Raw genomic sequence first — 111428 nt, 5'->3', positions numbered from 1 at the left:
CGGGTCATTGCCGAAGTGACGAAGTGGCAAGGGCACCCGCCTGAACGGCTACAGCAGATGAAGGACGGCCTAGCCCGCTTGAAGTCGGAGGGCGCCGCCATCATCGACTAACATGATCGAAGAACGACGGCTTCCGCCCTGCGACGCATGAGGCCTGTTTCCCTTTCCACGAGGTCGAGCCGTTCTGGTATCACGGCGCGAACCGTGATCAGCTAGTCGGCAGGTGTCGACCCCATCTCGGTCATTGGTATCGGCGATCCTCGCTTCCGAAACCGGATCCAGCTGAGGGTCATCGTCAGCGGTTATTTCTGCTGTGAGGGACAAGTCAGTTATCGCCGGTTTGGGACTTTTTCGGCACCTTCTTACGTTATTTGCGCGTCAGTCCGTTGCAGCCATCGCCAGCCGGGTTGAACCTGCGCGGGACTTTCGCTTTTATGTCGCCATGGTTCGACCCTTGCTGAGTTCCGCATTCCGTCAGATATGGGTGCGGATCGCCGCTACGATCGGCGTCATCGCCGCCATTGCGGCGACATGGTGGATGAAGGTTGAGGAAGCGCGCGTTCCGGATGCGCCGCCGCGTATCGCTTTCGATCAACCCGTGAAGGTGGGACGCGGGGTGTTCACGCCGCGAAGGCTCACCGTCGAAAACACGGCGCCTTCGCCGGCGGCCGGCGCCAAGGGCAGCCGGAAACTCGTTCTCGCGGGCCGGCTGGAGAACGTGACCGGCGAGAGCCAGGTTGCGGTATTCGGTTTCCCTGAACTGCTGCCTGTGCTTTCCTCGGGCGGCAGGAAATTTCCCGCCCCACAGGTCATTCTCGACCGCGACAAGGAACCTCTGAGGCAGCTCCATCCCCGCGTAGCCGAGGATGTGTCGATCGTCTGGGACCTGCCCGAGAACTGGCGCGCGCAGGAGGTGGCGATCGAATTTTCCGCAGAGCAGTTCAAGCTAAAGGACAATCTCTATGCCAAGGCAAGCTGGCTCATGCCCTACCCGACGGGCGTGCTGACCGCACGGCCGGAGGGCGGCGCATGAAGCATCTCGCCAATCTGGTGGCCGCACTTCTCGGAGCCGGGTTCCTCGGGGCGATGATGAACACGCTGCCGGACTACAACAGCAGCTTCCAGCCCTTTGGCGTCCATGCCGACGAGAACGGCGTCGGGCAGGGACGGCTGTTCAAGGCGAAGCTGGTCGGGCTTCGGTCTGCCGGCGCGATTTCCTATGCGGCCTTTGGCACTGACGTGGTGCGCGACACATCCGCAACGTTCCTTGTCGCCGAGCTTTCCATAGGCGCTCACAAGGAATCGCGACAGATCGAGGCGATCTGGCTCGGCGCGACGGGGCGCCAGTACAGCCAGACGATTCGTATCGAAAACGTGCCGCACACCCTGCTTTCCGCCTGGTTCCAGCCCGGGCTGGAAGACACGGCGCTTGCAGTGTTCGAGTTGCCCGACGACGAGATCGCCGGCGGGACGCTAGCGCTGCTGGCGCGCGGCGATCCGATTCTGGACAGCGCCGTGCACTTTGCCGCGCCGCCAACCCTGCCGGAAAAGCAGGACCTGCTGAGGCTCGAACCATGAGGCATGTCCTCTGGCTCGGAATCGCGCTTGCCCTGTTCGCAGTCACGCTGGTCGTGACGGGCTGGTCCGATTTCAGGGACTTCGCCCACCAGAGGGAATGGAACGTGGTGCGGGCCGATGCTGCTGAAGGCGAACTGGAAGGCCTTCGTGTCAGGGTCACGGAAGCACAGGCCGTGGTCATCGAGAGCAGGCCGGAGCGCGGCCTGCTCTTCGTGCGCCTGGATCTTGAGGCATCGTCCGAGACCGCGTCGGCATGGGTCGATTGCCGCGCCAGCATCCGCGGCGAGAATGGCGAGATCTGGTTGCCGCTATACGATATGGCGGTGAGCGGGGTCGTGCAGCTTCTTGCATCAGACAACAAGGACAACCGCCCCTGCAACCTCTCGGGCCTTGTCGAATCCGGGCGCACGACGGTGGACCAGCTTTACCGCCTTCCAAGGGCTGCCCTCGACCGGGTAACCCTGCACATCTCGGGCCCCGGCACGCGCCCGTCAGCGCTTGCTTTCGAGATCAGTCCGAACGTGCGCACCATCAAGCCCGAGCAATAAAGCGTCTTTGCCCTGTCCGCCTTGCGACGCCGGCGCGACGTTCGCGCGAGCCTGGGCGCGCCCGGCAAGTTCCAGCCCGGCGGCGAGGATGCAGAACTGCACGACGACGATGACGACACCATCTTGCGGCTGCCCCGGCATGCCGAACAGCATGTTCAGCGGCTTCTGGGCGAGCCGCCAGACCAGCGGATCCTGCGGGCCAATGAGATGCGCGGCGCCATTCCATGCCCACCGTCCCAGCCAATCGGCCAGTCGCCACAGCACGATGACGGAAACGGTGAGCGCGACGCCGGCCGACGCGGCCAGCATCACGCCGTTGACGACCGCGTGCCATCGCCTGACGACGCCGCCCCAAAAGTAGTCGATGAAATCGGTAAGCGGCTTCGGCAGGCTGGTCCAGCGATTCAACACGCGGTCTGTGACGCGCCTTGTCGCGCTCGTCATCATGTTCAGGTCGTGGCCGTAGATGATGGCGCCGAGATTGAACCAGATCAGCGGCAGGGCCGAGTACCAGAACAAAGAAGTCAACCATTGCGAAAGCTCGAACTCGGCGGGCCAGTCCACCGGGCGCGCGGCCGGGCTCGTTACCTCGGCCCTGGCCGCCGATATCAACGACCGCAACAGCTCCTGCGGCGAAGGAAATTGCGCGAGCCACCCCGCCAAGTCGGCCTGCCATTTCGAGATCAGATAGAGGCCGAGCATCGCCCATGTCGCCTCGCAGGCGACGACAAGCAGGGACCAGAGACCGCTGCCGGTCTTCTTGTGCAGTTCCTTGGCGGTTCGGCGAAGCGCCCATATGACCAGAACCGCCACCGCAATCCACAAGGAACCCTCCACCTCCAGCGCAGTCGGCCCGAAATTGTCCGGCTTCTGGAAATCGATCCGGCTCATCTGGGTGTCGAGGAACAGCTTGGAATAGTCGCGCAGGGTGTTCGACAGAAAGCCCCATCCCGCATAATAGCCGTAGAACGGAATGAGGACGGCCAACAGGGCGCCGGCGAAGACGCTACCGTCGCGGACCTCCGATGCCTTCGCTTCCGGTGTTTCCGGCGAGGGCGGGTCCTTGCGTCTTCGTAGCAGCGGCAGCCCGTCACGCAGCACGATGAACATTGCGGCGAAGACGACGAGCTGGAGCAGAATGATCGGCGCAAGCGCGATCAGCCCCGCGAACCGGCTGAGGAGCCCGATCTCGACCGCGCCGCGCAGCAAGAGGATGTTGAGCAGATAGCCGCCCATCCAGATGGCGCCGAGGGGCGCCCCGAACCGCAGGAGAAGCTTTGTGCTCAGTTGGATATGGGTGCCGATGATATGCAGGGTCATGGTACGCCGTTACTGTTTACAACCAACGCGCTTTCACGACTTTCATAAAATGAACTGCAAAAAAAAGGCCCACAAATGCGAGCGCAGCCAGAACGACAATATGCATAACGGCGTGCGCCACGAATGTGGCGCCGTCTACCTCATAGCGAAGCCAGCGGCGATACCCGTATGACCCACCGTATACCGTACCGTCCATTATCAACAGTATTACATTGTAGGTCGCCCATGAAAAGAACCCTGCCCCGCTTGCAATCATTCCGATCTGCTTGATCCTCTTGATGAGGATCGCCCTGGCTTTTCTGCGAGCTTTTTTCATATGCGCGAAGCCTTCATTCGCCCCGTGCGCCTACGGTTATCGGAAACTCGCGGGCAGCTCGACTTCGGGAAAGCGCATCGAGCCAGCCTCACATTCATGCCATTTGTGGAAGGCATTGGCCTCATCCTGCTTACCGCGGCACATGCCGCGTTCGTTGAGGGCCATTCCATAGATCGCCATGGATTGGCACGCGACCGCCACCTCGACGTCTCGATGAGGATTGCGCACGCATAGGTCTGCAGCCTTGTCGTAGAGGGCGATCAATTGCTCATTCGTTTCCCGCGCATGGGGAAAATGCCCCGTCTGCGCCGAAGTGGGCTGACTGAAAGCAGCGATCGCCAGAATTGTCGCGCTGCGCCATCCATCGACGATCCAACCTGCTAGATATGAGCAAGCAGCGCGCCCTGCTTCATTGTATTGTTTCATGCAGGCTCTCCTTTATAATTTCGTCGAGCGATGTACGGAGACCTTATTGATGAAAGCGTCGATGGCAGCTTTCTGGCTCTCCCATTCGCTGGACGGACAGGCAGCGACGATCAACAGTTCCACGGCCTCCACCCATTGGGTCGCAATCCGGTTGCGATACTCAGCGCCGTCGTTCCCACGATAGCGAACCTCCTCCGACATGAAGCTTACCGGATTTCCGATGTTGGCTCGCAGCACGAGGTCGGGAGCTTTGGTCCTCATCACATCGCCGACCTGCGCGCTCAAGCGTTTCACATAGGCTTCGATCGTATCGGCCGTTGTGCGGCCCGCCGCCTTTGCCGCATCCGCACCGAGATTTTGTACGAAGGTAATCTGGCAGCCGCCCTGCGCCTGTCGAAACCGATACATGCCGTTCTGCCCGACAATGTCCGGTCGCCAGTCATCGACGTTGAGCGGCATCTCAAAGGCTGCCGTAGATCCTGGAGTCTGGGCGGAGGCCGGAAGGCCGCAAAGGAGGCCGCCGACAAGAAAAACGGCTGCAACAATTGGTCTCATGGGATTTCCTCCATAGGAGTGACGAAAGCGGTGACAAGGAAACGCGGCTATGTGCCGGGCGGGTAGCCTGCAGACGGCCTCTTCACAGCCCCTTTATCCATGCGTTTGGCAACGACTGCGATGTCGAAATGCAGGACGTCCTCCCGGACACCGAACTTTTCGTACAAGGCGATGGCCGGGACGTCGGCAAGATTCGCCTGGACATAGACCACCCAGCCGCCCCAACTCGGCGGCAAGCTCCTTGCCGAGCAGGATCGTTCAGCCACTCCTCCGAATTGTTCCTGGACGATCCGGCCGACATCCACTCGCGCAATTCGCGCGGCCAAAGTAAGATTCCAGCTTGTGGTCCGTGTTTCATCCTGACTTCCTCAAGACCGAGACATGACGGATCAATCTGTTGTAAGAAGCACGATACAAAAGAATGAATTGGGGTTCAATACTTAATGGCCTACCGCCGCACACCCAAGATGCAAGGCCGGATCGACGCCGCGCGCGAGCAGATCGTGACGGCGGCGCATCGCCTCGTGGCGGAATCCGGCTATGGGAGGACGAGTATTCCCGACATTGCCAAGGAGGCCGGCGTTTCGACAGGCAGCGTCTACGTTCACTTTCCGTCGAAGACGGCTCTATTTTCGGAAGTGTACCAGCGCGCTTCCCGACATGAGATCGAAGCCTTTCGCGAGGTTGCCGAAGCGAAGGGCGCAGCACCTGAACGCTTGGCTCGAATGGTCGGAAGCTTTGCCCGGCGGGCGCTAGCCGGCCGCAAGCTGGCGTGGGCCCTGCTTGTCGAATCCGTCAATCAGGACATCGACACGGAAAGGCTGAAATTCCGTGAGCCATACCGGGCAATCATCGAAAACGTGATCAACGAGGGTATCGAAGCAGGTGAGTTCGTTCGCCAGGACGCCGGGATCACCTCGATGTGCATCGTCGGAGCTATCGTGGAAACCTTGGTCGGGCCTCTGAGCAAGGCGTTGCAAGCCGGCGAGGAGAAGCGCCTGGTCGATAATCTCATGCAGACTTGCCTCAGATCCGCAGGTCCTATCGACCTGAATGTCCCACAACTTGTGTCAGCCGTCCATGACCGACTCTAGTGGACCTGAGATCCCCGATTTTGGATCGCCGGCTGGGGGAACTTTCTACTCGATGAGGTGCACGCAGACGGAGCTGAAAAGGACGAAGGCGACCACGCGCCGTATTGTGAAGGGATGGTGGAGATGCACCATAAAGATCGTGTCGAGTTCTCGGATTTACACGGTGGACGACGCGCACGCGGTGGTGGGCCGGGAAACGTGTGAAGCTACCGATCTCGATGGCACGATTAGATTTGCTCGATTTCTGCACGATCAGTCACAGTGTGTTGCCGGGCTGAAAGTCGACCACCGATAGCCAGAACACCAGGCTTTATTCCGGCAGACGCGCGGCCGAGGCCGCCGAGCTGCGCTTGTCAACCAGTCAGGCCTACGATCTGCTCGTACGCTGCCCCTTGATCTGACCGATATCACGGCAACTCCGGCTAGATGGAAAGAAAAGAAGCGCCAGCCAGTAGCTACAGCAGAGAGATATCCGCCAGATTTCCGTCGTACACCTCGGTGGTTTGCTCGTCGGCGAGAAACCCCACGGTCATTATCCGGGTCTCCGTGGCCCAATAACTTTTCGAGCGGTCGAGTTGGGAGATTGCGTCGTCATTCTCCCAGCAAGTGATCACGCTATGCTCCGTCGCATTACCGCCCATCAAGATGCCCGTGCCGATACTCGGATCGAACAGGCTGCCGCCGCGCCAGCCGAGCCGCTGCAAGCCCAACCACATCGTCTGGACGATGAACCTCAGCGTGAAATGCGCATACTGTGTGCGGCGCCCGTGAGGTGTAGACACGTCGCACTTCGACCAACTCACGCGACCGGATATTGGCAGGCAATCAAGGAAAACCAACCCGATCAGCAGGTGCAGAAAGTAGCTCAATTCCCGCTAAAATCTGTTCAAGGGTTGGGGAGAAGTTCAGCTCAGCAAACGAACAATTCCTGCGAAATCGTGGTGATCGGCTCATAACCGGTCTCGGTCACCACGATCGTGTCTTCAATCATCATGCCACCCCAGCCGAGCTCATAGAAGGGGGTTTCGACGCAGAGACACATGTCTGCCTGCAATGAGGTCTCCACGCCGGCAGCAATGATCGGCATTTCATAGCCGCCAATTCCCAATCCATGTCCACAATGGTGTCGGCGATAATCGGGAATGCCATGCCTGCGCACGGTTTCGATGGTTTCCCGGAACAGGCTGTCGGCGGAAACACCCGCCCGGACCAGTTCAAGCTCCCGATGCAGCCCCTGCACGATGGCGTCGTGACGCTTGGCGATCAGGGCATCCGGCTCACCAATAACAAATGTTCGCGCCATATCGGAGCAGAAGCCGTCTACAACGCATCCGGCATCGATGCGCAACAACTCGCCCCGACCGATTTCTCTCCCCGTTGGATAGGCATCAGCCAAAGCCGTACGCGGCCCGGAAGTCACGCTGACAAAATAAGGTCGCGCGCCACCTGCTACCATTTCGGAGGTCATAACCGCGGCAATCTCCGCCTCGGTCATGCCAGGCCGCAGCGTGGTTCGTACCGTTTCGAGGCCCAGTTCGACCAGCTTCGTGGCATGGTGGATGCGCTCCAGCTCACCCGGCAGTTTAATGCAACGTGCTTCAGCGAGAGCTGTGAAAACCGACACCGGCTGGATCGGCTGCAGCCGCTCCAGCAGTGGTGCTGCCATGGGATCGTTCATTGATACCAGATCCAGGCCAATGGTGTCGCCGGGATGAGAAACAGCATCGACGGCGGCAATGAGAGCGGCATCGAAATCTGGATAGGTCGGGCACCCGACATCCAGATCAAGCTGATCGGAAGCCGATTCGAAATAGAACGTCCCGTAACGGAAGAGCGCATCTGCACCACCGACCCATTCGAGAGCCGGCCCGGCATCGGCGGCACCCGTGACCAGCACCAACTTCGATGCAGTTGCCACGACAGCCGAGCGGTAACCGGGCACAATATCCTGCGCCATGCTGAAATAGCCTGTCAGATAGCCCCGGTTGGCGGGCTGGAACGCCACCACCACGTCGGCCCCTACTGCTGTCCGGCTGAAAAAGCGTGTCCGGCGTTCGGCGGCCAGAGCAAGCCCATCCTGTCTGAAATTCATCTGGTCCCCTTTTGCCGGAAAGCCGGGGCAAGACATGCCTGCGCCAATATTGTAATCACAATTCTGCACGCTTATACAGGATTTTTGGTCGTCGCAAATAGCGGGGAGGACATGGCGACAGACAAGGACAAGACTGCTTCATTCGATCTGGTGCTCGAAGGCAATGGGCCACGACACCAGCAGATCGAGCGCGCCATCCGTGCGAAGATTCAGAGCGGCGCCTGGCCACCGGGTTATCACATTCCTCCGGAAGAAGAGCTGGCGCGCCATCTGGGCGTTTCGCGCAATCCGCTGAACAAAGTTCTCCGCAATCTTGCTGACGCCAAGCTTATCACCCGACGCCCCCGTCTCGGCACTTTTGTCAGTGAACGCACCGACAATCATGCTGTCATCGGCGTTATCGACATTCAGAACGAAATCGAGAAAAGCGGACGCCGATACAGTTTCGACGTACTGGAGCGGCGAGTCATCACTGCTCGTGAGTTCGAGATATGGACCGATGTCGATGGCGACGAGAAGCTGCTTCGGCTTTCCTTGCTGCACAAAGCCAATGACGTCGGTGAAGTTTTCGAGGAGCGGCTTATTCGCCTCTCCGTCGTTCCCGAAGCAGAGGCAGAATCCTTCCAGTCCGTTTTGCCCAATCAGTGGCTGCTGGCACGTCTGCCCTGCACCAAGCTGATCAATACGGTTAAGGCCACCCTGCCCGGCCGCAGGATCGCCAATGCTCTTGGTCTCGCGCAAGGGGAGCCTCTTCTTGTCTCCGAGCGCCGTAGTTGGGCCGACGACGATGTCGTAACCTGGGTCAGGCTATCCTTTCCCGGATATCGCAACGAGTTTGTCGGTGAGTTCAATCCGTTGCTGCCCGCTTCGGGCATTACCTGACGTCAGACCGGCACGGCGAACCCTATCAGGGCATCTCCCGGTGCGCTCAATACCGGGAAGCGTCGGTAGATGACGATGCCATCGGCGTTAAGGCGCAGTTCGGCAGGACTGGTCAGCGGCGAACTGATCTGATGCATGTAGCCGGCAACATCCCCCGCCCGCACGAGCTGCCCGACTTCGATCAGCGGCTCGAACAGGCCGTCCGCCAGAGCGTAGATCGACGTCTCCGGTGGAAGCATGCGCAATTCCCGCCTACTTTCAGGCTCAGGCGCTGCCAGCTCGGGGGCGACGCCCAGATGCCGCAATACACGCCTCACACCCGCCTCGCCGATGGCAGCACCGCGTTGCGACAAACCCGTTCCGCCTCCCAGTTCTGTGGTGAGCGCGGCAAGGCCATGCGCGGCCGCCGAGGCATAAAGTGTCGTGTCTCCACCTCCCCCGCGTCCATCGGTCAGTACCGTATTGGGCGCTGCGAAATGCTCAAGCAGGGTCTCTATGCGTTCCGCCTGTTCCCGATTGCGGCCACGATGGGCAAAGGCAACCGGCAGATAGTCCAGTGAACTGCCGCCTGAATGAAGATCGATCACATAATCGGCCAGCGGAAACAGGGTCTTCACAACGAAATGCGCGATTTGTTCCGTGACCGTGCCACGCGGGTTGCCCGGAAAGACGCGATTGAGATTGCCGCCGTCGAGCGGCGAGTTGCGCCGCCCCGCGACGACTGCGGGCTGGTTGAGCGCAGGCAGCATGATGACCCGTCCGCGCAGCCTTGTTCCAGCCAGCTCCCGCGCAAGCCGCCGCAGCACGATCTGCCCCTCATATTCGTCGCCATGGGTACCGGCGGTAAGCAGGACCGTTGGACCCTCGCCGCCGTTGAAGCACAGCATCGGAACGGGAACCCAGCCATAGGCCGAGCTATCCGTGGAATTGGGCACCCGGGCAAAATCGGACTGGATGCCGCGTTTGTCGAAATCGATTGTGGTCCACACTTGTCCCGTCATTTTTCTCTCCTGCCGGGCGATGGTGTTCCGGCGGTTTCGGTGCTGAAATACGAACTTGATGGTATGGCCAGCGCCAGCGATGCTGCGCCGATACAAATGACCGAGGCGGCCAGCAATATCGGCGTGGCTCCGAAATGGACCGAAAGTGGACCGATCGCTGAAAGCCCGACAGGGGCGAGGCCATAGGAGACGATGAAGTCCAGCGACGATACCCGCGCCAGCTTGTCAGGCGATACTTCCTGCTGGATGGCGGTGAACCATATGACGTTGAACAATTCCAGACCCCAGCCGGCAATGAAGTAGGCAATCAATGGAATCCAGAAATGCTCCGGGACCAGCAGGCTGAGCGGAACGAAGCCGTAAATGCAAAGCCCTCCAATCGCCCATCGCCCCCGGTAGTCTGGTTGCCACCGGGCAACTGTGAGGGCGCCCGCCATCGCCCCGCATAGCAGCGCCATAGTACATCCGGTCAGCAGAACGGGCCCGTCATATACCTGATTGCTGAGCACGGGCAGGAGAACGGAGGTCACCGAATAGCCAGCCCCTATAACGAGAGCCAGCGCTCCGAGCCCGGCAACGAACCAGGAGTGCCGCAGGGCCTCCCTGAAGCCTTCTGCAAGGTCATCCGCGATGCGATTGAGCAGAGTGCGTCGCGCGTCGCCGGGGCTTCTGTCCGTGTGCGGCGTTTGCGGCCATGGTGGCAACATAGCGCTTAGAAGCCAAAGAAGCGCAATTGCGACAAACGCAACATTGAGGCCCGCAGTCGCGGCAAGAAGCGTTGCGGCAGCCGGCCCTGTAAGATTCGTCGCCCGCACGGCAAGGCTCAGCGCTGCATTCGCGCTCTGCAGGTTTTTGGGGGCCACGAGCATCGGGACGATCGCCTGATAGGCTGGACGGCAGGCACCCTGTCCCGCGCCGGAAAGAAACATTCCAAGAGCAAATACCATCTGAGCGCAGACATCGTTTGCACCCAGATAATGCATCATCAGAACCGTGCCGCCGGCAGCGATCAGGCCTGATGCAAACAATATGCGGCGACTGCCGAGACGGTCCGCCAGAATGCCGCCGATCGGAACGGCGATCAGGAAACCAACTGTTCGGATAGCCAGCGATGATCCAAGGACTACGGAAGAAAGGACCCCATTCGACACTGCAAATCCCATGAGGAAAGGCAGCGCCCATGTTGCCATCCCTGATGACGCACTCCCCGTCCAAAGCCGTACAAATTTTCCGTCAGGCAGGGTGAAACCTGAGTTTCGCATAGCAAACCATACCGATGAGAAGGAACGGGAGTTCTATGTCTTCAGGCCTGCGATCCTGTCGAGTATACGCACCCAGCTCCGCGCGCCTTTGTGAAAGCGCTCCACGTCATAGTGCTCATCGGGTCCGTGAATGGCATCGTCGGACAGGATGAAGCCGATGATGATGCACTCGACCGAAAGCACGTCGCTGAACATTTCAGCCAGCGGCACCGATCCACCGCTTCCCTTGTGAACCGTCGGCGTCTGCCATTCGGCCTCGAGACCATCTGAAACAGCTTGCAGGAAGGGGTTCTCCGGCCTTGTTACCAGAGCCCGGCTGCCATTGGCGCCTTCGAATTCCACCCGGCAACCGTCCGGCACCTGTCGGCGCACGAAGGTTCGAAATTTTTCCCGGACAGTTTCGGGGTCCTGACCGTTCACAAGCCTGAACGACAACCGCGCCGTGGCCGATCCGGGCAGAACCGAGCGCTCGCCGGGCCCCTGATTGCCAGCGGTAATGCCATTCATGTCGACCGTGGGCCGCCCCCAAATGGCTTCGAGCGGCGAATAGCCCGCCTCGATGGATCCTCCGCGCAGATCTGTGCTTTCAAGCATATGCGCCCCTTCGCACAGGGACTGCCACTGGCACCGCAGGGTCTCGGGAATATCCGGCACGCCGTCGTAGAAGCCGTCAATGGCGACCTTTCCGGTCGCATCGTGCAGGCTTGAAAGGATATTGCTCAGGATACGGATCGGATTTGCTGCCACCGCGCCAAAAAAGCCGGAATGGAGATCGGGATTGGGTCCAAAGATCGTAACCTTCTCATGAACCAGTCCCTTGAGCTGGGTGGTGAGGGCTGCCTGCGTTGGCGACCACATATCGGAATCGCAGATGAAGGCGACATCGCATTGCAGCTCATCCCGGTGGTCGCGGATGAAGGCGGGTAAGCTGGCCGAGCCAGCCTCTTCCTCGCCTTCCAGCAGGATGGTAATTTTGCCGGGAAATGCGCCGCGCGTTTCCTTCCAGGCTCTCAGCGCCTCAATGAAAGTCCACAGCTGGCTTTTGCTGTCCGAGGAACCACGGGCATAGAAGCGGCGCAGTCCGTCTTCCATGATCAGCGAAGGTTCGAAGGGCGGATGGGTCCAGTCCTCCAGATTACCCACCGGCTGCACATCATAGTGTCCGTAGAACAGCAGGCCCGGCCCCTCCTCGTGCATGTCCGGCCGCGAATGGGCGAGCACGACCGGCAGCCCGGCGGTGGGCACGATGCGGGCATCAAAGCCAAGGCCCGACAACTCGCCCTGGAGCCAGCCGGCCGCAGCCGCCACGGAACCCGCGTAAGCAGGATCGCCCGATATCGAGGGGATGGCCAGCAGCGCCAGAAGTTTACGGATCGCCGTGTCCAGATTGGCATCGACATTGGCCAGAACGCCCTCGATCGCTGTCATGCTCGTTTCTCCGCCGATACGCTCAGAATTCGAAACCGAATTCGGTTTTGAGATAGGCTCGCAGCGAAGCGATATCGGGCGCTATCGCATGTGCCTGCGCGGGCTTCGTCGGCTCCTTCAGACCGGTGGAACATCCCATGAGCACGATGGGGCCGTCATTTTCAAAGCGCTCAACCATGTTAAGTGCCGCCAGAGCTGCGCTCGATGAAATCTCCTGCCAGAGTCCTTGCTGTGCCATCGCCCTGTGGGCCGCCCGCGCCGCCTCGTCGGTAACGACCATGGCGATGCCCCGACTTTCCCGGATGGCCACGACCGAGCGATAGCCGTTGACCGTGGTTGCCGTCCCTGACTGCACGGTCGGCCCGGCCGCTACCGTGACGGCCGCACGTCCGGCCTTCAGTGCATGATAAAGCGGGCCGCGTGCTGCAGGCTCCACCGACACCAGTTGCGGGATCCGGTTTATATGCCCTAGCCGCTGGACCTCCGTGAAACCCTTGTAGATGCCGTAGAGCATTTCGCCATATCCGGTCGGCACCACAACGGCGGCCGGGATTTCACCATCAAGTTCGGCCAGAATTTCGTAGGCGATCGTCTTGTAGCCCTCCGGTCCCCAGGGATGGCCGGTATGTGTTTTTGTCAGATTGCTGACCGGATAGAAGCCGGGCAGCTCCTGCAACTGGCGCATGGCGGGCCAGCGGTCGTCGGCGCTCAGGTAGATCGGATAGGCGCCATAACCGAGGATCATGTCGCGAAACGCTTCACTGACTTCAGGCATGGTCAGGACGATACAGCTGAGGCCGGCACGACTGGCCATGGCGGCGGCCGACACGCCGTGATTGCCGGATGAGGCAACGATAATGGTTTGTGCATTCTCATAGAGCGCAGCACTGACCGTGAAGGTATTGAGCCGATCCTTATGGCTCCAGGTTGGATTGCGGCTTTCGTCCTTGACCAGAACGCGGCGGGCGGCATGCGCCGGCGCCAGTGCGGAGACATCTACCAGCGGCGTATTGCCCACCGGCATATTCACCTTCGGATGGCGCGGCGGCAGCAACTCTTCCCAGTTCGACCAGTTGCTCCCGCGCCGGAATGTCGCCTGCCGAACCGCCGCATAGTCATAGTCGACTTCGAGCGGATACTGAATGTCGGGCGTCGCGCTCTGGATGCAGCCATGCAGTTGGGCCGGCAGCAGCGGATATTCAAAAACCTCCGGCCCTAGCGACCTCTGCGTCTTTGCCAGTGATGCTGTATTGCCGAAAATATGTGTCATCGATGCTTACCACTATGTTTTGAACAGGCGCAGCTATCCGTCAGGCGCCGCAAGGCGGCTCCTGGTCGGCGGCTAAGTCAGTCTTGCTGGGCTAGTTGAGAATCTGCTCGAGAAATTGCTGTGTTCGGAGATGCCGGGGCGCGGAGAAAAAGTCGGACGGCGGTGCTTCTTCTACAATTCTGCCCCGATCCATGAACACCATGCGGTCGGCAATGCGCCGCGCGAAGCCCATTTCGTGCGTGACGCAGACAATGGTCATGCCGTCCTGCGCAAGGTCTGCCATGGTATCGAGAACTTCCTTGACCATTTCAGGGTCGAGAGAGGAGGTGGGCTCGTCAAACAGCATGATGCGCGGCTTGACGCAGAGCGAACGCGCAATGGCAACGCGCTGCTGCTGCCCGCCCGACAGCTGTCTTGGATATTTGTCGGCCTGCTCCGGAATGCGCACCTTTTCGAGATAATGCAGCGCCATCCGCTCAGCCTCGCGCTCCGATACCTTGTGCACCCAGCGCGGCGCCAGTGTGCAGTTCTCCAGAACAGTCAGATGCGGGAAGAGGTTGAATTGCTGAAACACCATTCCGACGTTTCGCCGGACTGAATTCAGTATGCGTGCCTTGGATGTGAGGTCGATGCCATTGACGACAACCCTCCCCTCATTGAAGGGTTCCAGGCCGTTGATGCAACGAATCATCGTCGATTTGCCCGAGCCGGAGGGACCGCAAACCACGATTCGCTCTCCCTCCCGCACGGTCAGGTCGATGCCATCGAGCACCCGGAACGTACCAAACCACTTGCTCATGGAATAAATGGTGATGGCCGCGTGATCGGCATGCTCGATCATGTCCGGACCTCCCTGTTTCTGGTGAATGTCTGAAGAGACCACCACCGGCGCGACCGGGGCTGCTCCGGAGCGGACAGGCCGATCAGCGAAAACAGTTTCGCAAGGACGGTCCGGCAGAGGATGGCAAGGCAGATATATATGGTTCCGGCGATGAGCAGGGGCTCGTAGACATCCAGCGTACGGGCACGGATTTCGTTGGCATAGCCCATGATGTCCATCACGGTGACCGTGAAGGCCAGAGCGGTGGACTTGCACAGCATGATGACTTCGGTCGTGTAGGCCGGAAAGCCGTTGCGCATCATCGCCGGGAAAATGGCGACCCGAAAGGTCTGGAACCTGCTCAAACCCAGCGAGCGCGCAGCCTCAACCTGCTCTTTGGGTGTCTGGTAGTAGGCGCCGCGCATGATTTCGGAGGTGAAGGCAACTTCTACCAGCACCAGACACATTACCGAGCACCAGAACGGGCTCGAAAACGCACTCCAGAGAAAGGTTTCGCGCACCACTGGCAAAAGGGGAAAACCGTAGTAGACGACATAGAGTATCAGCAGAAGCGGCACGCCGCGTATGGCAAACATTGCCATCCATACGCTGCGGGATACCGGGCCCCTGAAGACGATCTGGAAGGAGGCGACGGTAGCGGCCAAAACAAACCCGATCATCAGAGAGATGATGAAAAGGGTCAGCGTCGTGCCAAGACCTTGCAGGATCTCGTGGGCATAGGCGATCAGCTTTTCCATCAGATGCCTCCTGCCGTGGTCTGCGAGCGGCGCTCAAGGTGTTTGAACACGCGCGCCGAGACGGCGGCAAACACGATGAAGATGATGATGGCGATGCCGTAGAAGACGAAGGGCGCCCCGGTGGAGCGGGCGCCAATTGAAGCAACCCGCACGATGTCGGAAATGCCGATAATGCTCAGCAGCGCAGTCTCCTTCATCGAGATGAGCCAAAGCGCACCGAGATGTGGGATGATCTTGCTATAAACCTGCGGCAGGATGACCAGAACCAGTGAGTGCAGCCTGGTCAACCCCAGCGCTTGCCCTGCCTCGTGCTGACCAGCTGGAATGTCCGCCCATCCCGCTCTGAACAGTTCGGTGGCATAGGCGCCCAGCACGATGGAGGTGGACATAATGGCCGGTACGAGCGGGCTCAGGCGAACATTGGCCCCTCCCGAAAACGCCGAGAGTGCAGCCTGAAAAACGCCGTCCAATGTATAGAAGATCAGCAGCAACAACAGAATGTCGGGAAGGCTGCGGAACACATAGGTGTAACTGTTTACAATGGCACGGCTGCCCGGAATGGGGGCACGTGAGAACAGCGTGAGCCCGATGCCAATCAGCATGCTGAAAAAGAAACTGGATACCGCCGCAAGGATGCTGATGCCAAACGCATTGGCAAACTGCCATCCCCATCCCGCAGCCAAATAGCCGAGCATCGGAAACCGCCTTGATCTGATTTTTTACTGAGGCTTTTACTGGGTCGCCGCCGCAGAAACGATCTGCTTGTCGGCTGTGCTATTCGTAGACGGGGATGCCCCATTTGTCGGCCAGTTCACGCCAGCTCCCGTCCTTTTTCATCTGGGCCAACGCCGCGTTGAACCGATCGCGCAGGTCGGCGTCCTCTTGCCGGAAAGCCATGCCGATGCCCTCGGAAACCGCATGCGGCTCGCCAACCTTCACCAGTGCAGCAGACTCGCCACCCTCGCCGGTAAAAGGCTCGACGTCGCCAAAGGCCACATCAATGCGACCGATCCTGAGATCGGCGATCAGTGCATCCATGGAGGGATACATCTGGATAGCCGCTTTCGGGAAATGGGTTTCAATATAGGCGGCGTTTGTCGTCCCCTGCTGGACGCCAACCACCTTTCCGGCCAGAGCATCGGGCGTCACGTCGACTTCCTTGCCTTTGACCGTGCCGAAGAAGGAATAGGTCCGTGCGTAGGGCTCGCTGAACAGCACACTCTTCTTGCGCTCGGCGGTAATCCCCATCCCGCCGATGATGACGTCGAACTTCCTGGCCTGAAGCGCCGGTATGATGCCGCTCCACTCGTTGGTGATCCAGCTGCAATTGGCTTCGATGATGGCGCAGATCGCGTCGCCGATATCGATATCGAAGCCTTCGAGAGACCCATCCGCCTTGGTCATGTTGTAAGGGGGGAACCCACCTTCATTGGCAAGCACAAGATCGCGCGCCGACGCCCCCGACGCGAAAGGAATCGCGATGGCTATGGCAGCCGTACAAAGGGCCGCAAAGCGGTTCATTTTCATAGGTGTAACCTCCCACTTCATTTGTAATTACAAATCCAAATTATAGCGCTGTGCATGTTTGTCAAGGCGCTTCGAAAATAAGTTGGTGAAGCTTGGTGCAGCCAGCTATGTTTACCTTTTCGAGGAAATGGCATCCGGGTTTTTGTTGCAAACGTTCCGGAAACTCCCCGCATGCCGCGGTGGCGGTGGCTCGAAAGCTCGCAGTCGTTCTGCACGCGACGTGGCGTAGCAAGACGCCGTTCCAGGCCTGGCCTGCGGAAATGGCATAAGGAGATAAATCTGGAGAGTGGTTTGAACAAGGTTTAAGGGTTCCGCCCTCGCGGGCGGGAAGAGGCGTCCTCGTCGGGACGCAGGCAGGGTCATCCCGGGTTGGGTCTTGCCGCTGGTATGTGCTGGACCGCGCGTTCGACATGGTGAACCCCGCTTCGAGACGCATGGTGCGGCGGTCGCAAGGGCCGGCTTTCTCTCGCACAACCACTCCAAGGGTCGTACGCATGTTGCTCGCACGTTGACTGGCCAAGGAATTCCGAATTGCCAAGTCCATACCGAATGAGGCTTTAGGCCGTTCCTCGCTCCTGCCAGCCAGGTTGTCCACCTATTGACGGGGGCAGTCTCAAGCTCCGCGGCAAGCATCGACGATCTCCGCGTCAGTCAGCATGTCAAGCCGTAAAAGAGTGAGAGGCCTCCGCCCCATGCCCATCCGCGAGCTGAGGTTGGTCAGGCTGTCTCGAACCAGAGCGATCACATTTTCCATTTCAACATGCTCGCTCGGAACGGAAACGTTCGCTGATGTGTTGACCCTCCTCAAGCCCCAAGGAGGAAATACGATGGACCACAGCAAACACGTACGCCTGACCAGCTCGGAGCTGACCCCCGAAGTTCTCGAAGGCGCAACGATCTACGGGCCAGATGATGAGACGATCGGCTCCGTATCCCATCTCCACGGAAGTCAGGTGGTGATCGACGTCGGCGGCTTCCTCGGCATCGGCGCCAAGCCCGTCGCTGTCGATGCGCGAGAACTCGACTTCATGCGCGATGAAGATGGCGACGTGCACGCCGTGACGACCTGGACCAAGGACCAGCTCAAGGAAATGCCGGAACACGTCGACTAAGGAGATGGTGCAATGCCGGGCACATAGTCGAGAGCTACGAAAAGAAGGGCCGTGAATCTGAAGCTTCGGCTTCCTGCTCGAAGGAAGAACGTTCGGCCTCAGCCAGCAGAGCGGCGGAAACACCCAAACGCAACGCCGGGCAGATCCATCATTAGCTGGTGAGGGAGCGGCAAATCCGCTTCCTCACTTCTTTTAAGCGTACCCGGCGAGCAAGCCCTGCCGCTTGTCGGTAGGTGGTATATGTGATTTCCTTGGAGTGGCAACACTGAGGGGAAATTGATATGCGCCTTGCTTTCGCGCTGCTGTCCATACTTTCAACTGCTGGTATCGTTCACGCTTCAGATGATCCGGCCGCAGATTATCAGAAAGCAGATCGGGAGCTAAACAACACCTTCAAGCAGATCGAGCACCGACTATCCGATGATCCTGGTGGCAAGTCCCGACTTGTCCATACGCAGCGGGCCTGGATCGCATTCCGGGATGCCGAATGCGCCTTCCAATCCAGTGGTGAAGACGGCGGGAGTGCCGCACCTCTGGTTATCGCAGCATGCAGGGCCGCACTCACGTCGGAGAGAGCCGCCCAGTTAAAAACCTACCTCAATTGCGAGGAAGGCGATCTGGCCTGCCCTGTGCCGTCTGAATAATTCAGGTCGGCGCGCCGTTCATTTCCCACCCGGGGCTTGGCTAAATGTCAGCCACCCACAATTTGTAGTTGGCCCAGACGCTACGACCAACTTCCTCCTCTGCCGCCCATTCGGCATCGTCCTGGTCGAGAAGAGTGAGAAAGCCCCCGTTTTTGGCTTCCAAATCGTCAGGCGTATTATAGCCCTGTTCACACTCCTCGCAGTGGCCATAGACATCGCCACTAACCAGATTGCGAAACAGGAACAGCCGGCCCTCGCGGCAGCTTGGACATGTTCCGATGTGAAAGCGATCTGCCATCGACAGCACCATATCGGTGATGGCAGCGGAATACCACCAGCGTCCGGGCGCCTCCAATCAGCCCACTGCCTTGTCCTTAGCTGATTATCTACCTTCGTGCGGAAAGGTCAGTGGGGCGTTTTGCTAAAACGCCCTCTCGATGCTGCTCTGCTCCTCGGGGTTGTCGGGACGGTTCAGGGTGACCGTACAGCGAACCAGGAGATTCCAGTCAGACCCGTGTGCCCCGACGCGACAGATCAGCTTGAGCGTTGAATGAGCCAAATGCTGCCGATGACGAGGGCGATGCCGATAATCTGCAACACCATGAGGGACTGCCCGAGGAACACCCATCCCAGCAGCACCGCCGTCAGGGGGCTGAGGAACAGGAGCGAGGACACAACCGAAGGCGCCAGCCGTCCAATCCCGCGGAACCAGAGCGCGTAAGTCAAAGCCGCGCCGATCAGCCCGAGCCAGACAAGGCCCATCAGATTGGAGAGCGTTGGAACCGGAATGGAACCATCGATCAGAACGACGACAGGAGCCAGCAGGAGACCACCCGTGGTCAACTGCCATGCTGTGAAGGTGAGTGCTGACACGGATGGCTGCCACTTACGCACCAAAGTTACCCCCATGGCCATGGAGGCCGCACCAGCCAGACCGGCTGCGATGCCGATGGGGTCGAGCGCGGCGTCCGGCGTCAGGACAAGCAAAGCAACACCGATCATGCCCGCCAATGCACCCAGGACCGCCGGGGCGCGAAGCCGGACAGACAGCAGAAGCGAAGCTAGAAAGACGACGATCAGCGGTTGGGCCGAGAGTACGGTGCCGGCGACACCGCCAGGAAGTCTATAGGCGGCGACGAACAACATGCTCAGGAAGATCGAGATGTTGAGCGCCCCCAGGATGAAAGAGCGCAGCCACCAGATGCCGGTCGGCAACTGGCGTACGATCGCCAGCAGGAGTACGCCTGCCGGTAACGCTCGCAGCATGGCCACGGTCATCGGAGAGAATCCGGCCAGGAATTCAGTCGACACGATGTAGGTGCTGCCCCAGACAATCGGCGCGAGGGCCGTCAGCGACAGGTCTGAAAGGTTCTGTTTCATGATATCTGAAGGACCTCGGAAAGTAGACGACGCGGCTTCTGGGGCCAGTTGCCTGATGCTGCGCGACCGACAGGAAGAAGCATGACGGGGATCTCGTCCTCGGCGAGCCCGAACTCACGAGAAACGGCGGCTGCGTCGAACCCGATCATCGGGCCTGACACGAACCCCATGGCCTCGGCTGCGTAGATCAGCGTTGCCGTTCCGAGGGTTGCCGAGCGGATGGCCTCATCGCGGCTCGCTGCGGGATCGTCGGCATATTTTGCATGGACACTTTCCTGCCAAATCGAAGCCATCGCTTCCGGCATCAGGCCGGTTTCAACAAACGGCCACAGCCGCTCCCCCAGGCTTTCATGATCGGGCGCCTGCCCGCAGATAATGAAGGTTACAGCAGCTTCGGAAACTTTGACCTGACCATAGGCAAGGTCTCGCAGTTTCGCTTTGGCCTCCACTTTCCGCACGGCAATGAAGCGCCAGTTCTGAAGATTGAAGGCCGTGGGCGCACGCGTTGCAAGCCGTACGAGGTCTTCGATCTCGGTATTCGTCAAAGTATGGGATGGATCGAAATGATTGGCGGAAACGCGTCGCTCGATCAGGTCAATCGTCGGATGGGGCATTGGTATCTCCCGGCAAAATTTCGTTGCCACGGAGATATAGAATTCCCTATTGGATTATAATATCGCTATATTGAAAGACATTCATAGCCAATAGGGAAGAATGAGATGGACCGATACACGGCCTTGCAAGTGTTTCGGCAGGTGGCAGAGTTGGGGAACTTTGCCGAGGCAGGCCGGAGGCTCGGTCTTTCACCCCCTGCGGTGAGCAAGAACGTGGCGGAACTCGAAGCGCATCTGGGCGTGCGCCTGATCAACCGGACCACCCGGCGCATGGCGCTGACCGAAGAGGGCAAAACCTATCTCGAACATATCACGCGAGGCCTGGATGCTCTGATCGAAGCTGAAGCAGCGCTTTCGCCGGCGAAATCGTCGCCTGTCGGCACGCTGCGGGTCAGCGCCCCGATGACCGTAGCGCTCGTATGTCTCTCGGAAGCCATCCCCGACTTCCTCGCGCGCTATCCCGATCTCAGCCTTGAACTCCATCTCAATGACCGCCGTGTGGATATCGTGCGTGAGGGGTTCGATCTTGCCATTCGAGGCTACAGCAGCCTTGAAGATTCAAGCCTGATTGCGAGGAAGCTCGGAGTAATGCAGCATGTGCTGTGCGCTGCTCCCGCCTATTTCAAGACTCATGGAAAGCCGCAGGCGCCCTCCGACCTGAAGGCTCTGGACCACATCCGCTTTCCCTATGGAGGCAATGCCGATGTCTGGGGGTTCACAAGGGACGGCCAGAGCGAACGCATTCCGGTCAAGGCGCGCTATTCGGTATCCTCCAGTCTTGCTGTCCGGGATGCGCTGCGCGCTGGCATGGGTGTCAGCCTGATCCCACTTCCATATATCGTGAAGGACATTCGGGAGGGGCGTTTGGAAACGGCACTAACTGACTGGGCGACGGCGGAGATCACACATTATGCTGTCTATCCCTCACGTCAGCACGTCGCACCGAAAATCCGTGTCTTTCTCGATTTCCTCGTCCAGCATTTTGGGCGTGATCGGGTTTCAAACGGTTAGCTCGCCAGTTCCTTAGCGCCGAGGCTGATGTGTTTAGCTACAATGTCGATATCCAGCCGCAAAAGGCAGCTAGGCGCCCTCTTTCGGACGCTAGCTGCGTGCGGGATAGTTTCCAAAAGCCCACATTGCTATGACGCATCTGAAAACAACCCGGCTCCTATCCGGCCGCCAAACACCGCCGACTACCGTAGTAACTCATGGATTACTCTTTGGACATAAATCGATAGCTATTAAGAGACATGGCGGTGAGATCGATAGTTTCCGCATTCTCTGCCAGTTTGCCGACAGCCAAGGCAATTCCGTTGCTACACACGCGACATCGTTGACGTTGATTGGGTTCTTAGGGCTTCGCTACAGGATAGACAGTCTGCCAGTCGGACTTTATGTCGACCACGGTCCAGCCGCGACTAGGTGCCTCGTCCGAGGCCTTATCGAGCTTGCCGACAGGCACCTCGCGATCATAGGCAAATTCAGGCTCGGCATCGGTGTGGTGGACGATCATTGCGAAGCGAGGGCCGTCATTGAATGTCGTCCACTGCAGCATCTGCAGATCACCATCTGAATTTCCTGTCGCGAAGACGGGCCGCCGATCGATGAAGCGGTTAATGCCGACCGGCTGCTCGGACCGACATCTATGAACTCCATCTTCGCCTCTTTCTTCAGGACATGGGATGAACAGAGGGCGTCACCCATCGACCGTGACGGATGACCAATACTCGATTATCGGGCCACTGTTGCCGAAAACGAGCCGGCGCGGCCGGTGACGACGGATCAGTCTGCATGGCGTCTTGGAGGCCATCTTCTATCTGCTGCGCACTGGCTTGCCAATGGCGGCAGCTGCCAAGCGATTTTTCCTGGCTGGAGCACCCCGAATCCCACCGCGTTCGTGGAAAAACACGGCGCGTTTGAGTTTATTGGCGGTCTCGCACTTGTTGAAGTCGGGCTGGCATACCATTCGATCATGTCATATCGCATTTCAGAACTGGACGCTCATCTACGACCTGCTGTTCAAGACGACATCGGAGACGATACTGACTACCGCGGCCGATCCCAGCCGCGTCGGCGCGTGCGTCGATGATGACATTCTTAATCCAGCGTCGGGGCGATGTCGCCCATTGCCCACATGAAGCCATGGGGGGAGTGAGAAACACGCTCCAGCCGCTCAAATACTTCGGCTTCCGTGTGGCTCGTCACCGGGAACTCCTCTTCCAGCGCAGCCTGCAATTCGGGCGGCACCTTCCATCCCGGATCGATGCCTTCCATGTTCGGTAGCTCGTGCGCGATACCCTTGTGGCAATCGATACAGGTGGCCTGCCCCGAAAGCAGATAGCGCGTATGAATCTCGGCAGCGCGTGGGGCTTGCCTGGACAGGTCCATCGCGACCGAGGAATGACAGTTGCGGCATTCGAGACTGTCATTGGCTTTCAGTCGCGCCCATTCGTGCTGGGCGAGCTCAAGCCGTTTCTCCATGAATTTCTGGCGAGTGTTGATGGTGCCAAAGATCTTGCCCCAGACTTCTTTCGAAGCCTGCATCTTGCGGGCGATCTTGTCCGTCCACTCGTGCGGCACGTGACAGTCCGGGCAAGAAGCTCGCACGCCCGAGCGGTTGGAGAAATGCACGGTGCGGGTCAGCTCCTGATAGACATTGGATTCCATCTCATGACAGGAGATGCAGAACTGCTCGGTATTGGTAAGCTCCAGCGCCGTGTTGAAGGCGCCCCAGAAAATGACGCCACCGAGGAAGCCGCCGAGCGTCAGGAAGCCTAGGCTGAGCGTGGCGGCCGGCGTTGAGAGGATACGCCAGCACCAGAGCACGGCCGCCTTGATCCGCTCCCACATCCTACTGGTCTCCGGCGTGGCCAACGCCGAGCTCGCTCATGTCCACGAAGGTGTTGTCGATGAGGGGGCGCGTATCTGCCTGCGGCACGTGGCAGGCAGTGCAGAAATAGCGGCGCGGCGATACATCGGCCAGCATCTGCCCCTCGCGCGTCATGTAGTGGGTGACGCTGATCATCGGCGCACCGGATCCTTGCGTGAACTCGCGCTTGTGGCAGGACATGCAGCGGTTGGAATTCACCGACAGCTGATAGCCTTCGATCGAATGCGGTATGATCGGCGGCTGCTCGGGATAGGCGCGCATCTTGCGGATGTCGTCCACGACCCAGTGCGGGACGGGCGGCGCAGCGGTATCCGCCATGGGCTGTCCAGCACCGGTCAGGGGCGGTACGATTTCTGCCGCCATTTGCGCCAACGCCGCAGTGCCGGCGGCGGCAAGCAAGCCGGCGGCTAGAAGGACGCTTGCACGGCGCGTCAGGCGGGGACGATCTTGACCGCGCATTTCTTGAAATCCGTTTGCTTGGAGATGGGATCGGTGGCGTCCAGCGTGACCTTATTGATAAGCCGGCTGGCGTCGAACCACGGGATGAAGACTACCCCCTGCGGCATGCGGTTGCGTCCGCGCGTTTCCACCCGGACGCGAATTTCGCCGCGCCGCGAGGCGACACGAACTTCAGCACCCTGGTTGATGCCGCGCCGCCGCGCGTCGTCTGCATTCATGAAGCAGACGGCACCCGGAAAAGCCTTGTAGAGTTCCGGCACGCGCATAGTCATGGACCCTGAGTGCCAGTGCTCCAGCACGCGGCCCGTCACCAGCCAGACATCGTATTCGTCGTCCGGGGATTCGGCAGGCGGTTCATAGGGCACGGCGAGGATCACAGCCCGGCCATCCGGCCTGCCGTAGAATTTCACCCCCTCACCCTGCTTCACATAGGGGTCGAGCCCCTCGCGGTAGCGCCATTTCGTCTCTTGTCCGTCGACGACCGGCCAGCGCAGACCGCGCACCTCATGGTAAGTGTCGTAGGGCGCAAGGTCATGACCATGGCCACGGCCGAATTCGGCATATTCCTCGAACAGGCCCTTTTGCAGATAGAAGCCAAAATCGTTTGCCTCGTCATTGCTGTATTCGGGATCGAGTTCGGAAAGCGGGAAGCGATCGACCTTACCGTTCCTGAACAGCACGTCGAACAGGGTTTTGCCCCTGTAGTCCGGGTTGGTATCAAGGATTTCGGCCGGCCACACCTCGTCGGTGGTGAATCGCCTGGAGAACTCCACAAGCTGCCACACATCCGACCGCGCCTCGCCGGGGGCATTCACCAATTGATGCCAGATGTGGGTACGACGCTCCGCATTCCCGTAGGCGCCTTCCTTTTCAACCCACATCGCGGCCGGCAGGATGATGTCAGCGGACAGCGCGGTGACGGTCGGATAGGCATCGGAAACGACGACGAAGTTGTCCGGGTTGCGGTAGCCGGGATAGGTCTCGTTCGAACTGTTCGGCGCAGCCTGAACATTGTTGTTGACCTGCACCCAATAGAAATTGAGGCGGCCATCATGCAACATCCGGTCCTGCTCGACCGCGTGAAAGCCGGGTTTCTCTGGAAGCAGGCCGTGCGGCAGCTTCCAGATTTCCTCTGCATGTTTTCTGTGCTCGGGATTGGTGACCATCATGTCGGCGGGAAGACGATGCGCGAAGGTGCCGACCTCGCGCGCCGTGCCGCAGGCTGAAGGCTGGCCGGTCAGCGAAAACGGGCTGTTGCCGGGCTCGGAGATTTTCCCGGTCAGAAGGTGAATGTTATAGACCATCTGATTGGCCCACACGCCGCGGACATGCTGGTTGAACCCCATTGTCCAAAGCGACATCACCTTGATATCCGGATCGGCGTAGAGCTCCGCCAGGTCATGCAGGAAACCGGGCTCGACGCCTGAAAGCTCCGAAACCTTCTCCAATGTGTATTGCGCCACATGCGCCTTGAACGCCTCGAAATCGATAGGCTCCATCTTGCCCGCTTCGGCCGCGCCGGACGCATTCTGCTCGAGCGGATTGTCGGGCCGCAGCCCGTAGCCGATCCCGGTCTGGCCGCGCATGAAGACGGCGTGATCGCGCACGAAAGCCTCGTTCACCCGACCGGTCGCGATGATATGATGGGCAATGTAGTTGAGGATGGCCAGATCCGTGCCGGGCTTGAAGATGATCGGTATGTCGGCAAGATCCATCGACCTGTGGGTGAAGGTCGAGAGCACGGCGCATTTGACGTTCGGATGGCCAAGCCTGCGATCCGCCACCCGCGTCCAAAGGATCGGGTGCATCTCCGCCATGTTCGAACCCCACAACACGAAAGCGTCGGCGTGTTCGAAGTCATCGTAACAGCCCATCGGCTCGTCCATGCCGAAGGTGCGCATGAAGGCGTAGGCTGCGGAAGCCATGCAATGGCGGGCGTTTGGATCTAGATTGTTCGACCGGAAGCCGGCGCGCATCAGCTTGGTGGCGGCGTAGCCTTCGAAAATGGTCCATTGGCCGGAGCCGAACATGCCGACGGCTTCCGGTCCCTTTTCGCGCAACACCCGCTTGCACTGTTCGGCCATCACGGCGAAGGCTTCGTCCCACGACACCGGTTCGAACTCGCCATCCTTGTCATAGACGCCGGCGCGCTTGCGCATCAGCGGCGTCGTCAGGCGATCCTTTCCGTACATGATCTTGGAAAGGAAATAGCCCTTGACGCAGTTGAGGCCGCGATTGACCTCGGCCTGCATGTCGCCATGGGTCGCAACGACGTGACCATCCTTTACGCCGACCATGACACCGCAGCCGGTTCCGCAGAAACGGCAGGGCGCCTTCGACCATTTGATTTGGAGCGCCTCGACACCACCGGCAACGGGCTGGGCGGCTACGGGAAGCGAAATGCCCGCAGTCGCTGCGGCGAGGGCTGCTGCATGGGCCTTCAGAAGGTCGCGCCGGTTGATCGCTGCCGTCATGAGGGCTCATCCTTTCCGCTTTCGATATGCTCGAAAACCATGTTGGCGGAGATTACGCCCTCGATAAACGACATGCGCGTCAGTGTTTCGCCAAGGAAGCCGCTGGTCGGCCCCTCGATCGTGACTACGATGCGGCTGCCATCGCTTGCATGTACGTCCACGCCGGGCATGACGGCGAGCTGTCGGCTGACGTCATCCCGCCTCGGCGGCAGGACCACCACCACTGCGCTCGAAACATGATGGCTGGGTAGGGGCGCGCCCGTCAGCAGCGCGCGCCGTGTGAATGTCGATTTTGCAATCATGCCTAGCCTCCCGGTGGGCCCGGTGGGCCGTAAACGATCTGAAACATCCATACGAGGAAGCCGTAACCGCCGACAACTCCTATGGCGACGATCGGCCAAATGCCAAAAGCAAGGACGAGGAAAGCAAGCAATTCCTTGCGTCGGCCAGACGCCGGTGGCTGGGCATCAGTGGCCCCAGCGGATTGTGCCGTGTCCTGGGTCATGACCTCCTCATGGGCCTTGGACAGGTCAAACAGTCCCACATGTCCCATGCGGGTACTCGGTCAAAGACTACTCAAAAACGCCTCTGCTTCAATCCCCAATCATGACCATGCACGGAAACAGCTGGGAGACAATGGCGGGCGCGGACGATCCGAGAATGTTTTGCATGTCCTAAACTGCCTGTTAGTCTCGCCCCTCCGGATCAGCAATGCGGGACTCTCACCTTTTGCACGCGCCATTTTCGCTCAACCAATTCATTGCTCCTTCGTTTCCCATTCCCTGTGAGTCAGACTTTGCCGCTTTCGCCGGCCAGGCCTAGCGCTGATAGGGCTTCGTAACCGGCCGGCAAGGCTATGCAGCCTGAGGCACCACGAAGGACCTGCAGATCTTCGGCGGCAATCGCTTTCGACCTACCGGAGCTTCAACAAGTACGCGATGATTTTTTGGTCGCCGAGATTCTGATCGATGCCGAGAACTTCAGATGCGAACAGGTCGTGAGTACCGCATCTTTGGAAGCCGAGGCGTTCATACAATTTGCAAGCCGACGACATGAAAGCTGCTGTGTGGAGCGCAAGACCCGCAGCCCCCTGCTGGCGCGCGCGCATTATGCACCATTCACAAAGCATGCGGCCGTAGCCGCGTCCCTGTACTGAGGGGGCAACTGCTAGAGTCCGCAGACCCGCCAGCCCCGAAGGCCAGCTCATACCTTCGCGTGTCGCATCTGCGTAGTAGGTGACCGTTCCAAGGAACCGCCCCTTCCGCTCGACTACTATGACGTTCGCCTCACCCCACCGTCCAGCTAAATCCTGGGCGTCCTTTAAGTATGGTTCAAAGAGGTGTGGCGACAGCTCTTTTTTGAACGGGGCAAAGGCGTTTGCTACGAGCGCGGCGACGGAATCTAATTCGTCGCGCCTTGCCAAGCGGATAACAGGTTTCGGGGGAACTTTCTGCATATCCTTACTCCGCGAAGACGCAGACGATACGCTAGGACCCTGCGCGAATGCCAAGCACGGTCATACCGTGTTGGCTCCAATCCGGTTCCGAGTCGTTGGGAGTGCGACTGCATGCGGAAAATCGGTTTCGTTTCATGTGACTAGCATACATAAGCCAAAAACTTATGTCAGCAGGCTATGAAGTCTGTGAATTCTCAACAATAGGAATTGAGGTCTTTGCAGGCTGGCAACATTTGGGCGACCTCGGCGGAAAGCAGTCATTCCATAAACGACAGTACCCCCCGCCTCATGGTACGGTGGGCAACGCTTCACCCCCCGTCCTTGCGCACGTATCGCGCCATCGCGCTGGCGGCATGCCGAATTCGCGCTTGAAGGCGCGGTTGAACGCTTCCTCCGATTCATAGCCGACGCTGTGGGCCAGTTGAGCGATCGTCTGGCGTGTCTCGGTCAGATGCATTCTTGCCGGCTGCAACCGCCAGATTGTCAGATAGCGGATCGGCGGTGTGCCTACGAGCGTCGTGACGCGTTCGACGAAGGCGCTGCGAGACATGGCGACTTCCCGTGCCAGCACATGTGGCCTCGCTGGTGCTCGCATTCCTAATCGATCCCGCCACGACGGTCACGAGGAAGGGCACGGTGGGTGACAACACGAAGATTCCGCCGGCCTTTGCGATACGCGCGCTGAAGAAACTCGCTCCCTTGCGAAGGCTTTGGCAAAGTTGGCGCCTTGGTGTGGTGACGACGAATTGATCGGGCTCATCGGGAAATCACGGATCCATTATGAAAGTTCGCAAAACCCTGGATACGAGGTAGACTGTTTTCAGGAGAAGATGGACCGAACCGGCAGCGAGATCATCCAGTTTCGTGATATTCCGCTGCGACTGCACAGGCTATGAAACTCTGTCAGAGCATACGCTTCTGCACCTCAGCCGATGGCACCCGCATCGCCGTCGCGTCGTGCGGGGATGGGCCGGTGATCCTGCGGGCTGCACACTGGCTGAGCCATGTCGACTACGATCTCGAAAGCCCGGTCTGGAGGCCGTGGCTTCAGGTGCTTTCGGCCCGCAACCGGTTTGTGCGCTACGATCCGCGCGGCTGCGGGCTTTCGGACCGGCATGTAGCCGACCTGTCCATCGAAGCGTGGCATGCCGACATGGACGCGGTGGCGGCGTCGATCGAGGAGCCGCGCTTCGTCCTCCTCGGACTTTCGCAGGGCGGCGCTCTCGCCATCGCATATGCCCTCAGGCATGCCGAGCGTGTATCGCATCTGGTGCTGCTGAACGCCTATGGCCAAGGCAGGCAGGTCCGGGCCCAGACGGAAGCCGAGCGGCTGGAGGCGGAGACGCTCGTCAACTTCGTTCGCATCGGCTGGGGACGCGACAATCCGGCATTCTGCCAGTTCTTCACCAACCTCTTCATACCCGATGGGACGCCCGAACAGCATCGCTGGTGGGGCGATCTCGAGAGGATAACGGCAACTGCCGACGTCGCCGCGCAACTGCTCTGGCACATGCAGCGGATCGACGTGTCGGATCTTGCGGTCAAGCTCCGCATCCCGACATTGGTCGCACATAGCCGCGGCGACATGCGCGTGCCGTTCGACGAAGGCTGCCGGCTTGCGGCCGCGATCCCGGGCGCCCGCTTCGTGCCACTTGAGAGCAGGAACCACGTACTCCTGCCGGACGAGCCTGCCTGGGCGGTGTTCCAGACCGAACTTGCGGCCTTCCTCGGGCAGGATTCCTTCGAACAGTCCCATCCAATCCCTGCTGCCGGGCTGACACCCGCCGAGGCGGTGATTCTGGGCCTCGTTGCGGAAGGGCTCGACAACCGTGCGATCGCGGACCGCATCGGCAAGAGCGTGAAGACTGTCCGCAACCAGCTGTCGGTGATCTTCAGCAAGCTCGGCGTGCACAGCCGGTCTCAGGCGATCGTCATGACGCTGTCTGCAGGTGCCGACCGCCGCAGGCGGGGTTGACCGTAGTCTGTCTCGCAGACGGGACATCTGTCCCCTTAAATCGGCGGATTTTCTTATCCGCGCGGGACAGCCGCCTCATGCCCGCCGCCAGGGCAGACCTCATTCTTGGGCTGACGGAGCGGCAGATGCCCTTCGAAGACAAGGAGGAGCCCAACATGACACAACTCGACGAAACCATCCTCAACGAACTCGTCGGCCGCGTCCTTGGCGACCTTGGCGGAGCTGTCAGCGTGCCGCTGGTGCGGATTGGAGATGCGCTCGGCCTGTACAAGACCCTCAAGGAGATCGGGCCGGCGAACGCCGACGAGCTTGCTGATGCCGCAGGCTGCGCGCCGCGCTATGTGCGCGAGTGGCTGGCGGCACAGGCGGCCTCGGGCTATGTGCGCCACGAGGGTGGACGATTCTGGCTGACGCCCGAGCAGTCATTCGTGTTCGCGGAACCTGATAGCCCGGTCAATCTGATCGGCGCGTTCGACACCGCCGCCGCGATGGCCGAAAACCAGCCGAAGGTGCAGCTGGCCTTCAAGACCGGGCGCGGCGTTGCCTGGGGGGATCAGGCAGGGTGCATGTTCTGCGCCGTGGCGAGGCTGTTCCGGCCGGGTTATGTGAACGCCCTCGTGCAAGAGTGGCTGCCGGCGCTCGATGGTGTCGTAGACAAGTTGAAGGCGGGCGCCACGGTGGCCGACGTCGGGTGCGGCCACGGGCTGTCCACAATCCTGATGGCGCAGGCGTTCCCCAAGTCGCGCTTCACCGGCTACGATTTCCACCCGGCATCGATTGCCGCCGCGACCGCGCACGGCCGGGCACACGGGTTGACGAACCTGCGCTTCGAGGTCGGTAAGGCGCAGGATTTCGAAGGACGCGATTTCGATCTGATCACCTGCTTCGACTGCCTGCACGACATGGGCGATCCCGAGGCCGCGGCTGCGCATATCAGAAAGGCGCTGAAGGACACCGGGACATGGATGGTGGTAGAGCCGATGGCCGGCGACACGCTGGAGGACAATATCAATCCTGTCGGACGGCTCTATTATTCGGCCTCGACGATGATCTGCGTTCCCACTTCTCTGGCGCAGGAGACCGGACTCGCGCTTGGCGCACAGGCGGGAGAGAAGCGACTGGCCAAGGTGATCCGGTCCGGCGGGTTTGCTCATGTCCGGCGGGCTGCCCAGACCCCGCTCAACATGGTGCTCGAAGCGACCTGACGGCAAAGGATGGCGCCCGCATTCGGTCATATGCGGCGCGGGTGCGTCTGCCGAGGCCTGCACTGCAGGATCTTTGTATTTCTCCTGCGGGGCCGGCAGCGGTCAGTCTACTTCCAGACGGCGACAGAGGATAGCCGCCATTCAGCAACCGAGCTCGTGTCGCTCGTTCCGGGCTGGCGGTTCCAAACCTCGGAAGCGGTCACTCGCAGGTTCAGGAAGAGCACTCAAAGGTCAATCTACTGTCATTGCCGAATATGGATTGCGCGGCACATATACGACCCAACTTGCCAGCAGAGCTCGAGGTCCCGTCGGAAGCCGACCTTGCCGCTTATGCTGATCCTTGCGCTCCGGTTCCTACTGAAAACGACCGCGGGATCGATACAATGCGCATGTGACGATGGGCTGGCTGTCGATGCGGGAAGGCCAAGCCGCATATCGGAACTCTTCCATCATTGATTTCCGACCGCCCTCCCAAGGGCCATCTCGCTGGCCCTGTTGTCGGCCACGCCCCAGACCGGCTCCGAAAGCGGCACCACCCATGGTGCTGCGGCGAACGGCGACAGTTCGGCGCTCGCAAGGTCGACGGCAGTATCGACGAAGGATTGTCCGGGACGGCCGTTCAACGATTTTTCGATCTCCGCATAGACCGCCACATCCGTATAGCCTGCCTTGCGCCAGACGCTTTCCAGATATCCGGCGAACTGGTGGATCATGTCGGGACGCACCAGCATCTTTTCGGCCTGACGCCCGGTCAGGTAATCCGTAGGCTTCACGCTCCATCTCCGATCGTCGGCAACCACGTGAAACGTTCCTTCCGCGCTCCTGTCGTAAATGCGCATCCGCCAGGAGAAGCGGTGCCCTTCACCACTCCAGCGTACGTCGGAATCAAAGGCGAGAGACCGTAGCGGCACGGCGACCTGAACGACCACCCAGAGCCCGAGCGCCAACAGGACGATCCGGGCCAAAGGTTGCCCGGCTGCCGGACGGGGTATCGATGGGCGTGGCGGCATCTGCCCGAACCGGTCGGCCAGCCACCATGCGAAACGGCGCGGCCAGTCGGGATCGAAGAAGATCGTGGTTGCCGCGATGGTGAGCCATGGAAAGATGCCGATGTTGAAGAAGCCGGAATTGGCAGCATGGAACACGCAATAGATCAGGAAGACCGGCAGCCGAGTCCGCCGCCATAAAAGAAGCGGAGCGCCGACGATATGCAGGACGATAGTGCCCCACGCGCCTGCGATGATGATCCAGTCATACTGGAAGAGAAAGCCGAACGGGTGCTCGCCTGCCTGCTCGCGCAGCCATAGCCCGAGCGGCTCGCCGACCAGCCAGTCCGGCGTCAGTTTGACGAGGCCGGCGAAGATCAGCATGATCTCGGTCTGCGCCCGGATGGCGAATACCGCCGCATAAGGGATATGCCCACTTCCGCCACGGGGGAAAAGCCAGGCGTCGAAGGACAGCGTCCGATGCGCCGGCAGGAAGCACATGAGCACGAGATACAGCACGACCAGATAGAAGTGGTTCAGATACTCGGCCTTGTCGAGCAGGAAGAAGTAACCGAAGCCGACGGTCAGCACGACAATGAACAGCCGGTAGCAAAATCCAATCATTACGCAGAATGCGGAGATGCCCACCAGCAGCCAGGCGATATGAATCCATGGCTCGGGGAGCGGCATCACCCAGCCGAAACCGGGATAAGTGAAGTGGAATTCAGGTGCGACCCAGTAACGCCACACCCGATCGTATTTGATGAAACGCCAGCAATCCCATACCAGAAGGCCACCGAGAGCGATGCGAAACAAGGCAAGGGACTGGCCCGATACGGGCGTGGAAAGCCGCGTTGCAATTCGGGATAGGAGGGGATCAGGCATGCCCATGTTCATGATACCATCCTTCGCACCTACAGTGTTGCATGGAATACGGCGGTTGCTCAGGCGTTATTCCACCGATTGCAGGAAAAAATGAAACCCACAATGACCAACGGCCATCTGGAAGTGATCTATGACGGCGACTGCCCGGTCTGTGCGTCATGGATGCGCATGGTGCGGCTTCGCGAACGGGTTCATACCGTCGAACTCATCGATGCCCGGTCCGGCGACCCGCGGGTCACGGCACTCGCGGCCACCGGCTACGATCTCGATGAAGGCATCGTTCTTATCTGGAACGGACATGTCCATCATGGCGCCGAAGCCATGCGTCTTCTAGCAATCCTCTCCGCCGAGGACGGCTGGTTCAACCATATTCAGCGACGGATCTTCTCTTCGCCATCGCGGGCACGGCATCTTTATCCCTGGCTGGCACGCGGCCGCCGGCTTCTGCTCCGGCTGCTTGGACGCAATCCTGTTGGCGCCGGAAAAAAATTGGTGCCTCCCGGGAATAGAATGGGTGGGAGGCCGTAGTCCTTGCAGGGCCCGGACAAAGGGGTCGCAAGCAAGGAGAAAACTTATGAAGCGCCTCATCATCTTTCTGGCCTCCGGGGCGGCCTTTGCCGTGATCGGTGCTACGCCCGCTCTCGCCGCCGACGACCGCCGCCTGCTCCGGCACCTCGGGCATGGCATCATGGATCGTGACCTTTCGGAGCACTATGCCCGGCATGGATTCCACGACGACGATGCCCACGGGAGCAAATGGGGCAATTCCCGCTTAAATCGGGACGACGACGATGACGACGATGATGGCGGGCGCAGACGGCATGGCGGCGGACGCGACGATGATGACGATGACGATGACGATGATTGATCGCATCGCTGCCGATCCGTGCTAGCATTGCCACGAAGGGCTGCGCTGTGACCAAGGGCGGCCCTTGCTCCATCAGTCGGCAGCGGCAGGCCCGGTCCGTGAGTAGAAAGAGATGGAACCATGCCGAAACTGCTTCTGGCCCTGCTCATCTTCAGCCTGGCATTTGCAATCGAGCGCGCGCCACCCGGCGATTTCAACCTCGTCAAAGCCGCTCTGGCGGATGATGATGACGACGATGGCGGTGGGAGAGGCGGCTTCTCGGCAAGGAATGACGACGATGATGACAATGGTGTTTTGCGCAGGTCCGTTCGGCGGCGGCAGGCGTCGCGCCCTGCAGCACCCCCTCCTCCCCCGCCAATTCGTGCTCCCGACGAGATCGTGGTGCAGGGGCTGAACGATGGCGATCTCGATCAGTTGCTCGGTGCAGGTTTCTCCATAATCCGCGAGATCAATCTGCAAGACGGGCAGTCGCTGCGGCGGTTGCGCAAACCTGCCGCATTGACGCTGGGCGAAGCGAGAGATGCCGTCCGACAGTATGAATCGGGCGGGAACGCCGATTTCAATCACTTCTATCGTGGCGAGAGTGGCACGGCCTGCCTGAGTCCCGACTGTCCCGCGCGCCAGATGATTGCATGGCCGGTGTCTTCGGGTTGCGGCGGCACGCCGCCCCGGATCGGCATGGTGGATACCGGCCTAAATGCCGGCCACGAGGCTCTTGCGAATTCCGAAATCGTTGTTCACCGGCTGGAAAGCGGCGACCGGCCTTCTGGCGCGATGCATGGAACCGCCGTGGCGGCACTTCTGGTCGGCAGCCCTTCTTCCCGGGCGCCGGGATTGGTGCCGCACATGTCGCTGGTTGCCGTCGATGCCTTCCACAAGGTCGGGGCGGACGAACGCGCCGATGTCTTCGCCTTGATCGAAGCGCTCGATCTGCTGGAGCGGCAGAGAGTCCGGATCATTAATCTGAGCCTGTCCGGACCACCCAATATGCTACTGGAGCGGAGGGTTTCCGAACTTGACGTACGCGAGGTCCTGGTGGTGGCAGCCGCCGGCAATGGCGGCCCGAATGCCGACCCCGCCTACCCGGCCGGATATGAGACGGTTCTGGCGGTGACCGCGGTGGACCGCCGCGGCCGGATCTACCGCCGCGCCGGCCGTGGCCCGCACATCGACCTCGCCGCTCCCGGTGTGGCCGTCTGGACGGCGGCGTCGATCCGGGGAACACGCACCAAAACCGGTACGTCCTTCGCGGCGCCTTTCGTCACGGCCACGGCGGCGCTGATGCTGGAGGCGGATCCAGATCTCGTGCCGGCCAACCTGCACCGTCGTCTGCTCGACAGCGCGAACGATCTCGGAGAAGCGGGCCGCGACGATATATTTGGGCACGGCCTTTTGAAAATTCCGCCCCTCTGCGAGAACCGGAGGGGCTGAGGGCGAGCCGTCGGAAGAGCACGGCAAGAGCTACTGGACTTTTGCGCCATGCCCAAGGATAACGGGCATGCCGCGATCCTGTCCGGCCTGCGTCAAGAACAACATTGCCTGCCGCGAGCTTATGGTGGACTCCAGGGCCGATATCGGAGAGCAGATCATCGCGTTCCTGCCGAACATGCGGCGTTTCGCGATATCGCTCTGCCGATCCCGGGACGTGGCCGACGATCTCGTTCAGGCCGCATGCGAGCGCGCATTGCAGCATGCGGAAAGCTTCATTCCCGGCACGCGCTTCGATGCCTGGATGCTACGCATCCTGCGCAATCTCTGGATTGATCAGCTCCGACGGCAGAAGACGGCGGGCCCGCAGGAGGATGTCTCGCAGCGGTTCGATCTCGTCGGTGCGTCGGGCGAGCGCGAGACGGAAGCCCGGTTGACGCTTGGATCGGTATCACAGGCCATTTCGGCGCTGGCCGACGAGCAGCGCGAGGTGCTTCTGCTCGTCTGCGTGGAGGGACTGTCCTACCGCGAAACCGCGGACGTGATCGGCGTTCCGATCGGCACCGTGATGAGCCGGCTCGCTCGCGCCCGCAAGAATATAGCGGCGGCAACCGGAATAAACCCGAACGACGGCCGTTTAGGCCAATCTTAGGCAAGGAACGGAAGATGGCGATCTTCTCCGATGAAACGATCATGAGCTATGTCGACGGCGAGTTGGACGAGGCAACGTCGGGCGAGATCGAGACCGCGCTGGCGTCGGACGCCGAATTGCGTGCCCGCGTCGATCTCTTCGCGCAGACTCGTCTTGCGGCACGGGAGGCGCTGGAGCCGATGCTCGACGAGCCGGTGCCCCAGAACCTCAAGGCTTTAGTAGAGGCGATGGTGGCAAGGTCGAGGCAGTCGGTTGCCGACCCCGTGCCGCACTCCGCAACCGCAAAGCGCGTACTCGTCCCGGCAAACGACTGGCAACGGCTCGCTGCGGCGGCCTGCATCGCAGGCTTGCTCGGCGTGACGGCCGGTTACTACATGGCGGACGGCAGCATGGAGCCTTCCGGGCTCCAAATCGCAGCCGCGGACCCACAAGCTTTGTTTGCGGCGTTGCGGACGGCGCCCTCCGGCGAGGAACTGACGCTGCCCGGCAGCGCCGAAAGGTTCCGGGTCATCGCCAGCTTTCACGACCACCAGCAAGCGCTCTGCCGCGAATTCGAGCTGGACATGGCCGACAAGACGAAGCTGACATCCGTGGCCTGCGACGACAACGGCCAGTGGCGTGTCCGGTTCGCGGTCAATGCGCCGGAGGATACGGCCAGCTACGCGCCGGCGTCGTCGGGTGAAGCACTGGATGCCTATCTGACCGCGATCCAGGCAGGTGATCCCCTATCGGCCGACGCGGAAAGACAGGCGCTGGAAAAGCTGGAGCAGCGCGGGGAATAAAGGTCCCGCTCGCCCGTTCCTCCCACGGACCGGCAAGGTCCGATCAACAGAGGAACAAGACCATGAACAAGCTGAAGATGACCACGGCCATGGTAGCCGGCACGGCGGCTCTGACCGTCGGCGTTGCCGCGGCGCGCGAGAACCCCTTGCCCGTCAACCCGGTTCAGCTGGAGCGGCCGGCGCAATCCGAAAGGAAGATGTCGAGTAGCGCGGACGGATCATATATCGTGGCTGGCAACAGCTCGTCGAATTCGTCGAGTAACTCGAGTTCGAACTCATCATCCAATTCGTCGTCGAATTCGTCCAGCAACTCAAGCTCCAACTCTTCCAGCAACTCGAGCTCCAACTCCTCCAACAATTCCAGCTCGAATTCCTCGTCCAACTCCTCGAGCAACTCCAACTCGAACTCCTCGTCCGGTCCGGGCTGGAATTCCCGCTCGAACAGCTCGGCCAACCGGTCGCCGTCGCGCCGGACGGATCCGATCACCCGGCACATCCGGAGCTTCCTGAAGAACTTCTAGACCCAGGGCGCAAGTGGCCAGACAAAGGAACGCCCGGCAGACCATGTCTCCGGGCGTTCTTTTCCGGCTGAAGAAAGGCGCGGCGCGGTCAGGTGCGGACACGCGCGAACTTGCGGTACCAGCCTTCCCCGGCGATCGTCTGCCGGTGGACCTTTTCCTTCTCGGCCGCTTCCCCTAGAGTTTCGGCGCGGATTTCGGCCTCGGCGAACACATCCTCCCGACGGAACGGTATGACCTGGACCAGCGGCGTGCCTTTCTCGATCGTGTAAAGCCCGTCCGCAGCCGTCGCGAAGAAGGGGAAGTGGATTTCCGCCACGTAATTGTCCGTGTCCACCACGCCGGCCGCGCATTCGAAAGGCTGGCCCGGCCGGTTGAGCGGCGGAACGAACAGGCAGCTCCAGCCCGGGGCCGTGCGCACCGCCCAGTAGTTGTGGAATTTGCAGGGCGGGCTCGGCTCGCGCGGATTGCCGGCGACCTGATGCGCGCCGTGATTGCTAACCATGATGCGGTCGAACTCCCAGCCGGCATCGACGATGGTGCCGCCTTCCCTGATGTCCAGCCGCACCGTGGCGGCCAGCGTCAGCAGCCATCCGCTCATCATCGCATCGAGAAACGGCATGCAGCGCTTCACCGTCAGGCCGTTGTTGGTGGTTGACACGTGGTCACGGCTGACGGGCGGAAGCTTGCGGAACCAGTCCGGCAAATGGGATTTGGCGGTAATAGGCGGCGCGATCACGCCCTCGTCTTCTGGCCGGCACAGGAAAGTCAGATTGTGCGCTCCGGGCGATCTCCAGTGGAACATGTCCGTCTCCTTGTCGATAGTGACGGGTCAACGGACGAACCCCAGCAATATTCCATGCCGACATTCGATCGGCGACTTTTCTGCTTTCCGGGTAGAGCCCGGCGACAGCATTACATCTGGGCTAGGCCACGAAATTTCCATCGCCACGTCGAGTTCGGCTTGATCGAAGGGAGGCGCGCAGGCGCTCGCCAGTTGCGAAGACCCATCTCGCATCGGATGCCGTTGGATGCGGTTCGATAAAGGAGAACAGGACGTACTTGGACCGCGTCGCGCTCTGACAGAACTCGGTCACTGGTCGCTGAGACGAGCCGTGCCACCACGGCATCCTCGGTACGATCGCTGGCACGCGGTCCGGCCGCCACATTGGTCGGCTTCATCCCGGTTCTGGCTCATCTTGCGCGTGCCCTCGACGCGAGTGATCAGAAGGCGTACGCTAGCTATTCCGCTGCGTTGTGACCTGACGAACCGGACCGGGGCTTCCATGACTGCTCACGGCTCCCGTAGATGCTTGCAAAGATCGGTCAGGCGGATAACGGCGTAGAGGAGACCTGCCTCGTCATCGAAGAATTCGGACCTGCCATACGCGTGGATAACGACGAAGTTCCAGGACGGAATGATCTTGTCATGCTCCCGCCTAGAAGGGTTCCAGCTCGGCGTTACATAAGCGAAAGCTGTCCCTCGCCTAACCACCAGCTTGAGCCACTCAGTGAAGGCCGCGGGCTGCGAACCGAATGCCATATCGACCCTATTCCTTAGCGGCGCGCCACAAGACCTTGCGTCTTCGCCAGAACCTGCACCACGTCGAGCACGTCTCTGGTCGAGAAGATCGCGCTGGCCGGCATTGGAGCTTCCGCTCGGCTCAAGCACGATCCGTTCGGACCCGTCATGACCGCTCCCGGTTCCTGCCCAGCGGGACGACGTGCGGGGTACCGACCACGGGATCGGGCACGACGAGGCAGCGCAGGCCGAAGACCTCTTCCACCAATTCGGCCGTGACGATCTGCGACGGCGCTCCCTCGGCAACGACGGCGCCATCCTTCATGGCGATCAGATGGGTGCCGAAACGGGCGGCGTGGTTGAGGTCGTGCAGCACGGCGACCAGGGTGTGTCCGGCATGGTTGAGGTCGGTGAACAGTTCCATCAGTTCGATCTGGTGCGTGATGTCGAGGAAGGTCGTGGGCTCATCGAGCAGCAGGATGTCGGTGTGCTGCGCGAGCGCCATCGCCACCCACACCCGCTGCCGTTGCCCGCCCGAAAGCTCGTCGACCAGCCGGCCCGACAGATTGGTGACGGCAGCGGCAGCCATGGCATCCAGTACGGCCTGCTCGTCGGCCTCGGTCCACGTTCGCATGAACCCCTGATGCGGATATCTGCCTCGCGCCACCAGGCCGGCGACGGTGATCCCATCGGGAGCGATCGAGGTCTGCGGCAGCAATCCGATCCGCCGCGCCACTTCCTTGGTCTTGTAGGACTGGATGTTCGCACCGTCGAGGACGACCCGCCCAGCAGAAGGCCTGAGCAGCCGCGACAGTCCGCGCAGCAGCGTCGACTTGCCACACGCATTCGGGCCCACGATCACCGTGAACGACCTGTCCGGAATCGACACTGACAGGTCCTCGCTGACGATGCGCTTATCGTACCCGATGGATGCTCCCTCGACGTGGAGCCGGGAACTGGCGGTGTGTCGAGCGTCGGGCATGGCGGATCGGGCTTTCGGAGTCGCGGAACGGATGGAGTGGGCAAAAGTGTTCACAGGCGTCGCCTCGCTTCGATGAACAGCAGCCAGCCGAGATAGCCGCCGCCGATCATCACGGTGATCAGGCCGACCGGCAGCGGGGTCGGGGCGATGTGTTGGGCAACGAAGTCCGCCGCTCCCAGCAGCAGAGCGCCTGCAAGGGCGGCGGGCGCGAGGGTGATCCCGGCGGTGCGGCCTAGCCTGCGGGCGATCTGCGGAGCTGCCAAAGCGATGAACGCGATGGGCCCGGACGCCGCGGTCACCGTCGCCGTCAGCGCCACGCCCACGACGATCAGGCCCAGCCGAGCGTCTGCGATTCGTACCCCCTGGGAGGCGGCGGTATCGTCTCCCAGTTCCATTTGCCGCATCGGTCGGCTCAGCACTCCCGCGAGCATCAGCAGCGCGGCGATGAGCGCGCCACCGAGCGCGACCTGATCCCAGGACACTGCGTTGAGCGACCCGGCGCCCCAGGCGGCGGCAGACATCGCCACTTCCAGGTCGGCTCGGAGCATCATCCAGGTGTTCACAGAGGTGAGCATCGCGGAGACTCCGATTCCTACGACGATGAGCCTGAACCCCTGCACGCCGCGCCGCCAAGCGAGGACGTACACCAGCATCGCGGTCGCGATGCCGCCCAGCAGAGCGCCGCCCGCAACCTCCAGGTAGCCGCCGTCGATCAGCATGATGACGATCAGCGCACCGGTATAGGAGCCGGAGTCGAACCCGATCACGTCGGGCGATGCCAAAGGGTTGCGGGTCAGCGACTGGAACATCGCCCCGCTGACCCCCAGCGCAGCGCCGAACACCACCGTCGCCGTCATCCGGGGCAGCCGCCATTCGACCACGATTTCGTGAATGAGGCCGGCCTCTCCACCGGTGAGGGCGGATACCACCTGGCCGACGCTGAGCTGATACGAGCCGGTCGCCAGAGCGACCAGCGCGAGCACGATCACCGCGACCGCAAGCGCGACGCAGACGACAATGCTCCGCAGATCGATCCGCAACCCGAGCCGCCTCCTGCGCACCACGAGCGTCGGCCTCCCGAAGTCCACTCGGTTCTCGCACATCGCGCGACCGAAGCGAGACGAAACGATGCTCACAGCCCGCTCGCTTTCCTGCGCCGTACCAGCGCGATCAGCACAGGGGCGCCTACGAACGCCGTCACGATCCCGACCGGGATCTCACTGGGTGCCATGACAACCCGGCCGAGGACGTCGGAGGCCAGCAGCAGGCTCGGAGCAAGCAGCACGCTGTAGGCGAAGATCCAGCGCTGATCCGGGCCCACGATCCAGCGGGCGACATGTGGGACCATCAGTCCGACGAAGCCGATCGGCCCGGCGATCGCAGTCGCGCCGCCGGCCAGCAGGGTGATCGCGGCCACGCTAAGTATCCGGGTCCGCACCAGCCTGACTCCTTGCGACGCCGCCAGTTCATCGCCGAGAGCCATCGCGTTGAGCGATCTGGATGTGATGAGCGCCAGCACAAGCGCCACCCCCAAGAGCGGTAGCACCGGCCACACGATCTCCAGCGGACGTCCCAGGATCGAGCCCGCGCCCCAGGCACGCATCTGATCGAAGGCGTCGGGGTTCGTCATGGTCAGCGCGGACGTGGCGCCCCCGAGAACCGCGCCTACGCATACCCCCGCAAGCACCATCACGACCGGGGACTGGCCGCGTCTGGTCGACCCGAGAGCGAGCACCACGATCGTAACGACCAGCGCTCCGACGAACGCGAACCACATGTAGCCGCGGATGTCGCTGACGCCGAGCAGTCCCACGGCGACCGTCACCGCGAAGGACGCGCCCGCGTTGACGCCGAGGATGCCCGGATCGGCCAGAGGGTTGCGGGTCAGCGCCTGGATCAACGCTCCCGAGATCCCAAACGCTGCGCCCACCGCGAGCCCGACGATCGTGCGCGGCAGCCGGAAGTCGCTGATCGCGAAGTGATCGAAGTCATCCGACGGATTAAACAGGGCATCCCACACCACCGATGGCGCGATCGCCTGCGACCCGACCATCACGCTCAGCACCGTCACGATGGTCAAGGCGGCCAGAGCAGCGACCAACCCGGCAAATCGACGGCGCCGGAGCGCGATCAGCGGCGCCGGTGGTTCCTTGTCCGTGACAGGCGTCACCCCCATGAGAACTCGCCGGGTGATGCCCTCACTCATCCTTCGGGAGCGCTGCGAGGCCACGGTCGAGCGATTCCATGTACCGCGAGTTGCCCGGGTAGGACCTGTCCAGCGGGCAGTAGATGCCGACGGTGCGACCGGACTTCACGGCAGGAAGCGCCTGCCACGCGCTGGACTCCGTCATGGGGCGGAATGCTTCCGTCACGTTGCCCTTGTGATCGACGGGATACAGGATCACGTCGTAGTCCGCCAACGCGCCGATCTGCTCGTACGACCGGCTTTGGCCTCCTTCGCCCAGATCGGCGATGTCGAGACCGACATCCGCCCGCACGACCTCGGTGCAGGTCGAGCCGTTGAGATGGAACACAGCCACCTTGGAGAACTCCCCACTGCCGACTTCGACGAACGTGTCGTTCTTGATGGTCTCCGCGTACTTTGTTTTGATCGCGGCGACCTGCTGGTCGTAGTCCGCCTTCTGCTTGTTGAGCACGTCGACTTTGTTGCTTGCCTCCGCGACTACCTCGACACGTCGTTTCCAATCGCTATGGAAACCCAGGAGAATTGTCGGGGCGATCGCTTCCAATTTCTCCTTCATCTGCTCGAAGTCGGCGTTGGGAACCGAGATGAAGATAAGATCGGGCTTGAGGCTCGCCAGCTTCTCGAGGTCGGCTTCACTGGCGCTCGTCCCGAGAAGTGTCGCTGCTTCGTACGCGGCCTGCTGATCCTCGAGCAAGGCATCAAAATCGCCCTGCCTGAGCTTCGTGACCGCGATCGGCTTGCCGCCGAGCGCGAGGAATGACCCGTTGGCCCTGCCGAGAGTTGCGATCCGCTGCGGGTTGGCGGGAGCCTCAATTGTCCCGTTGTCAGCGTCGATAGTGCGGGTTTCCTGCGCCGAGGCACCGATGGCTGCAGAAAGAACGAGCGAGACGCCCAGCAAGGCGGCGGTCAGAACCGCAGTGGGCCGTCTCAGGGAGGGTATGATCATGGCTGTGTTCTTCTTTCTCTTCCTTGGGCGGAGAGGTGGTTGAAACTCTGGACAACTACGCCGCGAGGTGACGTTTGAGAAAGTCACCGCCATCAGAATTGAAATGCGGTCGAAAGGCGGAATGTGCGCGGTGCGCCGAGCTGGATGTATCTGGTGTTCGTTCCCGACCAATAGTCCTTGTCGAACACGTTATCGACATTGAAGCGGACCGTGATCGGCTTGTCGTTCCATGGCGAGTCGAAGGTGTAGCGCGCGCCGAGATCGACGACCGTCCAGGACGGGATCTTCAAGTCGTCCCTGGAACTGCTGGCTATTTGATCGCCGGTGTAGGTGATACGGCCGGTCAGGGTCAGACCTTGCAGGAACGGCGTATCCCATTCGGCGCCGACCACGGTCCGTATGCGCGCCGAGCCATCTGCCCTGTTGCCGTCATTGAGACCGCCCTGTGTCTTCGTCAGCCGGGCGTCGAGCAGCGTGACGCCGCCCATCAGGCGAAGGCCGGGCATGAACTCGCCATAGGCGTTCAGCTCGATACCGCGATTGCGCTGTTCGCCGTCGAGGGTCAATGTCTGAGGGTTGTTGACAGGGTCGATAGGGTCGTCAATGGCAATGGTGTTCGGCTGGGCGATCTGGAACGCCGCCAGCGTCGTCGTCACCGTACCCCAATCGACCTTGACGCCCGCTTCGTACTGCTTGCTGACATAGGGTGGAAAGACTTCGCCAGCATTTGCGTACGACGTGCCGACTATAGTTCCCCGCTGCAGGTTTTCTATATAGTTGGCGTAGAGTGAGACGTTCTCCCATGGCTTGACGACCAAACCGAAAGCCGGGGTCCACGCCTTGCCGTCATAACTGGAGGTTTTGTCGCCGGTTGTCGTGTTGAAATTGTCGGATGCCACTTCCTGGTAGCGGATGCCTGCGGTGAACTGGATCCGCTCATCGAGGATCGATAAGGTGTCGGCGACGCCGATGCTCGAGACGCGGCTTTCGCTTGTTTTCTTGGGATCGCCTGGACTAGTGAGGAACGGAGCGGGCCCGAAGATCGGATTGTAAAGGTTCGTGGTGTAGGTATACGGGGTTGAGAATTCCGCCGATCCATTCTCCATCCAGGACTGTGAGAGATTGAGGCTGAGGGCATGGTCCACCGGTCCGGTCGACGCCGTCGCCCTCAAACCGCCCTGCATGGACAATACGTCATAGGAATAATTCGAGTACTCGGCGCTGTTCCACCCAAAAGTTCCGTCCACATTGCGCAGTGTCGGTTGGCTCGGGCCTATCAGTGTGAGATCCAGTTTCTGCTTGCCGATGGCGCCATAAGCCGTGACATTGTCGGTAATGTCGACCTCTCCCCGCACCATTCCCCCGGTCAATCTGCTGCGTTGTTCGCTCCATTCGGGATGGAGGCTGGTTCCGGCGTCGGGAGCCTCCGGAATGAAGGCGACGCCGCCGCGGGCACCGGAAGCAGACAACTGCTGCAAGATTTGCGGGCTGGCTTCATCCATCTGATGAAAGATGTCAGCCGATAATCGGACTCGCTCGCTGCGATAATCCAGATTGAGCGCCGCCGATCCCACTTCCGCGGAGATGGGGTCCACTGACGTATCACCCTTGCGGAATGCACCATTGAAGCGCATGCCGAACTGCTTGTTCTCGCCGAAGCGTCGGCCGAAATCCACATGGGCACCCAGTTGCGAGTTCGAAATGTAGCCGGTGGTCAGCTCGGTCAGCGGTTCGTCATCGGCTTGCTTGGTGACGAGGTTGTACGAGCCGCCGACACCGCCTGCTCCGGATGCCGCCATGCCGTTTAGCAGGGCGCTCGGCCCCCTGAGCACTTCGACACGCTCGATGTAATTCATGTCCGGCGAACGCAGTGGAGCCATGCCGGGCAACCCGTTCAGACTACCGAAACCGGATGAGTGACCGGTCGAGAAGCCCCGAATGGTCATTGAGGCGTCTTCATCGCTCGGGCTGTTTTGTTTGGTCAGTATGGAAGGATCATTCGACAGAACATCCTGAACGGTCTGGGCCTGCTGATCTTTGATCGTCTTGTTCGTGTAGTTGGTCTGGGAGAACGGCGTGTTCATGACATCGCGATTACCGAGCATTCCGACCTGGCCGCCGCGTGCGACCTGACCGCCTGCGTAAGGCTCCATAGGCGCCATCGTCGAGTTCGGATTTGCGCCCTGGCCTTGGACGTTGATCGTATCAAGCACCAGCGAACCATTGGCATTTATGCTTCCTGCTTCGGCTGACATTGTCGCGTCGAGGATCGTCACCGTGTTGGCATTGGTGAAACTGTAGCGCAGGCCGGAGCCGGAAAGCATCAGCGCCAATGCCTGTTCAGTCGACATGGTGCCGGTGACTGCTGGAGCTGTGGTGCCGGCTGCGATCGAGGTTTGATAGGCGATCTGAATGCCGGTCTGGTCGGCGAGGGAGCGCAGGGCACGATTGAGCGGTTGGCGCGGAATGTTGAAACTATGTGCGCGCGCCGTCTGTGCGGCCGCTTGCGGGACGGACAGGACAGCCGGGAATACACCAAGGTAAAGCGCCGTGCTCATCATGAGCGCCGTCAACAGCCGGCGGTGTGCCCGCCGGGAAATGTCGTGTGCAGCACTATCCTTGTTCATCGAACCCCGTACCCTCTCTGAAAAACAGCCCGTGTGGGCCACTAGCCGAAGGGCGTGGGTAGTCCTGTGCCTGGTCCCTTCACTACATTGACGCGTGAGGGGGTGTTTTGCCTAAAGACGGAATCGCAACTTTTTTGAGAAAAGTCTCGCGGCGGTCAAGTGACGAGGATCACGACGCCGGGAATCCGGCGCGCCACGAGGCCCTGCGTCTTTGCAAGCGCCTGCACCGCGTCGAACGCGTCCCTGGTCGAGAAGATCGCGCTGACCGGCACGTTGGGGCCTACGCCCGGCCTGAGCACGATGCGCTCGGGCACATAGCGGCCGAGCTCGGCGATCGCCGCCGAGAACGGCTTGCCCTCGAATATAACCCTACCGTAGCGCCAGGCCATGACGACATCGGTGTCGACAGCTGAAGCCGGCAACGGCCCCTCGCCAGCCACATAGCTCGTCTGCTCGCTTGTCACGAGCTCGACCTTCCCGGCTGCCATCTCGTTGAGATCGGTCGGCGTGGCCGGCCCCGTCACGCGCACATGGCCTTCGCGCACCGTAATCGTCGCCACGCCCTCGATTGCCTTCGCCGAGAACGTCGTGCCCAGCGCATCGCTGTTGCCGCCGAGCGCAGCAACCCGGAACAGCGAGGACGGATCGGGGCGGACCTTGAACTCCACCTCCCCTTTCAGCAAGGTGACGAGGCGAAGCTGAGGTGTGAAGTCCACAGCGATCGCCGTGTCGGTGTTGAGCGTGGCGACCGAGCCGTCAGGAAGCGGAATCTCGGCCTGCTCGCCCACGGCGGTCGTAAAATCCGCGTTCCACATCAATTGCAGACGCGGCACGGCGACCACGGCTGCGGCGGCCGCCGCAGCGGCGACGCCGCCTCCAATCAGAAAGCTGCGCCGGCTGATGAGGCCGTGCCCCCGGTGACGGAGGGGCGGACGAAAGGGCGGCATGCCGTCAGACTCGCCGTCAAGAACCTGCAATTGCTGCCAGAACATCCGCTCGCGCTCGAAAGCTTGGCTGTGATCAGGCGAGCGGTCGCGCCACGCCTTGAAGCGCTGGAGATCCATGTCGCTGACATTGCCGGAGGTGAGCCGCACGATCCAGTCACGCGCATCAAGGGCGATCCGGCGGTCTATGTCAGGGCGTTTGTCGGGCTCGTCCATTCACTCGGCGCAATACGGGTTCGATCGGCAGATGCACTCAGATTCGAGTGCTTCTACCTTATAGACGCGTGAGAGCGTCCTTTGCCTAAAGAGATTTTGAAAAATTCAGTCGGCCAGTTCGTCGCGGAGTTCAGCCAACCGCTCGAGTGCCCGACGGATATGGTAATAGACCGCCTCCTCGCTGATGCCGAGCGTTTCGGCGATCCGGCGATGAGGGATCTGCTCGATGCGGTTCATCAGGAAGATTCGCCGCGTCTTCGGCGGCAGCTCATCGAGCGCCGCGCACACGGAGCACAGTTTCTCCCGGCCGATCAGCACCCGCTCGGGCGATGCTTCATCAATGCTGTCCCACAGCAGCCCGCACACTTCCGCGTCGATCTCGGCGCGACGGCGCTCCTTGCGCAGATGTCCCGCGACCGTCGTGTTCGCGACCTGGGTGATGAAGCCGCCGGGGTTCTCGACCTCGCCGTCAAAGCGTGTGTTTTCAAGCTTTAGCCACACGTCCTGGATCAGATCCTCGGCCGTCGCCCGGCTACCGGTGCGCGCCTGCGCGACCGCTTCGAGGCGCGGCCGCACCTTGACGAAAGCACCGATCAGTTTTCCGAGTGTCAGCCTGTCCACGCGAACCACAATAGCAGGAAACGACAAAGCGCCTCCGACGTGTGGAGGACAAAAACGACCTAAAGGGTTGGGAAATTCCCCGCAACGGCAACGGTTTAGATTGCTCCAGCTTGGAACGACAAATCTTGCGCATCATTGTCAGGTTTAGTGTTTGATTTCATTGATCGCTGAGCGTTAGCGCACCATTGGCGGAACGGCCAAAGCATTATACGGCGCGACATTTTTTTACAGGTTGTTGCGCAACTGCAACAATCTTTGCGGCAGCCAAAGGACGGATGTCAGATCCCTTAAATCGTGAACTTGACCGTCTCAGTCTTGAAGCTTCGGCTTCTCTTCGAGGCGCATCGTTCGACACGCCGCGAAATATTTGGTGGAAGCTACGCTATTGTAACGGAACTGCCATCATTACTCTATCCGCGTGCCAGGATGCGAAATACTACGTGCTGATGCGCCTAATCGCCCGGTCGAGATCCTCAATTAGATCGTCCGTATCCTCCAGACCGACATGCAGCCGGATAATCGTTTCTGGTCCCGCCCACGCCGATGCGGTGCGTATCGGCCCCGGTTTGACCGGTAAGGCAAGGCTTTCGAAGCCGCCCCATGAAGCGCCTATTCCAAAATGAGAAAGGGTATTGACCAACGCCGTTGAGCGGGCAGCCAGTTCCGGCGCAAGCGAGAAGGCGAAAAGGCCACTCGATCCGGTAAAGTCGCGCTTCCAGATTGAGTGTCCGACCGAACCTTCAAGCGCGGGATGATAGACATCGGCAACCGTATCCTGTCCGGCAAGCCATCGCGCGACGCGCAGCGCAGATTCTTCATGCCGACGCAGGCGCACTTCCAGCGTGCGCAATCCTTTTAGCGCGTCGTAACAATCCGTTGGGCTTGCACAAAGCCCCATCGCTGTCGTCGTCTCAAACAGAGGCATGAAAGCCGCGCCGCTGACCGTGACGGTTCCCAGCATGGTGTCGGAATGACCGCAGATATATTTTGTTGCCGCCTGTATGGAGATGTCCGCTCCTTGCGTAAGCGGCTTGAAAAAAAGACCGGACGCCCATGTGTTATCGACGGCAAGCAGTGAGCCGTTTTCGTGTGCCATCGCTGCAAGGGCACGAATATCGGGAACCTCGAAGGTGCCAGAACCGGGGGTCTCCGCCAGAACCAGACGTGTTTTGGGTTGCAGTACGGCCTTCATGCCTTCCGGCGATGGCGCGAAATAGCTAACCTCAACGCCCCGAGACGCGAGATAATCGTTACAAAGATGGCGGACTGGCGGATAAACGGTATCGATAATCGCCACGTGATCACATGGTCGGGCAAACGTAAGCAGCACGACGGCCACCGCGGTCAATCCCGACGGATAGATCAATGTCCGATCGCCCTGTTCCAGCACGGTAACGGCATCTTCCAGCGCATGTGTGGTCGGTGTTCCACGAACACCATATGAAAAAATCTGTTCCCCCGCTTCGCGGCGCTGGCGGGTCTCCTGCATCGCCTCCACGGTGGGGAACAAGACAGTCGAAGCCCGAACCAGCGCGGGATTGACCTGGTGTGGCGTATCCTGATCTGGACGACCCGCTTGCACGAGAAGAGTTTTTTCACGCATGACTTTGCTTTCCGCCGACCAGATGAAACTCTGAAAGTTCGTCGGCTTCCAGTTGTTCGATTAGGCCAGTCTCCCACGCCAGATAACGACGGGCTGAATCCAGATTTCCATCATGCCTGTCATGCAGGAATGCCAGAAAATCTATCGCGTCCACGGCAGCCGGTATATCTGTGGAATGTTCCAGCGAACCTCCCGCCGCCTTCCATGCATCGAAGCCACCCTCCAGCAGTCGAAGCTGAAGATCCGGAGCCTGTTCGGCAATGTCCTTCGCTGCAAGGACCGCAAGATCGGGATCATCCGCCACCAATACAACCACGCCTGTTTTCGGCAGTGGCAGACTTTTGAGACGCGGTCGTATGCCCCATAGCGCACCAGCAGGATGGCCGGACCGATAGGCGGAACTCGACCGAAGATCGACGATCTGCGCGTAGTCTCCTTGCAACCGGAGAAGTTCCTGTGCGTTGATTGTCGCAAGGCTCGCGGGCTGAAGACTTTCGGACGCGCCAGAAACGAGTTCGCCATCCAGCGCGCCCCGAACCACCACCGCATCGAAACCCAATTGCCGCAGCCAGTAGGCGGCAGTCGCGGCCCTGATGCCGCTGTCGTCGATTAGCGCAAGACGGGCGCGGCGCACGGCAACCCACTCATCCGTCGCCTGAACGATCTGGACAACCGGAGCATGAACCGAACCGCGATAATGTCCGGCCTCAAACTCCTGTCGGGACCGCACATCGAGCAGATAAGTCGAGCGTGTCGTATCAGCCTGCCATGCGCTCACTTCCGAGGCATCCGTTACCGGAATATCGTGACGCGCTATGAAATCCGCGGCGCGCCATGCACTGTCATCCAGCTCTGTGTCAGTAAGAGCAGGCAAAGGAAGCGGCGTCTGCCCCTGCACAAGTTTGCGGCCCGACAATGCCCATCCTTGCGTTCCGTTTTCGAACGCGTAAACTGGGTTGGGAATGCCCGCATCGATCAGTGTCTGTGTTCCGATGAGACCACGCGTGCGCCCCGCACAATGCAGAACGATTGGCGTGTCCTGCGGAAGGTTCAACGCGTTCAGGCGGTGAATGAGTTCACCATTGGGCATGCTGACGGCCCCCGGGAGGGTCATCCGTGCATGTTCTGTCGGCGGTCTCGTATCGATCAGCAAAAATTGTTTGCCTTCCGCTGACCATCTGGACAGTTCTTCGGAATCGATATGCGGCGTATGCCGGGCCGCCTCAACCATTTCGCCGAACACTTTGGAAGGAACATTCACCCCAGCAAACAACCGGAAACCGGCCGCCTGCCATGCGGGAACCCCGCCATTGATGGTCAGGATAGTTTCGTAACCGAGTTCCTGCATCCGATTTGCTGCCTTGCAGCTCACCCCGTCGCCCCCATCGCAAAGAAGGGACGGCGTCGCCTTGCAAGGCACCAGTTTCAGGACGCGCTTTTCCAACGTGCTGTACGGGCAATTCGACGCGAACAGCAGATGGCCATCACCATATTCCCCATACTCGCGGACATCCAGCACCGCTATTTCGGTGCTGCCATGGATTCGCTTTCTGGCGACCTGCGCGGATATTATCTCGATCATCTCCGGGTCCGACGCCTCAACCCTGTCGTGTCTTCACACCGATGGCCATCGGGCGACACGTTCCGTTTTCGAGATCAAACACTGTGCGCTCCTTGAGCGTTTCAAGCGCGCGACCGTAGAAGTGCAAGTGGCGGATGGTCTTGGCGCCGTCGATAGAGACCGAGTGAATGTCATCAGGCATCAGCGCAACACCGGTTCCAGGAGCGACCTGGACGATCCGATCCACTTCAAGCTGCGCCTTACCAGCTTCGCCGCCATCATCCAGACGTCGGTACACCCGGTTTTCCTCAACCCCGTCAACAGCGGCCACGCAAGCCCATGTCGTGTGGTCATGCGGTGGGATTTTTTTTCCCGGCAACATTACGTTCAGATATAGGACGAACGTATCGTCATCATTGCCTGCAATGCGGTAGCGTGCCTGACGATCCGTTTCGTTCGGCTCAGCATAATCATCATTCACCCAGAAATCGGTGCGGGCAGCAATAGCCTTCAGCTTCTCCAGAATCCGGGAGAGCGCGTCGCGCGACAAGCCCTCTGATGCGATCAAGTCCTGAGCAAAGGTTTTGAGGTCTTCAGCCGCCTGAGTTCTTTCTTCTCGTACAGTCATGAAAATATCCTTTCCGGATTTTCACTGGTTGATGATGAAGCACCGGGCGCCCTGTGGCGCCATCGAGATGCCGTTTATGGGTGTGAGGTCTTGCGGGCAGCATGAGATGATCACCAGCGCCTCGGATATCAGGCACTTCCAATCGACATGGTCGCCCGGTTTCGAAACCGGCGGCTCGCGCGTGATTTCCCCGTCCGCCGAAAACGGATAGTTCATGAAAATGTTGAAAGGCGACGGTGTGAAGCCGATCGAAATTTCTACCTCGGCCAGCGCCCGATGCAGATTGTCCTCGCAATTGTCATGTCCGGGATGCCCCATGCGCTCGTAGATTCCTGCGCTGCAGGAGCACATCAGCGTGTCGTGCACGCCCGGCGACGTATCAGCGACAATTTCGAACATCGGCTTGTATCGGTTATCGACCAGAATGTCTCCCACGCGCGGGACGATGCGGCTGTTGTAGGAGCGTGTATGCTCCATCGACATGCAGCAGAACGGATCGTCCCGGTTGAAGGCCCAGCAATCCAGAACCTGCGAGCCATGGATATTGACGATCCTGATCGTTTGGCCTTCGCGCAGGGCTATCGCGGTCCCTCGACGCGCCGGCAAATCAATGACGATTTCTGACATATCTTTCATACTTTCCGCGTGTCGCTGTATTGCCGCCCCGGCATCATGGCTCAGACCATCCCACCAAACGGATAGGTGGGCGCTCCGAGTTTCAGCGACAGGCTGCGCGCCGCCGTAAACATCTGTTCCTTGACAAGCATGATCTTTTCCATGTCGAAAAGCTGATCCGGCATGATCGTGCTGAGGGCCGAGACCATCTTGCTATTCTCGGCGAAAATCGGGACCGATATGGCTGAAAGGCCCGGGGCGCTCTCACCGCGTGTAAGCGCAAAGCCCGTCTTGCTGATTTCAAGGAGTTGCGCCGAGAGAATGGCAGGGTCCGTGATCGTCAGAGGCGTCAGCGCCCTTAACCCCGCCCTGGCCAGCAAGTCCTCACGCACGGGCGCGGTCATACCCGAAAGCAGCACCTTGCCAGCCGCTGTGGCGTGGATTGGTAGCAATGCCCCCACCCGCCAACGGCCATCAATATAAAGCGGCCCCTCGACTGCCATGAGATGCATGATCGAGGTCTCGTATATGACACTGAGAGTCACCGAATGATTGGTGTCCTCAACCAACTGCCGCATGATCGGCAATGCCTCGCGCGCCATCACCTGACGTGCTGCAAAACGTGAGCCCAGCACGAACATGCCCATGCCCACCGCGTAGCGCATCGTGACAGGGTCCTGTTCCAGCAAGCCAGCCTCACGAAATGTCTTCAATATTTTCGAGACATGGCTTTTCTTGAGACCTGTTTCCTCGACAATCTCCGTCACCGAGCGCGTGGTGTTCGATTTGCTAAAGGTGGAAAGAACGCCGACAGCGGTCTCAAGCGACTTCAACGACATTATTGCTCTCCCAGATTCCGATAAACATCGGGTCTACGAGATTGCGGGTTGCTTTGAACAGCTTCTTCGCGCGGACCAATGTCGATATCAGCAACAAGAATCTGTTCGCCGTCGTGCTGGCCAGGGCCTGCCACAACCTCGCCCGAATGTCGGACGATGCAACTGCTGCCCAGGAAGCGCAGCCCGTTTTCCACCCCGATGCGGTCAGCGACGATCACCGGCCGTTCGTTGACCGCAGCCGTAGCGACAGCCATGTGATAGCCGACAGGCAGGCCGTAACGGTCATAGGGGTTCGAAAGACGCGCATTGCCTGCCCAGTTCGCAGGCGAGACGAGAATGTCTGCTCCCGACAAGGCCAGACTGCGCGACAATTCCGGGAACCAGAGATCATAACAAATGATCGTGCCGATGTGGCCAATCGGCGTATCGACGACCGAGATAGCGTCTCCCGGCCGATATAATTCACGCTCTTTACCCCAAAGATGAACCTTGCGGTAAACACCCGCCAGGCCCGCCTGTGTTACCACGACGGAAGAATTGTAGAATACGTCATCCGTCCGTTCGATCAGGCCGCCGACGATCACGATGCCATGATGTTGCGCCCTTTCATGCCATGCCTCAATGGTCTCACCGGGCACACCCTCGGCCAAACCCTCGATTTCGGAACGATCCGAGAAGGCGTAGCCAGAGGTGCTGCATTCAGGCAAGACAACCAGCTTGGCACCCTGCGCCGCCGCGCGATCAATAAGGCCGAGCGTTCGCGCACGGTTCCCTCCCAAATCTCCCAGCAAGGGAGAAAACTGCACGGCGGCGACTGTCAGGCTAGACATCGATCTCTTCCCATTCCAAAGCAATGAAGCCGATGCGATCCCCGGTGTGCACCACGGGGTCCAGCCGGATGCCGATGACCAGAACGTCCTGATCGTAGGTCACGCGCTGCAACAATCTGCCTGCAAAGTCCTGTATTTCTCCAAGGCTTTCACCGGTCCGAAGCAGGCTGCCCGCGCTGGCGTGCTGCCGGAAGAAACCGCCACGCTCCGAGAAGACATGGGTACGTCTGGTTACGCGGCGCATCCGGCGACCTGGCTCAACTCCGTCACCGGCGAGAAGTCCCATGCGGGCGGCCAGCCGTTCCAGCCCCTCACGTCCGGCATCTATATGAACAGGAACTTGTCGGCTGCCTCCTCCAAGCTCGACCATGAAGGCTGCTTTTCCAAGATTTAGAACCTGATAGTCCAGCGCGCCCGAATTGTCTCCGGGAAGCTCGCCAGCAGAGGAGGTAATCATCCGGCAGGCAACAAAGGGAGAGAAGCAACCGACCATGCCTAGCAGTTCCTGTTCGCTTACGCCGGAAGACGCATCGCCCTTATAAACTGCATACGGCTCGGACTCGAAATATGGGTTCATAGTGTGGAAGTTCACGACCACATCGGCCTGCGCGCGGATGCCTTCAAAAAGCGCATATGCGAGCCTTTGAGACATCGAGCCGCCCACACGCCCCGGAAAGTTCTGGTCGAGATCGAGTTCGTCCTGAGGCACGCGCTTGCGGCGCGCATCCAGCGCAACAGGATTACAGATGGGCGTGACGATCACGGCGCCTTTTTCCAGCCGCCCTTCCAGACACTGGAAGAAATCGACGGAAGCTAACACGCCGTTGAGTTCATCGCCATGAACTGCGCCGTTGAGCCATAGCGTCGGCCCTGGTTCTGAAGCGCGGGCCACCATAACCGGAATCAGGATCGGCATGCCGCTGGCGAATGTGCCGATCACGGCTTGTCCAATCCGTGTCTGACCGGGCGCTGTTGCGCTCACCACTTCGGCAATAGTCGGAAAAATCGAGTCACCACCGCCACTCGCAAATTTGACAGCCCAGGTGTTTATGTTCATTACTCTCCCACCTCCGCTGGGTCTGCACCAAGGAAGGCAACCTTGATTTTGGGATCTTCCAGCACTTCGCGGGCCAAGCCTTCCATGAGTTTTGTACCCAGATCGAGCACGAAGGCTCTGTCGGATATCATCAACGAACCGAGGACGTTCTGTTCTGCCATGACGACTGTCAGGCCCTCGCCTCGCAGGCTCTTGACCGTCTCAAACACTTCCTGCTGCATCTTAGGCGAGAGGCCCAGTGACGGCTCGTCGAGCAGCAGCAACCGCGGCCCGGTTTCAAGAGCCATGGCTGTTTCCAGTATCTGTTGTTCGCCGCCGCTGAGATTGCCCGCGCTTTCACTCAGCTTCCGGCGCAGCATGGGAAACATCTCCAGAACCCGTTCCATTGCGTGTCGCGCTTCGGTCCGGTTGAGTGTGTACGCACCCATTTCAAGGTTTTCCCGCACCGTCATCAGCGGAAAATTGCACCGACCCTGGGGCACGATTCCCATACCCTTACGAACACGTTCAGCGGGCGTCAGATCCTGAATCGGAGTGCCATCGAACAGAAGTTCTCCGCTGAAGCAGCGGGTTAGCCCGAACAGGGATTTCAGCAATGTAGACTTGCCTGCCCCGTTGCCGCCGATAAGGCTCCAGATCGTGTTCTCTTCGACCTTCAGCGATACGTCGCGTACAATCGGCTCGGTATAGCCGACGCACATATCTACAAGCTCCAGAAGGACCTTTTTCTCAGGCATAGGCTGTTCCCTTCGCTTCAAGGGCAATGCGCTTGCCGAGATATGCTTCCAGAACTCGTTCGTCGCGGCGCACATCCTCAGGCTTGCCCTCGGTGAGTTTCTTTCCCTGCTCCATGACGATCACATGGTCGCAATGGCGCATGATGAAATCGACATTGTGCTCGACGATCAGGAAGGTTAGCCCCTGCTCGTTCAACGTCTCGATAAGTCCCGAAATCCTGCGGATGATCGTCGGGTTCACGCCTGCAAGAGGCTCGTCCAGCACGATCAGCTTCGGATGCGTGATGAGACAGGCAGCAAGCGCGATCAGCTTGCGCTGTCCGTAGGACAATATGCCCGCGGGCGCACCCGCATAGTGAGCCATACCGACCAGTTCGAGAAACGACATGGCTTCCTGCTCGATATCCTTCTCGTCTGCCTTAACGGCAGCCGATTTCAACATCAGCGGCAGCCAGCCATGCGTCCGCAACTTTTGCGAAGCGACCGCGAGATTGTCCATCACGCTCAGCCGTTCATAGACTCTGACGTTCTGGAACGTCCGCACCAGACCGACACCTGCAAGGCCGTGCGAGGGCTTTCCGGTAATATCCTGGCCATCATAAAGAACCTGACCCGAAGATGGTTGAGTGAAGCCGGTGATGCAGTCGATAGTCGTGCTCTTACCCGAACCATTCGGCCCGATCAGACCGGTGATCTTGCCGTGTGCAACGGAAATTTCCGCATCTTGCACCGCCTTGATACCGCGATAGTTTTTGCAAAGCGCATGTGTGGTCAAAATTGCGGTCATGAGCGCAGGCTCCTTCTCCACAAGGCTACCTTGCGGTCTTCCAGATATCCTCCTACGCCGGTGGGGAAGAGCATTGCCGCAAGAACGAGGATGAAGCCGAACAGAACCATTCGCAGTTCCGGCGCCATACGCAGAAGTTCCGGAATGACCATGAAGACGAAGCTTGAAATCACCACCATCCAAAGACTTCCAGGTCCGCCAATGATGACGATGATAAGCAACATTTCACTGTAGTAAGGATCGAAAATCGACGGGTCGACGATGCCCAGATGCGCGACATGGAGGCTGCCTGCGACACCACTTAGAATACCTGCAATCGAGAACGCGGCGATCTGGTACTTTTTCGGCGAAATACCTTGAGAGGCAGCAAGCGGTTCGTTGAGATTGACGGCGCGTAGAACGCGACCCACTGGTGAATTGACCAGCAGATAAGTGACCCCGATGCACACCACCGCCATACCAAGTGCGATGAAGTAGAACACGCGCGGATCATGGCCGCTGAATTCACCCAGACCCGGCAAATCTACTGACGGTGCGGGAAGTTTCGGGATGCCCATCGGTCCACGCGTAACCTCAACCCAGTTGCGAGCCAGAAGTGCTGCGAGCAGCGTGAAGCTGAGCGTAACGATAACAAAGCTGGCGCGTGAGACACGAAGCGCCGGATAGCCAAGAAGCAGCGCGACGAAGCCCGCACCGACACCTGCAAGCAACATGGCGAACCATGGTGAAAGCCCGGCATCCATTGTCAAAAGCGCATAGAGATAGGCGCCCAGCCCGAAGAAACCGATCTGTCCAAACGACAGCAGGCCAGTATAGCCGAAAATGAGATTCAGACCTGTTGCCAATATGCCAAAGATGAAGGCCAAGATCAGGATATTAATGACATAGGAGGATGGCCAGATCGAAGGCAGCAGGATGAGCGCCACAAGCGACAGAATCACCAGCGGACCTGTCAGACGGGCGAATGACCCGCCGACAGGAGAAACGGAAGTGCGAGCGGTAGCAGACATCAGACCCTTATCCCCTTGCCAAACAGACCCGCAGGGAAAGCGAGCAGCACAACGATCATGAGGATGAAGGCAACCGCATCCTGGAGAGCGACCGACGAGTAACCACCGACGACGCTTTCAGTCACGCCGATGAGCAGGCTTGCAACCAAAGCCCCCGGTAAGCTTCCAAGCCCGCCGATGATGATGATGGCAAAAACCTTGAAGAGGATCGGCGCACCCATTGCCGGGTGAACGGCAAAAACGGGAGCGAGAGCAGCACCGGCAAGTCCGGCGAGAGCGATGCCGATTGCCACGGCAAGGCCCGCGATCACTGCCGGCCTGATGCCGACGATGAAAGCCGCTTCCCGGTTTTGTGCGAAGGCACGCATGGCCTTGCCGATACGGGTGAAGGTCAGCACGCCATAGAGCAATGCGATCGCAACTGCGCCGACCATCACCGCAATCGCTCGCTGAGCATCGACGAAGAACCCGGAAACGTCCCAGCTAACGAAAGAAAAGGGGGTGTCCACAATACGCGAGCTGGAACCGAAGAGATACGCAACGCCGTTCTGGAGCACCATGCCGATGCCGATTGTCAGGATGATGCCCCGATCGAATTCGCCTTCACGGAAATGACGCAGCAGAACCACATAGACGATATATCCGACCATGCCGACTGCTAACGCCGCGACGATCAGCCCCGGAAAGAAGCCGATACCCGCAGAGGTGACCAATGCCGCGAGGATTGTTGCGCCAAGCATGTAGAAATGCCCGTGCGCGAAGTTCACAATCTCGAGCACGCCAAAGATGAGGGAAAGTCCGATCGCAATGAGCGCATAGACCATCCCAAGCATCAGCCCGTTAATTACCAATTGGGTGAAGAATTCCATCAATTCTTCCTAAGATTGGTTGAAGATATTTCGGGTCATGTGCCCGACATCGTCTCGATAACGATCACGCCGTCCTTGACCTTCACGATAAGGGCAAGGTTGTGCGCCTGATTGTGGTCATCGAACTTGATATTACCGCCTGTGACAGACGCGAAATCAGCTTCCTTGAGGGCCTGCTTCAAACCCGCCGGCGTCAGCTCCTTGCTGCGCTTGAGTGCATCGGCAAGCACACGCACGCTCTCATAGCCCTGAAAGCTCTGGTAGTTGGGCAATTCACCATAGGCGGTCTTGAAGCTCTCTACGAATGCCTTGTTCTCCGGCGTATCCAGCTGCACTGCATAAGGATAGACGCTGGTCGCACCTTCAAGCGCACCTGCCTGGATGACCGGCAACAGCTCGTCCAGCGAAACACGGCCACTGAGAAGGGACTCGATGTTCATGCCGCGATACTGACGGATGAAACCCAGCTCATCGACACCAGTCGCATAAAGCGCAACAGCGTCAGGCTTCGCAGCCTTGATCCGCGTCAAAACCGTCGTGAAATCAGGAGTTCCCTGCTTGTAGAAGTCGGCGGAAACGATCTCGATGCCCTTGCCCTTGAGAGCTTCAGTCAAAGCGTTATGGCCGCCACGGCCGTAGTCAGTGTCTTCACCAACGAATGCGATGGTTTTGATGGTGTTCATCTCGGTCAGATAATTTCCGAGAGCAACCGCAAGTCCGCTGTCAGACGGATTGATGCGGAAGGTCCAGTCGTTACCGCCAACGCCAGCCTGCTCCGTAATGAGCGGCGAAGTCGCTACACCAACCATAAGCGGGCGCTCAGCACGTTCCATGATCGGCATGACGGCCAGCGTCACCGAGCTGCAAAGCGCGCCCATGACGGCGATGGGGTCGTTCTGCAACAGGTTCTCGACGCTTGTGATGCCCTGTGTCGGGTTGCACTGGTTATCTTGAGCCTCGATATGAAGCTGCCTTCCGTTGATGCCGCCGGCGTCATTGATTTCCTCGACGGCCAGCGACGCACCCCAGTTCTCATGCTGGCCCAATGCGGCAACACTGCCCGTCAGGGGTGTGCTCAGGCCGATCACGATCTTGTCCTGCGCGACTGCGCTATGTGCTGCAAACAACATCATTGTTGCCGCGATTGTCATCCGAAACATTCCGTCCTCCCATTTTTGTTTCCTATTTGGAAACATGATTTCCGAAAATAATAGCTGGAAAGCTCCGCGTGTCAATCGATTCGTCTGGCCCAAGGGCAATGGCTACCGCCTCGTCGTGTCGGCGGGCTTCGAGACGAGCATCGTCTGGATCAAGTGGCTCGGCACGCACAAGGCTTACGGTAGGATCGACGTGAAGGAGATCGAGTATGGCGACTGACCTGAAGCCGATCCGCACGAAAGCGGATTACGATGAAGCGCTGGCCGAGGTCGAACGGCTGTGGGGCGCCGATAGTGGCACGCCGGAAGGTGACCAGCTCGACGTTCTGGCGACGCTGATCGATGTGCATGAGGCGAAGCATTATCCAATGGACCTGCCTGATCCGGTGGAAGCAATCCATTTCCGCATGGAGCAGCAGGGGCTGACCCGCAAGGATCTCGAGCCCATGATCGGCCCACGCAACCGTGTTGCGGATGTGCTGAATCCCAAGCGCAGCCTGTCGATCGACATGATCCGGCAACTGCACTCCCAGCGCGAGGCGTCGATCGACGACCAGTTCCGCATCTACTGTGAGCAGGCGAAGCGCGAGAAGTGGAAAATCGTCGGCACCTACAAGGACGCGGGCATCTCCGGCCCGAGCATGATCCTCCGGCCGGGCATCCAGTCGCTGCTGTAGGACGCGCAGGCGGGCCAGTTCGATATCCTGCTCGCGGAAGCGCTGGATCGCATCAGCTGCGACCAGGCTGACGTCGCCACCTTCTACAAGCATCTGAAGTTCGCCGGCGGGCCGATCGTCACCCTAGCCGAGGGCGAGATCAGCGAGCTTCATTTCGGTCTCAAGGGCACGACGAGGCTGCCGCGCTGGCTTCTCTCAGACGTCTTTCATTAATCGCAAAGCGTCATAGATCGCCGCGTGCGTATTACGGGCGGATATGGCGTCACCAATCCGAAAGAGCTGGAATTTTCCATCCGGATTTCTGACGATTGATTGCGACTCGCCTGCGAGAAGCTGGCGCTGACTGAGTTCTCCGAGATTCGATGACATGGGTTTGAGCTCGAAATAGATATCATCAAGCGGGATCGTGCCGTGGTTCACGACCACCTGGTCGACGAGCCGCTCCTTGTTGACGCCGCCGTAGTCGCTGCCAAATCGGGCGAGCAACATGTTACCCTGCCGCTCGACCTCCTCCAATCGAAACGTGACGGTGAAGGTTGTGTCGAGCTTCTGTAGGCTACGCATGTAGGGTACGAGATTCATCGCCATGACCTCCGGCGAGAAGGTCCGGTCCGGCGTGACGATTTCCACTTTGGCGCCGGTCGCCGCCACAATCTCGGCAGCCTGCAAGGCGACGTGATCGCCGGCATCGTCGTAGACAAGAACGTTGGAACCGGGAGGCACATCGCCGGCAATGATGTCCCATGCCGAGACCACGAACTCGTTGCCCTTCCTGAGAACTTCGGTGTGCGGCAGACCACCGGTCGCAATGATCACGACGTCGGGATTAAGCGCGGTCACATCGGCTGCTTCCGCCCATGTGTTGAACCGGAAATCGACTCCCTGCTCGAGACAGCGTTCCATCCGCCAGTCAATAATGCTGATCATCTCGCGCCGGCGTTCGCTTCGCGCGGTGAGCCGGACCTGGCCACCAGGATCCGAAGCGGCCTCCAGGACAGTGACGGCGTGACCGCGTTCGGAGGCGATCCGTGCCGCCTCGAGACCGGCCGGCCCAGCCCCAACCACGACCACTCTCTTTTTCCGCTCGCTCGCGGCAACGACGTGTGGCATCGAAAGCTCACGCCCGGTGGCCGCATTGTGGATGCAATAAGCCTCACCGCCCTGATAGATCCTGTCGAGACAGTAGTTGGCGCCGACGCAAGGTCGGATCGCATCCTCGCGTCCCTCGATGATCTTGCGCACGATATGCGGATCGGCGATATGGGCCCTCGTCATCCCGACCATGTCGAGTTTGCCGGATGCAATGGCATGACGCGCAGTCGCGACGTCCGGGATCTTGGCCGCGTGGAACGTCGTCATGCCCGTCGCTGCGCGGATTTCACCGGCGAAGTCGAGATGGGGTGAGTTCGGCATGCCCTGGATCGGAATGACGTCGGTCAGGGCGGCGTCGGTGTCGATGCGGCCCCGGATGACATTGAGGAAATCGACCATCCCCGAATCCCGGAGACGGCGGGAGATCTGGATGCCTTCCTCCTTGGTTATCCCGCCCTCGGTCATTTCGTCAGCCGTGTATCGGATGCCGACGATGAATTCGTTGCCCAGGCGCCGACGGATCGAGGCCAGGACCTCAAACGTGAAGCGCAGTCTGTTGTCGAGCGAGCCGCCATATGGCGCATCGAGCGTGTTGGTCAACGGCGACCAGAACTGATCCATCAGATGGCCGTAGGCCTGCAGCTCGATACCATCAAGGCCGGCCATTTTCATGCGTTCCGCCGCATCGGTGTAGTCGGCGATGATCCGCTCGATATCCCAATCCTCGATTTTCTTCGGGAACGCCCGATGTGAAGCTTCCCGGTTATACGAGGGAGAAACGGCGGTCAGCCAGTCACCCTTGGCCCACCCGGTTCTGCGACCGAGATGGGTAAGTTGGATCATTACGGCGGCGCCATGCTCGTGGCACGCGTCGGTGAGCTCCTTCATCCACGGCACAACCTCGTCCTTGTAGGCCAGGATATTGTTGAAGACGGGCGGACTGTCGCGGGAGACGATGGCGGAACCGGCCGTCATGGTCAGCGCAACCCCGGCGCGCGCACGCTCTTCGTGATAGGCGCGGTAACGCTGCTTCGGGAGCCCGTCTTCCGGATAGGCCGGCTCATGGGACGAAATCATGATTCGGTTCTTGAGCGTCAGATGCTTGAGTTGGAACGGTTGGAGGAGCGGATCGCGAGACATGGCGTTGCACCGGAATCTATTTGTCGGAGAAGAAGTCGAGTCCGATGAACAGATCGACCAGGATGATGGCGATGGCGGCGGCGATGATGGTTGCTGCAGAAACGGCGGCGATCGTCGGATCGATTGAGTATTCGACATAGGAAAACAGCAGCACCGGTATCGTGTTGAGCTCCGGCGTCGTGTTGAAGATCGAAAGCTCGACATTGATGAACGATGTGATGAAGGCGAAGATCGCGCCTGATACGACGCCAGGCCGGATCTGCGGCAGGGTCACATAACGGAACGTCTCCCAGGCATTCGCACCGAGGTCCCGCGAGGCATCTTCGAGCGTCTTCTGTTCAGGAGACAAAAGGGGCAGGACCGTTCGCATGACGTAGGGTGTGACAATGACAACATGTCCGACGAGCAGAGCAATGAAGCTTCGGGTCAGGCCGATGATGGTGCCGAACTGCAGAAGGGCCGCGCCGAGGACAAGGTGGGGAAGGACCAGCGGCGACAACAGGAGCGCCGAGAATGCCGCCTTTCCGGGAAACTGATGTCGGGCAACAGCGATAGCAGCAGGGATGGCCATCACGATAGCAATGAGTGTCGCCGCGGTCGCAAGGCGAGCGCTGTTCGCAAAGGCCGAGAGATAGGCACCTTTGGTCAGCACCACCTCGTACCAATCAAACGTCAGTCCCTGCGGGGGAAAAGCGAGAAAGCTGGTTGTGGTGAGCGACGCGCCGATGATGACCACGAGCGGAAACGTGAGATAGGCCAGTATCGCGAGCGAGATCAGACGGATGGTCCACGTAACCATGACCCTACTGCCCTCCTCTGCGGCTGACCATTGAGGCAAGCCCGATCATCGCAAGGGTGAAGACGAGCAGAGTGATGGCGAGCGCACCGCCGTAATGGAAGTCGAAGACACTGCTGTATTGCTGGAAGATGAGCATCGGCAGCACTGTGATCTGTCCGCCGGAAAGAAGCGCCGGCGTGACATAGGCGCTGACCGTCAGGGCAAACACCAGAATGGCGCCCGAGACCGCGCCGGGCAGCGTCAGCGGAAATGTAACATGATAGAATGTGGAGACCCGACCCGCGCCGAGATCGGCCGAGGCGTGCTCGTATGATGGATCCACTTTGGCCAATGCATTGCCGATTGTCAGAACCACGAACGGCAGCAGGATGTAGACGAGACCGATCAGAATGCCGGTTTCGGTTCCGATAAATCGGACCGGCCGCTCCACCAGGCCTGCGCCAACCAGCCAGTCATTGATCATGCCCCGTCGCCCGAGCAGGATCATCCATCCGAAAGACCGCACAATGTTGCTGGTGAAGAGCGGAAGGACAACGAGGATCACGCACAGCCGACGCCATGCGCGCCACTTCGCGATCCTCACGAGGTACCAGGCCAGGGGATAGGCGAGCACCACGCAAATCAAGGTCGTGAGTAGGCCAAGCCTGAACGTTACCAGCAAAATATCCCAATGGTAGGCGTCGAACAGTATTCGGGCGTAGTGGGCGAAGGTCAGCTGGCCGTCGCCATTGGTCAGGCTGGCGATCAGGACCACGATAAGAGGGACGAGAAAAAACGCGGTGAAGAACGAGACGGGTAGTGCGATAAGGCCCGCGACGATGGCTGGTGTCGATCTCATACATCACCTGCCGATCACATGGACGTTGTGCCTGGCGACGCAAAGCCTGACAGCCTGACCGGCTGCGATTGGCACTTCCATGCCAAGGCGCTTTGCAATGATCAGCCCGTTGCCCGCACGCACGCGGATGCTGGTGACGCCCCCTACGCCGGATATCGTTTCAACGACCCCGCCGATTGAGAAACCATTTGAGACGTCGGCGTCGGTCGTCACTTCGACATGTTCGGGGCGGACAACCGCGATCCGTGACCCTGGTGACGGCTCGAAGCCGTCGGGCTGCGCAGCCAGATCGCAACCAGAGGGCGAGACGACGAAGAAGTTGGCTTCGCCGATGAATTCGGCCACGAAGCGCGTTTCGGGCGCGCGGTAGATTTCGTTTCCGGTTCCGATCTGTTCGATCGAGCCCGCGTTCATCACGACGATGTGATCGGACATGGTCATCGCTTCTTCCTGGTCATGGGTGACGAAGATGAAGGCGATGCCGATCCTCTCCTGCAATTGCTTCAGTTCGATCTGCATGCGTCGCCGCAGCTGGAGATCGAGCGCGCTCAGCGGCTCGTCGAGCAGCAGAAGCTTGGGTCGATTGACGATCGCGCGAGCCAGAGCGGCACGTTGCTGCTGACCACCTGAGGCCTCGCGCGGATAGCGCTCCTGGAGGCCGACGAGGCCAACCATTTCCAGGGCTTCCAATGCCCGCGAGCGTGCATCCTGTTTGGCCACGCCTGCCCGCAATGGCCCGTAGGCGACATTCTGAAGAAATGTCATATGGGGAAACAGTGCATAGTTCTGGAAGACGGTGTTAAGCGGTCGTTTGTTTGGCGGCAGTGCGGTCACATCTCTGCCGTCGATTTCGATCGATCCCACGCTCGGTTGCAGGAAACCGGCAACGAGGCGCAACAATGTCGTCTTGCCGCAACCGCTCGGCCCGAGCAGGGATACGAATTCACCAGGATTCACGGTCAGGGAAACGCTATCGAGCGCGGTATGCCTTCCGAAGCTCTTGGATACGTCCCTGATCGCGAGAATGGCCATGGGTACTACCGCCTCTGGATGCGATTAGGAGATGACGAAGCCGGCGCCGACGGGATCGTTTCGGTCGATTGTCCAGCGCGCGGTTCCGAGGAGACTTGCAGTGCCCTTGACGGTCGGACGGACCGCCCGCGTGCCGTTGAGGCTGGTCTCACCAATCAGGCACCCCTCGAAGGCACCGATGCCGAGGAGGCCCTCCGACAGGATCGGCTCATGGAGCTTCATCTCCCCGCGCGCCTCGTACATCGCCATCATGGCGCTCGTACCCGTGCCGCCCGCGGAGCGGGATATCTGGCCGGCGCTCCAGACATGGACGTTCTTGTACTTTGACGTCGAATTGTCCGGCTCGTGCCAGAAGGTCACGAAGTTGAAATTGTTGATATGCGGTTCGGACGGGTGCTGGAGCTGGATCTTCTGGCGAAGCTGCTCGCGTGCGACAATGCCGAGGCGCGAGAGTTCCGATCCGTTCTCCGGCGAGATGCGCAGCGACGTGCCGCGCAGGTCGATGATCCCGAAGTAGTTTCCACCCCAGACGATATCGGCCTTCAGCGACCCGATGCCGGGCAGATCGAAGGGCACATCCTGTGCCGCGACATAGGCTGGCACGTTCTCAAAGCGCGTCCAGAGGACATCCGGTCCCTCGTTGGCCACCTCAGCCGTCACCAGGCCGGCCGTAGTCTCGAAGCGGATAAGGGTCCGGTGCCCGTCGCCGCGCCTGACCATGCCAAGCGCCACCATGGCCATCGCGATCGCGATAGTCCCGTGACCGCACATGTGGGAGTAGTTCGTGCCATCGATGTAGATCAGCCCCGCATCGAAGTCCGCACTGGAAGGCGGCGTCAGGAAAACACCGAACATATCCTTGTGGCCGCGTGGCTCGCGCATCAGCGCCCGGCGCAACCAGTCATAGTTCTGTTCAAGGAACCGTCGCTTCTCCAAGATTGTGGAGCCCGCAGGATAGGGAATGCCGGAATGGACGATGCACAACGGATCACCGTCGGTGTGGGTGTAGACGACATCAAAGACATCTTGCTGGCGGATCAAGGTCTAGCTCCATGATAGGTTTGAGGGGCTCGGGCGGATGCGCTAGGCCGACATCCGCCATGAGAGCCAGCGTTCAGCGCGCGATCTCTCTGTTCCAGAGATCGGTGATGGCGGATCGTTGGGCGTTGATGTCGTCCCATTTGATCTGGACGAGGCTGTCGATCGAACCTTTCGCTCCCCAGGGCATCTTCGGAGCGGTCTTTTCCGAGATGGTCACGCCCTTGACCGAGGGGCCGAGATAGAGCTTGTCGGCCAGGCAGGTAGACGCTGCGGGCGTGAGAGCCGAATTGATCAGCTTTTCCGCCAACTCGCGGTGTTTACTGTCCTTGACGAGGTGGATACGTCCATCATTGGCCCAGAACCCTTCCTTGGGCGTCGTAAAGGCAATCGGCAGTCCCTTGTCCGCAAGATCCCAGGCAGACACGTTGAAGTTCGCGCCGACAACCGCCTCTCCACGCTGAAACGCGTTGCTCGCGTTTCCAGACGTGTCGAAATACATCGCCGCCTTCAGCTCCTTCAGCTTGGCGAAGGTCTTGGTGAGATCTGGCGACGTATTCCAGATGCGGTCGAGAAAAAGGATAAAGGGAACACCAGCGGCGTTCGCGGGCGCCGGTATGATGACCTCGTCCTGGTATTTCGGATCCCATAGGTCATTCCAGGATGTCGGTGGCGTCGTAACGTCCTTGGTGTTGTAGACGATACCGAGGGAGTAGAAGCCGACGCTGGCGGCAAACTGCTTCCCGTCCTTCTCGGCAACCGCCTGCGGCAGCAGGTTCGCGAGATTCGGGATGCGCTTGGGATCGAGGGTCTCAACCAGACCGTCGGCATTGGCGAGCTCGCTGATGCCGCCGTCCATCCACGCGACGTCGATAACTGGATTGGCGCGCTGTTGCTGCAGCTTGGAAAACGACGTGGTCGAGTTGCCGAATTCCAGCCGATAGGTCACTTGGTTCTCGGCAGCAAACGGCTTGATGACGCAGCTGTCGAAGGCTTCGCCCCAGTTTGCGCCCGGCACCGCGATCGTCATGGCTTCCTGGGCGTGCGCGAGGCGCGCCGTCATAACTATTGCCGATGCGGCCGCGAGAAGAACGCCGAGTCTATGCTTCATTTTCATTCTCCTTCCTATTCCCCGGCGTAAAATGCGCCTTTGGACCAGCAATATGCAAACGCCAAGAACTCGCGATTGCATGAATCTGATTCATAGTATCAATTGTCAGTGCCTGAAATCGGCAGAAAGAGCGAACCGCATCATGGTCCAGCCACTGAACAGCTCGGTCGTGAGATCGGTGCTTACGAACTTCGTGATTTTTGAGACGGTCGCTCGGCTCGGCAATTTTTCGCGCGCCGCCGAAGAGCTGAACCTGACCCAATCCGCCATCAGCCATGCGATCCGAAAGATCGAAGACATGCTCGGGCGAAAGCTCTTCTACCGGACGAGACCGACTCTTGGCCTGACGCGCGAGGGCGAACAGCTCTTGCTTTGTGCCGAACAGTGCATCACGCTGACCCGGGCCGCCATAGGGTCAATTGCGAGCAGCCCGAAGGCGCGACAGGATGCTCTTCTGGTTGCGGTTTCTACATCAATGGCGCGCTATTGGCTACTGCCACGAATTCCCGAGATCAGAACGGCCATTCCCGATTTACGTCTGTGGATCCAGACCGTGGATCGAGATATCGACCTCTATGCCGAAGGCGTTGACCTCAACATCGTGTTTGGATCGCAAAGCCACCCGGAATACGATCAGAAAGCACTTTGGTCAGAAAAGGTCATAGCCGTTTGCAGCCCTGAATTCCTCAGCAAGCATGGGCCGTTCCAGACCCTGGAGGAACTGTCTCAGGCGACCCTTATCCACTACGAGGAGCGGGTACGCCCCCGGATCAACTGGGACGACTGGTTCGCGGCGAACGGGCTTAGCCATGTGGCCATCGAACGAGAAGTCCGGTTTGCAGACTATGCGCTGGTGCTGGAAGCTGCGATGGCTGGCAGGGGCGTAGCGCTCGGCTGGCGTCCTATCATCGACGACCTGATCGTAACCAATCGGCTCACTATCGCACGACCGGAATTCGCGTCCGGTCATCAGCGATTTTCATTGCTCACCCCGAAAGGCGCTCTTTCAAAGGAGCCATCCAGGGCATTCTACAGCTGGCTCGCAAAAAACTATCTTTCGGGACAGGACCTGGCCTTCGCCGCCGACCAGCCCCACCCTGGCGATTAACCCCAAAGCAACTGACCCCGCCAAGAGGGCGGGGCCAGCCGGTGATCAGATATCCGTCGTGCTCAGGCAACAAGAAAACCCGCGTCGACAGGATCGTCGCGGTTGATGACCCAGCGGGCTGTGCCGAGGAGACCGGCTGTCCCCTTGACGGTCGGCCGCACCGCACGGGTGCCGTTGAGGCTCGTCTCGCCAATCAGGCAACCCTCGAAGGTTCCCGATCCCAGGAGACCCTCCGACTGGATCGGCTGGTGGAGCTTCAGCTCTCCGCGTGCCTCGTACATCGCCATCATGGCGCTAGTGCCGGTTCCGCCGGGCGAACGATCAAGCTGACCCGCGGAGAAGACATGCACATTCTTGTACAAGGCGCCCTCGATCGTCGGCTCGTGCCAGAAGGTGACGAAGTTGAAGTTGTTGATGTGTGCCGAGGCCGGGTGTTGGATCGCCACCTTCTCGCGGAGCTGCTCGCGGGCGATGATACCGAGGCGCGAAAGCTCCGATCCGTTCTCAGGCGAGATCTTGAGCGAGGTGCCGCGCAAATCGATAATCCCGAAATAGTTCCCGCCCCAGACGATATCCGCCTTGAGCGAACCTACGCCCGGCAATTCGAACGGAACATCCTGGGCCGCGACGTAAGCCGGCACGTTCTCGAAGCGAGTCCAGAGGACATCGGGCCCTTCGTTGGCAACCTCGGCCGTCACCAGCCCTGCAGTGGTCTCGAAGCGGATGGTGGTGCGACCGTTCTCGCCGCGCCGGACGAGGCCGAGCGCGACCATAGCCATGCCGACGGCGATCGTGCCGTGCCCGCACATGTGCGAATATTGTGTCCCGTCGATATAGATCAGCCCGGCATCGTATTCGGGGCTGGACGGCGGCGTCAGGAACACGCCGAACATGTCCTTATGTCCACGCGGCTCGCGCATCAGCGCGCAGCGCAGCCAGTCGTAATGCTCCTCAAGGAAGCGACGCTTCTCCAGGATGCTGGAGCCGGCCGGATACGGAATCCCGCTATGGATGATGCAGAGGGGCTCGCCCTCGGTGTGGGTGTAGACGACGTCGAAGACATTCTGCTGGCGCATGGCGAGGCTCCTTGATGGTTGTGCGGGCAGTGGGGATCAGCGGCGACGTTCGGACAGAACGTCGAGACCGATGGTGAGGTCGAGCAGCACGATGACGACGGCGGCGACGACGACGGTCAGGCCTGACACTGCCGCGATCGTTGGGTCGATCGTGTACTGGACGTAGTTGAACAGCTTGACCGGGATGGTCGTCAGCTCGGCCGTCGTGTTGAAGATGCTGAGCTCGACATTGATCCAGGACGATATGAACGCAAAAATCGCGCCACTGACGAGTCCGCTGCGGATTTGCGGCAGCGTGACGAGGAAGAAGGTTGTGAGCGGACGTCCGCCGAGATCTGCGGATGCCTCCTCGAGGCTGCGTTGATCCTCGGTGAGCTGGGGCAGCACCGTGCGCAACACAAAGGGCAGGATAATCACCACATGCCCGACCAGGAGCGCGGAGAAGCTGCGCACAAGCCCGATCGCGCTGCCATACTGCAGGAGTGCAGCTCCAAGCACGACATGCGGCAGGATCAGCGGTGACATCAGGATCTCGGACAGCGGGCGTCGTCCGGGGAACGAATAGCGGGCAATCGCCAGCGCCGCGGAGACTGCAAACAGAACCGCGACGAGTGTCGCGACCGCAGCAAGCACCGTGCTCGTCGCAAAGGCCGAGACATACGAAGGGTCGCCCAGCATTTGACCGTACCACGCAAGCGTCAGGCCTTGCGGGGGGAACGCGAGATAGCTGGTTGCCGTGAGCGATGCCCCGACCAACACCACCAGTGGCAGGAGCAAGAAGGCCAGGGCAGCCCAGGATACAAGACGGATGGCGTGCGCGACCATATCAGACGCTCCTCCGCTCGCCGATCCGACCGGCGATCGCGACGAGCGCGAGTGTCAGCACCAGCATGGTGATGCCGAGCGCACCGCCGTAGTGGAAGTCGAACACCGAGCTGTATTGCTGGAAAATAAGCATGGAGAAGACGGTAATGTGTCCGCCGCTGAGGAGCGCTGGCGTGACATAGGCACTGACGGCGAGCATGAAGACCATGATCGCGCCGGCCATCAAACCGGGAAGGCTCAGAGGAAAGGTGACAGTCCAGAAGGTCTCGAACGGTTTCGCACCGAGGTCGGCCGAGGCTTGCTCGAGCGCGGGATCGACCTTGGCCAGCGCATTGCCCACAGCCAGTACGATGAAGGGAAGCAGGATGTAGACGAGGCCGATCAGGATGCCCAGCTCGGTACCCAGGAATCGCATGGGTCGCTCGATCAGACCGCTGCTGACAAGCGTGTCGTTGACCAGGCCGTTGCGCCCGAGCAGCACCATCCAGCCGAACGATCGGACGATGTTGCTGGTGAACAGCGGCACGACCAGCAGGATGACGCAGGCGCGCCGCCATGGCGCCCAATTCACGATGCGCACCAGATACCAAGCAAGTGGATACCCGATCAGGACGGCGACGATCGTCGTCAAGGCACCGATGCGGAACGTCACCCAAAGTACGTCCCAGTGATAACTGTCGAACAGGATGCGGAAGTAGTTTGCAAGCGTCGGAGCGCCTTCCGGAGTGGTGAAACTGGCGATCAACACGACCATCATCGGAGCGATGAAGAATGCCGCGAAAAACAGAGCCGGGAGTCCGGCAAGTTGCGCGACAGTGCGCCAGCTGGCGGTCATGGCGCCTGCTCCGCGATGATATGGACGTCGGTCGAGCGAAAGCCGGCATGCACGGTAGCGCCAAGTACGAGCTTCGAAATCGTGTCCGGAGTGGTGCGTGAGATCAGGATGCAACCGTTCGTGCGCAGCGTCACAAACCCGTGGCTCCCGATATGGACGATGTCCTCGACCGAGGCCAGCACTGTAACGAACCCTGTCAGTGCCTGATCCGTGACAATGGCGACATCCTCGGGACGCACAATGCCCAGCAGCTTGGCTGCGTGAGGGGCGGAACCGTTCGTGATGGAGACGGCGCCATCGAACAAAGTGAATCCGCCCTCCCCGGCACGCTTGACCGGCAGCAAGTTGGCCTCGCCGATAAAATCGGCAGCAAAACGCGTTGCAGGCTTACGATAAATATCGGGGCCCCGTCCGATCTGCTCGATCTTGCCCCGGTTCATCAGCACGATGCGGTCTGCCATGCTCATGGCCTCCTCCTGATCGTGCGTGACAAACAGAAAGGCAATACCCAGTTTTTCCTGAAGCTGCTTGAGCTCGCGCTGAACCTTCTTGCGCAATTTCAGATCAAGTGCGCTGAGCGGCTCGTCGAGCAGCAAAAGCTTGGGCCGATTGACGATCGCACGCGCCAGCGCGACGCGCTGCTGTTGCCCACCCGATAGGCGAGCAGGCATGCGATCTGCAAAGCCGGTAAGCCCGACGAGGTCGAGTGCTTCCTCGGCCCGTCGCATCGCCTCCGCGCGGGGAGCCCCCTTTCGCCTTGGTCCATATGCGACGTTTTCAACCACGCTCATATGCGGAAAGAGCGCATAGTTCTGGAAGACGGTGTTGAGCGGCCTGTGATAGGGCGCCAATGCGGTGACGTCCTCGCCAGCAATGCTGATCGATCCGGCATCGGGCTTCAGAAAGCCGGCAATGCAACGCAACAGCGTGGTCTTGCCGCAGCCGGAGGGGCCGAGCAAGGCGATGAACTCACCCTGCTCCACCTGGAGATCGATATCGGCGAGTGCCGCATGTCCGCCGAAGCTTTTGGACAGGCCATTCGCAGAGAGAATCGAAGTGGTCATGACACACCTGTCCTTTCGATCCTCAGGGACTATTTGCGCGCGATCTCGCGATTCCAGGTGTCCACAATGCTGGCGCGCCGACCGTTGATCTCGTTCCAGTCGAAGAGCTGCAGGTTCTTCACTGAGCCATTCTCAGCCCAGGGCAGCTTGCGTGCCGCCTCCGGCTTTACGCTGACATCCTTCAACGAGGGGCCGAGATAGAGCTTTTCGGCTAAGCAGGCGGATGCTTCCGGAGTGAGCGCCTGATTGATGAACTTCTGGGCAGCCTCCTTCTTCTGCGTGCCCTTCACGAGGTGCAGGCGCGCATCCGTCGCCCATACACCTTCCTTCGGCACGACGAAGGCGATGGGCAGGCCCTTGTCGGCCAGATCCCAGGCTCCGACGTTGAAATGCGCACCGATGATCGCTTCCCCGCTCTGGTAAGCATTGGTGGCGGCACCCGACGAATCAAAGAACAACGCGGTCTTCAATTCCTTGATTTTCTTGAATGTCGCGGACAGATCGCTCGTCGGCACGTTCCAGATCTTCGACAGGAACATCACAAATGGCACGCCGGAGGAATTGGCGGGGGACGGGATGGTGACCGCATCCTCAAATTCTGGCTTCCACAGATCGTTCCAGGACGTGGGAGGCGTCTCCACCTGCTGCGTGTTGTAGGCGATGCCGAGCGAATAATAGCCCGTTCCCACCGCGTACGTCGTTGACCCACTCTTGTAGATTGCTTCCGGAAGCACGTTGGCAAGGTTCGGAATTGCGGTGGCGTCGAGATTGTCGGTCACCCCCGCTGCCAGCGCGAGTTCGCTGATGCCGCCATCCATCCATGCGACATCGATCGTTGGCGCATCCTTCTGCTGCTGCAGTTTTGACAAGGTCACAGTCGACGTGCCGATCTCGGGGGTAACAGCGATGCCGGTCGATTTGGTGAATGGGTCCGCCACACACGCCTTGAAGGCATCGCCCCAATTGCCGCCATACCAGGCAATCGTGATCGATGCGGGTTGTTGAGCTACGGACGGTGCGGTGAATGCGATGGTGGCGCAAAGCGCGCCCAATGCCAGACGAACCAGACGGGTCATGCTCGTTTCCTCCCTAAATGCGCTTTTCGCGTTTTCTGCGGGGATTATTCGCTGAGAGCGGAAAAACTGCTAGAATATCGCAGCCTCAAACTTGAATAATCGCGACATGCCAAAACCGAGCCACAGCCAAGCAGACACCGATGCCAACGGCGCACATCCACAGGCTCCGCGCCTGCGCATCGGCTTCGTGCTGCTCGATCAGTTCACACTCGCTGCGTTCTCTGGGATCATCGACGTACTGCGACTGGCCGCCGACCACGGCGGTCGCAGTCGGCAGGTCCACGCTGCGTGGACGGTGATGTCACTCGATGGCGGGCCCAGATTTTCCAGTTGTGGCGCCGCGATGCAGCCCAATTCACCATTGCTGGATCCGACCGGCTTCGACTACATCGCAGTATGCGGCGGCAACGACTATCTCAACGATGCGCCGCCCGCGCAGTTGCTGCATTATTTGCGCCGGGCAGCGGCGAGCAGCGTACGTCTTCTCGGGATCTGTACCGGCACCTTCATGATCGCAAAGGCTGGACTTGTCGGGAAACGCCGGGTCTGCATCCACTGGAATGTGATGGATGCCTTCAAGGATCGCTTTCCGAACGTCAATGCCAGCGTCGAAAGGCTTTTTATCGATGAAGGCGATCTAATCACATGTGCGGGATCGACAGCAGCGATCGACCTTGGTCTCTATCTGGTTGCGCGACACTGCGGGCGCGACAAGGCTCAGCAGGCAATGCGCCACATGATGCTTCAGGACATCCGGCCGCCGGAAATGCCGCAGGCGCATTTTTATGCAGAGCTCACTGGAAACCTGGATGTTCGCGTCAAGCAAGCAGCCCAGTTCATTGAGCAAAGACTCGATAACCCTCCACCCGTCGCGGCGGTCGCTCGGTATGTAGGAGTGAGCACGCGCCAGCTTGAGCGCCTTTTTTCAGGGTGCCTGGGACAGAGCCCCGCAGCCTTCCAGCGCCAGCTCCGTCTCGAATATGCCCGTTGGTTGATCAAGAACAGCAGGCGCTCAATCACCGAGATCGCCATTGATACCGGCTTCGCCGATAGCGCCCACCTCTCACGCGACTTCAAATCATTATTCGGGACCTCGCCGCGCAGTTTCCGAAAAGGTCTGGGCGGCGAGGCTGCTACGTCCGCGAGCGGTTCTCGTCCCTTGTATGCTTGATTTGCTGATCGCCGAGAAGTGGGCCGATCTTTGATTGGCCGATCAAGGACCGAGCGGAGGCGAGCGGTGCTTGGAATGACCTTGACCAGGCGGCGCGCGCTTTCTTCACAATTGCCATGAATTCCTTAGCTCGCTCGGGATCGACCGCCTTCCAGGTATCGCCATCGATTTTGAGCGATGACCCGACAATACATCCGTTCGCAATCTTGAGGATGTCAGCCACGCTTGCATGCGCACGCCGGTGTAAAAAGCAGACAGTCCGCTTCCCTGAAGAGTTTCGGGCGCCGCGAGGCGTACGAAAGTCGCGGAAGACCGAACCCGCGGGATGGCAGGCGGTGTGCTATGGGGTTTGCGGCTGACGGCCGTGCCGGATTACGAGGCGGCCGCTCGCGATTTCCGCCGATCTTGTGCCGCGATACGGAGGTTGAAGCTCTGACGCTGGGCTGGACGACGCCCAAAGGCATCTTCTGGTGTGGTATACGAAGCCGACGCCGGTGTTCGGCACGCGGATGCTTCTTGCCCTGAGCACATCGTCCCGGGCGGGCGGTTTGATCGTGCCATGCCGGATCATGGCGAACACTTCGGGTTGCGCCAGGAGCGCGGCAGTCGGCGCTTCTGGCTCCGCCGCGCCGGGGTGCGATATGGGCGGCGCTCCGAGGAGCTCACGAATGTGCTCGAGACCCGCCTTGCGGTTGGGTCCGGTGAGGAAACCGTAGTGCCGGATGCGATGAAAGCCGCGCGGCAAGGTGTGGAGAAGGAAGCGTCGAATGAACTCTCCGGCCTCGAGCGTCAGGGTGCGATGGCGGGCAGTGCCTTCGCGGCGATAGGCGGGTCCGGCGAAGCGGAAGATGTCGGCGACCTCGATCGAGGCCCGCATCGTCTCAGCCGGACGAAGCCTCGTCGCCGTGGAACAGGGCGAGCCGGTCGAGCGGGCTGACGACGGCACGCACCGTGCGCGTGGCGACCTTGGCGTAGAGCGCCGTGGTGTCCAGCTTGGCGTGCCCCAGGAGAACCTGGATGACCCGAATGTCGACGCCGTCCTCCAGAAGATGGGTGGCGAAGGAATGGCGCAGCGTGTGGGGACCGACCCGCTTCGGGATGTCGGCTGCCCGCGCCGCCTCCACTACGATGCGGTGAAGCTGTCGCGTCGAGATCGGTCGGGTCCAGCTCTGGCCGGGGAACAGCCAACCCTCGCGATGAAGAACGCCTTGCCGGTGGCCCTCGAGCCCCCACTGCCGCAGCAGGGCCAGAAGATCGGCGGACAGCATGGCGTTGCGATCGCGCCCGCCCTTGCCGCGCTCGATGCGCAGCAGCATGCGGGTGGAATCGACATGGGCGACCTTCAGCGCTGCGACCTCGGCGACACGAAGGCCCGCGCCATAGGCGACCGACAACGCCGCCAGGTGTTTGAGGCAGACCGTGGCGCCGAGCAGGCGGCGCACTTCGTCCAGGCTCAGGACGTCAGGCAGGCTACGGGGACAACGCAGCCGGACCAGCTTACGGGCGAGATCAGGTCGGTCAATCGTATGAACGAAGAAGAAGCACAGCGCCGAAACGATGGCGTTCATCGTCGGCACGCCGAGGCCGGCTTCCTGTTGGGCCATCTGGAAGCGATGCAGCTCATCAACGGTCGCCGTGTCGGGCGACCTCCTCAAAAATGATGCCAGGCGGCCAATGTCGCGAAGATAGTTGCGCTGCGTCTCGGCCGAGAACCGGCGCAGCTTCATGTCGTCGATCAGGCGCTGGCGCAGAGGGCTGACCGATGCGGCGGGAATAGATCGGGTGTTCATCACAAGGCTCCGTTCGGTGAAAGGAGCCAGAATCTTCCGTCCGCACAGGGCGACGCTCAATCAGCCCATCGCGCTTGTATCAGACCGCGTACCACGAAGCCGCCGCCCATCCCGCGCGAGCGGGTTCGTTCTTCCACCCCAAAGCGTTACGATGTACCTTTCTATCCGCGATGCCGCAGAGCGCCGATGATCACCTTGAACGCGGGAAGATTCTGGCGACGGCTGGGATAATAGAGGAAATAGCCGTCGAAGAAGGGTGACCAGTCGCCAAGAACCTGGACGAGTTCGCCCAAAGCGATGTGCCGCTCCACGATGTTCTCCGGCACATAGGCGATGCCGTAGCCGTTTACCGCGGCGTCAATCATGGCGTAGGAGTTGTTGAACGTGAGTTGACCGTTCACGCGGACGCGCAACTCCTGGCCACCTTTCTCGAACTCCCATGCATACAGGCCACCGGCGGTCTCATGGCGCATGTTGATGCAGACGTGCTTGACCAAATCCTGCGGATGCTCCGGCATGCCATGTCTGGCAAGATAGTCGGGTGACGCTACCGCGACCAGCCGCCAGTCCGGGCCGATCCGGACCGCTATCATATCCTTCTCGACGCTCTCACCCAATCGGACGCCAGCATCGAATCCCTCATCGACGATATTGCGGAACGTGCTGTCGAGAATGAGCTCCACATTGATGTCTGGATACTCCCTGAGCACCGGCTTCAGCTTCGGCCAGACCACGCTTTCCAGCGCATGATCAGACAGTGTCAGCCTGATCGAGCCTGACGGCTTGTCACGCAATGCCGTCAGCGCCGCGATCTCTTCTTCGATTTCGGCCATTCGCGGCGTGATCGTCTGCAATAGCCTTTCGCCCGCCGGCGTCGTTGCAACATTCCTGGTGGTGCGGGTCAGAAGGCGGATGCCCATCCGGGTTTCGAGTTGCTTGATCGCGTAACTGAGGGTCGATTGCGCGACGCCTATCCTTGCCGCCGCCTTGGTGAAGCTGCGCTCCTCGGCAACGATCCTGAACCAGGTTAGCTGGTTGAAATCCGTCTTCTCCATCGGGTTTCCTTTGAGACCGCATGGAGATTATTCGATGTCATCGATTGATCCAATCAAATTGTGACGGGTAATCGTCTCAGCGCAGATCGGCTATATCCCGTCTGAACTCAGCACATCGGAGCAAGCGGATAATGGTTTCCGTCGCGAAAAATGCCGGCAGCAAGCCGGCCGCCTGGGGCGCCGTGCTGTCGATGGCGCTGTGCGTGGCGATGCTGATCGCCTCGGAATTCATGCCGGTCAGCCTGCTGACGCCAATGGCCAAAGGGCTCGGCGCGACCGAAGGCCAGACCGGACAGGCGATTTCGATCAGCGGGCTGTTCGCTGTTGCCGCGAGCCTGCTCGTCACCACTGTCGCCGGGACGTGGAACCGAAAATGGGTTCTGGTCACAATGACGGCGTTCCTGCTGCTATCGCTGGTTCTCGTCGCGGCAGCGCCGAACTTCGCCGTGTTGATGACCGGCCGCGCTCTACTCGGCATTTGCATTGGCGGCTTCTGGGCGCTGGCGACCGCCGTGATCATGCGACTGGTTCCTCAAAGCGACGTGCCGCGCGCGCTTGCCGTGATGTATGGTGGGCAAGCCATCGCAGCGGCCTTTGCCGCGCCGGCCGGCAGCTATCTCGGCGGCCTGTTCGGCTGGCGCGAGGTGTTCTGGGCGCTGACGCCCATCGTCGCCGTCAACCTCATCTGGCATGTGGTCGCGCTGCCGCCGCTGCCGGCTCACCAGAAGCAGGATTTCCGGGCGATGTTCGGCCTGCTGAAACGCCCCTACTTCCTGCGCGGTCTGGCGGCGTGCATGCTCTCCTGGGGCTCGGCCTTCACCATGTTCACCTATCTGCGTCCGTTCCTGGAGCAGGTGACGGGCGTGGATGTGACCATGCTGTCGGTCCTCCTGCTTCTCCTCGGCTGCGCGGGCTTCGTCGGCACGTGGGCGGCGGGGCGTTTCATCAAGGGTAACGTCGCGCCCTTCCTGAAGCTGCCGGCTCTGGTGATGGGCGGGGCCACGGTGGGCCTGCTGGTGCTCGGCTTCTCGGTCGCCGCAACGGGCTTGTTCATGGCAATCTGGGGCGCGATGAACACCATGTTCTCCGTCATCTGGATGACCTGGATGTCACAGAACGCGGATGATGCTCCCGAAGCCGCCGGAAGCCTGATGGTCGCGGTGATCCAGGCCTCGATCCTGCTCGGCGCGGTGGTGGGTGGACTGCTGCTCGACGGCATTTCCATCCAGGCGACCTTCATCGGCAGCGTGGTTCTGGCCGTGGTCGCGTTCATGTTGATTGGAAACGGGCAGCACATGCTGAAGTCCGCATAGAAGCTCCACGAACGGAGGTTCGAAATGACAAATCATCCCATTCGGTTTTCACGCCGCAGAGTCCTGGTGGCCATGGCCGGCAGTATTCTCGCTCCCGCGACTAGCCGTGCTCAGAACAGCTCGGCTCAAGCTCAGGAAGGAAACGCCATGCGCCTCAGACTGACCTTCGCGGATCAGGACTTCACGGCAACGCTGGAGGACAATCCGTCCGCCCGCAACCTCTTCTCGATACTGCCGCTGGACCTGACGATCAGCGACTATTCGACCAACGAGAAGATCGCCCACCTGCCGCGCAAGCTCACCGAGGAAGGCAGCGGCCGCTTCGGCAACGAGGCGGTCGGTGACCTCTGCTACTACGCGCCCTGGGGCAATCTGGCCATGTTCCACGACCCTTATCGCTGGTCACGCGGCCTGATCCGACTTGGACGGCTCGACGGGGGGCCGGCGCCACTTCTCTTGCGCGGCGAATTTCCTCTCCGCGTTGAAGCGCTGTCCTGACGTGCTGCGCCCGATCGCTTACCGAAAACCGCTAGGAGACCCTGCCATGACTGAGAGTATCAAACCTGGAAACGCCGTCGAAAATCGGGAGGTGCCCGATACGGGCCGCCGTAACCTGCTCAAGCTGACCGGGGTGGGCGTTGCTGCCATCGGCGTGGCGTCATTTTTCTCTAGTTCCAACGCAAAGGCTCAAAATATGACACAGGAATGGGACAAGGTTTTCCCCCAAAGCGAGAACGTCGACCACGAAAAGGTCACGTTCAAGAACCGCTACGGCATCACACTGTCGGGCGATCTCTATCTGCCGAAGGACCGTGCCCACAACCGCCTGCCGGCCATTGTCGTGAGCGGTCCGTTCGGCGCCGTGAAGGAGCAGTCATCGGGTCTCTATGCGCAGACCATGGCCGAGCGCGGCTTCGTCACGCTGGCCTTCGATCCGTCTTATACCGGCGAAAGCGGCGGTGAACCCCGCAATGTTGCCTCGCCCGACACCAGCACCGAGGATTTCATGGCCGGCGTCGACTATCTTGGCCTGCACAACTCCGTCGACCGCGAGCGCATTGGCGTTATCGGCATCTGCGGCTGGGGCGGCATGGCGTTGAGCGCCGTGGCTGTCGACAAGCGCGTCAAGGCTGTCGTGGCCAGCACCATGTACGACATGACCCGCGTCATGTCGAAGGGCTACAATGACAGTGTGACCCTCGAACAGCGCACGCAGACGCTGGAGCAACTGAGCCGGCAGCGTTGGGAAGACGCGGCGAACGGAAGTCCGGCCTACCAGCCGCCCTACAACGAGTTGAAGGGTGGCGAGGCGCAGTTCCTGGTCGACTACCACGACTACTACATGACGCCGCGCGGATACCATAAGCGGGCGGTCAACTCGGGTAACGCATGGACCCAGACAACGCCGCTGCCTTTCATGAACCTGCCGATCCTGACCTACATCGCGGAGATCTCTCCGCGCCCCGTCCTGTTCATCCACGGCGAGAACGCCCACTCGCGCTATTTCAGCGAAACCGCCTACGCGGCGGCAAGGGAGCCGAAGGAATTGATGATCATTCCAGGTGCCAGCCACGTGGATCTTTATGACCAGATGGACAAGATCCCGTTCGACAAGTTGACCAGCTTCTTCAACCAGCACCTCGCTGCATAAGTCGCCGGCGGCGCTTGTGCCTACGGGTACAGGCGCCGCGATTGGTTGGGGAAACACGCTGCCGATGGTAAGCAAGCGGCCGCTTATTGGTCGCCACCTCGAGGGAGTCGCCAGTCTAGAATCGACTTCTTTGTCGCCGTTCGGAGTGCTTTTGCCACCGCCCGAAACCTGCCGTTCGTTCACTTCCGACAAACACAGAGTGGGGGCCGAATCCGAACTGGCCGCAATCAGGTCAAGTTCTCGAATTGCTAACCGACAGCTTTCGCGAACCGATCGAAGGAACTAGCCATTCGGCACGGCCATTGCGGATGTAATATGCCTCACTGCCTCAGACGCACAGCTGTTCGGTAGAGCCGGAAGCAGTCGCCTCCGCCTATAGTTATAGGCATTGTCAGAGGGATTCGAGGAAGGTCCCAGACAACCCTGAGCGGTTGTTTCTGCCCGCGATGGGAACCTCTCGTGAGGGTTGAAAACGGTTCGTTTGCGCGATTTTGCGCCAAAAGATTGTACGGTCGGGCAAACGATGAGATCTCGTTCCCCAAATGGGTAGCGTAAGCGCTTGCCGGCACAATCGAGAAAGCCAGCCGGCTCCGGCGAAATGACATGAGTTTCAACTGTAACCAAATTTTCTACTCCTGAAATCGTGGCGCAACCCCGCGCCGCCAGATTCGCACCTGAGCAGACAGAAGCCACAGCCCACACCGAATAGGTGGCCACGAGCCAGCCGATTGCGGTTGTGGCATGCTGTGAAAGAGAGGTGATCATGACCAGTCAGCTTTCATGGACAGCGCGTCCGGCCAAGCATGCGAACGTCCAGCCGATTGCCACGTCGGAGCTTCCCTCCGCCGTCCCGCTGATGGCGCTTTCAACCGGCTTCTGGGCCTTCAAGACCTTGGCCTCTGCGCACGACCTCCATCTGTTCGACCACCTCTCCGGTGGGGCAGGCACCACGATCGCCGAACTTGCGGAGGCTCTCGCCTTGCACCCACGTCCGGCCGAGATGCTGCTGACGGGCTGCGCCGCACTCGGCCTTCTGGAGAAAACGGACGGCCGTTATCGCAATACGTCCTTAAGCGAAACCTATCTCGTGCGCGGCAAGCCGTACTACTTCGGTGGCTTCGTGCAGATGGCCGATAAGCGGCTCTACGCGGGCTGGGGCAAACTTACCGAAGCGTTGCGCGCCAATCGGCCAACCACGTGGGATCCGGCAGCCCAATCCTCGCTGTTCGAAGGTGAGGATCCGATGATGCTGGCGCTCTTTTGGGAAGCGATGCATTCGATGTCCACAATGAGTGCGCGCAAGCTCGGCGAAGCCGTGGATCTCAGTCATTTCCGGCGCCTTCTAGATATCGGCGGCGGATCGGGCGCGTATGACATCGAGCTTTGCAAACAGTATGGGGACCTGCGCGCGACCGTATTCGACCTGCCGTATGTCGCCGAGATCGCCGCAGGCAAGATTGCCGAGGTCGGCCTGACCGACCGCGTGGATACCGTCGGCGGCAGCTTCTTCGATGGTCTTCCGGAAGGGCATGACGTGCATCTCCTGTCAATGATCCTGCACGACTGGGACGAGGCAAAGAACCGCGCCCTGCTCGGCCGCTCCTTCAAGACTTTGCCGAGTGGCGGCGCAGTCGTCATCAGCGAGCTTCTCGTTGATAACGAAAAGAGCGGGCCAGTGCCGGCAGCGCTAATGAGCCTCAACATGCTTATCGAGACGGAAGGAGGACGAAACTACACGCCGGCCGAATATTCGGCGTGGCTCGAGGAGGCCGGCTTCCGCCAGATTGAGACGATCTGGTTCGACGCGCCGGCGGTGAACGGCGCCGTGATCGGTCGCAAGCCGTAAGGTGTAAACCGGAGTGGAATAGGCACTCTGCCGTTCACTTCCGACAATATGTCACTGATCTGGAGCATTAGAAGGCCGAAATGCCTCACACCGAAACCCGCAGCAACCGTCAGTCGTCGAGAGTACGCCCGCCTGGGTTCATGCTGAAAATCACAGCAACTGTAATCCAGGGTCTCAAGACCTGGCAACGGACCATCACAAGACGTCGAGCAACCGCGTATTTGTCCCCCGAACAGCTGAGAGATATCGGTCGTTCCGAAGTTCCCGAGCCAATACTTGAAGTCAAGCCAGGCCTGATCACGAACCTGATGTCGATGAAGTAGCGAACTGAATTCGAAAGCTGATAACCGACGATGAAGGATCGCTTTTTGGGCGCAAATGATGTCGTACGGGCGAACCCTTGCTTTAAGCGCCGCTCGAACGAGCTCGACGCGCGCCTGGGCTGAACCCGAAGATGATTGGCAGACGAAACGGAGGCAGCAAATGGGCGCTCCATCACCCGAACTTTGCAATCTATGGCTTGCCCGCGCGTTCAACGCACAGGACGTCGAAGCAGCCGCCGCCATGTACCACCCGGACGCCTCGATTGTTCGCGTCGATCAGGTGCACGGCGGAACCACAACCGCGCGCGGCGCTGAAGCGATCCGCGAAACGATGGCGGCCTATATTGGCCTGAAGCCCCACATGGACGTCGCCACGCATCATACGACCGTCTCCGGTGACTTCGCTATGACCCGGTCGCAGTGGCTCATCAGAGGCAAGGACCGGGACGGAAATCCAATCGAAGTACACCATCACGGGATGGAAGTGCACCGCAGATTGGCGGACGGTACCTGGGTGTTCTTCATCGATCATCCGTCCGGCGCTGACCCCGACTGGGCCGTCGCCGAACCCCCACCGACGGAATAGTGGCAGGCCGTCCACCTCGCTAGGAGATTGTTACGGGAGCTGTGAACAAGTAGCCTGCTCCACGCTCTGTGACGATCAGCTTCGGGTCGCTGGGATCCTGCTCCAGCTTGCGGCGTAAACGCAGAATCTGTACGTCGATGCTGCGGTCAAAAACCTCCTCATCGTGCACGCGGCTGGCGCTCAGCAATTGGTCTCGGGTGAGCATCTGCTGCGGAGAACGCAGGAATGCCATCAACAGATTGAGCTCGCCTGCGGTCAGCGGCACCGGCTTCCCCTCTGGAGAAACGAGTCGGCGCATCCGCATGTCCAGATGCCAGCCGGCGAACCGAAAGCGAATCCGGTTTCCCTTGCTGCGCAGGCGCTGCTGGGCGGCAACGGAACGACGCAGCACGGCTCTTATGCGCGCCAGCAGTTCGCGAGGGCTGAAGGGCTTTGTCAGATAGTCATCGGCTCCGAGTTCGAGCCCGACGATTCTGTCGGTTTCCTCGCGGCGATGGCCGGTGACGACGATGATCGGGGCTTCGGGAGGACTGCCGAGGCGGCGCATCAGATCGAGCCCGTCCTCGCCTGCGAGCTTCATGTCGAGGATGATCAGGTCGACCGGTTTTTCCTGCAGCACGGAGGCCATGGCCTGTCCGTCAGCCACCGCGCTGACGGTGAAATTTTCGCCTTCCAGGTACTCGGCGAGCATGCTGCGCATGTCCGGGTCGTCATCGACGATCAGCACGTGGTTCGCTGCTGGGGAGGTCATGATGATTGCTCCGAGCGCTCGTGCCGCTTCTTACCATTAAAGCGCCGATTTTTGGCGATTTCTTGTTGAAATGGTCGTACGCCCCACCCGGCAGCAGCCCGGCTCCCGAATCGACCGGGCGAAGAGAACGTTGGCCATCGGAGTGGCCGCAGCCGGATTCTTTCTGCTCTGCTTCGTGGCTTTAATACCATGGCTGCCGACGGCATTCGGCCAAGCGGCACAGGATGCCGGAGAGCCCATAGCGCCCCTACAGCCCTCGGAGGCAACTGATGCCGCCAAGGTGTCACTGGGCGAAATCCTCTTTCACGATGCGCGCCTGTCTGGCGCCGGAACGGTCGCCTGCGCCTCCTGCCACGACCTTGACGCCGGTGGAGATGACGGTCTTGAGCGTCCCGCCGGGGCAGACGGCAAACCGCTGGATTTCAATGCCCCCACGATATTCAATGTCTCGCGCAATTTTCGCTTGAACTGGCGCGGCGAGTTCCGCAGGATCGAGGAACAGAACGAAGCTGCCCTACTCGATCCCAACCTGATGGGCGCGAATTGGAATGAACTGCTTCCCAAACTGCAAGGCGATGCAGGCTATGTCCGCAGATTTGCTGCGGCTTATGATTCCGCTCCCACAAGGGACAGCGTTCTCGACGCACTAGCTTCCTTTCAACGTTCCCTCATCACTGTCGATGCGCGTTTCGACCGGCATCTTACGGGCGAAAAGGGTGTACTCACCTCCGGGGAACTGCGCGGCTACGAGCTCTTCAAGGAATATGGCTGTATCGCCTGCCACCAGGGAGCGAATGTTGGCGGCAACCTGTTCCAGCGGTTCGGCATCTTCGCCGATCCCTTCGCGGATCGCGCGAGCGAAGACGACAGCGATCTCGGTCGCTTTACCGTCACGGGCTTGGAGCAGGACCGTCATGTGTTCCGGGTTCCCAGCCTTCGCAACGTCGCGCTCACGGCGCCCTATTTCCATGATGGCCGCACCGCTTCGCTCGAGGAAGCGATCGGCATCATGGCGCGCACGCAGCTCGGTCGCCAATTGCCAAGGGATGACGTCGCGGCGATCGCCCGCTTCCTGAACACGCTGACGGGCGAATACCGCCGGCAGGGTCCTGGCGAAGCGCCAAAGCCATGAAACAGCTTCCGTTCCTCGCGGCCATCCTGGCGGTGCTCCTCGTCGTTCTGACCTATTTCTTGGCGAAGGGCACTTCCATCGACGCTCCGCGACACGAGCGCGCGAACGCGCTGCAGTCGGTCATCCTGTATGACGCCGAGCTTCAAAGGGACGTGCTGCTCGGACGAGCGGGACTGCTGCCGAACTACGACCCACTCGTCAGATCCATGGACAATTTGCGAGTGGCCGCAGCCGGCCTACCCTCCGATGACGGGGGGACCTGGAATGCCGGCTCCGACATACGGCAGAAGACCGCCGACATCACCAACTCGGTCGCGGAGCAGGAGGCGCTTGTCGAATCCTTTAAGTCGGACAACGCACTGCTGCAGAACTCCTTGTCCTATTTCAATCACCTCAGCCAGCGACTGACGTCCCGAAGCGGACAAGCGGGTGTGGCGAGTGAGATCGCCATGGTGACGGCAGCCATGCTTCGCTTCATCAACGCGCCCCGGCAGGATCTTGCGGACCAGGTCACAAATTCGATCTATATGTTGGAGCGTCGTGCGGCGAATCTGTCAGCGGAGGGCGAGGTCCGCTCGTTGATTTCCCACGCCCGCCTCATCATTCGAACGCTGCCGCGCGTCGACGGTCTTGTCGGCAGCATCCAGTCGGCCCCGCTCGGCAGTCTCGCGCGGTCGCTTCAGGGCTCCTATCTCGAAGCGAATTCCCGCGCAACCAGGCGCGCCAACGTCTTCATGAGCTTGCTCTACGGCGTTGCGATCGTTCTGATGGGTTATGTCGCCTATCTGTTCGTCCGGCTGCGCGCCAATAGGGATCGGCTCAAGGAAAGGCTTGAACTGGAGCGGCTGGTCGCCGCGATCTCTACCCGGTTCATCAATCTGCCGCGCAATGAAATCGGGGCCGCCGCGCAGGACGCGCTTGCGCACCTTGCATCTCACCTGAAGATCGCCGGAGCGGAACTCGCCCTGCCCGCGTCGAACGATCCCGACGGCCTCCAGCACGAACCCGGCAACGGCACTACCCCGACCGACAGCTTGGCCCGACTTATCCGCGGCTGGCGCGTGGAAGGTCATGAAAGGCAAGGCAGCGTTCATGTTCCGAACATCGCCGGTCTCCCTGACAGCTACGAGAAAGAGGCGCTGGCGCATCTTGGAATCCGGTCCCTGCTCTCGCTCCCGATGGATATGGGAACACGAGGCCGGGGGGCGGTGATCCTTTTCCACGAGCGCCCGCATGCCTGGGAGAAGGACGATATCGCGCTGCTTCGCACTGTGGCAGAAGTGATCGCCAATGCGACGATCCGTGAGCGGAGCGAGGCCGAACGCGAAGACCTGCAACTGCGGCTCAACCGCTCGCAGCGGCTGGAAGCGATCGGAACCTTGGCGGGCGGGATCGCTCATGAGTTCAACAACATACTGGGCGCCGTCCGAGGCTACGGGGAAATGGCTCTGGCAATCCTGACCAAGGATTCGCGCGCGCGCAGATACGTGCTGCAGATCATGAAGGCGGGGGAGCGGGCGCAGGATATCGTCGAGCAAGTTCTGGCTTTCGGTCGCCTTCGCGAGCGCGAACAAAAGCTGCTTGATGCCCGAACCGTCGTCGAAGAGGCGGTCGATCTCGTGCGGGCATCGCTTCCCGCCACCATATCCCTTCATGCCGAACTGGCAGTGCAGGATGCTGCCGTCATGGGCGATCGAACGGAGCTGCAGCAGGTGGTCGTGAACCTCGCGACCAATGCTGCTCAGGCCATGGGCGGCAGTGGTATGGTCCGGGTCGTTCTGCAAACGATCTTCATACCGCATGCACGCGACCTGTCGCATGGCGCGGCGCAGGCCGGGCGTCATGTTCTGCTACAGGTCTCGGATACCGGTCCCGGCATCTACCCCGCGGCGATGGAGAGGATCTTCGAACCATTCTTCACCACCAAGCCTGCCGGCAAGGGCACTGGGCTGGGGCTCTCCACCGTTCACGGAATCGTCTCCGCGCACCACGGCGCCATCGATGTGCAAAGCAAACCCGGACAAGGCGCGACATTCTCCGTTTACCTCCCGCAAATCGAGGCGGCGGTGCAGCGGGAGCCTGACCACGACCGATCCGTCCCACACGGCCACGGCGAAACGATCCTGATCGTCGAAAATGACGAGCCGCTCATGCTGCTCGGCGAAGACATGCTCGCGGCGCTCGGCTACGAGCCGGTGGGCTTCGGACATGGCAAGGCAGCGCTATCGGCATTCCGCGCCGATCCCGGACGCTTCGATCTTATTCTCACCGATGAGATCATGCCAGAGTTGAGAGGCACAGAGCTCGCGAGTATCATACACACCATCCGCCCCGAAGTGCCGATCGTGCTGATGACCGGATATACCATGACCCTTAAGCCGGAGCGATTGCAGGCCGCAGGGATACGCGAAGTGTTGAAGAAGCCGCTGCTCTCGAGGGATCTCGGCGATTGCCTCGCGCGGCAACTGCCCGCTTGACCAACTCTGTCAGTACCGGCGATGAATCCTTCCCCGTTACATCCGTAACGCAACTGCCCCTAGCTGAAATCACCCGGTAGCCGCGTCTCCGTAAGATCGCCATGTGTCGGCCTGCAACGCGACGTCGGCCAGCCGTAGCCTATTCAACCGAATTGAAGGGAGCCGACAATGGTCCGGTACACCACGCTGGGTGCAGGCCTCGTGCTGTGCGGGTTTCTCAGCCTTGCGATCGTCGGGTCCGTTCAGGGCATGGCTCAATCAACCGACATCGAGCGCGGTCGCTATCTCGTGAAGATCGGCGGATGCAACGACTGCCATACCCCGGGATATCTCACGACTGCGGGCAAGGTGCCGGAAAAAGACTGGCTTGTTGGAGACGCGATTGGATTTAGCGGTCCTTGGGGCACCACCTATCCTTCCAATCTGCGCGGCTTGCTCGCGAAGATGAGCGAGAACGAATGGGTGCGGTATGCCCGCTCGCTGCGGACGCGGCCACCGATGCCGTGGTTCAATCTGCAGGCTTTCGCGGAGGACGACCTGCGCGCGATGCACCGCTATATCCGCTCGCTGCCGAAAGACGATCGCAGTGTTCCCGATTTCGTGGCCCCCGGGCAGCGTCCCTCCACGCCACACATCGTCATGGTACCCCAGGCGCCGGGCTAACGGGTTGGCCCGCAGGCGTGAGGCACGGCACGCTTTCCATCTCACTCTGACTTGGGCGCAGAGCGCCTCTGTTGCAGCTGTAACCCTCATTGCTCGCCGCTGAAATCGGCAAGTAGCAGACACGTGCGACATTGCCTCAACGAGTTTTCACCAATCGAAGACGAGCAAGGGAGAGAACCATGCAGAAGGCTCTTCTTGACGATAGCCAGCCAAACGGCATCGGGCCCGGATCGCATGACGAGGCTTCCTATGCGCTGGGCTATTCGAAACACGAGCTCAGGCGGCTTGCCTTGCAGGGCGCGTTTATTCGCAATCTCACCGAAGATTTCCTGCGGCGGGCCGGGCTCGCGCGCGGTATGCAGGTGCTCGATCTGGGCAGTGGGGTCGGGGACGTATCGCTGATTGCAGGTCAACTTGTCGGTCCTTCCGGCGCCGTGCTGGGTGTAGACCGTTCGATAGAGGCGATTGAGACTGCGGAAAAGCGGGTGACTGAAGCCGGACAATGCCATTGGGTCAGGTTCGCCGCCGCCGAACTTGATGACTTCGACCCGGACAAGAAGTTCGACGCAATCATCGGCCGCCTCATTCTGATGTACCTGCCGGACCCCGCGACGACGCTGCGGCGGCTCGCCGATCACCTTCGGCCCGGCGGAATCCTGGCGTTTCAGGAGATGGCGATGCCTTCAGTGCGAAGCGTCCCGGACGGATCGGAGTTCCGCCGCTGCAGGCGCTGGATCCTGGAAACCTTCGAGCGCGGCGGCTTCGAGGTGGACATGGGGCCGAAGCTGCATACGGCGTTTCTCGAGGCCGGACTGTCAGCACCGCAGATGATCGCCGCCGGACGCGTCGAAGCCGGTCCGCAATCCTTCGTCTACGAATATGTCGCGGAAACCTTGCGCAGTCTGCTGCCTCTCATGGAGCGACTTGGGATTGCTTGGGCTGAGGAGGTGCAACCCGATACGCTTGCGGATCGATTGCGCGCTGAGGCTACCGGGAATTCAGCCTGCATCATGCCGCCGCCACTCGTGGGCGCTTGGACACGCCTCGAGGTCCCACTGAACGAGAAATGACGAAATGCGTGAGATGACGGGGCAGCTATTCAGTTACTGTTGCGACCGGCACCAGCCCACAAGCCCGAATTTCCTGTTCGGAACAGACCACCGTTCACCCCTCGCCCTTGCTTGCCGTCGGCCCACTTTCCAGACCAACTCTGACACAGGAAGGTGCATGGGTATGGATGAAGGCGGCCAGGGCCGTAGGCTTCGACGGAACTTCTGCTTCGATGACGACACGACCTGTGGTGTTCAGAATGCACAGCAGACTTCTGCAGCGACACGTCCAATGCAACATAATGCTGGTCCATGATAGGTCTCCCGGGGTTGACCGAAAGCCAAAGCATTTGGCATACGCCGCGGGCGGATTGATGCCGCGCCGATTACCCCATGTCCCAAAACGCTGCGAGTACCTTTCGTCGCTCCGAGTATAGCGCGGGCTGGGTCGCGTTCACGTCGCCCGCGAAGGAACCTCCAACCGTTTGTATGGAAAGATCTCGGTCGTCGGCGGAAACCAGGGTTTCTGGCGCAGCAATCGAACCCCGTCCTCCCAGGCCCGCTTTAGCGGGTAAAGATCGACCACGAAGCGCAACTCGTCCTCGATCCTGGCGATCAACGCATCCGGGCGACCGGCCCGCTCCCATTCGAGGCAGGCATAGGCGAACAGGAGTTCAATGTCGTTCAGGAAAAAGCCGTACCTGCCCCGCAGGTCGCGACGCCTCTTCTCCATCGCCTCCGGCGTGGAGGCCGCCAGCAATCGGTCAAGCGGCGCATCGTGGAACCTCCGCACGCGCTCGACATGCTTCAGATGTCTGAAGATCGCGGCGAGCCGCGCGTCGAGAACCTTGGCCGACTGGTCGAGCCTGAACGGCCAGCCGCCGACAGCGTTGTATCCGTCATCGGCCGCAAGCTCCTTTTCGGGAACCAGCATCCCCACGTTCAGGCGGAAATGCGTATCGGTGATGCAGTCGCCGCCGCCGCCCTGCCAGGCGAGCAGCAGGCCGGACTGCACCCGTATCTCGAAGGTCAGCATGCTCAAATCGTTGCTGTGCTCGAGTACGACGAAGATGCGCGATTCATCGCGCGCGGCCGGCTCGCGGCTGTCGGCGAAGACGAAGCGACGATACTGGCCCTTGGTATCGAGACCCAGATACGCGAACGGGGCGATCCGGGGCACCCGTTCCGGCAGTGTGAACAGGGGCAGGTCGGCCAGGCCGTCGATCGTCGCCCTTTCCGCTTCGTAGGCGGCGCGGATCGTCGCTTCGTCCGCCTTGGCGTCGGACAGGAAGCGCAAAATGAACCGTCGTTCCAGCCTGTCAGGATCAAGCGGTGCGAGCAGGGTCTTGTTGCTGCTCCACGAAGGCACGCGCATGAAGAAGTCTTTGCGCCAGCGGCTGTGCAACCCGCCTTCCAGCGCGATCGCGCGCATCCTCGGCCCGTCGCCATCGGCCAGCATGCCGTGAAACGTCGCGGGTATCTGGTCGGTCAAGTCAAGTTCGATGATCGCCTTGAGCGCGAGCGCCAGCCAACCTTGCGCGATTTCGACACGGCCGGCTGCGCCGGCGGCCTCCATCATGTCGGCGGCGAGGCGCAACAGAGCCAATGGGCGCGGTGGCGGCTTATTGACATAACCGACAGCGCGGAGTTCGTCGGCAAGCCGGCCGGTCGTGTCGCCCGTGTCGAACCAGGCCTGCACGGAATAGAGCTGACCGATACCGGCAACCTTGTCGTCACGCTCGCCATCGGCCGCCAGCAGCATGCGAACGCTTTCCTCCACCAGGTCTTCAATCTCGTGCATGGACATGGCGCTCTCCTTACCCCGCTTTCAGCTTCCGCGCTGATCGGCCTGCCCTTCGGCAATGGCGTTTCCAGCATTTGCACTTGCCGGTCGGTCATTTCCTGCGTGCCACCGCACCTGGGGCATACCGGTTCGCCGATCCAGATCGTATGACTATCATAGCCATATTGCGGTCGCTCCTATGAAGACTTTGAGCGCGGGATGGACCGTGACCGCGAGGTCGACCACCACGTCGATCCGGCCGAGAAGTCCCGTCTGTTGGAGCTTTCACTCCGTGTGTGGTGACGCCGTTGGTCACGATTGCGCGCGGCAGCTTGCGCCTGTCGAGAGCGTCGAGGAAGTCGTGAACGCCCGGCATCAGCAGGATGCCTTCCTCCATCCGCGTGTGGAAGGCCGCGTCGACAGCCCCCGCCTCGATCTCCGTTCCCAGCTCCAGGCCGATCAGCCGGGATATTCCGCCTGCGGGACGTCGACGAGCCGGTTGAAGAAGGACGGGTCCAGCTCGTGGCCGAGGCCGCGAAGCGCGCGGGGCGCGATCTTCATCTGGAGCTGTTCGGTGTCCAGCAGCCCATCCATGTCGAGGACGACGCCGGAGCAATCGATCGTCATGATTGCCTCAGAACCTTGTAATGACGGTGACCCCGGCGCCCTGGAATTTGTCCATGGCCATCAGCACATCGATCGACTCCTCCAGGCCGATCTTCTGCCTGACCAGACGCTCCGGCCTCAGCTTGCCGGCGAGGATCATCGGCATCATCACGTCGTAGCGATGCGCCTGCATCCCGTGGCTGCCGAGGATTTCGAGCTCATGCGCCACGATCCGGCTCATCGGCACGATAGGCGTGCTGTGGTCGGCCAGCATCAGCCCCACCTGCACATGCTTGCCGCGCCGGCGCAATCCGAGGATCGAATTGAAGCAGGTCTCCGGATGCCCGAGCGCGTCTAGTGAGACATGGACGCCGCCCTTGCTCGCCTCTATCACGGCCCCGGACACATCGGCGACGGATCGGGCATTGATCGTGATAGCCGCACCGAGGCTTCGCGCCAGCGCCAGCTTGTCGTCGGCGATGTCGACCGCGACGACGTTGGCGCCGAGCGCATCGGCAATCATGATCGCGGCGAGGCCCACCCCGCCGCAGCCGTGGACCGCCACCCATTGACCCGCCGCAACCTTGCCTTGATCGACGACGGCCCGGAAAGAGGTCACGAAACGGCAGCCCAGCGAAGCAGCGGTTGCGAAACTGACGCTTTCGGGCAGCGCGACCAAGTTCAGGTCCGCCTTGTGGATCGAGACATATTCAGCGAACGATCCCCAATGAGTGAAGCCGGGCTGGAACTGGTGGTGGCAGACCTGTTGATGGCCGGCATGGCACTCCGGACAGTCCCCGCACCCGCCTACGAAGGGTACCGTCACCCGGTCGCCCACCTTCCATTTCGTGACGTCCTTGCCAATCGCCTGGATCACGCCGGCCAGTTCATGGCCTGGCACATGCGGCAGCTCGATATCGGCGTCATGGCCCACCCAGCCGTGCCAGTCGCTACGGCAGACGCCCGTCGCCTCGACCTTCAGGACCACCCCGTGGGGCTCCGGCGAAGGATCGGGCACACGGACCAGCTTCGGGCGTTCGTTGAAGGCTTCAAACATCACGGCTTTCATGTACTTCCTCACGGACGGTGGGTTTTGGATTTTGCGCTGAACCAGATCACTACCTCATAGAGAGCCTTGCCGTCGGCACCAACAACATCATGCTGGAAGCAGCACCACCGCTTTCAGCTCCGACTACGCTGACAGTTGGATGCTGTGGGACAGCGGGTTGTGACGCGGCCGCCGGCATTGCCCGCGCTCCATGGCTGGACCCATCGGCGGACACCCTTTTCGAGATCGGCGACGATGCGTTCGGTGATGCGGGTATAGGCGTCGGCGCGCGAGCCGGATTTCCTGTCGGTCATTTTCCTGTCCTCCGTTTCAGAGCCGCGCCCGTCGCGGAGGTCCACAGCCGAGGCAATCAGGAGGGACCGCGCACCGACCAGGCCCGTCGCACAGCGACGGGCGAGAAGGACCGGAACGAAGTGGAGGACGGCGAAGCCGTTGCGCGGACCGGCGGCCCCGGCAGGATCGCCATCCGGGACGGCCGCAAGCGCAGCCCCTCTCCTACCTTCTCTTCCTGCCTCCTAGGGAGCGGCGCCGCGGATACGGGCAGCCCAAAGTGCAAGGCCACGCCTCTTCCGTTGGTTGGGTCAACCAAGGGTCGCTATCTGCATGCAGGGCCCCTTACATTCAAGGATGAAGTCGTACCTCTTTGTGATCACGGCGGCGCATGCTTAATGCTCGCCGTATGCGTCGTGATAGTTCCACCACCGGTACGGGGGCGTTTGCGGGTATCCGCTCGGCGAGTCCTCCCATTCCTCCTGGCGTCCGAGCGCAGTGATGTCGAGGTAGCTCCATGTACTCCCCATAGCCTCGTCGCCGCGATTGTTGACGAAGTAGGTGCGGAAGATCCTTTCGCCCTCGCGGATGAAGGCGTTGGTCCCGTGCATCTCGCGGACACCGAAGTCCGCATCAAAGTCATCGATGATCGTGTACCAAGGGATCTCCGCCCATCCCATCCGTTTCTTAAGGCCTCGGATCTCGGACTGGGGCGCGCGCGAGACGAACGCAAGCGTGGTGTCGCGAGCATTCAGATGGGCCGGATGCGCGACCTGATCGGCGAGGAAAGAACAGCCGGCACAGCCACGTTCCGGGTACATGCCGCCTTCTGCATAAGAATTCGTGACTTCGAGCCCGTAGAAGAAGCGATAGACGATTAGCTGCCTGCGCTTCTCGAACAGGTCGAGAAGGTTGACCATCCCGTTCGGGCCCTCAAATCGGTAATCCTTCTCAACAGCCATCCACGGCATCCGGCGCCGCTCGGCCGCCATCGCGTCGCGGGCCCGCGTGAGTTCCTTCTCTTTCACGAGCAGCTCCTCGCGCGCGTTCTCCCACTCCTGCGCCGAGACGATCGGTGGCGTCTTCATCTTCATCATCCTTCCTTCAAGTGATCGTCACAAGCCCATACGAACGTCGATGTCGTCCCCCAGTTGATCCTGCTGTCCATTCCGATTGCATTATACAATCAGTATGCATGAGTTTATTCTGATTGCAATATGCAATCAGAATGGACGGGCTAAGGTCATGAAAGTGCGATCCAACTGCCCGATCAATCTGGCCACCGAGGCTCTCAGCGACTCCTGGAGTCTAGTCGAGACCTTCATGCAGCTACGGCTCAATGCTTTCGCGAAACTGCTTCAGCATCAGAATTTGCGACCCTCGCAAGCCCGCCTAGCGACATCGATTTTACCTGCAGCAGCGGCACGGTGCCTGTCGCGACAGCAATCGAACACGACCTCTTCCAGTTCATGCTTTTCCTTTGTCTTGCCAGCACGCCCTTGGTGGCCCTTTCCTTCTCTTCCTTCCCCGCACCTCGCGCAGCCCCTTCGGACGCCGCGAAGAGCAAAGGCGGCAAGGGCGCGGCTGGCACAACTGAGGGAAATGTGAGTGCGCGCCCGGCCCCTGCCAGCCGCGGCACAGCTTCCCTTGCCGCCGTAGCTCGCAAGCGGCACCGCCGGAAGGAAAACGGCCGGCTCAGAGAGCCGGCCCGCTTTCAAAGGCGTCGTATTCCGCGAGCGCTTCGATCTCGTCGTCGTCGAGTCCCGCGCTCGGCAAGACGCCAAGACCCCCGTCTGTACGGAACAGCGTGACCGGCGTCATGACGGTGTGGGCCAGCTGGTATGCGTGGTCTTGGGCGCGGGGAAGCTCATGATAAGGCCGCGCGGCAATACATCTGTGGGCCGCCGAGAGACATGCTGACCAAGGAGCTGGCGACCGTCGAAGAGGCGGTCGGGCGGCCCGGTCATTTTTCGCTGGGCTTCGGCTTTGACCTTTACCGCCACAAGGAAGCGCGCAACATCCTGGTGCTTGGCTACGAGAGTGTCTTTGAAGCTGCAGGCAGTTATGTGCAGGCAGCGGTACGCATCGAAGGCCGTGCGCGTCCCGATTCCATCCGGGTCCTCCTGACTTTGTGTTCTCATCTACTGTTAGCGACGCTACCGCTATGGGGCGGCCATGCGAATGAAATCGCAATGGTCGCCCGGCTCAGGGGTCAAAGTTCCGGATATCGCGCTCGCTGAGGATGGCGGCTGGGTCGTTCAAGGCTCCGCCAGATAAGCGGCGATCAGCGCGACGGCACCTGTTTTATGACGTCAAGCAGCGCGGCAGGAAGAGGTCGCATGACGCGGAGGCGCCAACCAATCTCCTTACCGTGCTCGCATGTGAGCGGCAGCGTCACTCGCCCGGCAGCCCTGCTTCACCGCACCCACCGCAAGGCCAAGGGCGGAAAGTGCGCACGCTGAAGTTCACTCACCCCCTTGTCGCATGGCTATCCCCGATCCGCATGAATAACTCAGGCTGGGTCCCGCGCGGGCTTCACCGGCGGCCACATGCGCGAGAAGACGCCATCCTTCAGCAAGACGCCATGATAGACGGCCGCACCGACATGCAGGGCAACGAGCGCGGCCAGCGTGTATTTGGCGGTCGCGTGGATGGACTTGGCCGTCTCGGCCAGAGCCTCGTTCTTCTCCAGCAGTGGGGGAATGCCGAGCACGTCGAGGATGTCGATGGGGAAGGCGCCGGCCGTGACTCGGACATAGCCGCTGACGGTCATGACCACGATCACGACATAGAGGCCGAGATGGGTCGCGTAGGCAGCGATGCGCTGTAGCTTCGGCACAGAGGCCGGCAACGGCGGGGCCGGATGCGTCAGCCGCCATACGATGCGCAATGCGATCAGCAGGAGAAGAATTACGCCGGTCGACTTGTGGAAGACGAAGAGCAGGTCCTGAAGCGGCCGGTCGACCTCCATGGTCATCACGTTGCCGGCGACGAACATGGCGATCACGAGCACGGCCATGATCCAGTGCAGGAGGCGGGCGGTGGTTCCGAACGTCATGACGATCTCCACAGCGAACGAAACTGCAGCATGGACCTCCTTTGCGCGGTTGGAAAGCATTCACTTTCGCGTGATTATCTTGCCAGCCGCGCAGGCTCCTCCATACTTTGCCGGCATGAGGAACCTGTCCATGCCGGGCCCTCCATCCGCCGACATACGCCTGCCGGGCTGCATTCACCGCACGGCGCGTATCGCCGTCTGCGTAGCGGCCGCCGCGCTAGCGTCAGTACTGACGCTGGCCGGGTCGGACATCGCCCCCGCCACGATCGCAATCCTGCTGTTCGGGGGGATCGCCTCGGTGATCCTTCGCCGGGTCGAGGCCTACCATCCCTTTCCGGAGTTCGGTCCGGCTAACCTGATCACGCTGGCGCGTGCCGCACTCGCCTGCCTGCTCGCGGCGATCGTGACGACCGGATCGCTGGCACTGTGGCTGATCGCCTTCCCGTTGGCGCTCGCGGCCCTTGCGCTCGACGGCGTCGATGGCTGGGCGGCGCGGCGCACCGCGATGGCGTCGCGCTTCGGCGCGCGTTTCGATATGGAGATCGACGCGTTGCTGATCCTCGTCCTGTCCGCGGCCGCCTGGGTAGGCGGCAAGGCCGGCGCGTGGGTGCTGCTGCTCGGCCTGATGCGATATGCCTTCCTCGCCGCCTCGCTTGCCTGGCCTGCGCTCGGCGCGGACCTGCCTGCCTCGACCCGGCGCAAGGCCATCTGCGTGGTGCAGGTCGCCGTGCTGGCGCTGCTCCTGCTGCCGGCTATCGCGCCGCCGCTCTCGACGGGGCTGGCGCTCGGCGCGCTCGGGGCGCTCTCATGGTCTTTCGCAGTGGACGTGATCGCGCTGCTACGCCGGGCGAAGGCCGCATGACCGGCTTGGCGACCACGCTGGGCCTTGCCCGATCGCTCGCGATCTACCGGGCGCGGCCGTGGCGAATCGGCCGGCTGGCCACCTTCTACCGGCAGTTCCTAAGCCCCGGCGACATCGCCTTCGACATCGGCGCCCATGTCGGCAACCGTGCGCTGGCAATGGCGCGGGCAGGCGCGCATGTGGTCGCGCTGGAGCCGCAGGCGCCGTTCCATGCCTTCCTCGTCCGGACCATGCCGAGCGCGGTGACGGTGCTGCCGCTGGCGGCCGGCCCCGTGGAGGGCGAGGGCAGCATGGCGGTGTCGCGGCGGCATCCGACCGTGTCGTCGCTTGCGCCGGGCTTCGGCGCGGCGATGGCGAGACGCGACGCGAGCTTCCGTAACGTGGCCTGGGATGGCGAGCAGTTGGTAAGGGTCACGACACTCGACGCGCTCCGCAAGGTCCATGGCAATCCCGCCTTCGTGAAGATCGACGTGGAAGGCTACGAGGCCGACGTGCTAGCTGGGCTGAGCCATCCGGTGCCGGCGCTGGCGTTCGAACACCTGCCAGCAGCGGCTGACGTGACGCGCGCCTGCGTCAGCCGCCTGTCGCGGCTCGGCCCATATCGCTTCAATCTTGTCTCCGGCGAAAGACCGGCTTTCCTGTTACCGGCCTGGGTAGAGGGCGCGACGATTCTCGACGCCGCAGCCCGTTCGGGCCGTGCCGGCGACATCTACGCGCGGCTTGAACCATGAGGACGGCGCAGCGGAGCTCGCTTGCTGCGATTGCCGCGCTGGCGCTCCTGTATCTCGCACTCGTTGCGCCCAACCATCCGGATGCGGCGACATGGGCAGCGCTGCGACATATCCCGCTCGAGCTGCCGTTGGTCATGACGCTTCTGCTCGCCGTCGGGGCGTGGCCGGCGGCACGGTGGCCGGCGCGAGCGATCGTCACGCTCCTGATCGTGATCGCGTTGCTACTGAAGGCGGCGGACCTCGCGCTGTTCGGGGCGCTCGCACGGCCCTTCAACCTCGCCTACGACCTGCCGCTGCTGCATGCAGCCTGGATGCTGCTCGCCGGATCGAGCGGCCCGGTTCCGGCGGCGCTCTATCTGACGGCGGCCGTCCTGGTGCTGGCGCTGCTATCGTTTGTGATCTGGCACGCCACCGGCGTGCTCCTCCGCCACGCGTCGGAGCGGCCGCACACAGTCTCCATACTGACGGCCGCGATCGCGGTCGCGACCACCGCCGCGTGGTGGGCGGGCGCGGCCTCGCCCTTCTCGACCCGGCTGATCGCGGGCCACGCATCGGCGGCGATGCGCGCGATGCAGGACGTCGCGGCGCTCGAGGCTGAGGCGGCACAGGACCCGGTGCTGGCCTCCGTGCCTAGCCCCCTCTCCGGCCTTGCCGGCACAGACATCGTCCTCGTCTTCGTCGAATCCTACGGCCGCTCGACGCTCGACAGCCCGCTCTATGCCGGAACGACCAACGCCGCCTTGCGCGACGTGGAGCGCGAACTCGGCGCGCTGGGCTATGCGATGCGCTCCGCCTGGCTGACCTCGCCGACCATGGGTGGCCAGAGCTGGCTGGCGCACGGGACGCTGCTCTCCGGCCTCTGGATCGACGGGCAGGGCCGCTACGATGCGCTGATGCGCAGCCAGCGGAAGTCACTCAATCGGGTGGCGGCTGAGGCCGGCTGGCGCAACGTCGGCGTGATGCCGGCGATCGTCATGCCCTGGCCGGAGGCGGCGTGGTTCGGCTACGACACGGTGCTGGCCGCGAAGGATCTCGGCTATCGCGGCAAACCGTTCAACTGGGTGACCATGCCCGACCAATACACGCTCTCGGCCTTCGAGCGGCTGGAACTCGGCCCTGGCCGCAACAGGCCGGTATTCGCCGAGATCGCGCTGATCTCCTCGCACGCGCCCTGGACGCCAATCCCGTCGCTCGTACCGTGGGAGGCGGTCGGCTACGGCACGGTCTTCGACGCGCAGGCGGCCTCCGGCGACACGCCCGAGCAGGTATGGGCCGATCCCGACCGCGTGCGCGACCAGTTCCGGCGGTCGATCGACTATGCGCTGCGCGCGGTCGGCTCTTTCGCCGCGCGGCATGGCGAGACCAAGCCGCTCTTCGTGATCCTCGGCGATCACCAGCCGGCGGTCTTCGTCTCGGGCTCCGACACGAACCGCGACGTGCCGATCCACCTGTTCGGACCCCCCGAGGCGGTGGCGAGGTTCGACGCGTGGGGCTGGACGCACGGGCTGGTCCCGGCGCATGACACGCCGGTCTGGCGGATGGACGCGTTCCGCGCGCGTTTCATCGAAGCCGTCTCCAGAATGGAACCGCAGCCGCAGTCGGGCGTAGTGCGTTCATGAACCAGCACGAACTGATCCAGCCTGGCCTTGCCGACCTGCCTCTGGCGCGAGCCGATGTCACGGAGCGGGTCTGGGCCGCGTTGCTGGCTTGCGCCGATGGTGAAGCCGGGGTGCAAGCCGAGCCAGGCTGGAGCGCGGAGGAACGGGCGGCTGCCGCGCTTTACGGACCGCTGCTCGGTCGCGGTGCAGGGCGCCCCTATATCGTCGCGCAGGTGGGCCAGTCGCTCGACGGCCGCATCGCGACGCCGGACGGCGACGCGCAGCACGTTTCCGGCCGCGACGGGATCGCCCATCTGCATCGCTGCCGTGCGCTCGCCGACGCGGTGGTTATCGGCGTCGGCACGGCCGTAGCCGACGATCCACGCCTCACTGTCAGGCTCGCGGCGGGCCGGAGCCCGGCACGCATCGTGATCGACCCGTCGGGGCGGCTGGGAAACGATGCCGTTGTCTTCCGCGATGACGGCTGCCGGCGCATCGTCGTGCAGGCCTGCGGGCGACGACAGTCGGCTGGCGTGGAGGTTGTCGAACTGCCCTTGCGCGGGGACATGCTCGACCCGTGCGAAATCGCCGGAGCGCTGGACGGGCTCGGGTTCCGGCGCGTGCTGATCGAGGGTGGCGGCACGACCATCGGCCGCTTCCTGGATGCGGAGCTCGTGGATCGCCTTCATATCGGCATCGCGCCCTTGATCATCGGCGCAGGACCATCCGGCCTCAACGCCATGCCGCCGCCGCGGCTCATCGAGGCAAGGCGGCCGAAGGCGCACGTCTACGGGCTCGGAACTGACCTCATCGTGGACTGCGCATTCGGCGGTGCCTAATTTCTATCGGCACGGTAGGGCGAACAGGTCGACATGGCCGATCGTGCAGACGGCACGGTCGATCATTCCGAGACGTCTGTCCAGCCAGCCGACCGCATTCGTGCCCGCCTCGGCGGCGGCCCGCGCGATGCCGCCGAGCAGCTCGGCCTGGAGCGGGCGGTCGTCCGCATCGAGACGCCAGGGGCTGCCGGCCGACCTGACGCAATATCCGCGCTTTCCCATCGCCTCGGCCAGCGCCGGTCCCGCAGCTGGTCCGAGCGCCGGCCCGAGGCCTTTGTCACCCGTCTGGTGGCGGTTGAAGGCGGTAGTGACAGCGGCGTCCTCCGGGTCGGGAACGGACCATTCCATCCGGCCGTCATAGGTGAGCGTCGCGTAGAGGCCCGCCCGCTGTCCGGCGATGCGGTCGGCGAGCGCCTCGATCCAGTCGCGCCCGGCAAGATCGAACAACGCGGAGGCCGTCACCAGAACCGCGCCGTCGAGCGGCAGCGCGTCGATATGCGCGAGATCGGCCTCGATGGTGCAGGCATCGGGTATCGCGGACGCCTCGGCAAGCAGCGCTGCATCCCGGTCGACCAGCGTCCAGTGCGCGGCCCGCGGACCGATAGCGCGGACTGTCGAACCCGTGCCCGAGCCGAGATCGACCGCCGTGGGAGCGGATTTCGCGCCGAGCCATGTGCGGACCTGTTCCAGCAGGCCCACATCGCGCGCGGCCCGGTCGGCGGGCTCGCGCAGGGCCAGCCATGCGGCCGAAAAGCTCATTGCAGGCGCTCCAGCACACCGGCTACGATGCCGGCCGTGTCCTGCCAGGTCGGAAGCGCCTGGCCGGCGGCCCAGGCGGCGTCGGCCGCCTGGCGATGTGCTTCGGGATCGGTCAGCAGCCGCGCGATCGCCCCGGCCAAAGCGGAGGGATCGTTGGGCGGCACCAGCGCGCCCGCTTTCTCCGGCACGACATCGGGCACGGCGCCCGCCCGGCAGCCGATGGTCGGCAGGCCGTGCGCCAGGGCTTCCGCATAGGCCATGCCGTAGCCTTCATGGCGGGAGGGGAGGACGAAGATGTCGGCACTCGCCAGCTCGGCGTCGGCATCGGCCACGGCGCCGGCGAAGGCGACGCGGCCGGCGAGGCCGAGGCCGGCGGCGCGTGATTTCAGCCTCCGGGTCCACTCCGGATCGCGGTCGTCCGCACCGACGAGGCGCGCCGTCCAGTCGAGATGGCGCAGGTGGCCGAGCGCCTCGATCAGCACGTCGTGGCCCTTGCGCGGCACCAGCGCGCCCACGCTGAGGAGCACGGACGGCGAACCGTTGGCGGGCGCGCGGGGCTTCAGATCGGTTCCGGGCAGCGCGACGGTAATGCGCTCGGGCGGCACCGAAAAGCCGGCGGCCAGCCGTCGCGCCGTCGCGCCGCTTGTGCAGACGACGGCGCGCGCATGGGCGAGCGCGGCGCGCTCGCTCGCCTTTAGGGCTTCCGCCTCTGCGGCAGTCAGGCCCGTCTCGTCGGCGAGCGGGTGATGCACGAGCGCGACCAGCCTGAGGCGGGCCGAAAGGGCAGGAGCAAGCTCGTCCATCGCGCCGAAAGCGAGCCCGTCGACCAGGACGATCGCATCATCGGGAAGGGAATCGAATGCGTCCTTCGTCGCTTGCCGTTCCGCGTGCGACAGGAACGGATAGCCGGCAGGCAGCGGAACCGTATTAACCTGCCAGCCGAGGCTAGGAAGCCCGGCGATCAGACGACGGTCGTAACCGTAGCCGCCGGTTGGCAGCGACAGGTTTCCCGGGATCGCGAAATGAACCGTGCCGGCCACGTCACAGAGCCGCCTCGTACCAGGCGCGCGCGACATGGCTCTCATGGAGCTGGACCCGGATTTTCGCGACGCGGCCCCCGTCGCCGAGGCGGCCGCCGCGTGCGGCGGCGGCAAGCTGGTCGAAGATGTGGCGGCACAGGAACTCCGTCGTGGTGAATTTACCCCTGAAGGCCGGCACTTCGTCCAGATTGGCATAACGGAGCGGCTGGAGCGCGTCCTGCAACGCCTCGGTGGCGAGGCCGATGTCGACCACCAGCCCATTGGCGTCGAGGTCCCCGGTGAAGAAGGCGGCATCGACTACGAAGGTCGCGCCGTGCATCCCCTGTGCCGGACCGAAGACCGGCGAGGGCAGCGAATGGGCGATCATGACGTGGTCGCGGACTTCGACGGCGAACATGGAGGCTCCTGGTCAGGTCTGATAGGCAATGCGGTGGCACAAGGTCGCCGGGTCCGCGAGGATCCCTGCGTAGCAGTTAGGAAGATCGAGGAAGGGCGTTTCGCCGTTGATCAGGCAATCCAGCCTGTCGTTTACCAGCAGTCCCAGCGCGGCCTCCAGCCGCCGCCGATGCGACCAGCGCGGCCGCCGGTCGACCGGCACCCTGCCGACCTGGGAGGAGACGATCGACAGGCGGCGCGCGTGAAAGGCCCGGCCGAGCGGCACGGCGGGTTCCCGGTCACCGTACCAGCTCGCCTCGACCACGCGCGCCTCGTCGCCCGCGGCGGCGAGCGCCGTGGCGAGCCCCTGCGCGGTGGCGCTGGCATGGATCACCGCATCGCAATCGCGCGGCGCGTCAGCGGGCAGGACGAAACGGCAATCAAGGCGGTCGGCGATCAAGGCGCGATCCGGATTGATATCCACCACGGTTACCGTGGTGCCGGGCATCCGCGCGCAGAGCCATCCGGCCAGTAGCCCGACCACACCGGCACCGACGACGACGACGCGGTCACCGGGTCCGACGCGAGCGTCCCACGCGATGTTGAGTGCGGTTTCCATGTTTGCGGCCAGAACCGCGCGGGGCGCGGGAACATGGTCCGGCAGGGGGAGGACCATCGCTGCAGGCGCTGCGAAACGGTCCTGATGGGGATGGAGGCTGAAGATCGTGCGGCCGGCGAGCGCGGACGGCCCTTTACGGACGATGCCCACTGCCGCGTAACCGTATTTGACGGGAAAGGGAAAATCGCCTTCCTGCATGGGGCAGCGCATGCGCTCATGCTCGGACGGCGGCACGCAGCCGGCGGCAACCAGCGACTCCGTGCCCCGACTGATGCCCGAGTACAGCGTCTCGACCAGCACATCGCCCTCGCGCGCCGCAAGCGGCGCCGACCTGATCTCGCCCCTGCCGGGCGCCGTCAGCCAGAAGGCGCGCGCCTCACGCATGAAGCGGCTCGCGGCCATGGCGCGGCTTGCATGACGCGAGGCGGCCGGGCGATGAAGGGTCTCGGTTGGGCACACCGCGAAGCTAGGGCCTTTGGCGGACTTTGGAAAGGGCAATGAGCTTGGATGCTGGGTGCAAACATCGTCTGGATCATGTGCGACCAGCTCAGGCATGACCATCCGTCGGGCTACGGCCATCCGCACATGAAGACGTCGAACATCGAAGCACTCGCTGTGCGCGGGGCGTCCGTCTCGACCCCGCCTAGTACAGTCGATCATCTGCGGTTCATCGCACATGAGCGCCTATACCCTCATCAACTGGCCGCGTCTCGGCACCGGCAGGCCAAGAAGCTTCTCCGCCGCCAGGCAGAACGCATGTTCCTGGTTCATCGGCGCCACATAACCCAACCGGTCGAAGTAAGGCAGGGCCTGCAGGTAGGTCTTCGACTCGATGAGCTTTTCCATGCCGCGATGCAGCAGGCCGATATGCGGGTCGGCACGCTCCACCATTCGCCATCCAGTTCCAGGACCACCAAGCGCAGCACGCCATGCGCAGCGGGATGCTGCGGTCCGAAATTGATTGTAAAGTTGCGCACTGCTTCAGGCCCAGGCACCTCCGCGCCTGTTATGCGGTTTCCTGGATGACCAGCGTCAACGCGCCTGCCGGGTCGACCGCCGCCGCCACCACCTGCGTGACGTTGAGCCCATTTTGAGCAAGCATGGTCATGGCTTCGGGCGAATCCTCGATGGACGCGTGCAGCGCACGCAGATCGTCCACGCTGGTATCGTTCAGCTTTGCCTCGACCATGGTTTTGAGGCGTGGGGGCAGGTCTTCGAACCGCACGATGGTGATGGCTATGATGGTCTGGTCCGGCAAGGTTTCCGGCGTCTGCTGCGCGGGCGGCTGGCCGGGAAGCTCGTCCGTTGGCCCTTGTGCCATCGTCGGCTGGATGCTGGCGACAACGGAAAGGGCAGCGATCAGCGTCACAATACGCATGGCTTCACCTTTCATGTCTGTAGCCATAACCCACGTGCCCGCAGCATGTTCCCGGCTATCGCACGCCTGCGGGGAAATTCTGCAGGTGCCGGTTGCCCTACCCTGTCCGTTTCTCCTGAAAGGAATGCGCTTCCCGGAGCGGATCGATTACCTCCTTGTCCGTGGTCTCGTCGAAATCCTCGTAATGAAGGCCGACCGCCAGGAACGGGTCGGGCGTGGCGAACCTGTTGCAGCCGTTAGGGCATCTTGCTGGGTCTCGGTGCTCAATGAAGCAACCAGTATGAACCGCGCGCGTTGTCAGGAAAATCCCTAACCAGTCAGGAGAGTGGGTCGCCAACTGCTTCCCGAACAGGCATCGCGAATATGAGGGACATCGCCAGGCGGCTGGCCGCGCTGTCCCTGTGTCTGCACATTTGCGGGTGCTCGGGCGTGCAATCGGCGCTCGATCCGGCGGGCGAAGAGGCGGCGCATGTCGCGCAGCTTTTCTGGATCATGGTCGTCGCCGGTGGCCTGATCTGGCTGGCGGTAGTCAGTTTGCTGTCTTATGCCTCGCGCGGGAAGCGCGGCAGGCTGGACGAGCAAGCGGCCGGCCGTCTGATCTTCTGGTGCGGCGCGGCCATTCCCGCCTTCCTGCTTTTCCTGCTGCTCGGCTATGCGCTGTGGCTGATGCCGGGGCTGCGTCCCTTCGCACCGGCCAACGCTTCCGATGCGCTCACCGTGGAGGTCACGGGCGAGCAGTTCTGGTGGCGCGTCGCCTATCATGATCCCGATACCGACACGCCGGTGCTCTCCGCCAACGAGATCCGGCTGCCCGCGGGCGAGCGCGTGGAATTCAGGCTGAAGAGCACCGATGTCATCCATTCCTTCTGGATACCGGCGCTGGGCGGCAAGATGGACATGATCCCCGGCCGCGTGAGCCGGCTTTCGCTGCTGGCCACCAAGACCGGCACCTATCGCGGTCCGTGCGCGGAATATTGCGGCACCTCGCATGCGCTCATGGCGTTCACCGTCGTCGTCATGGAGCCTTCCGAATTCCGGCAGTGGCTGCAAGCGCGCGCGGGCGCCTCGCCGGGCGCAGGTTCCGAAGGCCGCGACCTCTTCCTCGCCCACGGTTGCGGCGCGTGCCATCGCGTCGCGGGCACGGAGGCGGACGGAAGCGTCGGGCCCGACCTCTCCCATGTCGGCTCGCGCGAGACCCTCGGCGCAGGCATCCTGCCGAACAGCGAGGGCACGCTGCGCGACTTCATCGCCCATCCGCATGTCATCAAGCCGGACTCGAAAATGCCGGCCTTCTCCATGCTGCCCGAGCGGGACATCGGCGAAATCGCCGCCTGGCTGAAGGGGCTCGAATAGCCATGGCCACGAAAGCCCGGACCCGCGCAAGGAAGGTGAATGCGGCGTCAAAACAGGCCGAGACGGAGCAGCTGCGCCGCGTGTGGGAAACGCCGCGCGGCTGGCGCTACTGGACCTCGGTCAACAACACGCAGGTCGGGCTCTGGTATGGCGGCGCGGCCTTCGCCTTCATGCTGTTCGCCGGCGTGCTAGCACTGCTGATGCGCGTGCAGCTCGCGGTGCCGGGCAACGACATGATGTCGGCCGATTTCTACAACCAGGCCTTCACGCTGCACGGCACGGTGATGATGTTCCTGTTCGCCGTACCGATCTTCGAGGCGGTGGCGATCTTCCTGCTGCCGCCTATGCTTGGCGCGCGCGAACTGCCCTTTCCAAGGCTCGGCGCCTTCGGCTTCTGGAGCTTCTTCATCGGCGGCGTGTTCGTCTGCGGCTCCATCTTCTTCGATGCCGCGCCCTCCTCAGGCTGGTTCATGTATCCGCCGCTGGCCACCGACAAGGCGCTTTCCGGCATCGGCGCCGACATCTGGCTGCTGGGCCTGTCCTTCATCGAGGTGGCTTCGATAGCGGCGGCCGTGGAGCTGATCGTCGGCATCATGAAATGCCGCGCGCCCGGCATGCGCGTCAACCTGATGCCGCTCTTCGCCTGGTATCTGCTGATCGTCGCCGGCATGATCCTGTTCGCCTTCCCGCCGCTGATCGCGGGCGACCTGCTTTTCGAGATGCAGCGCATGTTCGACTGGCCGTTCTTCGATCCGGCGCGCGGCGGCGATCCGCTGCTGTGGCAGCACCTGTTCTGGATATTTGGCCACCCGGAAGTCTACATCATCTTCCTGCCGGCCATCGCCCTGATGGCAATGATCGTGCCGACCTTCGCGCAGCGTCCCATCGTCGGCTATTCGTGGATCGTGCTGGCCGCCGTCGGAACCGGCTTCCTCTCCTTCGGCCTGTGGGTCCACCACATGTTCACCACGGGGCTGCCGCAGATCTCGCTGGCCTTCTTCTCGGCCGCCTCGGAAGCCGTCGCCATTCCCACCGGCGTGCAGATCTTCGTCTTCATCGCCACCATGCTGGCCGGCCGCGTCATCTTTTCCGTGCCGATGCTGTTCGGCTCGGGCGGCATCGCCATCTTCGTCATCGGGGGCTTGACCGGCGTCATGGTCGCGCTCGCCCCCTTCGACTGGCAGGCCCACGACACCTATTTCATCGTCGCCCACCTGCATTATGTCCTGATCGGCGGGATGCTCTTTCCGCTGGTCGGCGGCCTCTATTACTACTATCCGCTCATCGGCGCGCGCATGCTGTCGATGCGGCTTGGCCGCATCGCCTTCTGGCTGATGTTCACAGGCTTCAACGTCGGCTTCTTTCCCATGCATCTCACCGGCCTGCGCGGCATGCCGCGCCGTGTCTTCACCTATCCGCAGGGCATCGGCTGGGACTGGCTGAACCTCGTCTCCACCATCGGCGCCTTCGTCTTCGCGGCCGGCGTTCTGGTCGTCGTCTTCGACGTGCTGCGGCCGAAGAAGCGGCAGCCGCGCGCTGTCCAGAACCCGTGGAAGGCTGGCACGCTCGAATGGCTGAACGAGCCAGAGGAAAACTGGGGCGTGCGTTCGATACCGCCCGTCGAAAGCCGCTACCCGCTATGGGACCAGAAGGGACTGGCCGAGGAGGTCAATGCCGGGGCCTGGTACCTGTCCGACGCGCGCGACGGACGGCGCGAGACGCTGATCAGTTCCGTCCTCGATGCAGAGCCCGTGCAGTGCCAGCGCGTGGCCGGCCCCTCCGTCCTCCCCATGCTGTCGGCCGCCTTCCTCGGCGGGGTGTTCATCGCGCTCACCTTCGAGCTCTGGGTCCTCGCCCTGCTGTCGGGCCTCGCGACGCTCGTCGCCATCCTGTGGTGGCTGTGGACCGGCACCGGCGAAATCCCCGAGAGGAAAAGCCGGGATGTGGGTCTCGGGCTTCGCCTGCCGCTCTACATCTCCGGCCCGGAGTCCGTCGGCTGGTGGGCGATGTTCATCACCATGGTGGGCGACGGAACGGCCTTCGCCAGCCTTATCTTCGGCTATTTCTTCTACTGGACCATCCATGCCGATTTCACCGCCGGACAGGCCGGCCCCGGCTGGTGGTGGCCGATCGCGGCAGCCGGGCTTTTCCTCGCCGCCTGGACCGCCACAATGGGCGCGCTGCAGCTCAACGCCACCGGCCGAACCGCCGCCATGCGCCTTGCGCTGGCGCTCGGCGCGCTGCTGGCGCTGGCGGCGACCGCCGCCGGCCTTGCCGGGCCGTGGCTGCACGGCATGCAGCCGACCGTCCATGTCTATCCGGCCATCGTGTGGATACTGGTCGCATGGGTGCTGGCGCACGCGGCGGTGGGAATCCTCATGCAGCTCTATTGCCTGGCGCGCAGCCTGGCCGGCCGCCTCACCCCGGCACATGACATGGAACTGCACAATGTCGTCCTCTACTGGCACTTCATGACGATCTCGGCTGTGATCGCCTTCTCCGTCATCGGCCTGTTCCCGGAAGCGATGTGAGGCGGCGATGCGGATCATCCCGAAGGAAATGCAGACGCTCTGGACCCTGTTCACCGCTCCGGTGATCTGGGCTGCTCATTTCCTCGCCTGCTATATAACGGCGGCGGTGCTGTGCGCGCGGCAGGGCGATGCGGGCTTCGCCACGGTTCAGCTTGGCATCGCCGCCGCCACGCTGCTCGCACTCGGCCTGATCGTGCTTTCGGCGTGGCTTGCATGGCGGCAATGGGGCTTCGGCCGGCGCGATCCGCCGCATGACGATCCGACCCCGCATGACCGCACCCTGTTCCAGGGCTTCGCCACCCTGCTGCTTTCGGGCCTGAGCTTCGTGGCCGTGCTCTATGTCGCCCTGCCGCTCCTGTTCATCGACGGGTGCGCGTCATGAGAAGGCTCTCCCTCATCGCGGGCCTCGCGGTGCTCGTCCTGATCTGGGCGGGGCCGCTGCTCTCGGTCTTGCGGGAGTCATTCGCGGCGCACATGCTTGCCCATATGGGCGTCGTCGCCATCGCCGCACCCCTCATCGCAATCGGGGTTTCCGACAGGATCGCCGCCGTCAGGCCCTCGTCGGCCCTTATCGCCTCGCTGGTCGAGCTTGTCGTGGTGTGGGGCTGGCACATGCCGGCGGCGAGACTGTGGGCCACGTCTTTCGTCTTCGCCACCATTGTCGAGCAGGCCATGTTCCTCGCAGCTGGGCTGTTCCTGTGGCTGACAGCGCTCGCGACGGCGGGCGGCAGTACGGCCCAGAGCGCGTCGGGCGCGTTCGCGCTGCTTCTCACCTCTATCCACATGACCCTGCTCGGGGCCCTGCTGGCGCTCGCCTCCCGTCCACTTTACGGCTTCAGTGAGGTGACCTGCTTCGGCCTCGTCCTCGATGCCGAGCAGGACCAGGCGCTGGGCGGCGTCGTCATGCTGATGGTGGGCGCGGCCGTCTATCTCGCCGGCGGCGTCTTCCTGCTGTCCCGGCTTCTGTCCGGCAACGGGCAGCAAAGGGGGGCCGGGTGATGCATGTCAACTGGAAGCATCTGGCCATCGGACTCGGTGTCCTACCCTTCGTGGCGTTGCTCGGAGCGTGGATCGGCTTCTTCAACGTCGGCGCCTCCAGCGGCCACTGGAAAGTCACCGACTGGTTCCTGCATTTCGCCATGCGCTCCGCCGTGCGCACATACGCGCTCGCCGTCGACGTGCCGGACGCGCTGCCGCGTTACGCCATACAGCCTGCGGCCGGCCATTTTGCGCGCGGCTGCGCCATATGCCACGGCGCGCCCGGTGAGCCGCGAACGCCCGTCATCGACTTCATGCTGCCGCAGCCTCCCGACCTCGCTACCAGGGTGGGGGAATGGACCGACGCGCAGCTCTTCCGCATCGTCAAGCACGGCGTGCGTTTCACCGGCATGCCGGCATGGCCGACGCAAAAGCGCGACGACGAGGTCTGGGCCATGGTGGCCTTCCTGCGCGAACTGCCGCAGATGGACGAGCCGCGATGGCGCGACCTCGCCTATGGCGGGGAAAGGCCGCCGCTGGGGCAAGCCGCGGATTTCCGGCAGGCGCTTGCCGAATGCACCCGCTGCCACGGCGAGGACGGGATGGGCCGCAGCCCGGCGACGCCCGTGCTGGCCGGCCAGAGCGCCGGCTATCTGGCTGAGAGCCTTCGGGCCTATGTCGAAAAGCGCCGCCGGAGCGGCATCATGGGCGTGGCCGCGGCGACCGTCGCACCCGAGCTTCTGCCCGATCTCGCCCGGCATTTCTCCGCCCTGCCCGTCGCGCCTCCTTCCCCCGTCCAGCCGCCCGCGCCGGTCGCGAAAGGCAAGGAGATCGCGCGGAGCGGCGTTCCCGCGCGCGACGTGCCGGCCTGCCTCGGCTGCCATGGCCGGCCCGACGACAATCCGGTCTATCCCGAACTCTCAGGCCAGCCCGCGCCCTATATCGCGACACAGCTCAGGCTTTTCCGCTCGGGCGAACGCGGTGGCACGCGCTTCGCGCATCTCATGCACAACGCGGCGAAGAACCTTTCCGACGACGAAATCGACGCCCTCGCCGCCTATTTCGCGCAGCGGGAGCGCGAATACGCAGCCGGGCACGGTGCTGGACTGTCCGGTGCAGCGCCCTAGTTCCCCTACAGGCCCCTCGGAAGAAGAACTGGAGCGATCATGGCCGCAGTTTCCGCCCCGCCATATATGAAGCCCCTCCATCCGGTCCATGCGATCCTTCTCGCCTTTCCGTTTCCCCTGTTCCTCGCAGCGCTGATCGGCGACTTCGCCTATTGGCAGACTTTCCATATCCAGTGGGCCAATTTCTCGTCATGGCTGATCGCGGGCGGGCTGGTCGGCGGCGGCCTTGCCATGTTGTGGGCGCTGGTCGGCCTGTTCCGCTACCGGGGAAGCGGCAGTTCGCGGCCATTGATCTATTTTATCGTCCTGCTGGTGATGTGGGTGCTCGGCCTCATCAACGCCTTCGTCCATGCGCGGGATGCTTGGGCGGTCATGCCGGAAGGCCTGTATCTCTCGACGGTCACGACCCTTCTCGCGCTGGTCGCTTCCATGATCGGCTATTCGGGATTTCGCTCGAGGGAGGCCGTGTGATGCGCAAGCTTCTGATACTCGCCGCCTGCACCACGCTGCTCGCCGCCTGCGGCGAGGAGGTCGAACCCTTGCAGTATGGGGCCGAACCGAACCTGCCGGAGGCGCAACGGGGGCTGTTGCCGGACATGAAGATCGCGCTGCCCGCCGAGTGGGGCGACGATCTGCCGACCGTGCCGCAAGGCTACACGATCACGCCGATCGCCACCGGCCTCGCGGTGCCGCGCCAGACGCTGGTGCTCCCCAATGGCGACATTCTCGTCGCCGAAGGCTCCGGCGGCGGTGCGCCCACGCTGCGGCCCAAGGACCTCATCGCCAACTACATCAAAGGCCTTGGAAAGACCGACGTGAAAGGCGGAAACCGGCTGACGCTGCTGCGGGACACCGATGGCGACGGCGCCTACGAGACACGGGAAATCTTCGCGAAAGACCTCAACGCGCCTTACGGTCTCGCATTCGTGAACGGCATCATCTACGTCGCCAATCAGGACGAACTGGTGCGCTTCACCTACAGGCAGGGCCAGACCCGGGCGGAGGGACCGCCCGAGAAGGTCACCGACCTGCCCTCGGCCATCAACCATCACTGGACCAAGGCGCTGACAGCCAGCCCGGACGGCCGTTTCCTGTTCGTGGGCATTGGCTCCAACAGCAACATCACCGAGCGCGGCATGGATGCGGAAACCGACCGCGCCATGGTATGGCAGGTCGATGCGCAGACCGGCGCGCACCGGCCATACGCCACCGGCATCCGCAACCCCACCGCACTCGCCATCCAGCCCGGCACCAACCAGCTCTGGGCCGTGGCGAACGAGCGCGACGAGATCGGCCCCAACCTCGTGCCCGACTATCTCACCTCGGTGCGGGAAGGCGGCTTCTATGGCTGGCCCTACAGCTATTGGGGCCAGAACGTCGATCCGCGCGCCCAGCCCCAGGACCCCGAAAAGGTGGCCGCCGCCATCCGGCCCGACTACAGCTTGGGCTCGCATGTGGCAGCGCTCGGCCTTGCCTTCTCAACCCCGGCAATGGGCGGCGATTTCGCGGAAGGCGTATTCATCGGCGAGCACGGAAGCTGGAACCGCACGCCGCCCGTCGGCTACAAGGTGATCTTCGTGCCGTTCCGCGATGGCAAGCCCGCCGGCGATCCGGTCGATTTTGCCACCGGCTTTCTCACCGAGGACGGAAAGGCGCGCGGACGTCCGGTGGGCGTGACGGTCGATCCCAAGGGCGCGCTGATCGTCGCCGACGACATGGCCAACACGGTGTGGCGCATCACCGCCAACCCGGATGCTGCCACTCGAAACTGACGCATGCAAGAAAGTTGAGGCGAGCGCTTCGAATATCAGGAACGCTCCTACAACGACCTGTGGCGTACCCTGCCGCCGTCGGTGGACGCCAAGGGTGGCAGGGTAGACGACAGCGCGGCCGAGCGGAAGAGCGCGCTCAATCTTCCTGAGGAAAACCTGCTCTACTTCCTTGAGAAGAACAGTCCCGCGCTCGAACCCTG

General features: G+C 61.6%; 114 protein-coding genes and 6 pseudogenes (1 of these 120 running past the window's edge). 42 read left to right on the top strand and 78 right to left on the bottom strand.

Annotated features, from left to right (window positions below; genetic code table 11):
• From arr to ABID37_RS17270, 4 genes are all read left to right on the top strand, one after another.
• Positions 1 to 111, top strand: the 3' portion of a protein-coding gene (arr, locus tag ABID37_RS17285) for an NAD(+)--rifampin ADP-ribosyltransferase (RefSeq protein WP_354197012.1). It extends 303 nt beyond the left edge of the window; only the last 111 of its 414 coding nucleotides appear in the window; its start codon lies beyond the left edge, outside the window; its stop codon occupies positions 109 to 111.
• Between the two features lie 202 nt (positions 112 to 313).
• The gene (locus ABID37_RS17280) at positions 314 to 1033 is read left to right on the top strand and encodes a hypothetical protein (RefSeq protein ID WP_354197010.1); all 720 of its coding nucleotides are present in this window, start codon (positions 314 to 316) and stop codon (positions 1031 to 1033) included.
• Positions 1030 to 1578: a hypothetical protein gene (locus tag ABID37_RS17275; RefSeq protein ID WP_354197008.1), complete on the top strand. Its 549-nt coding sequence runs from the start codon at positions 1030 to 1032 to the stop codon at positions 1576 to 1578. Before ABID37_RS17280 ends, ABID37_RS17275 begins: the two co-directional genes overlap by 4 nt.
• The gene (locus ABID37_RS17270; RefSeq protein ID WP_354197006.1) at positions 1575 to 2126 is read left to right on the top strand and encodes a hypothetical protein; all 552 of its coding nucleotides are present in this window, start codon (positions 1575 to 1577) and stop codon (positions 2124 to 2126) included. Before ABID37_RS17275 ends, ABID37_RS17270 begins: the two co-directional genes overlap by 4 nt.
• Here the strand turns inward: ABID37_RS17270 and ABID37_RS17265 are convergent.
• The 5 genes from ABID37_RS17265 to ABID37_RS26250 are packed head-to-tail and all read right to left on the bottom strand — an operon-like array spanning position 2070 to position 5069.
• The gene (locus ABID37_RS17265; protein ID WP_354197004.1) at positions 2070 to 3446 is read right to left on the bottom strand and encodes a hypothetical protein; all 1377 of its coding nucleotides are present in this window, start codon (positions 3444 to 3446) and stop codon (positions 2070 to 2072) included. The two genes, ABID37_RS17270 and ABID37_RS17265, sit on opposite strands and share 57 nt — an antisense overlap.
• A gap of 16 nt (positions 3447 to 3462) precedes the next feature.
• Entirely contained in the window at positions 3463 to 3762 is a 300-nt protein-coding gene (locus ABID37_RS17260) for a hypothetical protein (RefSeq protein WP_354197003.1), read from the bottom strand.
• A 36-nt stretch (positions 3763 to 3798) separates the two neighbouring features.
• Positions 3799 to 4188 carry a hypothetical protein gene (locus ABID37_RS17255; RefSeq protein WP_354197001.1) on the bottom strand — a complete coding sequence of 130 codons (390 nt, stop codon included), beginning with the start codon at positions 4186 to 4188 and terminating at the stop codon, positions 3799 to 3801.
• 12 nt (positions 4189 to 4200) lie between these two features.
• Positions 4201 to 4743 (bottom strand): hypothetical protein, encoded by a 543-nt coding sequence (locus tag ABID37_RS17250; protein WP_354196999.1) that lies wholly within the window; start codon positions 4741 to 4743, stop codon positions 4201 to 4203.
• Positions 4744 to 4790: 47 nt separating this feature from the next.
• On the bottom strand, positions 4791 to 5069 hold the full coding sequence (locus ABID37_RS26250) for a hypothetical protein (protein WP_435521580.1): 279 nt from the start codon (positions 5067 to 5069) through the stop codon (positions 4791 to 4793).
• Positions 5070 to 5186: 117 nt separating this feature from the next.
• Between ABID37_RS26250 and ABID37_RS17240 the strand changes: the two genes are divergently transcribed.
• Positions 5187 to 5837 carry a TetR/AcrR family transcriptional regulator gene (locus ABID37_RS17240; RefSeq protein WP_354196997.1) on the top strand — a complete coding sequence of 217 codons (651 nt, stop codon included), beginning with the start codon at positions 5187 to 5189 and terminating at the stop codon, positions 5835 to 5837.
• 455 nt (positions 5838 to 6292) lie between these two features.
• Here the strand turns inward: ABID37_RS17240 and ABID37_RS17235 are convergent, their stop codons facing one another.
• Complete coding sequence (locus tag ABID37_RS17235; RefSeq protein WP_354196995.1) at positions 6293 to 6706, bottom strand: hypothetical protein; 414 nt, start codon at positions 6704 to 6706, stop codon at positions 6293 to 6295.
• A 41-nt stretch (positions 6707 to 6747) separates the two neighbouring features.
• Complete coding sequence (locus ABID37_RS17230) at positions 6748 to 7929, bottom strand: M24 family metallopeptidase (protein WP_354196993.1); 1182 nt, start codon at positions 7927 to 7929, stop codon at positions 6748 to 6750.
• Between the two features lie 111 nt (positions 7930 to 8040).
• Here ABID37_RS17230 and hutC point away from each other — a divergent pair, with 111 nt between their 5' ends.
• Positions 8041 to 8811 carry a histidine utilization transcriptional repressor HutC gene (gene hutC / locus ABID37_RS17225; protein ID WP_354196991.1) on the top strand — a complete coding sequence of 257 codons (771 nt, stop codon included), beginning with the start codon at positions 8041 to 8043 and terminating at the stop codon, positions 8809 to 8811.
• Positions 8812 to 8813: 2 nt separating this feature from the next.
• Here hutC and ABID37_RS17220 read toward each other — a convergent pair whose 3' ends face one another.
• From ABID37_RS17220 to ABID37_RS17185, 8 genes are all read right to left on the bottom strand, one after another.
• Positions 8814 to 9812, bottom strand: a complete 999-nt coding sequence (locus tag ABID37_RS17220) for a succinylglutamate desuccinylase/aspartoacylase family protein (protein ID WP_354196989.1) — start codon at positions 9810 to 9812, stop codon at positions 8814 to 8816.
• Complete coding sequence (locus tag ABID37_RS17215) at positions 9809 to 11074, bottom strand: MFS transporter (RefSeq protein ID WP_354196987.1); 1266 nt, start codon at positions 11072 to 11074, stop codon at positions 9809 to 9811. Before ABID37_RS17215 ends, ABID37_RS17220 begins: the two co-directional genes overlap by 4 nt.
• Positions 11075 to 11107: 33 nt before the next feature.
• Positions 11108 to 12502, bottom strand: a complete 1395-nt coding sequence (locus ABID37_RS17210; RefSeq protein WP_354196985.1) for a M20/M25/M40 family metallo-hydrolase — start codon at positions 12500 to 12502, stop codon at positions 11108 to 11110.
• Positions 12503 to 12524: 22 nt separating this feature from the next.
• Entirely contained in the window at positions 12525 to 13772 is a 1248-nt protein-coding gene (locus ABID37_RS17205) for a threonine synthase (protein WP_354196983.1), read from the bottom strand.
• 91 nt (positions 13773 to 13863) lie between these two features.
• The gene (locus tag ABID37_RS17200; protein WP_354196981.1) at positions 13864 to 14613 is read right to left on the bottom strand and encodes an amino acid ABC transporter ATP-binding protein; all 750 of its coding nucleotides are present in this window, start codon (positions 14611 to 14613) and stop codon (positions 13864 to 13866) included.
• A complete protein-coding gene (locus ABID37_RS17195) occupies positions 14610 to 15350 on the bottom strand; it encodes an ABC transporter permease subunit (protein WP_354196979.1) in 741 nt (246 codons plus the stop codon). The genes ABID37_RS17200 and ABID37_RS17195 overlap by 4 nt, the downstream gene beginning before the upstream one ends.
• Positions 15350 to 16045: an ABC transporter permease subunit gene (locus ABID37_RS17190; RefSeq protein ID WP_354196977.1), complete on the bottom strand. Its 696-nt coding sequence runs from the start codon at positions 16043 to 16045 to the stop codon at positions 15350 to 15352. The genes ABID37_RS17195 and ABID37_RS17190 overlap by 1 nt, the downstream gene beginning before the upstream one ends.
• A 79-nt stretch (positions 16046 to 16124) precedes the next feature.
• Positions 16125 to 16877: a transporter substrate-binding domain-containing protein gene (locus ABID37_RS17185; protein ID WP_354196975.1), complete on the bottom strand. Its 753-nt coding sequence runs from the start codon at positions 16875 to 16877 to the stop codon at positions 16125 to 16127.
• Between the two features lie 827 nt (positions 16878 to 17704).
• Between ABID37_RS17185 and ABID37_RS17180 the strand changes: the two genes are divergently transcribed.
• Both ABID37_RS17180 and ABID37_RS17175 read left to right on the top strand, forming a co-directional pair.
• Positions 17705 to 17989: a PRC-barrel domain containing protein gene (locus ABID37_RS17180; RefSeq protein ID WP_354196973.1), complete on the top strand. Its 285-nt coding sequence runs from the start codon at positions 17705 to 17707 to the stop codon at positions 17987 to 17989.
• A gap of 281 nt (positions 17990 to 18270) precedes the next feature.
• Positions 18271 to 18633, top strand: a complete 363-nt coding sequence (locus ABID37_RS17175) for a lysozyme inhibitor LprI family protein (RefSeq protein ID WP_354196971.1) — start codon at positions 18271 to 18273, stop codon at positions 18631 to 18633.
• Between the two features lie 40 nt (positions 18634 to 18673).
• Here ABID37_RS17175 and ABID37_RS17170 read toward each other — a convergent pair whose 3' ends face one another.
• From ABID37_RS17170 to ABID37_RS17160, 3 genes are all read right to left on the bottom strand, one after another.
• Positions 18674 to 18988 (bottom strand): hypothetical protein, encoded by a 315-nt coding sequence (locus ABID37_RS17170; RefSeq protein WP_354196969.1) that lies wholly within the window; start codon positions 18986 to 18988, stop codon positions 18674 to 18676.
• A 179-nt stretch (positions 18989 to 19167) separates the two neighbouring features.
• Positions 19168 to 20013: an EamA family transporter gene (locus tag ABID37_RS17165; RefSeq protein ID WP_354196967.1), complete on the bottom strand. Its 846-nt coding sequence runs from the start codon at positions 20011 to 20013 to the stop codon at positions 19168 to 19170.
• Complete coding sequence (locus ABID37_RS17160) at positions 20010 to 20663, bottom strand: nitroreductase family protein (RefSeq protein WP_435521579.1); 654 nt, start codon at positions 20661 to 20663, stop codon at positions 20010 to 20012. Before ABID37_RS17160 ends, ABID37_RS17165 begins: the two co-directional genes overlap by 4 nt.
• Positions 20664 to 20732: 69 nt before the next feature.
• Here ABID37_RS17160 and ABID37_RS17155 point away from each other — a divergent pair, with 69 nt between their 5' ends.
• Positions 20733 to 21638, top strand: coding sequence for a LysR family transcriptional regulator (locus tag ABID37_RS17155; protein ID WP_354196963.1), 906 nt, complete (start codon positions 20733 to 20735; stop codon positions 21636 to 21638).
• A 340-nt stretch (positions 21639 to 21978) separates the two neighbouring features.
• Here ABID37_RS17155 and ABID37_RS17150 read toward each other — a convergent pair.
• The 8 genes and pseudogenes from ABID37_RS17150 to ABID37_RS17115 form a co-directional block, all read right to left on the bottom strand.
• Positions 21979 to 22301, bottom strand: a pseudogene (locus ABID37_RS17150) (haloacid dehalogenase-like hydrolase); the annotation flags it as partial.
• Between the two features lie 423 nt (positions 22302 to 22724).
• Positions 22725 to 23477, bottom strand: coding sequence for a NapC/NirT family cytochrome c (locus ABID37_RS17145; protein WP_354196961.1), 753 nt, complete (start codon positions 23475 to 23477; stop codon positions 22725 to 22727).
• A gap of 1 nt (position 23478) precedes the next feature.
• Entirely contained in the window at positions 23479 to 23976 is a 498-nt protein-coding gene (locus ABID37_RS17140) for a nitrate reductase cytochrome c-type subunit (RefSeq protein ID WP_354196959.1), read from the bottom strand.
• Complete coding sequence (gene napA, locus ABID37_RS17135; protein ID WP_354196957.1) at positions 23949 to 26450, bottom strand: periplasmic nitrate reductase subunit alpha; 2502 nt, start codon at positions 26448 to 26450, stop codon at positions 23949 to 23951. Before napA ends, ABID37_RS17140 begins: the two co-directional genes overlap by 28 nt.
• Positions 26447 to 26752 carry a chaperone NapD gene (locus ABID37_RS17130; protein WP_354196955.1) on the bottom strand — a complete coding sequence of 102 codons (306 nt, stop codon included), beginning with the start codon at positions 26750 to 26752 and terminating at the stop codon, positions 26447 to 26449. Before ABID37_RS17130 ends, napA begins: the two co-directional genes overlap by 4 nt.
• Before the next feature lie 2 nt (positions 26753 to 26754).
• Positions 26755 to 26955 carry a periplasmic nitrate reductase, NapE protein gene (napE, locus tag ABID37_RS17125; RefSeq protein WP_354196953.1) on the bottom strand — a complete coding sequence of 67 codons (201 nt, stop codon included), beginning with the start codon at positions 26953 to 26955 and terminating at the stop codon, positions 26755 to 26757.
• A 408-nt stretch (positions 26956 to 27363) separates the two neighbouring features.
• Complete coding sequence (locus ABID37_RS17120; protein WP_354196951.1) at positions 27364 to 27906, bottom strand: GNAT family N-acetyltransferase; 543 nt, start codon at positions 27904 to 27906, stop codon at positions 27364 to 27366.
• Positions 27907 to 28192: 286 nt separating this feature from the next.
• On the bottom strand, positions 28193 to 28501 hold the full coding sequence (locus ABID37_RS17115; RefSeq protein WP_354196950.1) for a helix-turn-helix transcriptional regulator: 309 nt from the start codon (positions 28499 to 28501) through the stop codon (positions 28193 to 28195).
• A gap of 297 nt (positions 28502 to 28798) precedes the next feature.
• Here ABID37_RS17115 and ABID37_RS17110 point away from each other — a divergent pair, with 297 nt between their 5' ends.
• Both ABID37_RS17110 and ABID37_RS17105 read left to right on the top strand, forming a co-directional pair.
• Positions 28799 to 29881 carry an alpha/beta fold hydrolase gene (locus ABID37_RS17110; protein ID WP_354196948.1) on the top strand — a complete coding sequence of 361 codons (1083 nt, stop codon included), beginning with the start codon at positions 28799 to 28801 and terminating at the stop codon, positions 29879 to 29881.
• 155 nt (positions 29882 to 30036) lie between these two features.
• On the top strand, positions 30037 to 31086 hold the full coding sequence (locus ABID37_RS17105; protein ID WP_354196946.1) for a class I SAM-dependent methyltransferase: 1050 nt from the start codon (positions 30037 to 30039) through the stop codon (positions 31084 to 31086).
• A gap of 449 nt (positions 31087 to 31535) precedes the next feature.
• On the opposite strand, the gene ABID37_RS17100 is transcribed toward ABID37_RS17105, so the two are convergent.
• Positions 31536 to 32957 (bottom strand): HTTM domain-containing protein, encoded by a 1422-nt coding sequence (locus tag ABID37_RS17100; protein ID WP_354196944.1) that lies wholly within the window; start codon positions 32955 to 32957, stop codon positions 31536 to 31538.
• Between the two features lie 102 nt (positions 32958 to 33059).
• Here ABID37_RS17100 and ABID37_RS17095 point away from each other — a divergent pair, with 102 nt between their 5' ends.
• The 5 genes from ABID37_RS17095 (at position 33060) to ABID37_RS17075 (ending at position 36687) form a co-directional block, all read left to right on the top strand.
• The gene (locus tag ABID37_RS17095) at positions 33060 to 33485 is read left to right on the top strand and encodes a thiol-disulfide oxidoreductase DCC family protein (RefSeq protein WP_354196942.1); all 426 of its coding nucleotides are present in this window, start codon (positions 33060 to 33062) and stop codon (positions 33483 to 33485) included.
• 46 nt (positions 33486 to 33531) lie between these two features.
• Positions 33532 to 33825, top strand: coding sequence for a hypothetical protein (locus ABID37_RS17090; RefSeq protein ID WP_354196940.1), 294 nt, complete (start codon positions 33532 to 33534; stop codon positions 33823 to 33825).
• Positions 33826 to 33945: 120 nt separating this feature from the next.
• Positions 33946 to 35256 (top strand): S8 family serine peptidase, encoded by a 1311-nt coding sequence (locus tag ABID37_RS17085; protein ID WP_354196938.1) that lies wholly within the window; start codon positions 33946 to 33948, stop codon positions 35254 to 35256.
• Between the two features lie 121 nt (positions 35257 to 35377).
• Positions 35378 to 35905 carry an RNA polymerase sigma factor gene (locus tag ABID37_RS17080; RefSeq protein ID WP_354197056.1) on the top strand — a complete coding sequence of 176 codons (528 nt, stop codon included), beginning with the start codon at positions 35378 to 35380 and terminating at the stop codon, positions 35903 to 35905.
• 14 nt (positions 35906 to 35919) lie between these two features.
• Positions 35920 to 36687, top strand: a complete 768-nt coding sequence (locus ABID37_RS17075; protein ID WP_354196936.1) for an anti-sigma factor family protein — start codon at positions 35920 to 35922, stop codon at positions 36685 to 36687.
• A 163-nt stretch (positions 36688 to 36850) separates the two neighbouring features.
• Here ABID37_RS17075 and ABID37_RS17070 read toward each other — a convergent pair whose 3' ends face one another.
• From ABID37_RS17070 to ABID37_RS16965, 22 genes are all read right to left on the bottom strand, one after another.
• The gene (locus ABID37_RS17070) at positions 36851 to 37183 is read right to left on the bottom strand and encodes a hypothetical protein (RefSeq protein ID WP_354196934.1); all 333 of its coding nucleotides are present in this window, start codon (positions 37181 to 37183) and stop codon (positions 36851 to 36853) included.
• Positions 37184 to 37296: 113 nt separating this feature from the next.
• Positions 37297 to 38010: a DUF6065 family protein gene (locus tag ABID37_RS17065; protein WP_354196932.1), complete on the bottom strand. Its 714-nt coding sequence runs from the start codon at positions 38008 to 38010 to the stop codon at positions 37297 to 37299.
• A gap of 489 nt (positions 38011 to 38499) precedes the next feature.
• Complete coding sequence (locus ABID37_RS17060) at positions 38500 to 38748, bottom strand: FMN-binding negative transcriptional regulator (protein WP_354196930.1); 249 nt, start codon at positions 38746 to 38748, stop codon at positions 38500 to 38502.
• Positions 38749 to 38893: 145 nt separating this feature from the next.
• Complete coding sequence (locus ABID37_RS17055; RefSeq protein WP_354196928.1) at positions 38894 to 39709, bottom strand: ABC transporter ATP-binding protein; 816 nt, start codon at positions 39707 to 39709, stop codon at positions 38894 to 38896.
• Between the two features lie 50 nt (positions 39710 to 39759).
• On the bottom strand, positions 39760 to 40845 hold the full coding sequence (locus tag ABID37_RS17050; protein ID WP_354196926.1) for a FecCD family ABC transporter permease: 1086 nt from the start codon (positions 40843 to 40845) through the stop codon (positions 39760 to 39762).
• Positions 40842 to 41885, bottom strand: coding sequence for a FecCD family ABC transporter permease (locus tag ABID37_RS17045; protein WP_354196924.1), 1044 nt, complete (start codon positions 41883 to 41885; stop codon positions 40842 to 40844). Before ABID37_RS17045 ends, ABID37_RS17050 begins: the two co-directional genes overlap by 4 nt.
• Before the next feature lie 22 nt (positions 41886 to 41907).
• Positions 41908 to 42861, bottom strand: coding sequence for an ABC transporter substrate-binding protein (locus ABID37_RS17040; RefSeq protein WP_354196922.1), 954 nt, complete (start codon positions 42859 to 42861; stop codon positions 41908 to 41910).
• Positions 42862 to 42953: 92 nt separating this feature from the next.
• Positions 42954 to 45488, bottom strand: coding sequence for a TonB-dependent siderophore receptor (locus tag ABID37_RS17035; protein WP_354196920.1), 2535 nt, complete (start codon positions 45486 to 45488; stop codon positions 42954 to 42956).
• Between the two features lie 155 nt (positions 45489 to 45643).
• A complete protein-coding gene (locus tag ABID37_RS17030; RefSeq protein ID WP_354196918.1) occupies positions 45644 to 46648 on the bottom strand; it encodes a FecR family protein in 1005 nt (334 codons plus the stop codon).
• A gap of 105 nt (positions 46649 to 46753) precedes the next feature.
• Positions 46754 to 47269: an RNA polymerase sigma factor gene (locus ABID37_RS17025; protein WP_354196916.1), complete on the bottom strand. Its 516-nt coding sequence runs from the start codon at positions 47267 to 47269 to the stop codon at positions 46754 to 46756.
• A gap of 436 nt (positions 47270 to 47705) precedes the next feature.
• The gene (gene metC / locus ABID37_RS17020; RefSeq protein ID WP_354196914.1) at positions 47706 to 48872 is read right to left on the bottom strand and encodes a cystathionine beta-lyase; all 1167 of its coding nucleotides are present in this window, start codon (positions 48870 to 48872) and stop codon (positions 47706 to 47708) included.
• Entirely contained in the window at positions 48865 to 50454 is a 1590-nt protein-coding gene (locus ABID37_RS17015; protein WP_354196912.1) for a rhodanese-like domain-containing protein, read from the bottom strand. The genes metC and ABID37_RS17015 overlap by 8 nt, the downstream gene beginning before the upstream one ends.
• A gap of 16 nt (positions 50455 to 50470) precedes the next feature.
• Positions 50471 to 51061 carry a cysteine dioxygenase family protein gene (locus ABID37_RS17010; protein WP_354196910.1) on the bottom strand — a complete coding sequence of 197 codons (591 nt, stop codon included), beginning with the start codon at positions 51059 to 51061 and terminating at the stop codon, positions 50471 to 50473.
• A gap of 21 nt (positions 51062 to 51082) precedes the next feature.
• The gene (locus tag ABID37_RS17005) at positions 51083 to 51697 is read right to left on the bottom strand and encodes a DUF1989 domain-containing protein (protein ID WP_354196908.1); all 615 of its coding nucleotides are present in this window, start codon (positions 51695 to 51697) and stop codon (positions 51083 to 51085) included.
• 41 nt (positions 51698 to 51738) lie between these two features.
• Positions 51739 to 52515 (bottom strand): IclR family transcriptional regulator, encoded by a 777-nt coding sequence (locus tag ABID37_RS17000; RefSeq protein ID WP_354196906.1) that lies wholly within the window; start codon positions 52513 to 52515, stop codon positions 51739 to 51741.
• Positions 52515 to 53345, bottom strand: a complete 831-nt coding sequence (locus ABID37_RS16995; RefSeq protein WP_354196904.1) for a nitrilase-related carbon-nitrogen hydrolase — start codon at positions 53343 to 53345, stop codon at positions 52515 to 52517. The genes ABID37_RS17000 and ABID37_RS16995 overlap by 1 nt, the downstream gene beginning before the upstream one ends.
• Positions 53338 to 54402 carry a M14 family metallopeptidase gene (locus ABID37_RS16990; protein WP_354196902.1) on the bottom strand — a complete coding sequence of 355 codons (1065 nt, stop codon included), beginning with the start codon at positions 54400 to 54402 and terminating at the stop codon, positions 53338 to 53340. The genes ABID37_RS16995 and ABID37_RS16990 overlap by 8 nt, the downstream gene beginning before the upstream one ends.
• Entirely contained in the window at positions 54402 to 55139 is a 738-nt protein-coding gene (locus ABID37_RS16985) for an ABC transporter ATP-binding protein (protein ID WP_354196900.1), read from the bottom strand. The genes ABID37_RS16990 and ABID37_RS16985 overlap by 1 nt, the downstream gene beginning before the upstream one ends.
• Positions 55132 to 55926, bottom strand: a complete 795-nt coding sequence (locus ABID37_RS16980; RefSeq protein ID WP_354196898.1) for an ABC transporter ATP-binding protein — start codon at positions 55924 to 55926, stop codon at positions 55132 to 55134. Before ABID37_RS16980 ends, ABID37_RS16985 begins: the two co-directional genes overlap by 8 nt.
• Positions 55923 to 56936 carry a branched-chain amino acid ABC transporter permease gene (locus ABID37_RS16975; RefSeq protein WP_354196896.1) on the bottom strand — a complete coding sequence of 338 codons (1014 nt, stop codon included), beginning with the start codon at positions 56934 to 56936 and terminating at the stop codon, positions 55923 to 55925. Before ABID37_RS16975 ends, ABID37_RS16980 begins: the two co-directional genes overlap by 4 nt.
• A complete protein-coding gene (locus ABID37_RS16970; RefSeq protein WP_354196894.1) occupies positions 56936 to 57805 on the bottom strand; it encodes a branched-chain amino acid ABC transporter permease in 870 nt (289 codons plus the stop codon). The genes ABID37_RS16975 and ABID37_RS16970 overlap by 1 nt, the downstream gene beginning before the upstream one ends.
• Before the next feature lie 35 nt (positions 57806 to 57840).
• Entirely contained in the window at positions 57841 to 58956 is a 1116-nt protein-coding gene (locus ABID37_RS16965; protein WP_354196892.1) for an ABC transporter substrate-binding protein, read from the bottom strand.
• Between the two features lie 43 nt (positions 58957 to 58999).
• Here ABID37_RS16965 and ABID37_RS16960 point away from each other — a divergent pair, with 43 nt between their 5' ends.
• Both ABID37_RS16960 and ABID37_RS16955 read left to right on the top strand, forming a co-directional pair.
• Positions 59000 to 59182 carry a type II toxin-antitoxin system HigB family toxin gene (locus ABID37_RS16960; RefSeq protein WP_354196890.1) on the top strand — a complete coding sequence of 61 codons (183 nt, stop codon included), beginning with the start codon at positions 59000 to 59002 and terminating at the stop codon, positions 59180 to 59182.
• Positions 59172 to 59495 (top strand): annotated as a pseudogene (locus ABID37_RS16955) (helix-turn-helix domain-containing protein); the annotation flags it as partial. The gene ABID37_RS16960 and the pseudogene ABID37_RS16955, both read left to right, overlap by 11 nt.
• Positions 59496 to 59834: 339 nt before the next feature.
• Here ABID37_RS16955 and ABID37_RS16950 read toward each other — a convergent pair.
• From ABID37_RS16950 to ABID37_RS16925, 6 genes are all read right to left on the bottom strand, one after another.
• Complete coding sequence (locus ABID37_RS16950; RefSeq protein WP_354196887.1) at positions 59835 to 61871, bottom strand: oxidoreductase; 2037 nt, start codon at positions 61869 to 61871, stop codon at positions 59835 to 59837.
• Positions 61872 to 61887: 16 nt separating this feature from the next.
• Entirely contained in the window at positions 61888 to 62670 is a 783-nt protein-coding gene (locus ABID37_RS16945) for an ABC transporter permease (RefSeq protein WP_354196885.1), read from the bottom strand.
• A 4-nt stretch (positions 62671 to 62674) separates the two neighbouring features.
• On the bottom strand, positions 62675 to 63508 hold the full coding sequence (locus ABID37_RS16940) for an ABC transporter permease (protein ID WP_354196883.1): 834 nt from the start codon (positions 63506 to 63508) through the stop codon (positions 62675 to 62677).
• A gap of 3 nt (positions 63509 to 63511) precedes the next feature.
• On the bottom strand, positions 63512 to 64540 hold the full coding sequence (locus ABID37_RS16935; RefSeq protein WP_354196881.1) for an ABC transporter ATP-binding protein: 1029 nt from the start codon (positions 64538 to 64540) through the stop codon (positions 63512 to 63514).
• A 24-nt stretch (positions 64541 to 64564) separates the two neighbouring features.
• Complete coding sequence (locus ABID37_RS16930; protein ID WP_354196879.1) at positions 64565 to 65581, bottom strand: proline racemase family protein; 1017 nt, start codon at positions 65579 to 65581, stop codon at positions 64565 to 64567.
• 73 nt (positions 65582 to 65654) lie between these two features.
• Positions 65655 to 66689 (bottom strand): ABC transporter substrate-binding protein, encoded by a 1035-nt coding sequence (locus ABID37_RS16925; RefSeq protein ID WP_354196877.1) that lies wholly within the window; start codon positions 66687 to 66689, stop codon positions 65655 to 65657.
• 79 nt (positions 66690 to 66768) lie between these two features.
• Here ABID37_RS16925 and ABID37_RS16920 point away from each other — a divergent pair, with 79 nt between their 5' ends.
• Positions 66769 to 67797, top strand: coding sequence for a LysR substrate-binding domain-containing protein (locus tag ABID37_RS16920; protein WP_354196875.1), 1029 nt, complete (start codon positions 66769 to 66771; stop codon positions 67795 to 67797).
• A gap of 62 nt (positions 67798 to 67859) precedes the next feature.
• Here ABID37_RS16920 and ABID37_RS16915 read toward each other — a convergent pair whose 3' ends face one another.
• From ABID37_RS16915 to ABID37_RS16895, 5 genes are read right to left on the bottom strand one after another with little or no spacing between them, the layout of a single operon-like run.
• On the bottom strand, positions 67860 to 68873 hold the full coding sequence (locus ABID37_RS16915; protein WP_354196873.1) for a proline racemase family protein: 1014 nt from the start codon (positions 68871 to 68873) through the stop codon (positions 67860 to 67862).
• Positions 68874 to 68909: 36 nt separating this feature from the next.
• Positions 68910 to 69698, bottom strand: a complete 789-nt coding sequence (locus ABID37_RS16910; RefSeq protein ID WP_354196871.1) for an ABC transporter permease — start codon at positions 69696 to 69698, stop codon at positions 68910 to 68912.
• Between the two features lies 1 nt (position 69699).
• Complete coding sequence (locus ABID37_RS16905) at positions 69700 to 70533, bottom strand: ABC transporter permease (RefSeq protein WP_354196869.1); 834 nt, start codon at positions 70531 to 70533, stop codon at positions 69700 to 69702.
• Positions 70530 to 71597, bottom strand: a complete 1068-nt coding sequence (locus ABID37_RS16900; RefSeq protein WP_354196866.1) for an ABC transporter ATP-binding protein — start codon at positions 71595 to 71597, stop codon at positions 70530 to 70532. Before ABID37_RS16900 ends, ABID37_RS16905 begins: the two co-directional genes overlap by 4 nt.
• Before the next feature lie 29 nt (positions 71598 to 71626).
• Positions 71627 to 72673 (bottom strand): ABC transporter substrate-binding protein, encoded by a 1047-nt coding sequence (locus ABID37_RS16895; protein ID WP_354196864.1) that lies wholly within the window; start codon positions 72671 to 72673, stop codon positions 71627 to 71629.
• A 91-nt stretch (positions 72674 to 72764) separates the two neighbouring features.
• On the opposite strand from ABID37_RS16895, the gene ABID37_RS16890 reads away from it, so the two are divergent.
• A complete protein-coding gene (locus ABID37_RS16890; protein WP_354196862.1) occupies positions 72765 to 73844 on the top strand; it encodes a GlxA family transcriptional regulator in 1080 nt (359 codons plus the stop codon).
• Here the strand turns inward: ABID37_RS16890 and ABID37_RS16885 are convergent.
• The 4 genes and pseudogenes from ABID37_RS16885 to ABID37_RS16870 all read right to left on the bottom strand — a co-directional run bounded on the left by ABID37_RS16885 (position 73807) and on the right by ABID37_RS16870 (position 76689).
• Positions 73807 to 74067, bottom strand: a complete 261-nt coding sequence (locus tag ABID37_RS16885; protein ID WP_354196860.1) for a BtpA/SgcQ family protein — start codon at positions 74065 to 74067, stop codon at positions 73807 to 73809. The two genes, ABID37_RS16890 and ABID37_RS16885, sit on opposite strands and share 38 nt — an antisense overlap.
• A gap of 384 nt (positions 74068 to 74451) precedes the next feature.
• Positions 74452 to 74670 (bottom strand): annotated as a pseudogene (locus ABID37_RS26245) (transposase); the annotation flags it as partial.
• 55 nt (positions 74671 to 74725) lie between these two features.
• Complete coding sequence (locus ABID37_RS16875) at positions 74726 to 75634, bottom strand: tyrosine-type recombinase/integrase (RefSeq protein WP_354196858.1); 909 nt, start codon at positions 75632 to 75634, stop codon at positions 74726 to 74728.
• Positions 75635 to 75795: 161 nt separating this feature from the next.
• Positions 75796 to 76689 (bottom strand): LysR family transcriptional regulator, encoded by an 894-nt coding sequence (locus tag ABID37_RS16870; RefSeq protein WP_354196856.1) that lies wholly within the window; start codon positions 76687 to 76689, stop codon positions 75796 to 75798.
• 131 nt (positions 76690 to 76820) lie between these two features.
• On the opposite strand from ABID37_RS16870, the gene ABID37_RS16865 reads away from it, so the two are divergent.
• From ABID37_RS16865 to ABID37_RS16845, 5 genes are all read left to right on the top strand, one after another.
• Positions 76821 to 78002: an MFS transporter gene (locus tag ABID37_RS16865; protein WP_354196854.1), complete on the top strand. Its 1182-nt coding sequence runs from the start codon at positions 76821 to 76823 to the stop codon at positions 78000 to 78002.
• A 24-nt stretch (positions 78003 to 78026) separates the two neighbouring features.
• Entirely contained in the window at positions 78027 to 78500 is a 474-nt protein-coding gene (locus ABID37_RS16860) for a cyclophilin-like fold protein (protein WP_435521576.1), read from the top strand.
• A 46-nt stretch (positions 78501 to 78546) separates the two neighbouring features.
• Positions 78547 to 79653: an alpha/beta hydrolase gene (locus ABID37_RS16855; RefSeq protein WP_354196850.1), complete on the top strand. Its 1107-nt coding sequence runs from the start codon at positions 78547 to 78549 to the stop codon at positions 79651 to 79653.
• A gap of 763 nt (positions 79654 to 80416) precedes the next feature.
• Positions 80417 to 81499, top strand: a complete 1083-nt coding sequence (locus ABID37_RS16850) for a methyltransferase (protein ID WP_354196848.1) — start codon at positions 80417 to 80419, stop codon at positions 81497 to 81499.
• 483 nt (positions 81500 to 81982) lie between these two features.
• Positions 81983 to 82408, top strand: coding sequence for a YybH family protein (locus ABID37_RS16845; RefSeq protein ID WP_354196846.1), 426 nt, complete (start codon positions 81983 to 81985; stop codon positions 82406 to 82408).
• A gap of 19 nt (positions 82409 to 82427) precedes the next feature.
• On the opposite strand, the gene ABID37_RS16840 is transcribed toward ABID37_RS16845, so the two are convergent.
• On the bottom strand, positions 82428 to 83159 hold the full coding sequence (locus ABID37_RS16840; protein ID WP_354196844.1) for a response regulator: 732 nt from the start codon (positions 83157 to 83159) through the stop codon (positions 82428 to 82430).
• Between the two features lie 130 nt (positions 83160 to 83289).
• Between ABID37_RS16840 and ABID37_RS16835 the strand changes: the two genes are divergently transcribed.
• From ABID37_RS16835 to ABID37_RS16820, 4 genes are all read left to right on the top strand, one after another.
• Positions 83290 to 84291 (top strand): cytochrome-c peroxidase, encoded by a 1002-nt coding sequence (locus ABID37_RS16835; protein ID WP_354196842.1) that lies wholly within the window; start codon positions 83290 to 83292, stop codon positions 84289 to 84291.
• Complete coding sequence (locus tag ABID37_RS16830) at positions 84288 to 86768, top strand: two-component system VirA-like sensor kinase (protein ID WP_354196840.1); 2481 nt, start codon at positions 84288 to 84290, stop codon at positions 86766 to 86768. The genes ABID37_RS16835 and ABID37_RS16830 overlap by 4 nt, the downstream gene beginning before the upstream one ends.
• A gap of 168 nt (positions 86769 to 86936) precedes the next feature.
• Complete coding sequence (locus ABID37_RS16825) at positions 86937 to 87431, top strand: hypothetical protein (RefSeq protein WP_354196838.1); 495 nt, start codon at positions 86937 to 86939, stop codon at positions 87429 to 87431.
• Positions 87432 to 87610: 179 nt separating this feature from the next.
• Positions 87611 to 88501, top strand: a complete 891-nt coding sequence (locus ABID37_RS16820) for a class I SAM-dependent methyltransferase (RefSeq protein WP_354196836.1) — start codon at positions 87611 to 87613, stop codon at positions 88499 to 88501.
• A gap of 433 nt (positions 88502 to 88934) precedes the next feature.
• Here the strand turns inward: ABID37_RS16820 and ABID37_RS16815 are convergent, their stop codons facing one another.
• The 6 genes and pseudogenes from ABID37_RS16815 to ABID37_RS16790 all read right to left on the bottom strand — a co-directional run bounded on the left by ABID37_RS16815 (position 88935) and on the right by ABID37_RS16790 (position 94029).
• Entirely contained in the window at positions 88935 to 90242 is a 1308-nt protein-coding gene (locus tag ABID37_RS16815) for a hypothetical protein (protein ID WP_354196834.1), read from the bottom strand.
• 480 nt (positions 90243 to 90722) lie between these two features.
• On the bottom strand, positions 90723 to 90890 hold the full coding sequence (locus tag ABID37_RS16810) for a hypothetical protein (RefSeq protein ID WP_354196832.1): 168 nt from the start codon (positions 90888 to 90890) through the stop codon (positions 90723 to 90725).
• A 7-nt stretch (positions 90891 to 90897) separates the two neighbouring features.
• Positions 90898 to 91938, bottom strand: a complete 1041-nt coding sequence (locus ABID37_RS16805; protein ID WP_354196830.1) for a zinc-dependent alcohol dehydrogenase family protein — start codon at positions 91936 to 91938, stop codon at positions 90898 to 90900.
• 158 nt (positions 91939 to 92096) lie between these two features.
• Positions 92097 to 92231: pseudogene (locus ABID37_RS16800) on the bottom strand (ArdC-like ssDNA-binding domain-containing protein); the annotation flags it as partial.
• A gap of 372 nt (positions 92232 to 92603) precedes the next feature.
• Positions 92604 to 93296 carry a DUF899 domain-containing protein gene (locus ABID37_RS16795; protein WP_435521578.1) on the bottom strand — a complete coding sequence of 231 codons (693 nt, stop codon included), beginning with the start codon at positions 93294 to 93296 and terminating at the stop codon, positions 92604 to 92606.
• A gap of 607 nt (positions 93297 to 93903) precedes the next feature.
• Positions 93904 to 94029 (bottom strand): hypothetical protein, encoded by a 126-nt coding sequence (locus ABID37_RS16790; protein ID WP_354196826.1) that lies wholly within the window; start codon positions 94027 to 94029, stop codon positions 93904 to 93906.
• Positions 94030 to 94121: 92 nt separating this feature from the next.
• On the opposite strand from ABID37_RS16790, the gene ABID37_RS16785 reads away from it, so the two are divergent.
• Positions 94122 to 94448 carry a hypothetical protein gene (locus ABID37_RS16785; RefSeq protein WP_354196824.1) on the top strand — a complete coding sequence of 109 codons (327 nt, stop codon included), beginning with the start codon at positions 94122 to 94124 and terminating at the stop codon, positions 94446 to 94448.
• 272 nt (positions 94449 to 94720) lie between these two features.
• Here ABID37_RS16785 and ABID37_RS16780 read toward each other — a convergent pair whose 3' ends face one another.
• On the bottom strand, positions 94721 to 95266 hold the full coding sequence (locus ABID37_RS16780; protein ID WP_354196822.1) for a cytochrome b: 546 nt from the start codon (positions 95264 to 95266) through the stop codon (positions 94721 to 94723).
• A gap of 130 nt (positions 95267 to 95396) precedes the next feature.
• Here ABID37_RS16780 and ABID37_RS16775 point away from each other — a divergent pair, with 130 nt between their 5' ends.
• The 4 genes from ABID37_RS16775 to ABID37_RS16760 are packed head-to-tail and all read left to right on the top strand — an operon-like array spanning position 95397 to position 99296.
• Positions 95397 to 96128: a CDP-alcohol phosphatidyltransferase family protein gene (locus tag ABID37_RS16775; protein ID WP_354196820.1), complete on the top strand. Its 732-nt coding sequence runs from the start codon at positions 95397 to 95399 to the stop codon at positions 96126 to 96128.
• On the top strand, positions 96125 to 96859 hold the full coding sequence (locus ABID37_RS16770) for an FkbM family methyltransferase (RefSeq protein ID WP_354196818.1): 735 nt from the start codon (positions 96125 to 96127) through the stop codon (positions 96857 to 96859). The genes ABID37_RS16775 and ABID37_RS16770 overlap by 4 nt, the downstream gene beginning before the upstream one ends.
• Positions 96856 to 98478 carry an alkaline phosphatase family protein gene (locus tag ABID37_RS16765; protein ID WP_354196816.1) on the top strand — a complete coding sequence of 541 codons (1623 nt, stop codon included), beginning with the start codon at positions 96856 to 96858 and terminating at the stop codon, positions 98476 to 98478. The genes ABID37_RS16770 and ABID37_RS16765 overlap by 4 nt, the downstream gene beginning before the upstream one ends.
• A complete protein-coding gene (locus tag ABID37_RS16760) occupies positions 98475 to 99296 on the top strand; it encodes a RibD family protein (protein ID WP_354196814.1) in 822 nt (273 codons plus the stop codon). The genes ABID37_RS16765 and ABID37_RS16760 overlap by 4 nt, the downstream gene beginning before the upstream one ends.
• Before the next feature lie 3 nt (positions 99297 to 99299).
• On the opposite strand, the gene ABID37_RS16755 is transcribed toward ABID37_RS16760, so the two are convergent.
• The 6 genes and pseudogenes from ABID37_RS16755 to ABID37_RS16730 all read right to left on the bottom strand — a co-directional run bounded on the left by ABID37_RS16755 (position 99300) and on the right by ABID37_RS16730 (position 103482).
• Positions 99300 to 100055 (bottom strand): class I SAM-dependent methyltransferase, encoded by a 756-nt coding sequence (locus ABID37_RS16755; RefSeq protein WP_354196812.1) that lies wholly within the window; start codon positions 100053 to 100055, stop codon positions 99300 to 99302.
• Positions 100052 to 101131: a glycosyltransferase family 4 protein gene (locus ABID37_RS16750; protein WP_354196810.1), complete on the bottom strand. Its 1080-nt coding sequence runs from the start codon at positions 101129 to 101131 to the stop codon at positions 100052 to 100054. Before ABID37_RS16750 ends, ABID37_RS16755 begins: the two co-directional genes overlap by 4 nt.
• Positions 101097 to 101492 (bottom strand): 6-pyruvoyl trahydropterin synthase family protein, encoded by a 396-nt coding sequence (locus ABID37_RS16745; RefSeq protein ID WP_354196808.1) that lies wholly within the window; start codon positions 101490 to 101492, stop codon positions 101097 to 101099. The genes ABID37_RS16750 and ABID37_RS16745 overlap by 35 nt, the downstream gene beginning before the upstream one ends.
• A gap of 12 nt (positions 101493 to 101504) precedes the next feature.
• Positions 101505 to 102491 carry a zinc-dependent alcohol dehydrogenase gene (locus ABID37_RS16740; RefSeq protein ID WP_354196806.1) on the bottom strand — a complete coding sequence of 329 codons (987 nt, stop codon included), beginning with the start codon at positions 102489 to 102491 and terminating at the stop codon, positions 101505 to 101507.
• Positions 102492 to 102776: 285 nt separating this feature from the next.
• Positions 102777 to 103084: pseudogene (locus tag ABID37_RS16735) on the bottom strand (NADH-quinone oxidoreductase subunit D); the annotation flags it as partial.
• Between the two features lie 11 nt (positions 103085 to 103095).
• On the bottom strand, positions 103096 to 103482 hold the full coding sequence (locus ABID37_RS16730; protein WP_354196804.1) for a hypothetical protein: 387 nt from the start codon (positions 103480 to 103482) through the stop codon (positions 103096 to 103098).
• Between the two features lie 348 nt (positions 103483 to 103830).
• Here ABID37_RS16730 and coxB point away from each other — a divergent pair, with 348 nt between their 5' ends.
• From coxB to ABID37_RS16690, 8 genes and pseudogenes are all read left to right on the top strand, one after another.
• On the top strand, positions 103831 to 104820 hold the full coding sequence (gene coxB, locus ABID37_RS16725; RefSeq protein WP_354196802.1) for a cytochrome c oxidase subunit II: 990 nt from the start codon (positions 103831 to 103833) through the stop codon (positions 104818 to 104820).
• Between the two features lie 2 nt (positions 104821 to 104822).
• Positions 104823 to 107351, top strand: coding sequence for a cytochrome c oxidase subunit I (gene ctaD / locus ABID37_RS16720; protein ID WP_354196800.1), 2529 nt, complete (start codon positions 104823 to 104825; stop codon positions 107349 to 107351).
• A 7-nt stretch (positions 107352 to 107358) separates the two neighbouring features.
• The gene (locus ABID37_RS16715; RefSeq protein WP_354196798.1) at positions 107359 to 107733 is read left to right on the top strand and encodes a hypothetical protein; all 375 of its coding nucleotides are present in this window, start codon (positions 107359 to 107361) and stop codon (positions 107731 to 107733) included.
• A complete protein-coding gene (locus ABID37_RS16710; protein WP_354196797.1) occupies positions 107730 to 108350 on the top strand; it encodes a cytochrome c oxidase assembly protein in 621 nt (206 codons plus the stop codon). Before ABID37_RS16715 ends, ABID37_RS16710 begins: the two co-directional genes overlap by 4 nt.
• Positions 108350 to 109456, top strand: a complete 1107-nt coding sequence (locus ABID37_RS16705) for a c-type cytochrome (protein ID WP_354196795.1) — start codon at positions 108350 to 108352, stop codon at positions 109454 to 109456. Before ABID37_RS16710 ends, ABID37_RS16705 begins: the two co-directional genes overlap by 1 nt.
• Positions 109457 to 109495: 39 nt before the next feature.
• Complete coding sequence (locus ABID37_RS16700) at positions 109496 to 109927, top strand: DUF2231 domain-containing protein (RefSeq protein ID WP_354196793.1); 432 nt, start codon at positions 109496 to 109498, stop codon at positions 109925 to 109927.
• Positions 109927 to 111228: a PQQ-dependent sugar dehydrogenase gene (locus ABID37_RS16695; protein ID WP_354196791.1), complete on the top strand. Its 1302-nt coding sequence runs from the start codon at positions 109927 to 109929 to the stop codon at positions 111226 to 111228. Before ABID37_RS16700 ends, ABID37_RS16695 begins: the two co-directional genes overlap by 1 nt.
• Positions 111229 to 111249: 21 nt before the next feature.
• Positions 111250 to 111428: pseudogene (locus tag ABID37_RS16690) on the top strand (SpoVR family protein); the annotation flags it as partial.

This window comes from Aquamicrobium terrae (assembly GCF_040545735.1).
GTDB classification, from domain to species: Bacteria; Pseudomonadota; Alphaproteobacteria; order Rhizobiales; family Rhizobiaceae; genus Mesorhizobium; species Mesorhizobium terrae_A.
The sequence above is the reverse complement of the archived record's forward strand: the minus strand, read 5'-3'. Positions and strand labels throughout refer to the sequence as shown.

Excerpts from the sequence above, each read along its gene's own strand:
- ABID37_RS17070 (WP_354196934.1), bottom strand. The coding sequence starts at position 37,183 with ATGTGCCGGGTGATCGGATCCGTCCGGCGCGACGGCGACCGGTTGGCC.
- ABID37_RS16875 (WP_354196858.1), bottom strand. The coding sequence starts at position 75,634 with ATGAACACCCGATCTATTCCCGCCGCATCGGTCAGCCCTCTGCGCCAG.
- ABID37_RS17230 (WP_354196993.1), bottom strand. The coding sequence starts at position 7,929 with ATGAATTTCAGACAGGATGGGCTTGCTCTGGCCGCCGAACGCCGGACA.
- ABID37_RS16840 (WP_354196844.1), bottom strand. The coding sequence starts at position 83,159 with ATGACCTCCCCAGCAGCGAACCACGTGCTGATCGTCGATGACGACCCG.
- ABID37_RS17065 (WP_354196932.1), bottom strand. The coding sequence starts at position 38,010 with ATGTTCCACTGGAGATCGCCCGGAGCGCACAATCTGACTTTCCTGTGC.
- ABID37_RS16750 (WP_354196810.1), bottom strand. The coding sequence starts at position 101,131 with ATGTCGCGCGCGCCTGGTACGAGGCGGCTCTGTGACGTGGCCGGCACG.
- ABID37_RS17120 (WP_354196951.1), bottom strand. The coding sequence starts at position 27,906 with ATGCAGAAAGTTCCCCCGAAACCTGTTATCCGCTTGGCAAGGCGCGAC.
- ABID37_RS16705 (WP_354196795.1), top strand. The coding sequence starts at position 108,350 with ATGCATGTCAACTGGAAGCATCTGGCCATCGGACTCGGTGTCCTACCC.
- ABID37_RS16765 (WP_354196816.1), top strand. The coding sequence starts at position 96,856 with ATGAGGACGGCGCAGCGGAGCTCGCTTGCTGCGATTGCCGCGCTGGCG.
- ABID37_RS17115 (WP_354196950.1), bottom strand. The coding sequence starts at position 28,501 with ATGCGAGCACCAGCGAGGCCACATGTGCTGGCACGGGAAGTCGCCATG.
- ABID37_RS17080 (WP_354197056.1), top strand. The coding sequence starts at position 35,378 with ATGGTGGACTCCAGGGCCGATATCGGAGAGCAGATCATCGCGTTCCTG.
- ABID37_RS16905 (WP_354196869.1), bottom strand. The coding sequence starts at position 70,533 with ATGACCGCCAGCTGGCGCACTGTCGCGCAACTTGCCGGACTCCCGGCT.
- ABID37_RS17000 (WP_354196906.1), bottom strand. The coding sequence starts at position 52,515 with ATGTCGTTGAAGTCGCTTGAGACCGCTGTCGGCGTTCTTTCCACCTTT.
- ABID37_RS16810 (WP_354196832.1), bottom strand. The coding sequence starts at position 90,890 with ATGACGATCGATTGCTCCGGCGTCGTCCTCGACATGGATGGGCTGCTG.
- ABID37_RS16715 (WP_354196798.1), top strand. The coding sequence starts at position 107,359 with ATGCGGATCATCCCGAAGGAAATGCAGACGCTCTGGACCCTGTTCACC.
- ABID37_RS16860 (WP_435521576.1), top strand. The coding sequence starts at position 78,027 with ATGACAAATCATCCCATTCGGTTTTCACGCCGCAGAGTCCTGGTGGCC.
- napE (WP_354196953.1), bottom strand. The coding sequence starts at position 26,955 with ATGACCCAGGACACGGCACAATCCGCTGGGGCCACTGATGCCCAGCCA.
- ABID37_RS17055 (WP_354196928.1), bottom strand. The coding sequence starts at position 39,709 with ATGCCCGACGCTCGACACACCGCCAGTTCCCGGCTCCACGTCGAGGGA.
- ABID37_RS17265 (WP_354197004.1), bottom strand. The coding sequence starts at position 3,446 with ATGACCCTGCATATCATCGGCACCCATATCCAACTGAGCACAAAGCTT.
- ABID37_RS17275 (WP_354197008.1), top strand. The coding sequence starts at position 1,030 with ATGAAGCATCTCGCCAATCTGGTGGCCGCACTTCTCGGAGCCGGGTTC.
- ABID37_RS17210 (WP_354196985.1), bottom strand. The coding sequence starts at position 12,502 with ATGACAGCGATCGAGGGCGTTCTGGCCAATGTCGATGCCAATCTGGAC.
- ABID37_RS16965 (WP_354196892.1), bottom strand. The coding sequence starts at position 58,956 with ATGACAATCGCGGCAACAATGATGTTGTTTGCAGCACATAGCGCAGTC.
- ABID37_RS17060 (WP_354196930.1), bottom strand. The coding sequence starts at position 38,748 with ATGGCATTCGGTTCGCAGCCCGCGGCCTTCACTGAGTGGCTCAAGCTG.
- ABID37_RS16970 (WP_354196894.1), bottom strand. The coding sequence starts at position 57,805 with ATGGAATTCTTCACCCAATTGGTAATTAACGGGCTGATGCTTGGGATG.
- ABID37_RS17090 (WP_354196940.1), top strand. The coding sequence starts at position 33,532 with ATGAAGCGCCTCATCATCTTTCTGGCCTCCGGGGCGGCCTTTGCCGTG.
- ABID37_RS16815 (WP_354196834.1), bottom strand. The coding sequence starts at position 90,242 with ATGCTGCTGGCGGCCGATGGCGAGCGTGACGACAAGGTTGCCGGTATC.
- ABID37_RS17045 (WP_354196924.1), bottom strand. The coding sequence starts at position 41,885 with ATGGGGGTGACGCCTGTCACGGACAAGGAACCACCGGCGCCGCTGATC.
- ABID37_RS16745 (WP_354196808.1), bottom strand. The coding sequence starts at position 101,492 with ATGTTCGCCGTCGAAGTCCGCGACCACGTCATGATCGCCCATTCGCTG.
- ABID37_RS16845 (WP_354196846.1), top strand. The coding sequence starts at position 81,983 with ATGGGCGCTCCATCACCCGAACTTTGCAATCTATGGCTTGCCCGCGCG.
- ABID37_RS17105 (WP_354196946.1), top strand. The coding sequence starts at position 30,037 with ATGACACAACTCGACGAAACCATCCTCAACGAACTCGTCGGCCGCGTC.
- ABID37_RS17270 (WP_354197006.1), top strand. The coding sequence starts at position 1,575 with ATGAGGCATGTCCTCTGGCTCGGAATCGCGCTTGCCCTGTTCGCAGTC.
- ABID37_RS17155 (WP_354196963.1), top strand. The coding sequence starts at position 20,733 with ATGGACCGATACACGGCCTTGCAAGTGTTTCGGCAGGTGGCAGAGTTG.
- ABID37_RS16935 (WP_354196881.1), bottom strand. The coding sequence starts at position 64,540 with ATGGCCATTCTCGCGATCAGGGACGTATCCAAGAGCTTCGGAAGGCAT.
- ABID37_RS17215 (WP_354196987.1), bottom strand. The coding sequence starts at position 11,074 with ATGCGAAACTCAGGTTTCACCCTGCCTGACGGAAAATTTGTACGGCTT.
- ABID37_RS16780 (WP_354196822.1), bottom strand. The coding sequence starts at position 95,266 with ATGACGTTCGGAACCACCGCCCGCCTCCTGCACTGGATCATGGCCGTG.
- napA (WP_354196957.1), bottom strand. The coding sequence starts at position 26,450 with ATGACGGCAGCGATCAACCGGCGCGACCTTCTGAAGGCCCATGCAGCA.
- ABID37_RS17205 (WP_354196983.1), bottom strand. The coding sequence starts at position 13,772 with ATGACACATATTTTCGGCAATACAGCATCACTGGCAAAGACGCAGAGG.
- metC (WP_354196914.1), bottom strand. The coding sequence starts at position 48,872 with ATGCGTGAAAAAACTCTTCTCGTGCAAGCGGGTCGTCCAGATCAGGAT.
- ctaD (WP_354196800.1), top strand. The coding sequence starts at position 104,823 with ATGGCCACGAAAGCCCGGACCCGCGCAAGGAAGGTGAATGCGGCGTCA.
- ABID37_RS16865 (WP_354196854.1), top strand. The coding sequence starts at position 76,821 with ATGGTTTCCGTCGCGAAAAATGCCGGCAGCAAGCCGGCCGCCTGGGGC.
- ABID37_RS16980 (WP_354196898.1), bottom strand. The coding sequence starts at position 55,926 with ATGACCGCAATTTTGACCACACATGCGCTTTGCAAAAACTATCGCGGT.
- ABID37_RS17200 (WP_354196981.1), bottom strand. The coding sequence starts at position 14,613 with ATGATCGAGCATGCCGATCACGCGGCCATCACCATTTATTCCATGAGC.
- ABID37_RS16770 (WP_354196818.1), top strand. The coding sequence starts at position 96,125 with ATGACCGGCTTGGCGACCACGCTGGGCCTTGCCCGATCGCTCGCGATC.
- ABID37_RS17220 (WP_354196989.1), bottom strand. The coding sequence starts at position 9,812 with ATGACGGGACAAGTGTGGACCACAATCGATTTCGACAAACGCGGCATC.
- ABID37_RS17015 (WP_354196912.1), bottom strand. The coding sequence starts at position 50,454 with ATGATCGAGATAATATCCGCGCAGGTCGCCAGAAAGCGAATCCATGGC.
- ABID37_RS17035 (WP_354196920.1), bottom strand. The coding sequence starts at position 45,488 with ATGAACAAGGATAGTGCTGCACACGACATTTCCCGGCGGGCACACCGC.
- ABID37_RS16960 (WP_354196890.1), top strand. The coding sequence starts at position 59,000 with ATGATTTCCGAAAATAATAGCTGGAAAGCTCCGCGTGTCAATCGATTC.
- ABID37_RS16820 (WP_354196836.1), top strand. The coding sequence starts at position 87,611 with ATGCAGAAGGCTCTTCTTGACGATAGCCAGCCAAACGGCATCGGGCCC.
- ABID37_RS16995 (WP_354196904.1), bottom strand. The coding sequence starts at position 53,345 with ATGTCTAGCCTGACAGTCGCCGCCGTGCAGTTTTCTCCCTTGCTGGGA.
- ABID37_RS17240 (WP_354196997.1), top strand. The coding sequence starts at position 5,187 with ATGGCCTACCGCCGCACACCCAAGATGCAAGGCCGGATCGACGCCGCG.
- ABID37_RS16950 (WP_354196887.1), bottom strand. The coding sequence starts at position 61,871 with ATGTCTCGCGATCCGCTCCTCCAACCGTTCCAACTCAAGCATCTGACG.
- ABID37_RS17260 (WP_354197003.1), bottom strand. The coding sequence starts at position 3,762 with ATGAAAAAAGCTCGCAGAAAAGCCAGGGCGATCCTCATCAAGAGGATC.
- coxB (WP_354196802.1), top strand. The coding sequence starts at position 103,831 with ATGAGGGACATCGCCAGGCGGCTGGCCGCGCTGTCCCTGTGTCTGCAC.
- ABID37_RS16895 (WP_354196864.1), bottom strand. The coding sequence starts at position 72,673 with ATGACCCGTCTGGTTCGTCTGGCATTGGGCGCGCTTTGCGCCACCATC.
- ABID37_RS16915 (WP_354196873.1), bottom strand. The coding sequence starts at position 68,873 with ATGCGCCAGCAGAATGTCTTCGACGTCGTCTACACCCACACCGAGGGC.
- ABID37_RS16975 (WP_354196896.1), bottom strand. The coding sequence starts at position 56,936 with ATGTCTGCTACCGCTCGCACTTCCGTTTCTCCTGTCGGCGGGTCATTC.
- ABID37_RS17085 (WP_354196938.1), top strand. The coding sequence starts at position 33,946 with ATGCCGAAACTGCTTCTGGCCCTGCTCATCTTCAGCCTGGCATTTGCA.
- ABID37_RS16700 (WP_354196793.1), top strand. The coding sequence starts at position 109,496 with ATGGCCGCAGTTTCCGCCCCGCCATATATGAAGCCCCTCCATCCGGTC.
- ABID37_RS16850 (WP_354196848.1), top strand. The coding sequence starts at position 80,417 with ATGACCAGTCAGCTTTCATGGACAGCGCGTCCGGCCAAGCATGCGAAC.
- ABID37_RS17005 (WP_354196908.1), bottom strand. The coding sequence starts at position 51,697 with ATGAAAGATATGTCAGAAATCGTCATTGATTTGCCGGCGCGTCGAGGG.
- ABID37_RS16730 (WP_354196804.1), bottom strand. The coding sequence starts at position 103,482 with ATGAAAGGTGAAGCCATGCGTATTGTGACGCTGATCGCTGCCCTTTCC.
- ABID37_RS17255 (WP_354197001.1), bottom strand. The coding sequence starts at position 4,188 with ATGAAACAATACAATGAAGCAGGGCGCGCTGCTTGCTCATATCTAGCA.
- ABID37_RS16785 (WP_354196824.1), top strand. The coding sequence starts at position 94,122 with ATGCTGACCAAGGAGCTGGCGACCGTCGAAGAGGCGGTCGGGCGGCCC.
- ABID37_RS17130 (WP_354196955.1), bottom strand. The coding sequence starts at position 26,752 with ATGATTGCAAAATCGACATTCACACGGCGCGCGCTGCTGACGGGCGCG.
- ABID37_RS16830 (WP_354196840.1), top strand. The coding sequence starts at position 84,288 with ATGAAACAGCTTCCGTTCCTCGCGGCCATCCTGGCGGTGCTCCTCGTC.
- ABID37_RS16760 (WP_354196814.1), top strand. The coding sequence starts at position 98,475 with ATGAACCAGCACGAACTGATCCAGCCTGGCCTTGCCGACCTGCCTCTG.
- ABID37_RS17165 (WP_354196967.1), bottom strand. The coding sequence starts at position 20,013 with ATGAAACAGAACCTTTCAGACCTGTCGCTGACGGCCCTCGCGCCGATT.
- ABID37_RS16985 (WP_354196900.1), bottom strand. The coding sequence starts at position 55,139 with ATGCCTGAGAAAAAGGTCCTTCTGGAGCTTGTAGATATGTGCGTCGGC.
- ABID37_RS16775 (WP_354196820.1), top strand. The coding sequence starts at position 95,397 with ATGCCGGGCCCTCCATCCGCCGACATACGCCTGCCGGGCTGCATTCAC.
- ABID37_RS17030 (WP_354196918.1), bottom strand. The coding sequence starts at position 46,648 with ATGGACGAGCCCGACAAACGCCCTGACATAGACCGCCGGATCGCCCTT.
- ABID37_RS17095 (WP_354196942.1), top strand. The coding sequence starts at position 33,060 with ATGACCAACGGCCATCTGGAAGTGATCTATGACGGCGACTGCCCGGTC.
- hutC (WP_354196991.1), top strand. The coding sequence starts at position 8,041 with ATGGCGACAGACAAGGACAAGACTGCTTCATTCGATCTGGTGCTCGAA.
- ABID37_RS17010 (WP_354196910.1), bottom strand. The coding sequence starts at position 51,061 with ATGACTGTACGAGAAGAAAGAACTCAGGCGGCTGAAGACCTCAAAACC.
- ABID37_RS17100 (WP_354196944.1), bottom strand. The coding sequence starts at position 32,957 with ATGCCTGATCCCCTCCTATCCCGAATTGCAACGCGGCTTTCCACGCCC.
- ABID37_RS16870 (WP_354196856.1), bottom strand. The coding sequence starts at position 76,689 with ATGGAGAAGACGGATTTCAACCAGCTAACCTGGTTCAGGATCGTTGCC.
- ABID37_RS16855 (WP_354196850.1), top strand. The coding sequence starts at position 78,547 with ATGACTGAGAGTATCAAACCTGGAAACGCCGTCGAAAATCGGGAGGTG.
- ABID37_RS17190 (WP_354196977.1), bottom strand. The coding sequence starts at position 16,045 with ATGCTCGGCTATTTGGCTGCGGGATGGGGATGGCAGTTTGCCAATGCG.
- ABID37_RS17140 (WP_354196959.1), bottom strand. The coding sequence starts at position 23,976 with ATGCGCGGTCAAGATCGTCCCCGCCTGACGCGCCGTGCAAGCGTCCTT.
- ABID37_RS16920 (WP_354196875.1), top strand. The coding sequence starts at position 66,769 with ATGAATCTGATTCATAGTATCAATTGTCAGTGCCTGAAATCGGCAGAA.
- ABID37_RS17250 (WP_354196999.1), bottom strand. The coding sequence starts at position 4,743 with ATGAGACCAATTGTTGCAGCCGTTTTTCTTGTCGGCGGCCTCCTTTGC.
- ABID37_RS16825 (WP_354196838.1), top strand. The coding sequence starts at position 86,937 with ATGGTCCGGTACACCACGCTGGGTGCAGGCCTCGTGCTGTGCGGGTTT.
- ABID37_RS16710 (WP_354196797.1), top strand. The coding sequence starts at position 107,730 with ATGAGAAGGCTCTCCCTCATCGCGGGCCTCGCGGTGCTCGTCCTGATC.
- ABID37_RS16755 (WP_354196812.1), bottom strand. The coding sequence starts at position 100,055 with ATGAGCTTTTCGGCCGCATGGCTGGCCCTGCGCGAGCCCGCCGACCGG.
- ABID37_RS16790 (WP_354196826.1), bottom strand. The coding sequence starts at position 94,029 with ATGACGCCGGTCACGCTGTTCCGTACAGACGGGGGTCTTGGCGTCTTG.
- ABID37_RS17185 (WP_354196975.1), bottom strand. The coding sequence starts at position 16,877 with ATGAAAATGAACCGCTTTGCGGCCCTTTGTACGGCTGCCATAGCCATC.
- ABID37_RS16990 (WP_354196902.1), bottom strand. The coding sequence starts at position 54,402 with ATGAACATAAACACCTGGGCTGTCAAATTTGCGAGTGGCGGTGGTGAC.
- ABID37_RS16940 (WP_354196883.1), bottom strand. The coding sequence starts at position 63,508 with ATGAGATCGACACCAGCCATCGTCGCGGGCCTTATCGCACTACCCGTC.
- ABID37_RS17075 (WP_354196936.1), top strand. The coding sequence starts at position 35,920 with ATGGCGATCTTCTCCGATGAAACGATCATGAGCTATGTCGACGGCGAG.
- ABID37_RS16805 (WP_354196830.1), bottom strand. The coding sequence starts at position 91,938 with ATGAAAGCCGTGATGTTTGAAGCCTTCAACGAACGCCCGAAGCTGGTC.
- ABID37_RS17175 (WP_354196971.1), top strand. The coding sequence starts at position 18,271 with ATGCGCCTTGCTTTCGCGCTGCTGTCCATACTTTCAACTGCTGGTATC.
- ABID37_RS16740 (WP_354196806.1), bottom strand. The coding sequence starts at position 102,491 with ATGGCCGCGAGCCGCTTCATGCGTGAGGCGCGCGCCTTCTGGCTGACG.
- ABID37_RS17180 (WP_354196973.1), top strand. The coding sequence starts at position 17,705 with ATGGACCACAGCAAACACGTACGCCTGACCAGCTCGGAGCTGACCCCC.
- ABID37_RS16945 (WP_354196885.1), bottom strand. The coding sequence starts at position 62,670 with ATGGTTACGTGGACCATCCGTCTGATCTCGCTCGCGATACTGGCCTAT.
- ABID37_RS17110 (WP_354196948.1), top strand. The coding sequence starts at position 28,799 with ATGAAACTCTGTCAGAGCATACGCTTCTGCACCTCAGCCGATGGCACC.
- ABID37_RS16695 (WP_354196791.1), top strand. The coding sequence starts at position 109,927 with ATGCGCAAGCTTCTGATACTCGCCGCCTGCACCACGCTGCTCGCCGCC.
- ABID37_RS17195 (WP_354196979.1), bottom strand. The coding sequence starts at position 15,350 with ATGGAAAAGCTGATCGCCTATGCCCACGAGATCCTGCAAGGTCTTGGC.
- ABID37_RS17040 (WP_354196922.1), bottom strand. The coding sequence starts at position 42,861 with ATGATCATACCCTCCCTGAGACGGCCCACTGCGGTTCTGACCGCCGCC.
- ABID37_RS17145 (WP_354196961.1), bottom strand. The coding sequence starts at position 23,477 with ATGTGGGAGCGGATCAAGGCGGCCGTGCTCTGGTGCTGGCGTATCCTC.
- ABID37_RS16795 (WP_435521578.1), bottom strand. The coding sequence starts at position 93,296 with ATGAAGACGCCACCGATCGTCTCGGCGCAGGAGTGGGAGAACGCGCGC.
- ABID37_RS16900 (WP_354196866.1), bottom strand. The coding sequence starts at position 71,597 with ATGACCACTTCGATTCTCTCTGCGAATGGCCTGTCCAAAAGCTTCGGC.
- ABID37_RS16925 (WP_354196877.1), bottom strand. The coding sequence starts at position 66,689 with ATGAAGCATAGACTCGGCGTTCTTCTCGCGGCCGCATCGGCAATAGTT.
- ABID37_RS16910 (WP_354196871.1), bottom strand. The coding sequence starts at position 69,698 with ATGGTCGCGCACGCCATCCGTCTTGTATCCTGGGCTGCCCTGGCCTTC.